Annotated in this window: 127 protein-coding genes, 1 tRNA gene, 3 pseudogenes and 1 CRISPR repeat array (2 of these 132 running past the window's edge); of the genes and pseudogenes, 39 read left to right on the forward strand and 92 right to left on the reverse strand. The window is 34.3% G+C overall.

Going from position 1 to position 115,343, the window contains the following annotated elements; genetic code table 11:
- The 7 genes in view from CIGN_RS07265 to CIGN_RS07295 are tightly spaced (at most 3 nt apart) and all read right to left on the reverse strand, a layout consistent with a single transcriptional unit that may run on beyond the window.
- Positions 1–992: the 5' portion of a complex I subunit 1/NuoH family protein gene (locus tag CIGN_RS07265; RefSeq protein WP_086303028.1), read on the reverse strand. The gene continues 283 nt to the left of window position 1, outside the view; the window shows 992 of its 1,275 coding nt (coding positions 1–992); the start codon lies at positions 990–992; the stop codon falls past the left edge of the window.
- Entirely contained in the window at positions 989–2,368 is a 1,380-nt protein-coding gene (locus CIGN_RS07270) for an NADH-quinone oxidoreductase subunit G (RefSeq protein ID WP_086303030.1), read from the reverse strand. The genes CIGN_RS07265 and CIGN_RS07270 overlap by 4 nt, the downstream gene beginning before the upstream one ends.
- A 3-nt stretch (positions 2,369–2,371) precedes the next feature.
- Positions 2,372–3,586, reverse strand: coding sequence for an NADH-quinone oxidoreductase subunit NuoF (nuoF, locus tag CIGN_RS07275; protein WP_086303032.1), 1,215 nt, complete (start codon positions 3,584–3,586; stop codon positions 2,372–2,374).
- Entirely contained in the window at positions 3,573–4,064 is a 492-nt protein-coding gene (locus tag CIGN_RS07280; RefSeq protein ID WP_086228674.1) for an NADH-quinone oxidoreductase subunit NuoE family protein, read from the reverse strand. The genes nuoF and CIGN_RS07280 overlap by 14 nt, the downstream gene beginning before the upstream one ends.
- Positions 4,061–5,743: an NADH-quinone oxidoreductase subunit D gene (locus CIGN_RS07285; RefSeq protein WP_086303033.1), complete on the reverse strand. Its 1,683-nt coding sequence runs from the start codon at positions 5,741–5,743 to the stop codon at positions 4,061–4,063. Before CIGN_RS07285 ends, CIGN_RS07280 begins: the two co-directional genes overlap by 4 nt.
- Positions 5,736–6,242 (reverse strand): NADH-quinone oxidoreductase subunit B, encoded by a 507-nt coding sequence (locus CIGN_RS07290; RefSeq protein ID WP_086225610.1) that lies wholly within the window; start codon positions 6,240–6,242, stop codon positions 5,736–5,738. The genes CIGN_RS07285 and CIGN_RS07290 overlap by 8 nt, the downstream gene beginning before the upstream one ends.
- Complete coding sequence (locus CIGN_RS07295) at positions 6,233–6,595, reverse strand: NADH-quinone oxidoreductase subunit A (protein ID WP_086234956.1); 363 nt, start codon at positions 6,593–6,595, stop codon at positions 6,233–6,235. Before CIGN_RS07295 ends, CIGN_RS07290 begins: the two co-directional genes overlap by 10 nt.
- A 496-nt stretch (positions 6,596–7,091) precedes the next feature.
- Between CIGN_RS07295 and CIGN_RS07300 the strand changes: the two genes are divergently transcribed.
- The 3 genes from CIGN_RS07300 to CIGN_RS08225 are packed head-to-tail and all read left to right on the forward strand — an operon-like array spanning position 7,092 to position 9,734.
- Positions 7,092–9,383: a carbon starvation CstA family protein gene (locus CIGN_RS07300; protein ID WP_086270349.1), complete on the forward strand. Its 2,292-nt coding sequence runs from the start codon at positions 7,092–7,094 to the stop codon at positions 9,381–9,383.
- Positions 9,384–9,391: 8 nt separating this feature from the next.
- Positions 9,392–9,592 (forward strand): KCU-star family selenoprotein, encoded by a 201-nt coding sequence (kcuS, locus tag CIGN_RS07305; RefSeq protein ID WP_086241795.1) that lies wholly within the window; start codon positions 9,392–9,394, stop codon positions 9,590–9,592.
- Positions 9,564–9,734 carry a hypothetical protein gene (locus CIGN_RS08225; protein ID WP_181892536.1) on the forward strand — a complete coding sequence of 57 codons (171 nt, stop codon included), beginning with the start codon at positions 9,564–9,566 and terminating at the stop codon, positions 9,732–9,734. The genes kcuS and CIGN_RS08225 overlap by 29 nt, the downstream gene beginning before the upstream one ends.
- 446 nt (positions 9,735–10,180) lie before the next feature.
- On the opposite strand, the gene CIGN_RS07310 is transcribed toward CIGN_RS08225, so the two are convergent.
- From CIGN_RS07310 to CIGN_RS07330, 5 genes are all read right to left on the reverse strand, one after another.
- Positions 10,181–10,384 (reverse strand): hypothetical protein, encoded by a 204-nt coding sequence (locus tag CIGN_RS07310; protein ID WP_086225614.1) that lies wholly within the window; start codon positions 10,382–10,384, stop codon positions 10,181–10,183.
- Between the two features lie 453 nt (positions 10,385–10,837).
- Complete coding sequence (locus CIGN_RS07315) at positions 10,838–12,025, reverse strand: glycine zipper domain-containing protein (protein WP_086303035.1); 1,188 nt, start codon at positions 12,023–12,025, stop codon at positions 10,838–10,840.
- Positions 12,026–12,040: 15 nt separating this feature from the next.
- The gene (locus CIGN_RS07320) at positions 12,041–13,579 is read right to left on the reverse strand and encodes an AAA family ATPase (RefSeq protein ID WP_181892537.1); all 1,539 of its coding nucleotides are present in this window, start codon (positions 13,577–13,579) and stop codon (positions 12,041–12,043) included.
- 1 nt (position 13,580) lies between these two features.
- Complete coding sequence (locus CIGN_RS07325; RefSeq protein ID WP_086303039.1) at positions 13,581–14,591, reverse strand: hypothetical protein; 1,011 nt, start codon at positions 14,589–14,591, stop codon at positions 13,581–13,583.
- Between the two features lie 11 nt (positions 14,592–14,602).
- The gene (locus tag CIGN_RS07330) at positions 14,603–14,884 is read right to left on the reverse strand and encodes a hypothetical protein (protein ID WP_086303042.1); all 282 of its coding nucleotides are present in this window, start codon (positions 14,882–14,884) and stop codon (positions 14,603–14,605) included.
- Positions 14,885–15,443: 559 nt separating this feature from the next.
- Here CIGN_RS07330 and fliR point away from each other — a divergent pair.
- Genes fliR through argS form a run of 5 tightly spaced genes read left to right on the forward strand, consistent with a single transcriptional unit; the run spans position 15,444 to position 21,160 of the window.
- Positions 15,444–16,217 (forward strand): flagellar biosynthetic protein FliR, encoded by a 774-nt coding sequence (fliR, locus tag CIGN_RS07335; protein ID WP_086225619.1) that lies wholly within the window; start codon positions 15,444–15,446, stop codon positions 16,215–16,217.
- A gap of 60 nt (positions 16,218–16,277) precedes the next feature.
- Positions 16,278–18,704 carry a hypothetical protein gene (locus CIGN_RS07340; RefSeq protein WP_086303044.1) on the forward strand — a complete coding sequence of 809 codons (2,427 nt, stop codon included), beginning with the start codon at positions 16,278–16,280 and terminating at the stop codon, positions 18,702–18,704.
- Positions 18,704–19,315 carry a guanylate kinase gene (gmk, locus tag CIGN_RS07345; RefSeq protein ID WP_086225621.1) on the forward strand — a complete coding sequence of 204 codons (612 nt, stop codon included), beginning with the start codon at positions 18,704–18,706 and terminating at the stop codon, positions 19,313–19,315. The genes CIGN_RS07340 and gmk overlap by 1 nt, the downstream gene beginning before the upstream one ends.
- Before the next feature lie 37 nt (positions 19,316–19,352).
- Complete coding sequence (gene tatA / locus CIGN_RS07350) at positions 19,353–19,565, forward strand: twin-arginine translocase TatA/TatE family subunit (RefSeq protein ID WP_086225622.1); 213 nt, start codon at positions 19,353–19,355, stop codon at positions 19,563–19,565.
- Positions 19,565–21,160: an arginine--tRNA ligase gene (gene argS / locus CIGN_RS07355; RefSeq protein WP_086280460.1), complete on the forward strand. Its 1,596-nt coding sequence runs from the start codon at positions 19,565–19,567 to the stop codon at positions 21,158–21,160. Before tatA ends, argS begins: the two co-directional genes overlap by 1 nt.
- Before the next feature lie 128 nt (positions 21,161–21,288).
- Here the strand turns inward: argS and pseC are convergent, their stop codons facing one another.
- Together pseC and dcd are read right to left on the reverse strand one after the other, a co-directional pair.
- Positions 21,289–22,416, reverse strand: coding sequence for a UDP-4-amino-4,6-dideoxy-N-acetyl-beta-L-altrosamine transaminase (pseC, locus tag CIGN_RS07360; RefSeq protein ID WP_086303046.1), 1,128 nt, complete (start codon positions 22,414–22,416; stop codon positions 21,289–21,291).
- Positions 22,417–22,425: 9 nt separating this feature from the next.
- Entirely contained in the window at positions 22,426–22,986 is a 561-nt protein-coding gene (gene dcd / locus CIGN_RS07365) for a dCTP deaminase (RefSeq protein WP_086239172.1), read from the reverse strand.
- Positions 22,987–23,107: 121 nt separating this feature from the next.
- Here dcd and accB point away from each other — a divergent pair, with 121 nt between their 5' ends.
- Positions 23,108–23,557, forward strand: a complete 450-nt coding sequence (gene accB / locus CIGN_RS07370) for an acetyl-CoA carboxylase biotin carboxyl carrier protein (protein ID WP_086253751.1) — start codon at positions 23,108–23,110, stop codon at positions 23,555–23,557.
- Positions 23,554–24,891, forward strand: a complete 1,338-nt coding sequence (locus CIGN_RS07375; RefSeq protein WP_086246094.1) for an acetyl-CoA carboxylase biotin carboxylase subunit — start codon at positions 23,554–23,556, stop codon at positions 24,889–24,891. The genes accB and CIGN_RS07375 overlap by 4 nt, the downstream gene beginning before the upstream one ends.
- 71 nt (positions 24,892–24,962) lie before the next feature.
- Positions 24,963–25,362: direct repeats of the CRISPR family, unit length 37 nt; unit sequence GTTTCAAACCGAGTTGATTTGTGGTATAATTTGCAAC.
- A gap of 212 nt (positions 25,363–25,574) precedes the next feature.
- Here the strand turns inward: CIGN_RS07375 and cas4 are convergent.
- The 8 genes from cas4 to nadD form a co-directional block, all read right to left on the reverse strand.
- Positions 25,575–26,141, reverse strand: a complete 567-nt coding sequence (cas4, locus tag CIGN_RS07380) for a CRISPR-associated protein Cas4 (RefSeq protein WP_086225670.1) — start codon at positions 26,139–26,141, stop codon at positions 25,575–25,577.
- Positions 26,142–26,411, reverse strand: coding sequence for a CRISPR-associated endonuclease Cas2 (gene cas2, locus CIGN_RS07385; RefSeq protein ID WP_086225671.1), 270 nt, complete (start codon positions 26,409–26,411; stop codon positions 26,142–26,144).
- Positions 26,412–26,532: 121 nt separating this feature from the next.
- Positions 26,533–27,369, reverse strand: a complete 837-nt coding sequence (gene cas1 / locus CIGN_RS07390; protein ID WP_086303048.1) for a CRISPR-associated endonuclease Cas1 — start codon at positions 27,367–27,369, stop codon at positions 26,533–26,535.
- Positions 27,350–27,895 carry a hypothetical protein gene (locus tag CIGN_RS07395; RefSeq protein ID WP_086303050.1) on the reverse strand — a complete coding sequence of 182 codons (546 nt, stop codon included), beginning with the start codon at positions 27,893–27,895 and terminating at the stop codon, positions 27,350–27,352. Before CIGN_RS07395 ends, cas1 begins: the two co-directional genes overlap by 20 nt.
- Positions 27,896–28,011: 116 nt before the next feature.
- On the reverse strand, positions 28,012–29,397 hold the full coding sequence (locus CIGN_RS07400; protein ID WP_143297692.1) for an HNH endonuclease domain-containing protein: 1,386 nt from the start codon (positions 29,395–29,397) through the stop codon (positions 28,012–28,014).
- Between the two features lie 107 nt (positions 29,398–29,504).
- On the reverse strand, positions 29,505–31,184 hold the full coding sequence (locus CIGN_RS07405) for a hypothetical protein (RefSeq protein ID WP_086303054.1): 1,680 nt from the start codon (positions 31,182–31,184) through the stop codon (positions 29,505–29,507).
- 268 nt (positions 31,185–31,452) lie between these two features.
- Positions 31,453–31,779: a ribosome silencing factor gene (gene rsfS / locus CIGN_RS07410; protein WP_086282656.1), complete on the reverse strand. Its 327-nt coding sequence runs from the start codon at positions 31,777–31,779 to the stop codon at positions 31,453–31,455.
- Entirely contained in the window at positions 31,769–32,317 is a 549-nt protein-coding gene (gene nadD / locus CIGN_RS07415; RefSeq protein WP_086303055.1) for a nicotinate (nicotinamide) nucleotide adenylyltransferase, read from the reverse strand. The genes rsfS and nadD overlap by 11 nt, the downstream gene beginning before the upstream one ends.
- Before the next feature lie 56 nt (positions 32,318–32,373).
- Between nadD and gap the strand changes: the two genes are divergently transcribed.
- The 8 genes from gap (at position 32,374) to CIGN_RS07455 (ending at position 39,594) form a co-directional block, all read left to right on the forward strand.
- Positions 32,374–33,369 (forward strand): type I glyceraldehyde-3-phosphate dehydrogenase, encoded by a 996-nt coding sequence (gap, locus tag CIGN_RS07420; protein WP_086303057.1) that lies wholly within the window; start codon positions 32,374–32,376, stop codon positions 33,367–33,369.
- Between the two features lies 1 nt (position 33,370).
- A complete protein-coding gene (locus CIGN_RS07425) occupies positions 33,371–34,579 on the forward strand; it encodes a phosphoglycerate kinase (protein WP_086303059.1) in 1,209 nt (402 codons plus the stop codon).
- Positions 34,576–35,253, forward strand: coding sequence for a triose-phosphate isomerase (locus tag CIGN_RS07430; RefSeq protein WP_086225683.1), 678 nt, complete (start codon positions 34,576–34,578; stop codon positions 35,251–35,253). The genes CIGN_RS07425 and CIGN_RS07430 overlap by 4 nt, the downstream gene beginning before the upstream one ends.
- 2 nt (positions 35,254–35,255) lie before the next feature.
- Positions 35,256–36,074, forward strand: coding sequence for an enoyl-ACP reductase FabI (fabI, locus tag CIGN_RS07435; protein WP_086238900.1), 819 nt, complete (start codon positions 35,256–35,258; stop codon positions 36,072–36,074).
- Between the two features lie 271 nt (positions 36,075–36,345).
- Positions 36,346–37,536 (forward strand): NifS family cysteine desulfurase, encoded by a 1,191-nt coding sequence (locus tag CIGN_RS07440; RefSeq protein ID WP_086303061.1) that lies wholly within the window; start codon positions 36,346–36,348, stop codon positions 37,534–37,536.
- Positions 37,537–37,549: 13 nt separating this feature from the next.
- Positions 37,550–38,545: an iron-sulfur cluster assembly scaffold protein gene (locus CIGN_RS07445; RefSeq protein ID WP_086225686.1), complete on the forward strand. Its 996-nt coding sequence runs from the start codon at positions 37,550–37,552 to the stop codon at positions 38,543–38,545.
- Entirely contained in the window at positions 38,542–38,925 is a 384-nt protein-coding gene (locus CIGN_RS07450) for a hypothetical protein (protein WP_086303063.1), read from the forward strand. The genes CIGN_RS07445 and CIGN_RS07450 overlap by 4 nt, the downstream gene beginning before the upstream one ends.
- A 105-nt stretch (positions 38,926–39,030) precedes the next feature.
- On the forward strand, positions 39,031–39,594 hold the full coding sequence (locus tag CIGN_RS07455; RefSeq protein WP_086227192.1) for a bacteriohemerythrin: 564 nt from the start codon (positions 39,031–39,033) through the stop codon (positions 39,592–39,594).
- A 234-nt stretch (positions 39,595–39,828) separates the two neighbouring features.
- Here CIGN_RS07455 and CIGN_RS07460 read toward each other — a convergent pair whose 3' ends face one another.
- Complete coding sequence (locus CIGN_RS07460) at positions 39,829–41,133, reverse strand: Na+/H+ antiporter family protein (protein ID WP_086303065.1); 1,305 nt, start codon at positions 41,131–41,133, stop codon at positions 39,829–39,831.
- 154 nt (positions 41,134–41,287) lie between these two features.
- On the opposite strand from CIGN_RS07460, the gene thrS reads away from it, so the two are divergent.
- Positions 41,288–43,102 carry a threonine--tRNA ligase gene (gene thrS, locus CIGN_RS07465; protein WP_086303068.1) on the forward strand — a complete coding sequence of 605 codons (1,815 nt, stop codon included), beginning with the start codon at positions 41,288–41,290 and terminating at the stop codon, positions 43,100–43,102.
- Complete coding sequence (gene infC, locus CIGN_RS07470) at positions 43,099–43,614, forward strand: translation initiation factor IF-3 (protein ID WP_086225692.1); 516 nt, start codon at positions 43,099–43,101, stop codon at positions 43,612–43,614. The genes thrS and infC overlap by 4 nt, the downstream gene beginning before the upstream one ends.
- 238 nt (positions 43,615–43,852) lie before the next feature.
- Here the strand turns inward: infC and CIGN_RS07475 are convergent, their stop codons facing one another.
- Positions 43,853–45,427, reverse strand: a complete 1,575-nt coding sequence (locus CIGN_RS07475) for a flagellin B (protein WP_086303070.1) — start codon at positions 45,425–45,427, stop codon at positions 43,853–43,855.
- A 360-nt stretch (positions 45,428–45,787) separates the two neighbouring features.
- Here CIGN_RS07475 and dapF point away from each other — a divergent pair, with 360 nt between their 5' ends.
- Genes dapF through CIGN_RS07495 form a run of 4 tightly spaced genes read left to right on the forward strand, consistent with a single transcriptional unit; the run spans position 45,788 to position 48,485 of the window.
- Positions 45,788–46,546, forward strand: coding sequence for a diaminopimelate epimerase (gene dapF, locus CIGN_RS07480; protein ID WP_086225702.1), 759 nt, complete (start codon positions 45,788–45,790; stop codon positions 46,544–46,546).
- Positions 46,547–46,588: 42 nt separating this feature from the next.
- Positions 46,589–47,461, forward strand: coding sequence for a menaquinone biosynthesis family protein (locus tag CIGN_RS07485; protein ID WP_086303072.1), 873 nt, complete (start codon positions 46,589–46,591; stop codon positions 47,459–47,461).
- A complete protein-coding gene (fliQ, locus tag CIGN_RS07490) occupies positions 47,461–47,727 on the forward strand; it encodes a flagellar biosynthesis protein FliQ (protein WP_086227385.1) in 267 nt (88 codons plus the stop codon). Before CIGN_RS07485 ends, fliQ begins: the two co-directional genes overlap by 1 nt.
- Positions 47,724–48,485: a UDP-N-acetylmuramate dehydrogenase gene (locus tag CIGN_RS07495; protein ID WP_086303075.1), complete on the forward strand. Its 762-nt coding sequence runs from the start codon at positions 47,724–47,726 to the stop codon at positions 48,483–48,485. Before fliQ ends, CIGN_RS07495 begins: the two co-directional genes overlap by 4 nt.
- A gap of 191 nt (positions 48,486–48,676) precedes the next feature.
- Here CIGN_RS07495 and CIGN_RS07500 read toward each other — a convergent pair.
- Together CIGN_RS07500 and CIGN_RS07505 are read right to left on the reverse strand one after the other, a co-directional pair.
- A pseudogene (locus CIGN_RS07500) lies at positions 48,677–49,585 on the reverse strand (flagellin); the annotation flags it as partial.
- 128 nt (positions 49,586–49,713) lie between these two features.
- Entirely contained in the window at positions 49,714–50,022 is a 309-nt protein-coding gene (locus CIGN_RS07505) for a c-type cytochrome (protein WP_086303079.1), read from the reverse strand.
- A 161-nt stretch (positions 50,023–50,183) separates the two neighbouring features.
- Here CIGN_RS07505 and gmhB point away from each other — a divergent pair, with 161 nt between their 5' ends.
- From gmhB to gmhA, 4 genes are read left to right on the forward strand one after another with little or no spacing between them, the layout of a single operon-like run.
- A complete protein-coding gene (gene gmhB / locus CIGN_RS07510; RefSeq protein ID WP_086226590.1) occupies positions 50,184–50,681 on the forward strand; it encodes a D-glycero-beta-D-manno-heptose 1,7-bisphosphate 7-phosphatase in 498 nt (165 codons plus the stop codon).
- Positions 50,678–51,643 (forward strand): ADP-glyceromanno-heptose 6-epimerase, encoded by a 966-nt coding sequence (gene rfaD, locus CIGN_RS07515; protein ID WP_086233548.1) that lies wholly within the window; start codon positions 50,678–50,680, stop codon positions 51,641–51,643. Before gmhB ends, rfaD begins: the two co-directional genes overlap by 4 nt.
- Positions 51,643–53,019, forward strand: coding sequence for a D-glycero-beta-D-manno-heptose-7-phosphate kinase (gene rfaE1, locus CIGN_RS07520; RefSeq protein ID WP_086303081.1), 1,377 nt, complete (start codon positions 51,643–51,645; stop codon positions 53,017–53,019). The genes rfaD and rfaE1 overlap by 1 nt, the downstream gene beginning before the upstream one ends.
- Positions 53,020–53,028: 9 nt before the next feature.
- The gene (gmhA, locus tag CIGN_RS07525) at positions 53,029–53,586 is read left to right on the forward strand and encodes a D-sedoheptulose 7-phosphate isomerase (RefSeq protein WP_086303083.1); all 558 of its coding nucleotides are present in this window, start codon (positions 53,029–53,031) and stop codon (positions 53,584–53,586) included.
- 7 nt (positions 53,587–53,593) lie between these two features.
- Here the strand turns inward: gmhA and CIGN_RS07530 are convergent, their stop codons facing one another.
- The 5 genes from CIGN_RS07530 to waaC are packed head-to-tail and all read right to left on the reverse strand — an operon-like array spanning position 53,594 to position 58,445.
- Complete coding sequence (locus CIGN_RS07530; RefSeq protein WP_086289454.1) at positions 53,594–54,514, reverse strand: glycosyltransferase family 9 protein; 921 nt, start codon at positions 54,512–54,514, stop codon at positions 53,594–53,596.
- Complete coding sequence (locus CIGN_RS07535; protein WP_086303085.1) at positions 54,498–55,520, reverse strand: glycosyltransferase family 4 protein; 1,023 nt, start codon at positions 55,518–55,520, stop codon at positions 54,498–54,500. The genes CIGN_RS07530 and CIGN_RS07535 overlap by 17 nt, the downstream gene beginning before the upstream one ends.
- Before the next feature lie 36 nt (positions 55,521–55,556).
- Positions 55,557–56,627 carry a glycosyltransferase family 9 protein gene (locus CIGN_RS07540; protein WP_086303087.1) on the reverse strand — a complete coding sequence of 357 codons (1,071 nt, stop codon included), beginning with the start codon at positions 56,625–56,627 and terminating at the stop codon, positions 55,557–55,559.
- Positions 56,624–57,487 carry a lipid A biosynthesis lauroyl acyltransferase gene (locus CIGN_RS07545; RefSeq protein WP_086303089.1) on the reverse strand — a complete coding sequence of 288 codons (864 nt, stop codon included), beginning with the start codon at positions 57,485–57,487 and terminating at the stop codon, positions 56,624–56,626. Before CIGN_RS07545 ends, CIGN_RS07540 begins: the two co-directional genes overlap by 4 nt.
- Positions 57,480–58,445: a lipopolysaccharide heptosyltransferase I gene (gene waaC, locus CIGN_RS07550; protein ID WP_086303091.1), complete on the reverse strand. Its 966-nt coding sequence runs from the start codon at positions 58,443–58,445 to the stop codon at positions 57,480–57,482. Before waaC ends, CIGN_RS07545 begins: the two co-directional genes overlap by 8 nt.
- Before the next feature lie 60 nt (positions 58,446–58,505).
- Here waaC and CIGN_RS07555 point away from each other — a divergent pair, with 60 nt between their 5' ends.
- From CIGN_RS07555 to galE, 5 genes are all read left to right on the forward strand, one after another.
- Positions 58,506–59,315, forward strand: coding sequence for a 3'-5' exonuclease (locus CIGN_RS07555; RefSeq protein WP_086232659.1), 810 nt, complete (start codon positions 58,506–58,508; stop codon positions 59,313–59,315).
- Positions 59,312–60,127: a DNA ligase gene (locus CIGN_RS07560; RefSeq protein WP_086303093.1), complete on the forward strand. Its 816-nt coding sequence runs from the start codon at positions 59,312–59,314 to the stop codon at positions 60,125–60,127. The genes CIGN_RS07555 and CIGN_RS07560 overlap by 4 nt, the downstream gene beginning before the upstream one ends.
- Positions 60,128–60,367, forward strand: a complete 240-nt coding sequence (locus tag CIGN_RS07565; protein ID WP_086225290.1) for a hypothetical protein — start codon at positions 60,128–60,130, stop codon at positions 60,365–60,367.
- Positions 60,348–60,827 carry a UDP-4-amino-4,6-dideoxy-N-acetyl-beta-L-altrosamine N-acetyltransferase gene (gene pseH, locus CIGN_RS07570; protein ID WP_086303095.1) on the forward strand — a complete coding sequence of 160 codons (480 nt, stop codon included), beginning with the start codon at positions 60,348–60,350 and terminating at the stop codon, positions 60,825–60,827. Before CIGN_RS07565 ends, pseH begins: the two co-directional genes overlap by 20 nt.
- A gap of 123 nt (positions 60,828–60,950) precedes the next feature.
- Positions 60,951–61,940, forward strand: a complete 990-nt coding sequence (gene galE, locus CIGN_RS07575) for a UDP-glucose 4-epimerase GalE (RefSeq protein ID WP_086303097.1) — start codon at positions 60,951–60,953, stop codon at positions 61,938–61,940.
- Positions 61,941–62,104: 164 nt separating this feature from the next.
- On the opposite strand, the gene sodB is transcribed toward galE, so the two are convergent.
- The 6 genes from sodB to CIGN_RS07595 form a co-directional block, all read right to left on the reverse strand.
- Positions 62,105–62,755 carry a superoxide dismutase [Fe] gene (gene sodB, locus CIGN_RS07580; RefSeq protein ID WP_086234771.1) on the reverse strand — a complete coding sequence of 217 codons (651 nt, stop codon included), beginning with the start codon at positions 62,753–62,755 and terminating at the stop codon, positions 62,105–62,107.
- 104 nt (positions 62,756–62,859) lie between these two features.
- The gene (locus tag CIGN_RS07585; protein WP_086303099.1) at positions 62,860–63,528 is read right to left on the reverse strand and encodes a hypothetical protein; all 669 of its coding nucleotides are present in this window, start codon (positions 63,526–63,528) and stop codon (positions 62,860–62,862) included.
- Between the two features lie 127 nt (positions 63,529–63,655).
- On the reverse strand, positions 63,656–63,982 hold the full coding sequence (locus tag CIGN_RS07590) for a hypothetical protein (RefSeq protein ID WP_202819622.1): 327 nt from the start codon (positions 63,980–63,982) through the stop codon (positions 63,656–63,658).
- A 486-nt stretch (positions 63,983–64,468) separates the two neighbouring features.
- Positions 64,469–64,642: a hypothetical protein gene (locus CIGN_RS08230; RefSeq protein ID WP_181892538.1), complete on the reverse strand. Its 174-nt coding sequence runs from the start codon at positions 64,640–64,642 to the stop codon at positions 64,469–64,471.
- A gap of 124 nt (positions 64,643–64,766) precedes the next feature.
- A complete protein-coding gene (locus CIGN_RS08235) occupies positions 64,767–64,916 on the reverse strand; it encodes a hypothetical protein (protein ID WP_187692240.1) in 150 nt (49 codons plus the stop codon).
- 18 nt (positions 64,917–64,934) lie between these two features.
- Positions 64,935–68,903 carry a S8 family peptidase gene (locus CIGN_RS07595; protein WP_086303103.1) on the reverse strand — a complete coding sequence of 1,323 codons (3,969 nt, stop codon included), beginning with the start codon at positions 68,901–68,903 and terminating at the stop codon, positions 64,935–64,937.
- A 208-nt stretch (positions 68,904–69,111) separates the two neighbouring features.
- Here CIGN_RS07595 and CIGN_RS08240 point away from each other — a divergent pair, with 208 nt between their 5' ends.
- Positions 69,112–69,273 carry a hypothetical protein gene (locus tag CIGN_RS08240; RefSeq protein ID WP_181892539.1) on the forward strand — a complete coding sequence of 54 codons (162 nt, stop codon included), beginning with the start codon at positions 69,112–69,114 and terminating at the stop codon, positions 69,271–69,273.
- The gene (locus CIGN_RS07600) at positions 69,273–69,647 is read left to right on the forward strand and encodes a type II toxin-antitoxin system death-on-curing family toxin (RefSeq protein ID WP_086303105.1); all 375 of its coding nucleotides are present in this window, start codon (positions 69,273–69,275) and stop codon (positions 69,645–69,647) included. Before CIGN_RS08240 ends, CIGN_RS07600 begins: the two co-directional genes overlap by 1 nt.
- A gap of 194 nt (positions 69,648–69,841) precedes the next feature.
- On the opposite strand, the gene CIGN_RS07605 is transcribed toward CIGN_RS07600, so the two are convergent.
- The 10 genes from CIGN_RS07605 to ccoG form a co-directional block, all read right to left on the reverse strand.
- Positions 69,842–70,477, reverse strand: coding sequence for a protein-L-isoaspartate(D-aspartate) O-methyltransferase (locus CIGN_RS07605; protein ID WP_086303107.1), 636 nt, complete (start codon positions 70,475–70,477; stop codon positions 69,842–69,844).
- Complete coding sequence (locus tag CIGN_RS07610; protein ID WP_086280661.1) at positions 70,470–71,132, reverse strand: carbon-nitrogen hydrolase family protein; 663 nt, start codon at positions 71,130–71,132, stop codon at positions 70,470–70,472. Before CIGN_RS07610 ends, CIGN_RS07605 begins: the two co-directional genes overlap by 8 nt.
- Positions 71,122–72,144, reverse strand: a complete 1,023-nt coding sequence (locus CIGN_RS07615) for a ribonucleotide-diphosphate reductase subunit beta (protein WP_086241553.1) — start codon at positions 72,142–72,144, stop codon at positions 71,122–71,124. Before CIGN_RS07615 ends, CIGN_RS07610 begins: the two co-directional genes overlap by 11 nt.
- 27 nt (positions 72,145–72,171) lie before the next feature.
- Complete coding sequence (locus CIGN_RS07620) at positions 72,172–73,575, reverse strand: nicotinate phosphoribosyltransferase (protein WP_236844756.1); 1,404 nt, start codon at positions 73,573–73,575, stop codon at positions 72,172–72,174.
- A 200-nt stretch (positions 73,576–73,775) separates the two neighbouring features.
- Complete coding sequence (locus CIGN_RS07625) at positions 73,776–75,350, reverse strand: flagellin B (RefSeq protein WP_086302783.1); 1,575 nt, start codon at positions 75,348–75,350, stop codon at positions 73,776–73,778.
- 456 nt (positions 75,351–75,806) lie between these two features.
- Entirely contained in the window at positions 75,807–77,117 is a 1,311-nt protein-coding gene (locus CIGN_RS07630; RefSeq protein ID WP_086226639.1) for a hemolysin family protein, read from the reverse strand.
- A gap of 81 nt (positions 77,118–77,198) precedes the next feature.
- Positions 77,199–78,602: an efflux transporter outer membrane subunit gene (locus CIGN_RS07635; protein WP_086303109.1), complete on the reverse strand. Its 1,404-nt coding sequence runs from the start codon at positions 78,600–78,602 to the stop codon at positions 77,199–77,201.
- Positions 78,595–81,735, reverse strand: coding sequence for an efflux RND transporter permease subunit (locus CIGN_RS07640; protein WP_086251239.1), 3,141 nt, complete (start codon positions 81,733–81,735; stop codon positions 78,595–78,597). The genes CIGN_RS07635 and CIGN_RS07640 overlap by 8 nt, the downstream gene beginning before the upstream one ends.
- Positions 81,736–82,809, reverse strand: coding sequence for an efflux RND transporter periplasmic adaptor subunit (locus CIGN_RS07645; protein WP_086251240.1), 1,074 nt, complete (start codon positions 82,807–82,809; stop codon positions 81,736–81,738). It abuts the gene before it with no gap.
- A 144-nt stretch (positions 82,810–82,953) separates the two neighbouring features.
- Positions 82,954–84,330, reverse strand: a complete 1,377-nt coding sequence (gene ccoG / locus CIGN_RS07650; protein WP_086283018.1) for a cytochrome c oxidase accessory protein CcoG — start codon at positions 84,328–84,330, stop codon at positions 82,954–82,956.
- A gap of 151 nt (positions 84,331–84,481) precedes the next feature.
- On the opposite strand from ccoG, the gene rpsU reads away from it, so the two are divergent.
- Positions 84,482–84,694: a 30S ribosomal protein S21 gene (gene rpsU / locus CIGN_RS07655; RefSeq protein WP_002848116.1), complete on the forward strand. Its 213-nt coding sequence runs from the start codon at positions 84,482–84,484 to the stop codon at positions 84,692–84,694.
- A gap of 81 nt (positions 84,695–84,775) precedes the next feature.
- Here the strand turns inward: rpsU and CIGN_RS07660 are convergent.
- Positions 84,776–84,863: transfer RNA gene (locus CIGN_RS07660), tRNA-Ser, on the reverse strand.
- Between the two features lie 196 nt (positions 84,864–85,059).
- Between CIGN_RS07660 and moaC the strand changes: the two genes are divergently transcribed.
- Both moaC and CIGN_RS07670 read left to right on the forward strand, forming a co-directional pair.
- A complete protein-coding gene (gene moaC / locus CIGN_RS07665; protein ID WP_086303111.1) occupies positions 85,060–85,536 on the forward strand; it encodes a cyclic pyranopterin monophosphate synthase MoaC in 477 nt (158 codons plus the stop codon).
- Positions 85,529–85,795, forward strand: a complete 267-nt coding sequence (locus tag CIGN_RS07670; RefSeq protein WP_086303113.1) for an HP0495 family protein — start codon at positions 85,529–85,531, stop codon at positions 85,793–85,795. The genes moaC and CIGN_RS07670 overlap by 8 nt, the downstream gene beginning before the upstream one ends.
- 21 nt (positions 85,796–85,816) lie before the next feature.
- Here CIGN_RS07670 and tkt read toward each other — a convergent pair whose 3' ends face one another.
- From tkt to rpsJ, 42 genes and pseudogenes are all read right to left on the reverse strand, one after another.
- The gene (gene tkt / locus CIGN_RS07675; RefSeq protein WP_086303115.1) at positions 85,817–87,721 is read right to left on the reverse strand and encodes a transketolase; all 1,905 of its coding nucleotides are present in this window, start codon (positions 87,719–87,721) and stop codon (positions 85,817–85,819) included.
- A 2-nt stretch (positions 87,722–87,723) separates the two neighbouring features.
- On the reverse strand, positions 87,724–88,551 hold the full coding sequence (locus CIGN_RS07680; RefSeq protein ID WP_086240945.1) for a polyprenyl synthetase family protein: 828 nt from the start codon (positions 88,549–88,551) through the stop codon (positions 87,724–87,726).
- Entirely contained in the window at positions 88,548–89,618 is a 1,071-nt protein-coding gene (locus CIGN_RS07685) for a DUF7488 domain-containing protein (RefSeq protein WP_086270412.1), read from the reverse strand. Before CIGN_RS07685 ends, CIGN_RS07680 begins: the two co-directional genes overlap by 4 nt.
- Positions 89,615–89,923, reverse strand: coding sequence for a YbaB/EbfC family nucleoid-associated protein (locus tag CIGN_RS07690; RefSeq protein ID WP_086226570.1), 309 nt, complete (start codon positions 89,921–89,923; stop codon positions 89,615–89,617). Before CIGN_RS07690 ends, CIGN_RS07685 begins: the two co-directional genes overlap by 4 nt.
- Positions 89,924–89,978: 55 nt before the next feature.
- Positions 89,979–90,326, reverse strand: a complete 348-nt coding sequence (gene panD, locus CIGN_RS07695; RefSeq protein WP_086226571.1) for an aspartate 1-decarboxylase — start codon at positions 90,324–90,326, stop codon at positions 89,979–89,981.
- Positions 90,327–90,328: 2 nt separating this feature from the next.
- Complete coding sequence (locus CIGN_RS07700; RefSeq protein ID WP_086303117.1) at positions 90,329–91,600, reverse strand: UDP-N-acetylmuramoyl-L-alanyl-D-glutamate--2,6-diaminopimelate ligase; 1,272 nt, start codon at positions 91,598–91,600, stop codon at positions 90,329–90,331.
- On the reverse strand, positions 91,581–92,126 hold the full coding sequence (locus tag CIGN_RS07705; protein WP_086226573.1) for a hypothetical protein: 546 nt from the start codon (positions 92,124–92,126) through the stop codon (positions 91,581–91,583). Before CIGN_RS07705 ends, CIGN_RS07700 begins: the two co-directional genes overlap by 20 nt.
- 350 nt (positions 92,127–92,476) lie before the next feature.
- Positions 92,477–92,752: a NifU family protein gene (locus CIGN_RS07710; protein WP_086238515.1), complete on the reverse strand. Its 276-nt coding sequence runs from the start codon at positions 92,750–92,752 to the stop codon at positions 92,477–92,479.
- Between the two features lie 82 nt (positions 92,753–92,834).
- Positions 92,835–95,381, reverse strand: a complete 2,547-nt coding sequence (locus tag CIGN_RS07715; protein ID WP_086303119.1) for an autotransporter family protein — start codon at positions 95,379–95,381, stop codon at positions 92,835–92,837.
- Positions 95,382–95,570: 189 nt separating this feature from the next.
- Positions 95,571–95,729 (reverse strand): hypothetical protein, encoded by a 159-nt coding sequence (locus CIGN_RS08245; RefSeq protein ID WP_181892540.1) that lies wholly within the window; start codon positions 95,727–95,729, stop codon positions 95,571–95,573.
- A gap of 76 nt (positions 95,730–95,805) precedes the next feature.
- Positions 95,806–96,169 (reverse strand): annotated as a pseudogene (locus CIGN_RS08485) (5'-nucleotidase C-terminal domain-containing protein).
- Positions 96,170–96,586: 417 nt separating this feature from the next.
- Positions 96,587–96,943 carry a 50S ribosomal protein L17 gene (gene rplQ, locus CIGN_RS07730; protein WP_086225410.1) on the reverse strand — a complete coding sequence of 119 codons (357 nt, stop codon included), beginning with the start codon at positions 96,941–96,943 and terminating at the stop codon, positions 96,587–96,589.
- 16 nt (positions 96,944–96,959) lie between these two features.
- On the reverse strand, positions 96,960–97,958 hold the full coding sequence (locus CIGN_RS07735; RefSeq protein ID WP_086225409.1) for a DNA-directed RNA polymerase subunit alpha: 999 nt from the start codon (positions 97,956–97,958) through the stop codon (positions 96,960–96,962).
- Between the two features lie 13 nt (positions 97,959–97,971).
- Positions 97,972–98,598, reverse strand: a complete 627-nt coding sequence (gene rpsD / locus CIGN_RS07740) for a 30S ribosomal protein S4 (RefSeq protein ID WP_086225408.1) — start codon at positions 98,596–98,598, stop codon at positions 97,972–97,974.
- Between the two features lie 27 nt (positions 98,599–98,625).
- On the reverse strand, positions 98,626–99,018 hold the full coding sequence (gene rpsK, locus CIGN_RS07745; RefSeq protein ID WP_086225407.1) for a 30S ribosomal protein S11: 393 nt from the start codon (positions 99,016–99,018) through the stop codon (positions 98,626–98,628).
- 9 nt (positions 99,019–99,027) lie between these two features.
- Entirely contained in the window at positions 99,028–99,396 is a 369-nt protein-coding gene (rpsM, locus tag CIGN_RS07750; RefSeq protein ID WP_086225406.1) for a 30S ribosomal protein S13, read from the reverse strand.
- Between the two features lie 3 nt (positions 99,397–99,399).
- Positions 99,400–99,513, reverse strand: a complete 114-nt coding sequence (rpmJ, locus tag CIGN_RS07755) for a 50S ribosomal protein L36 (protein ID WP_002848032.1) — start codon at positions 99,511–99,513, stop codon at positions 99,400–99,402.
- A 227-nt stretch (positions 99,514–99,740) separates the two neighbouring features.
- Positions 99,741–101,066, reverse strand: a complete 1,326-nt coding sequence (gene hcp, locus CIGN_RS07760; protein ID WP_086303123.1) for a hydroxylamine reductase — start codon at positions 101,064–101,066, stop codon at positions 99,741–99,743.
- Positions 101,067–101,132: 66 nt separating this feature from the next.
- Positions 101,133–101,744: a Crp/Fnr family transcriptional regulator gene (locus CIGN_RS07765; RefSeq protein ID WP_086303125.1), complete on the reverse strand. Its 612-nt coding sequence runs from the start codon at positions 101,742–101,744 to the stop codon at positions 101,133–101,135.
- A gap of 3 nt (positions 101,745–101,747) precedes the next feature.
- On the reverse strand, positions 101,748–101,966 hold the full coding sequence (infA, locus tag CIGN_RS07770; protein ID WP_009649712.1) for a translation initiation factor IF-1: 219 nt from the start codon (positions 101,964–101,966) through the stop codon (positions 101,748–101,750).
- A gap of 84 nt (positions 101,967–102,050) precedes the next feature.
- Entirely contained in the window at positions 102,051–102,812 is a 762-nt protein-coding gene (gene map / locus CIGN_RS07775) for a type I methionyl aminopeptidase (RefSeq protein WP_086225403.1), read from the reverse strand.
- Position 102,813: 1 nt separating this feature from the next.
- Positions 102,814–104,076 carry a preprotein translocase subunit SecY gene (gene secY, locus CIGN_RS07780; RefSeq protein ID WP_086251247.1) on the reverse strand — a complete coding sequence of 421 codons (1,263 nt, stop codon included), beginning with the start codon at positions 104,074–104,076 and terminating at the stop codon, positions 102,814–102,816.
- Positions 104,076–104,477, reverse strand: a complete 402-nt coding sequence (rplO, locus tag CIGN_RS07785; RefSeq protein ID WP_086303127.1) for a 50S ribosomal protein L15 — start codon at positions 104,475–104,477, stop codon at positions 104,076–104,078. The genes secY and rplO overlap by 1 nt, the downstream gene beginning before the upstream one ends.
- 9 nt (positions 104,478–104,486) lie before the next feature.
- On the reverse strand, positions 104,487–104,930 hold the full coding sequence (rpsE, locus tag CIGN_RS07790) for a 30S ribosomal protein S5 (protein ID WP_086225400.1): 444 nt from the start codon (positions 104,928–104,930) through the stop codon (positions 104,487–104,489).
- Between the two features lie 14 nt (positions 104,931–104,944).
- Complete coding sequence (rplR, locus tag CIGN_RS07795; RefSeq protein WP_086225399.1) at positions 104,945–105,301, reverse strand: 50S ribosomal protein L18; 357 nt, start codon at positions 105,299–105,301, stop codon at positions 104,945–104,947.
- Between the two features lie 9 nt (positions 105,302–105,310).
- On the reverse strand, positions 105,311–105,847 hold the full coding sequence (gene rplF / locus CIGN_RS07800; protein WP_086226581.1) for a 50S ribosomal protein L6: 537 nt from the start codon (positions 105,845–105,847) through the stop codon (positions 105,311–105,313).
- A 103-nt stretch (positions 105,848–105,950) separates the two neighbouring features.
- Positions 105,951–106,346, reverse strand: coding sequence for a 30S ribosomal protein S8 (gene rpsH / locus CIGN_RS07805; RefSeq protein ID WP_086225397.1), 396 nt, complete (start codon positions 106,344–106,346; stop codon positions 105,951–105,953).
- A gap of 10 nt (positions 106,347–106,356) precedes the next feature.
- Positions 106,357–106,542: a type Z 30S ribosomal protein S14 gene (locus tag CIGN_RS07810; protein WP_038452543.1), complete on the reverse strand. Its 186-nt coding sequence runs from the start codon at positions 106,540–106,542 to the stop codon at positions 106,357–106,359.
- 1 nt (position 106,543) lies between these two features.
- Positions 106,544–107,086, reverse strand: coding sequence for a 50S ribosomal protein L5 (gene rplE, locus CIGN_RS07815; protein ID WP_086225396.1), 543 nt, complete (start codon positions 107,084–107,086; stop codon positions 106,544–106,546).
- A gap of 2 nt (positions 107,087–107,088) precedes the next feature.
- Positions 107,089–107,322: a 50S ribosomal protein L24 gene (gene rplX, locus CIGN_RS07820; RefSeq protein ID WP_086225395.1), complete on the reverse strand. Its 234-nt coding sequence runs from the start codon at positions 107,320–107,322 to the stop codon at positions 107,089–107,091.
- Positions 107,322–107,690 (reverse strand): 50S ribosomal protein L14, encoded by a 369-nt coding sequence (gene rplN, locus CIGN_RS07825; protein ID WP_086225394.1) that lies wholly within the window; start codon positions 107,688–107,690, stop codon positions 107,322–107,324. The genes rplX and rplN overlap by 1 nt, the downstream gene beginning before the upstream one ends.
- Complete coding sequence (gene rpsQ, locus CIGN_RS07830; protein ID WP_407712977.1) at positions 107,690–107,935, reverse strand: 30S ribosomal protein S17; 246 nt, start codon at positions 107,933–107,935, stop codon at positions 107,690–107,692. Before rpsQ ends, rplN begins: the two co-directional genes overlap by 1 nt.
- Before the next feature lie 22 nt (positions 107,936–107,957).
- Entirely contained in the window at positions 107,958–108,143 is a 186-nt protein-coding gene (rpmC, locus tag CIGN_RS07835; protein ID WP_086225392.1) for a 50S ribosomal protein L29, read from the reverse strand.
- Positions 108,130–108,555, reverse strand: coding sequence for a 50S ribosomal protein L16 (rplP, locus tag CIGN_RS07840; RefSeq protein ID WP_086225391.1), 426 nt, complete (start codon positions 108,553–108,555; stop codon positions 108,130–108,132). Before rplP ends, rpmC begins: the two co-directional genes overlap by 14 nt.
- Entirely contained in the window at positions 108,555–109,253 is a 699-nt protein-coding gene (gene rpsC, locus CIGN_RS07845; protein WP_086241536.1) for a 30S ribosomal protein S3, read from the reverse strand. The genes rplP and rpsC overlap by 1 nt, the downstream gene beginning before the upstream one ends.
- Positions 109,254–109,260: 7 nt before the next feature.
- Positions 109,261–109,593: pseudogene (gene rplV / locus CIGN_RS07850) on the reverse strand (50S ribosomal protein L22); the annotation flags it as partial.
- A 9-nt stretch (positions 109,594–109,602) separates the two neighbouring features.
- Positions 109,603–109,884 (reverse strand): 30S ribosomal protein S19, encoded by a 282-nt coding sequence (rpsS, locus tag CIGN_RS07855; protein WP_086225388.1) that lies wholly within the window; start codon positions 109,882–109,884, stop codon positions 109,603–109,605.
- Positions 109,885–109,886: 2 nt separating this feature from the next.
- On the reverse strand, positions 109,887–110,717 hold the full coding sequence (gene rplB / locus CIGN_RS07860) for a 50S ribosomal protein L2 (protein ID WP_086226585.1): 831 nt from the start codon (positions 110,715–110,717) through the stop codon (positions 109,887–109,889).
- 1 nt (position 110,718) lies between these two features.
- Positions 110,719–111,000 (reverse strand): 50S ribosomal protein L23, encoded by a 282-nt coding sequence (locus CIGN_RS07865; protein WP_086225386.1) that lies wholly within the window; start codon positions 110,998–111,000, stop codon positions 110,719–110,721.
- A 2-nt stretch (positions 111,001–111,002) separates the two neighbouring features.
- On the reverse strand, positions 111,003–111,617 hold the full coding sequence (gene rplD, locus CIGN_RS07870) for a 50S ribosomal protein L4 (protein WP_063997497.1): 615 nt from the start codon (positions 111,615–111,617) through the stop codon (positions 111,003–111,005).
- A complete protein-coding gene (gene rplC, locus CIGN_RS07875; RefSeq protein ID WP_086303129.1) occupies positions 111,614–112,192 on the reverse strand; it encodes a 50S ribosomal protein L3 in 579 nt (192 codons plus the stop codon). Before rplC ends, rplD begins: the two co-directional genes overlap by 4 nt.
- Positions 112,193–112,210: 18 nt before the next feature.
- Entirely contained in the window at positions 112,211–112,522 is a 312-nt protein-coding gene (gene rpsJ / locus CIGN_RS07880; RefSeq protein ID WP_002847957.1) for a 30S ribosomal protein S10, read from the reverse strand.
- Positions 112,523–112,893: 371 nt separating this feature from the next.
- Between rpsJ and CIGN_RS08130 the strand changes: the two genes are divergently transcribed.
- The gene (locus CIGN_RS08130; RefSeq protein ID WP_115633455.1) at positions 112,894–113,400 is read left to right on the forward strand and encodes an AAA family ATPase; all 507 of its coding nucleotides are present in this window, start codon (positions 112,894–112,896) and stop codon (positions 113,398–113,400) included.
- Between the two features lie 201 nt (positions 113,401–113,601).
- Here CIGN_RS08130 and CIGN_RS07890 read toward each other — a convergent pair whose 3' ends face one another.
- Both CIGN_RS07890 and CIGN_RS07895 read right to left on the reverse strand, forming a co-directional pair.
- The gene (locus CIGN_RS07890; protein WP_086303131.1) at positions 113,602–114,210 is read right to left on the reverse strand and encodes a Crp/Fnr family transcriptional regulator; all 609 of its coding nucleotides are present in this window, start codon (positions 114,208–114,210) and stop codon (positions 113,602–113,604) included.
- 128 nt (positions 114,211–114,338) lie between these two features.
- Positions 114,339–115,343, reverse strand: the final stretch of a protein-coding gene (locus CIGN_RS07895; protein ID WP_086303134.1) for a molybdopterin guanine dinucleotide-containing S/N-oxide reductase. 1,509 nt of this gene lie beyond the right edge of the window; 1,005 of the gene's 2,514 nt are visible here — the last part of the coding sequence; the start codon falls outside the window, past its right edge; its stop codon occupies positions 114,339–114,341.

The raw sequence follows: 115,343 nt of genomic DNA on the forward strand, positions 1-115,343 counted from the left end.
ATGATATTCTCTTTTTTTCTATGATCTTGATCTGTTTTATATCTAGTAACATTATTTTTGCTAACCCACCAGATAAATAATAAGCCAAAGATAGTAGCCACGCCAGCTATGCTAAGTAGCACAATCTCATAATTAGCAGCCAAATCGGCCTGTGAGAGATAAGGCAATGAGTATCCGCCAAAAAATATCGTAACTATAAGCGCACTCATAGCAGTCATTGCGATATATTCAGCCATAAAAAACATAGCAAAGCTCATCGCACTATACTCAAGGTGATATCCAGCTACTATCTCGCTCTCACCTTCAGCTAGGTCAAATGGCGCTCTATTTGTCTCAGCAAAAGCACAGATGATAAAGATAATCGCCGCTAATGGTTGAAGAAATATCCCCCACGCAGGAAGGCCTAAAAATGAGCCTTGTTGAGCTATTACAAAGTCATTTAAACTAATAGAGTTATATGTGATAATCATACTTACAACAGCTAGACCTAGTGGAATTTCATAGCTTATAGCCCCACTAGCTGCACGCAAAGAGCCTAAGAGAGAGTATTTATTGTTTGAGCTCCAACCAGCTAGCATAATACCATAGATACTAAGACTAGCAAATCCCAAATACCATAGCATACCGCCATCAAATGGGATTGCTTGCATAAGGTATTTGACCCCGTCAATGCTAAAATACTCACTAAATGGAATCACAGCTATAGTAAGCGTACTCATCAAAAATAGCACCATCGGAGCGATGGTAAATAACGCTTTGGATCTAATAGCTGCTGGAGTAAAATCCTCTTTTATAGCTAGTTTTAAAGCATCAGCCATCGCTTGGATCAATCCGCCGAGCCTTATACCGGCGATATTAGCTCTATTTGGGCCGGGGCGGTCTTGGATAAAGGCTGAAATTTTACGCTCTAATAGCACCAAAACAGGTATCAAAGCCAAAATAAAGATCAAAATAAACGCAATCCTAAATATAATTAGCCAAATTTCACTCATGCAAACGCCTTTAATATACTCATATCAAATTCCACCCTACGACCTATAAATTCAGCGATAATATCGCAAATTTTAGGGCTAAGTGGCTCAAAAGCCCCCTTGCTAAATCGCAATTTTTCATCTATATTTAAGGTATGGCCATCTCTATGATAGCTACTAGCGCAAACTATATCAGCATCGCTATTTGAGCCGATTTTGATGAGGTTATCAAATTCAAATTTATTGATAAACTCAAAATCCCTACCAAGATGAAAAACTATTAAATTTTTAGATTTTTTATCTAAATTTCTACCTATTCCAAGCTTATTTAATCCCACACGATTAGCAGTTTTATTCGGTACTCTAAGCTTTAATCCAATCTCATCTTTAAAGCTCTCATCTCTAAAATCACTAAATCCATATAGGCCCATATTAAACTCATTAGCCAAAATCTTTAAAGCACTCATCTCTTCAAGGCTTAATGAGCTTGAAGCTAAGATATCATATTGATCGCCATTTGTCCTAAGATCTAGAGCCAAAGCGGAGATTTTCGCACTATCATCACGCTTAATTACTTGCTCATCTTTGTAGCTATAACGGCCATAATCACAGATGAAATAGCCATTTACGCTACTCTCTCTCGGCCTAAATCTATAAATTTTGCTATCTTGATATTTTGCTTTATTGCTATCGATCCATATAGCGCATCCCCTTTCACAGCCTTGACAGATTGCGGGGGTCTTTTGTAGGTGCCAAACTCGCTTTTTAAATCTAAAATCAGCCGAAGTCATAGCTCCTACTGGACAGATATCTACTATATTTCCTGCGTATGGATTGTCTATTTTCTTGCCATTCATTAACATTATGTGGCTATGCTCACCACGACCACCCACGGCTAATTCATTGGTTTGGGTGCATATTTGAGTAAATCTCACACACCTTCTACAAAGCACACATCTCTCTTCATCATGGATTACTAAAGAGCCAAGATCCTCTCTTTTGCCTTTTTTTACCTTATCGGCTAGACTTACTTTGGAGTCTTGTAGATCAAATTTCATATAATAATCTTGTAAATCACACTCACCAGCTTGATCGCACACAGGACAATCAAGCGGATGATTGATAAACTCAAGCTCTAAAATTCCACGCTGGACAGCCCTTGTAAGCTCGCTATTTATCTTGATCTCCATACCATCTTTTATGGGCGTATCACATGCTATTTGGGGGCGTTTTTGACCTACTACTTCTATTAGGCACATTCTACAATTACCACTTACGCCAAGCGCTTCATGATAGCAAAAGTGTGGAATTTCAATATTATGCTTTTTTAGCTCGGTGATTAGATTGCCCTTTTCATTTACGCTAAATTTCTCGCCATCAACTATAATCTCTACCATATTTTAATCCTTACAAAGCGCTAAAAACTCATCTTCAAATTTGGTTATAAAGCCTATGATTACATCTTTTACCGCTGGAGCAAATACACAAATTGTCTTTCCATCTAACATAAAGCAGATATCTTTTAATATTTGTAGATCTTTTTTGCTTCCTTCGCCTTTACAAATTCGCTCCACAACTCGCATTCCCCAGCCACATCCCTCACGACATGGGGTACATTGCCCGCAGCTCTCTTCTGTGTAAAACTCAAGCAAATTCAAAAGCACCTTAGGCATACTGATCGTATCATCAAAAACCATCATACCGCCAGTCCCAAGAGCACTTTTATACTCCCATAAATTCTCATAATCCAAAGTAGCCTTCATAACTTCATCTTTGGTTAATACCGCAGCAGATGATCCGCCAGGGATAACGGCTTTTAGCTCTCTATTTTTCCATACGCCACCGCCAAATTCATTGATAAAATCAATCATTTTAGTCCCAAATGGCATCTCTTTAACGCATGGAGTATTCACGCATCCTGTTACGGCAAATAGCAGAGTACCAGGGGATTTTGGGGTTCCTACGCTTCTATATTTTTCCCAGCCATTTTTAACTATGAAAGGCACGCTAGAGATGGTTTCGACATTATTTACCACACACGCACTACCAAACAAAAAATCCGGCTCAGCTCTATTATGTGGTTTTAATCTAGGATGCCCCCTTTTGCCTTCAATACTCTCTAAAAGTGCGCTTTTCTCACCGCAGATATAGGCTCCAGCACCTTTACAAACTATAATTTCTAGGCCACGCCTCTCATCTTTGGATTCATTAATGGCTCTTTGGATACTTTGAAATTCTTTCTCATATTCGCCCCTAATGTAGATATAGGCTCTACACGCACCAAGAGCGTAAGCTGAGATTATGATACCTTCTATTAACAGATGTGGATCAAGATTGAAAATATACTTATCTTTACAAGTCCCAGGCTCGCTCTCATCGCCATTTACCACCAAATAGCGTTTTTGGCTAGGCCAAGCTATCATATTTTTCCATTTAGTTCCACAATGGCCACCGCCACCGCCTTTGCCTCTTAATCCGCTTTTGTCAATCGCATCTACTATATCCATTCTTGGCATTTTTAGAATTTCATCTAAATTCGCATATGCCCCATGAGCCTTAGCGACTTCTATCTTATTGGCATTAGGTATATCAAATCTAGCACTAACGACCTTCATTTTCTCTCCTTAGCCTTTCTATTAACTCTGTTATACTCTCTTTAGTCAAGTCACCGATTTGCTCTAAATTTGATAACATACATGGCGCCTTCTCACAATATCCCAAACACTCGCTCTCCCCAAGACTAAAAAGCCCATCGCTAGTAGTTTCACCCATCTTGATCCCAAGAAGATCGCTAGCGGCTTTTATCACTTCATCGCTGCCTCTTAATTTACAAGTTATGGTTTTACAAAATTTAAGCTCATATTTGCCTTTTTTACTCTCATTAAACATAGAGTAAAAGCCCATAACTTCAGCAAAAAATATAGCCTTAATCCCAAGAGTTTTTTCTAAATACAATATATCTTCAGAGCTGATAAATCCTTGTCTTCTTTGTAAAATCCAAAGAGCGGGTAATACTAGCGCTCTATCATCATCTACTTTTGTGCGTAGGTTATTTAAGCCTTCTAGCTCATCTTTTGTAAATTCAAAACTCATCTATCTAGCTCCCCAGCAATTATGTTTATACTACCTAAATTCAAGATACTATCAGCGATCAAGCCACCTCTAACCATATCGCTAAATGCGTTTAAAGCATAGAAACAAGGCGGTCTAAGCTTTAAGCGATAAGGCATATTACCACCATCACTAACAATGAAAAATCCTAGCTCACCATTGCCCCCCTCACTAGCACCATAGAAATGCCCCACAGGGAGCTTAACTCCATCAAAAATGATTTTAAAATGGTTTATCAAAGCCTCTATATTGCCATATACTTCGCTTTTTGGCGGGAGAATTATATCTTTGTCTTTGATACAGATATCGCCATTTGGAATTCTCTTTATCGCTTGGCGGATGATAGAGACACTCTCTTTCATCTCATAAAATCTCACAAACATCCTATCATATATATCGCCACAGCTACCAACAGGGATATTAAAATCAAAGCTATCATAATAGTAATATGGCTTATCTTTTCTTAAATCATAATCCACGCCACTAGCTCTTAAATTTGGCCCTGTAAATCCATAGCTTAAAGCGTCTTGAGCGCTTATTTTACAGATATTTTGAACTCTATCTAAGAAAATTCTATTTTTTTCTATGAGAGTTAGAGTATCATCAAGACCCTTTTCAACCTCTTTTAAATAGCCCAAAAGCTCATCTTCCCAACCATCATAAAAGTCATGCGCCATACCGCCAATTCTAGCAAATGAATTTGTAAATCTAGCACCAGTTAATCTAGATAAAAAGTTATAAATTTTCTCTCTAGGATTATATAAATACCAGTAATTTGTAAGCGCCCCCATATCCACAAACATCGCCCCAAGGCAAACCTCATGATCTATAATGCGAGCCAACTCACCCAAAATCACACGCATAAAAATCGCTCTATCAGGCAAGGTAACACCCAAGATATCCTCTACCGCCTTAGCATATCCGACATTATTTAGCATAGCAGAGCAGTAGTTTAGCCTATCTGTATATGGGATGATTTGGGCATAGGTATGAGTCTCACAAGACTTCTCAAATCCCCTATGTAAATAGCCAATTTCAGTTACACTAGCAGCTATTTTCTCACCATCTAAAGCCATAAAATTGCGTATCGTCCCGTGCGTAGCAGGATGTGATGGGCCGATATTTAAAAATGTATATTTGATTTTAAATTCATCATTTTCTTCACTAGCAAGGCCGAGATTTAAGAGCTGATCTCTCATCTCATCAACCAAGCTATCGCTTTGAGTTAGAATTTGATATTTATCAATAGGATAATCCTTTCTCAATGGATATCCGATAAATTCTTTATGATTTAATATGCGTCTAAGGTTTGGATGATTATCAAATTTAACTCCATATTGATCATAGCACTCTCTTTCAGCCCAATTAGCGCTTTTGTAAATTTCAGATACGCTTTTTAAACTTTGATTCTCATCAATATCAGTTTGGATAATAAAATTCAAGCCTTTTAAAGAGCTAAATATATAATACAAACTAAATCTTTTTGGATTATTTAAATTCAAATTATCCACACAGGCGATATCAGCCAAAATCTCATATTTCATCTCATCACGAGCAAATTTAACCGCTTCAAAAATACGCTCACTAGGGATTATAGCTGTAATAATGCCATTATATTCAGAGATTTTAGAATTAAATTTAGATATAAACGAATTAACCATCTAAAAGCCCCTTAAAATCTCTATGGCGATCTTTGATACTACCGGCTTTTATCTTTTGTTGGATAGCTAAAATCGCATCGATTATCGCCTCAGGCCTTGGCGGACAGCCGCTGATATAGGCATCAACTGGTATTATCTGATCTATCCCTTGAAGTGTGGTATAATTATCATAAAATCCACCGCTACTAGCACACGCACCCATACTAACAACCCATTTTGGCTCACACATTTGATCATATATCTCTTTTAAAATCGGAGCTTGTTTAAATGATATTGTCCCAGCTACTATCATCAAATCCGCTTGACGAGGCGAAAATCGCATAACTTCAGCACCAAAACGGCTTAAATCATGTTTTGATGATACAGCACTCATAAACTCAATCGCACAACAGGCCGTCCCAAATATCATCGGCCAAAGCGAGTTGGATCTACCCCAGTTAAAAAGCGCATCTAATCTAGTTAAGATTAGATCATTTTTGACTAAATTTTCTATTCCCATCTTAAAATCTTCTTCTTATAAATATAGTATAATCCCACAAGCAAAATAGCCATAAAGACAAACATCTCAACCAAAGCATAAAGGCCAAGCTCTCTAAGGCTTACCGCCCACGGATACATAAATACAGCTTCAATATCAAATATCACAAAGACAATCGCCACAAGATAGTATTTGACATTTATACTTGAGTTTATCCCGCCATAGAAATTTACAATTCCACTCTCATAAATTCGATCTTTTGAGCTATTGCTTTTGCCAGTTGGGCCAATCTTTTTGGTGAAATAAAAAGCCACACAAAGTGCTAAAATGATGAAAACATAGAGATAAAAACTCCATACAAGATTACTCTCCAAAGCCTTTTCCTTGAAATTTACTTTATTGATTTGGACGTAATTGTATCAAAAAGATCACTATTAATTCAATATCATAAAGAAATTAATTTTTTGTTTAAGAATATTATTAATAAATTTTATTATCTATCTAAATTCAGCTATAATTACTAATATTATAAATTCAAATTTAAGATTATAAAGCCTATAAATTCGTCATTTAAAAGCTATCTTATTTAAAACTTAAATAAATTTATTAAATTAATTATATTTGCTTTTATAGCTTTGTATTTAAAATAAATTTACATTATCACTTAAAAAAAGTAAAAATATAAGCCAAAATATTAAATTCCCAACTTAAATTCTCGCAAATAGCCCAAATTCACCTATAATTTCTCCTTAATGTGTAAAATCGTAACATAATATAAATTTATATTTCTATTTTATACACTTTAAGGCTAGATTTGATTACAAATATGCTACAATCGCAAAATCAAAATAATTTTAATCCGGAGGTAGCATGAATAAAAAGGTGTTAAGCATAGTTATCTGGGCAGCAGTCGTATTTTTGGCTGTGCTTGGATTTGCTAAACTGACTATAGATAGAGGCGAGACAGTAAATGCTCTATGGTTTGTAGTTGCAGCTGTGTGTATCTACTCAATTGCGTATAGATTTTACGCTAAATACATAGCTCAAAAGGTCTTAGGCCTAGATGACAATAGAGCCACTCCCGCAGTAGTAAAAAACGATGGCCGTGACTTTGTCCCAACTAATAAAATTGTCTTATTTGGCCACCATTTTGCCGCTATTGCTGGTGCTGGGCCGTTAGTAGGGCCGATTTTGGCAGCTCAAATGGGTTATTTGCCAGGTATGATTTGGCTTGTTGTGGGCGTTGTGATTGCCGGTGCTGTCCATGACTTTGTAGTTTTATGGCTATCAACTAGAAGGGATGGTAAAAGCCTTGGCGAGATGATAAAAATGGAGCTAGGCAAGGGTGTTGGAACTATAGCTATGATTGGAATTTTAGGTATTATGATGCTTATTGTGGCTATTTTGGCTTTGGTCGTTGTGAATGCCTTGGCTGAATCGCCATGGGGATTATTTACCATTGCGATGACTCTTCCTATTGCTATTTTAATGGGAATTTGGATGAGATTTATCCGCCCAGGTAGAATAGGCGAGGCCTCTATATTTGGTTTTGTTATGCTTATGTTATCACTTTGGGGCGGGCATTATGTAGCTGCTGATCCATACTGGGCAGATGTATTTACTATCACTCCAGTAAATTTAGCATTTATTACAATTGGTTATGGTTTTGTAGCAGCAATCTTACCAGTATGGCTACTTTTAGCACCTAGGGATTATCTATCTACCTTCCTTAAAATCGGCGTTATATTTGCTATGGCGGTGATTATAATCTATTTAGGTTTAGGCGATTTTGCAGGTAATCAAAATATCCAAGTAGCAATGCCTATGGTTACTAAATTCACAGATGGTACAGGGCCAGTATTTGCTGGTAAATTATTTCCATTTTTATTCATTACCATTGCTTGTGGTGCTATTAGTGGTTTCCATGCTCTAATCTCTAGTGGAACATCGCCAAAAATGCTAGAAAAAGAGACTCACGCTAAAATGGTAGGTTATGGCTCAATGCTTATGGAGTCAGCTGTTGGTGTGATGGCGCTAATCGCAGCTATAATTATAACGCCAGATCTATACTTCGCTATCAATGTCGCTCCTGCTGGTTTGGGTACAGCTGAAGCTATATCAGCAGCTAGAAGTGCTGGCGAGGTATTTGGGGTATTCCAAGGCGAAGCAAGTCAAAGCTACTTAGCAGGTATTAAAGCTGCTGCTGCTAGTATCAACGCATTTGCTGGAGATATTATCAAAATCACCCCAGAAATGATAGAACAAAATATCCTAGCTTTCACTAAAGAAGTTGGCGAACCAAGCATTTTAAGCAGAACCGGTGGCGCACCTACATTCGCTCTTGGTTTTGCTGTGTTAATCTCTAAAATGCCAAGCTTTGAAGGCACAATGGCGTTTTGGTATCACTTTGCTATCTTATTTGAGGCATTATTTATCCTTACAGCAGTTGATGCTGGTACTAGAGCAGGGAGATTTATGGTGCAAGATGTTTTAGGTAACTTCTATAAACCAATGGCAAATATCAGCTCAGTTCCAATGGGTCTAATAGCAACTCTTTTATGTGTAGCTGGTTGGGGTTCTATATTATATATGGGTATCACCGATCCAACAGGTGGAGTTAAAGCATTATGGACGCTATTTGGTGTAAGTAATCAACTTCTTGCTGGTATTGCTCTACTTTTAGCAGTAAGTGTTTTATTTAAAATGAAACGTGGAAAACTAGCTTGGGTAGTAGTTGTACCTGTAATTTGGGTTTTAATCTCAACTATGAGTGCAGGCGTGCAAAAGCTACTTCCAGCAAACGGCGAGAGAGTTCATGACTCAGTAAGCCATGTAGCTGCATATCAAAATAATAGCAAAAAAGCAGCTGATCTAATGGCAAAAATAGAGTCTGGAACTCTTGATGATGCACAGCTTGTAGCAGCTGAAAAAGCATATAAAGCAGCTAATCAAGTAGCTAGAAACAACCTAATTAACGCTATTTTATGTGCAGTATTTATGGGTATTACTATAATTGTTCTAATTGCTACTTTAAGAGTCGTCGCTAGGGCAATAAGTGGCAAAGACCCTATAATCCCACTAGCAGAATCACCATATCTCAATGCCAAAGATTATGAGGGCAAAGCCGGTTGTAATTCTCATCACTGCGGATGTGCTCACTAGGGGTTAGTATGCAAATTTGGAGCAAAATATCAGCATTTTATAGAAAAATTGATAGGTTTTCCCACTTACTAGTGGGGATGCCTAGTTATGATAAATATGTAGAATATATGGAGAAATTCCATCCAAATCAAACCCCAAAAAGCCAAAGAGAGTTTTTCAAAGAGGCTTTAGAGAAAAAATATGGCGCCGGCAGCTCAAAATGCTGCTAAGCTAAATTTGAGAAGTAGACTATCTACTTCTCATCCATTAATGCATTTAATCAACTCACTTAAATTCACAAGCCACACCACGCAAATTCAGACAAATTTAATCAACTCACACCCCCCCCAATCAAATATAAAATTTCAATAAAATATAACAAAATTATCGCAAAATTCAAGATAATTAAATTATAAATAAAAGTATAATTAAATTCAAATAGTATTAAATTTAATTATAATATATATTTTATGACATATTTTAAGTTTAAATTCATTTTTTACTTCGCAGCTGAGTTAAGCCCAGCTTTGCGGCAAAATTTTCGCAATAGCAAAATAACCTTAAATGGTTATTTTGCGGCGAAAATTTGTGATAATTAACCTTGAAAGGCTTTTACAGGGGGTTAGGGGTTGTTAAAAAAAAAGGGGGGGGAGCCAAGGCGTTGCTATCTTTCGTAGCGTCGCAAACGATGATTTACATCGTTTTGCTCTCACGCTACTCAGCTGCCAAAAAAGCGCTCCCCTTACCCCTTAAAAGAAATAAGCGAATTCAAGAATTTAATATTTCTCTAAGATTTCAAATTTGCTAATAAATTTGATTTATCTTGCTCTAAAGATCCACCTGATAAAAAGAATAACCAATATCCCAATCAATATATATGGTAAATATTCGCCAAATATCATACCTAACAAACCAATAAGCGAAACAATAACCAGTATCGCCAATACAGCAAACAGATAGATAAGAACATTGACATATATCGCCAATATCGCAATTACTATAAAACCCAAAATAAAAAACACTGATCGCTCCTGAATTTGTAAATAACATTATAACAATTTATGGTATCTAACTTATAAAAATATCAATAAAAATTTAAAATCTAAAATGAAATTTAAATTCCAAAACAGGGTAGCTCATTTTGACTTTGCACGGCAACAAGTCGCCGTTTGCGACAGGGAGTTACACTCCCTTGATCCATCTAAAGCCCCACTTCGTGGGGTATCCCATTTTTAACATTCCAAATTTTCGCTACAAAACAACCATTTAAGGTTATTTTGCTATTGCGAAAATTTTATAAAAGTCTTTCAGAGTTGCTGCGCTGGGCGCAGATTTTAATCTTTCTTAAAACTCTTTGAGTTTTAAGAAAAAGTGGCGCTTTTGGAATTTTAAAATTCCAAAAACATTGCTCTATTTTAAAGCAAGTGGCTAAGTGATTTATGATGAAATTTTAGTTTGAGTATATTTTTACAAAATCAAAAGCCAAACCAACCAGCTATGCCACTGCATATACTTTTTACGCCTCCCCATGCTGCGCTAGCTACCCTTCCTATACCTCTTCCTACGGCTTTTACACCTTCTACTGCTACTTGCGTTACTTTTTTGGCTACTTTTGCGGCGCCTTGAACTACTTTTGAGCCTATGGCTTTTCCAGCCAATGTTCCGATAGTAGCACCGATAGCTGCACCAGCAGCCGTACCAGCAGGGCCAAATATACTCCCTAATGTTGCACCTATTTTAGACCCTACGGCCATACCTACTTTGCCAGTTGCTTCGCCTACTATTGTTCCGGCTGCGGTGGATGCTGTATTTATGGCCATATTACTGATCGCTTCTGTGGTGCTGATTTTCCCATCGGCTAATTCGTTTAGGGTCTTGATATTTTCTATACTACTAGATGCTATGCTGCCCATTACGCTACCTGTTTTTATAGGCATACGGTCTGTAGGCATCGTTTTTGCCAAAACGCTAAGGGCGCCACCGGTGATGATTTTAAGCTTATCGCTATTATCTGTGCCTTTTATAGTCTCATCTATGATAGCTTTTGCTTCATCTTTGACACCACCAGCTGCGACTTTTAAGATATTAGAAAATTTAAAATCTGGATTTTCTAATATATATTTACTAGCGCTTTGGGCGCCGCCTAGGGCTGTTCGTTTCAGGCTCTCCTCTGCAAACTCTTGGATTTTATCCATTATAGGAGAGCTGTTTTCTATCTCTTTTTCTATGATTTCTGGCTCTATGGCCTCTATATCTTCGCCTGAGCGCCTAGCTAACTCTAATGTATCATAGATATTTGCTTTTTTAAGATCTTTTGTCACGGCGCTTAAATCATCAGGATTTATAAATTTCTTAATTCTCTCCATAAGCCAGCTTTTTATGCTTACGCCTTTACTCTTGGCTTTTAAAAGATCTGCTTTTTCCTCGTTTATACATTTGATAATCTCTATTATATCATGCGTTGTAGCCTTGATCTCGTTTATATCTACATTTGGAAGCTCTTTTTGAATTTGGTTTTCTAGCCACTGATCTAGGCTGAATTTATCCCTGTTTTCAACATAGCTATTTAAAAATCTAGCCAAAGTAGCAGATAGTATCTCTACTTCTTTTTCGTTTAACTGCGTAGAATAAAATTTATCTAAGCTTTGATTTATTTTTGGCATTTTAAATCCTTATTATTAATCTTGCTTATCATCAATACTTGCTTTTTTGATATCCATTTTTGAGATTCTCTCTTTTAGGCTATCGATTTTATCTTTTAGGGTTACAGATATGCTTTTGGTTTCTTTTATTTTTTTAGTGATATTTTCTGTGCTTATATGTTCTCTGTCTTGGATAAAACTTTCTTCAAAGCTCTCTTTTATCACTGATTCTAAGTCCGCACCACTAAAGCCATCAGTAAGCTTAGCTAATTTAAAAACATCAATATTAGCTGTTTTTGTCTTGCTTCTGCGCTCTAAATGTAGCTTTAAAATCTCTTTTCGCTCTGTGAAATTTGGCAAATCGACAAAAAATATCTCATCAAACCTACCCTTACGCAAAAACTCAGGCGGCATACCGCTTAAATCATTTGCCGTCGCTACTACAAATACGGAATTTGACTTCTCTTGTAGCCAGGTCAAAAACTGCCCAAATAGCCTAACTGTCACCTCATGCCCATTGCCATTAGACATACCGGCAAAGGCTTTTTCTATCTCATCTATCCACAAAACACAAGGATTTATCTCTTCACTTAGCCTCAAAGCTCTTTGCATATTTGCTTCTGATTCGCCTATATATTTACCAAGTAGCCTACCCACATCAAGGCGCACAAGCGGAATCCCAAAAAGATCAGCCGTGATCTTAGCGCTTAGGCTTTTGCCACAGCCTGGCATACCGACTATCATCACTCCTTTTGGTATATCTACGCCGTATTTGCGCGCTTTGTCTAGGTTTCTTATGATATGGGCTTTATCTTTTAGCCATTTTTTTAGCACGCTAAGCCCGCCTAGATTTGCCATAGTTTCTTTGACTTCTATGATTTCTAGCATTCCTGATTTTTTGACAAATTGACTTTTTTGTGAGATGATAAATTCATTATCATCCCCATTTATCTCGCCATTTTGCTGATAAGCAAGGGCTAGAATTCTATCTATTTCAAATTTTGTCAAGCCTTTTAAATTTAAAGTAAGCTTATCAAAAAACTCATCTTTGATAGTGATACCATAATCATCTGCGAATTTTTGGATTATATCTTTTATCTCTTTCTCTTTTGGCACTGGGGTTTCAAATATGGTTATGTGATGCTCTAGTTTGGCTGGGATTGTCCTTTGTGTGCTTAGCAAAAACACTGTTATATAATAGTCATCATCATAGATATTTGCACTTGCTATCCTATCTAGCATAGCTATAATTTTTGGATTTTCTAGCTCGTCATCGGCGTTTTTTAATACCAAAAACATAGGCTTTGGTTCGCTATTTGCGCTGGCGAGTCTTGCTTGGTCATCCTTTTGTATTAAAAACTCCAAAAGAGCATTTTCTACTGGCAAACCACCACCATTTGGAGATTTGTTATCAAAGTCTATTTGCCCCAATGCTTCATTATACTCAAAGACCTCTCTACCATCATTTTTGGCTATCTCTCTTATCAAATTTTCATTTTGTCTAAAATCAATGCTAGGCATAAGTATAATGCTACAAAGCGACTGTATATATGAGTTTAGCTTTTGTATTACCATTTTATAGCTCCACATATACTATATAAGCATCATCATTTGAACTTTGAAAATTTAGCCCATTTAAAATAATAAATTCACCATTTATTTCTTCTTCTCCAAGTGCTTCGTTTGTCTCTCCAACTTTTGGGATTCGACTAGCTTTGGCCAAGCTAGATATCTCTAGCACCAAGACCTTTTTATTGCTAGCTACTAAATCTCTCCAAAGCCCTTCAGTAGAGCCTTTAAATACCTTTATCACATCGTCTAATTTACTATAATCAAATTCTAGTTTCTCATAAACAACTTTGCTAATAGCTTTAAAATACCCATAACGAAGGTAATCAATAGACTTTAAGTTAATACTTTTTAAATACTCTTTTGTTTCATCATCTACACCTATCTTTTCATCGCCAATATAGCAGTATTTATTATGATCCCCAGCTTCTTCTATATTTATATACGCCAAAAGCATTTTGCGGATTTTCTCTGTTCCTAGCCCAAAGATAAGCGCAAGTGGAGCATTAGTTTTAAATACACTAACAAGCGTTTGAAACTGCAATAAAAATAGATCAAAATAGTCGTTTTCTATGATTTTTAGGTTGCTTTTGATTTTTTCTACATTTTCACTATTTTTTATAATATCCCAAATTATATCGTGGAATTTATCGTGATACTCTCGTAAAAAAGATTTAGCGTTTTTGTCGAGATTTTCGTTGGTTTTTAGCAAATTTTCTTTGTATTCTTTGTAGTTGATATCAGCTAGAGTTATTTTAAGAGCGTTTTTATCAAGATCTTTGTCCATATCAAAGATTTCTAGAATTCCCTGTGCTAAAGCGAAATTATCGCTTTTTTCGCTTAGCTTGCTTATTTCTTTCAGTTCAGTTTCTAGCCCTTGGACTTCTAGCCACCGCATTAGTAAGCCACTTTTGAAATGCTCCATTATATCTTCTATATTGAAGTTGTTTTGTAGAGATTCTAGGCTAGATACACTAGCACCATTTACTTGGAGATTAAATTTAATTTTTTTTGCCATTTTTATCCTTTTTATAAAGTTATATATTCATCATCATTGCTGTTTTGCTTTTTGGATAGTTCTATCTTTCTATCTGCTAGGGATTGAGGCGTTTTTGCCATCATCTCTTTGCATCCTATCATTGCATTTAGCAACTCCTGTCGTTTAGCTTTTATTTCATTTTCTTCTGCTTCCACTTGTGCAGAAACTTGTGATATAGCAGTGCCAATAGCCGAAATAATATTACTTTGAGATTGTTGCCTAGTTTGTTCAGCTTGTTGTATAGCGGCTTCAATAGTCGAAAAAAATCCCATTTTCACTCCTTTTATATAATTAAAGTATTAGAATTTAGCTTATAATAAGCCAAATTCAATTTTGCTATGAAAATTTATTGCTAATCTTTTGGTGAAAAATATTATAATTATACCCCCCCTATAAAGCTAAGCTTAATTTGCTAGATGATGGGGCAAATTAAGCTATTTTATTTCCCAAATTTTTAGTAAATTTTGAAATTTATTAAAGACTCAAAAGAGATTTTTATAAAATGAGTAAATAGATGATACATAGCAGAGCTGCAGCTAAGCGCAGTGCAAATCACTACAACAAAGACTCAATCTTATTAAATTTAGTTTAATATGCAAACCTTAACTTGCATTTATATATTATTTGATTTTTACTTGCGATTTATTACCACAAAGATACAATGACTCCATAATACAAACGCTATTAGCGGCAATGTATTTGCAAAATTATATTAGTATTTTCATCATTTATTTTAGTATTTTTATGCTAAAAAATCTAAATTTATCTAAATATTAAGCCAAAATTTCGCAAAAACTAAGTATCATAAGCGCCAAATTAATTAGGTGAATTGTGGAATTTGTAAATTATTTAGGGCAGGAAAATGTCGTAACATTCTTTTTGCTTCTTGTGCGAACTGGTGCTTTGATGGTGTTTTTTCCATTTTTTAACCATATGCAAATTCCTATGACAATCAAAGCCACACTCTCATTTATGCTTACATTATATCTATTCCCGTTAGCTACTCCGCCAGCAAATTTAGATGGTATAAATGTTCAGTATCTTATACTTGAAGCACTCTCTGAGCTTATGCTTGGGTTATGTGTTGGGGTACTTTTGATGCTTGTTTTTGGCGCAGTGCAACTAGCAGGTGAGCAGATATCGATGATTATGGGATTTTCAATGGCAACAGTTATTGACCCACAAAGCGGAATAAATGCCCCACTAATCTCAAATATCTTAAATTTAATAGTTTTACTGGCATTTTTATTATTTGATGGGCATCATTTAGTGTTATATTTTTTGGCTTATGGACTTGAATATATCCCACTTGGTGGCTTCTATCCTGAGCAAAATATATTAAAATACGCTTCCCAAGGTATGGTAAATCTCTTTTTATATGGCTTTATAATCTCATTTCCGATTTTAGCACTTACTCTAATGTCGGATTTGATTTTTGGAATGCTTATGAAGACCATGCCGCAATTTAACCTACTAGTTGTAGGATTTCCAATTAAAATTACTATCGCTTTTGTTGTACTAATGGCGATTTTGGCCGTTATTGTTAAGGTATTTACAACACTAATGATGAGAGTTTTAAACGATTTACCAAGTTTATTTTTCTAAATAAAGCAATACATAATGAAAATTTGCGTAAAATAGCGTAATTTTTTTAAGGGGTAGTCTATGAAGGTGATTTTGCTAAATAATAATCCAGCAGTTTCAAAACTTGTGAGTGTGAGTTTAAATAAACTTGGATATACTTTTGCTGAGATTGATAATTTAGAGTATTTAACTAGCAATGATGCTGATTTAATTATATGTGATAGCGGGCTTTATGATAGTAAAATTAATTACTTAGAATATGCAAAAAATCAGCTATTTTTAATCCCTAGAAATCGAGCTGATGAGTATAATCTAGCTAAAAGCCAAACTCTACAAAAGCCATTTTTGCCAACTGATTTTATTGATGTAGTAAAAAGAATCTTAGTTGAGATTCCAAAATCAACTAAAATAGTAGAACCTAAACCTAGCGATATCAAAGTAGGGGATGAATTTGGTCAGATTCACACTAATGATAAGATAGATGTATTTAGCGATTTAAATAGCGATGAATTGCTTGATGATGTCAATAAACTACAAGATGATTTTGAAAATAGCTCATTCGATGATGAAAATCATGAAGAACAAGAGCTTGAGCAATTTGAGAATTTAATCGAAGTAGCTGAACCTGAGCTAGCTAAGGATGAATTTGATGATGATTTAGGACTTGATGATGAGTCTGGCAAGATTGAGAGCCTAATGGATAAATCAAAAGATGTTAATAATCTTACTGATGATTTAATGAGCGACAATAAAGAGTTAAATATTGCAACAGATGAGTTTAATCTAGATAACATAGATGATGAACTAGCTAAACTTGATAATTTAGAATATGAGACAGATAATTTAGCAGATAAAAACCTCAATAAATCAGTAGATGAATCACAAGCTAAAAGCGTAGATAATCAGATCAACGCAAATAACCAAATTCAAGAATTAGATGATGCTGATTTAGATCTAGATAATCCAGGTATCAAACTTAATAAGATAGATAGTTTAGATGATAAAAAAGAACTTGATACTTTAGATAATACAGATAATTTAGCAGATAAAAACCTCAATAAATCAGTAGATGAATCACAAGCTAAAAGCGTAGATAATCAGATCAACGCAAATAACCAAATTCAAGAATTAGATGATGCTGATTTAGATCTAGATAATCCAGGTATCAAACTTAATGAGATAGATAGTTTAGATGATAAAAAAGAACTTGATACTTTAGATAATACAGATAATTTAGCAGATAAAAACCTCAATAAATCAGTAGATGAATCACAAGCTAAGAGCGTAGATAATCAGATCAACGCAAATAACCAAATTCAAGAATTAGATGATGCTGATTTAGATCTAGATAATCCAGGTATCAAACTTAATGAGATAGATAGTTTAGATGATAAAAAAGAACTTGATACTTTAGATAATAAAGCCAGTGAGATTGAGGCATTAGATGATTTAAGCAACGATGAACAAATAATAGATAATTTAGATAATCAAGCGCAAGAATCAAGTCCAAGTAATGAACTTAATGATGAACAAAAGCAGCAAAATATTAAAGATATAACCAGCGAATATGAGAATATCAAGCTTGATATCTCAGCATTGGATGCACTTCCTGATGGCGATGGTGAGGTTGATAATGCCGAATTTGACACTACATTTAAAGATGAAATAAAAGATGAATCCGCTATAAAACCAGTTGGCAAACCAGAACTTGAATCTAAATTTCAAGATGACTCTGTGGCAGATTTGGCTGCTATACCACAAGAGATTACAGAATGTGATGAGATAGATAAAGAGTCAATTATCCAGCCTGAAACGGTTGCTAAGTTTGCGACTGATGAATTTGAACAAACTCAACCAGTACAAGAATCAAAGAGCGAATTTGAATTTAAAGATAAATCAATAGATGAATCAACTCAAAAAACTAAGCCAGCATTCTTGGTCGAAGAGATTGGCCTAGATAAATCTGATAATGAGCTAGATGATCTTGAGAGTGAACTAGCAGGTTTTGAGAACGATCTAGCAAATATTAAAAGTAGCCAAGATGATGAGCCTTTAGATTTTGATGAAAGTCAAGATTTTAATGAGCTAGCCGACGAAAATGACCAAGTTAAAGATGTTGAATACACTGAGAATTTAAACAAATTAAGCAGTATGCTTGATGAGATTGATAATATGGATTGTGAGAATAATATGAAAAACCAAGATTTAAGCAATAGTTATGAAGCTAGCACAATTGATGAGATAGAAGAAGCTGCTATAAAAGAAGCCCTTCATGAAGAAAATAACAAAGAAGATAGCCAAACCCAAAACGAACCAAAAGTTAATCAATCAGATAAGAACGCTGTAGAAAACAAAACAGAACCAAGCCAAAATGAACAAAAAGAGATAGCCCAAGTTCTAGCCTCACAAATTGGCGAGGGATTAGGAAGAGCATTTAGCACTAGCGCCTTAAAAGATGTATTAAAAGATATTAATATTAATATTAATATTAGTTTTGAAGGCAGATAATGAGCGGTCAAATTCTAATAATAAGCGGCCCAAGCGGAAGTGGAAAAAGTACGCTATTATCACGCTTAATGGCCGAATTTGACAATCTTTATTTTTCTATTTCTAGTACAACTAGAGAACCACGAGCTGGAGAGAAAAATGGGGTTGATTATAACTTTATTAGTACTGATGAATTTAAACAAGGAATTGAGCAAGGTAAATTTTTAGAGTGGGCAAATGTGCATAAAAATTATTATGGCACTAGCCTAGAACCAGTAGAAAAAGCTCTAAAAGATGATAAAATTGTGATTTTTGATATCGATGTTCAGGGCTTTCATCTAGCAATGAAGCAATATAAGGAGTTAATTACCTCAGTTTTTATAACTACAAAAGATAGACTCGAACTAAAAAAACGACTAATAAAGCGTGGCAGCGATGATGAGCAAACCATTGAAAATAGGTTATTTAACGCAGCTACCGAAATCGCTCACATTGGCGAATATGACTATCTTATCATCAATGATGATTTAGATAGTTCATATGAAAAACTTAAGGCAATTTTTATCTCTATGAGATCAAAAACACAAAGCTTTATCATAAATGATGTGATAGAGAGCTGGAGCGAATGCTAAATTTAACAAATTTAAATTTTTAATTAAGGAGAAAATTATGGGTAGTATGAGTATAAGTCACTGGTTGATAGTTTTAGCAATTATTGTTTTGCTTTTTGGTGCTAAAAAAATCCCTGAATTAGCAAAAGGTATGGGTAAAGGAATTAAAAGCTTTAAAAAAGAGATGGAAGATGATACATCATTAGAAAAAATCGAAAAAACTGAGGATACAACTCAAATAAAAAAAGATGAAACTCAAAAGAGTGCCTAATGAGTGCTAAAGATACTCTAAAAAATGAGATAAGCGCTATTTTAGGGCGTGAAGTTGTAATAGAAAAACCAAAGGATAAAACCCTAGCTCACTATGCTACACCACTTGCTTTTGGATTAGCTAAAGAGTTAAAAAAATCCCCAGTAGCTATCGCTGCTCAAATGGCGCAGCAATTTAGTTCGCCAAACTACGAAGTAACTGCCGTAAATGGATATATAAATTTCAAACTCAGTGGCGATTTTTTAGATTCTTTGGCTAATGATGCACTTAAAAGTGGAGATAAATTTGGCTCAAAAGAGATTACAAATCCTAAAAATATATTTTTAGAATATATAAGTGCCAACCCAACAGGCCCATTACACATTGGCCATGTAAGAGGCGCAGTCTATGGCGATACATTAGCTAGAGTAGCTAGACATATTGGCGTAGGAGTTCATACTGAGTATTATATCAATGACGCTGGCAATCAAATCGATCTACTAGGCATATCTATTACGCTTAGAGCAAAAGAGATTTTATTTAATGAGACAGTTGAGTATCCTGAGAAATATTACAGGGGTGATTATATTGATGAGCTAGCGCATAAAGCTTACGATAAATTTGGCAAAGAAATTTTTGAGTCAAGTCGTAACTCTGAATTAGCCGAATTTGCCAAAGATGAAGTTTTAAAAATTATCAAAAAAGACCTAGCTGATGCTGGAATATTCATAGATAATTGGGCTAGTGAAAAATCATATTATGATCAATTAGAACAAACTTTAGAGCAATTAGAAAAAAGCGGTCAAGTGTATAAAAAAGATAGCACCACCTATATCGCTTCAAGTAAACTTGGCGATGATAGCGACAGGGTAGTAGTACGAAGCGACGGCCGTCCAACATATTTAGCTGGTGATATTATCTATCATAATGTCAAATTTGCTAATGATTTTGATACATATATCAACATTTGGGGTGCAGACCACCATGGATATATCGCTAGATTAAAGGCTGCGATTAATTTTCTAGGTTATGATGAGAGCAAACTAGAGGTAATTTTAATGCAGATGGTAAGCTTATTAAAAGATGGTAAGCCATTTAAAATGAGCAAAAGAGCTGGAACATCAGTGTTAATGAGCGATATTTTAGCTGAGATTGGAAGTGATGCGCTTAGATTTATTTTCATATCTAAGGCTGGCAATTCAAGCTTAGAATTTGATATTGATGAGCTTAAAAAACAAGATAGTTCAAATCCAATATTTTATATCAATTACGCTCACGCTAGAGTAAATCAAATCTTTGCCAAAGCTAACAAGACTCCTGCAGATGTAGCTAATGCTTCACTTACAAATTTAAGCGATGATGGTAAGAATTTATTATTTGAAGCGCTTACCATGCCTGAAGTCTTAGAAGATGCTCTAAACCAAAGAAGTTTACACAAAATTCCTGATTATCTCAAATCGCTTAGTGCAAGTTTTCATAAATTCTATAACGAAAATAGAGTTGTAGGAAGTCAAAATGAAGATGAATTACTAAAGCTTTTTAGCGTTGTAGCACTTAGTATAAAAGTAGCATTAAATTTAATGGGAATAAAAGCTAAGGATATAATGGAAAATTAATCCCAAAGGCCTATATGCCCTTGGGGTTTTTAGTTTTAATTTATTATGATCAAAAATAATGCCATCTAAGATTATTGCGCTCTTTTTTAGAAAATAAATATCTTAGTATGGCTTTATCTCTTAATTTTTTAGCCGCAAACCGATTTACTAGTATAAATTTCTAATAATTCATTTAAATTCGCAATGACAAACTTAGCATCATCATCGCTCATCATCTGATGGCACGGCAGACTAAGCTCAGCTCTATAAAAATCCTCAGCACCATCTAATCTCATCTCGCCATATAAATTTTTATAAAAGCTAAATTGATAAGTTGGCTTATAATGCACTTGTACCCCAATGCCCATAGCGTGAAGTTCGTTATAGATATCCTCTTTTACGCACCATAAATTCGAGTTTAAAAGCACCGGATATAGATGCCTGGCACTTCTTATATTATCTGGGATATCTATCGTTTTTAGATATTTTGAGTTTTTAAAGGCATCATCATATATCTTAGCAATCTCATAACGCCTATTTATAAATTTATCAAGCTTTTTGATTTGGCTTAGCCCCAAAGCACACGCCACATCGCTTAAGCGGTAATTATAGCCTAGAGTTACCATATCCATATTCCAAGCCTGTTTTTTTACCATACCATGTGAGCGTGTGAGTCTAGCAGATTTAGCGATATTTTCATCATTAGTTAGCAAAGCCCCACCCTCAAAAGTCGTAATAGGCTTAATCGCATGAAAGCTAAAAATCGTAGCATCAGCCAAAGTGCCAACCATCTTGCCATTAATACTACTACCCAAAGCGTGACTAGCATCATCAATAATTTTAATATCTTGCTCTTTTATTAACGCTTTGATAGCATCCATATCTACTGGATACCCACCAAAATCCACAGCGGTTATAACCTTGGTTTTATCGCTTATTAACTCTTTTATAGAGGCTGGATTTATATTACCATTTAAGAGTACATCAGCAAATTTAATCCTAGCACCACACATTATAGCCGCATTTGCGGTGGCTGCGAAGGTTATAGGAGTGGTGATAACTTCATCGCCAGGTCCTACACCAAGTGCGATATATCCAGCGTGAAGTGCCGAAGTGGCTGAGTTCATCACCACAGCATATTTCGCCCCAGTAAGCTCGCACAAAGCACTCTCAAAATCCACCACACGATTTCCACAAGTTAGCATATCGCTTTTTAGCGCTTCTACCACGGCTTGTATATCATCATCTTCTATTTTTTGTCTGCTATAAACCATCATTTTAAACCCTTATTGTAGTATTCTTGGTAGGGTTATGCCAGTTTGGGATTGATATTTGCCATTTTTGTCAGCGTAGCTAGTTTCACAAATCTCATCCCCTTGTAAAAATAGCACCTGAGCTATCCCCTCATTTGCGTAAATTTTAGCTGGAAGTGGGGTTGTATTTGAAATTTCAATTGTGATATGTCCTTCAAATCCAGGCTCAAATGGCGTTACATTGACTATTATCCCACACCTTGCGTATGTACTTTTGCCAAGGCATATAGCTAGGGTATCTCTAGGCATTATGAAATACTCCACCGTCCTAGCTAAGGCAAATGAATTTGGTGGCACAATACAGATATCACCGATGAAATCAACTACATTTTTCTCATCAAAATTTTTAGGGTCTACAACTGTACCACCTACATTTGTAAAGATTTTAAATTCATTTCCAACCCTAATATCATATCCATAACTAGAAAGCCCATAGCTGACAACGCCACGACCGATATTCTCTTCACAAAATGGAGTTATCATCTTGTGTTCTAAGCTCATTTGGCGTATCCATTTATCACTTTTTAAACCCATAAATTTCCCTTTAAAATTAAATTGTAAGATTATAGCAATTTCTACTTTAAACTAAAGTTTAGCTTATTATTTAGATAATTTGGGTAGAATTATGAAATTTTACTTAATTTAAGGAGAATTTATGACAAGAGATGAGATTAAAGAGCTTATGAGCTTTTTTGATGAGACAAACATTAATAAAATTAAGATAAAAGATGGTGATTTCGTAATCGAGCTAGAAAAACATGAGCCATGCGAGCAAATAGCCCCAGCTCCAGCTTGCCCTACAATCCCAGCTCCAGCCCCAATCAATGTAGTAGTAAATGAAAAAACAGTAACTACTTCAACAGCAACTGATACATTAAACGCACCGATGGTAGGGACATTTTATATAGCTCCAAGTCCAGGCGCTCCAAGCTTTGTTAAGGTAGGTCAAACAGTGAAAAAAGGCGACACTATAGGCATTATAGAAGCGATGAAAATTATGAATGAGATTGAAGCTGAGTTTGATTGTAGAATTACAAAAGCCCTAATCGCAGATGGCCAACCGGTGGAATTTGGTATGGCGTTATTTGAGGTTGAAAAACTATGAGAGAGATTAAAAGAATCCTAATAGCAAATCGTGGTGAAATAGCTCTTAGAGCACTTAGAACTATCCAAGAGATGGGTAAAGAAGCAGTTGTAGTGCATTCTACAGCTGATAAAGATGCTCTTTATGTTAAATACGCTGATGCTAGTATCTGTATAGGTGGTGCTAGAAGTAGTGAGAGCTATCTACATATCCCAGCTATTATCACAGCTTGCGAGATTAGCGAAGCTGATGCGATATTTCCAGGTTATGGATTTTTGAGCGAAAATCAAAATTTCGTAGAAATTTGCGAAAAGCACAATATCAAATTTATAGGCCCAAGCGTAGAGGCTATGGCTTTAATGAGTGATAAAAGCAAAGCCAAACAGATGATGATGAGAGCGGGAATTCCAGTTGTACCAGGTAGTGATGGCGCTATCAAAGATATGGAAATGGCTAAAAAATTAGCTAGTGAAATTGGCTATCCAGTGATTATAAAAGCAGCCGCAGGTGGCGGTGGCCGTGGTATGAGAGTGGTAGAGAAAGAAGAGGATTTAGAAAAGAGCTTTTGGTCAGCTGAAAGCGAGGCTATGAGTGCCTTTGGTGATGGGACAATGTATATGGAAAAATATATCTCAAATCCACGCCACATAGAGGTTCAAGTCCTAGGCGATGAGTATGGCAATGTAATCCATGTAGGTGAAAGAGATTGCTCAATGCAACGCCGCCACCAAAAATTAATAGAAGAGAGCCCAGCAGTAATTTTAGATGATGAAACTAGGGCCCAACTCCACCAAACAGCCGTAAATGCTGCTAAAGCCATAGGATATACGGGTGCTGGGACTTTTGAGTTTTTATACGATCAAAGGGATAATAAATTTTATTTTATTGAGATGAATACAAGACTCCAAGTTGAGCATTGTGTAAGTGAGATGTGTAGCGGATTAGACTTGATAGAGTGGATGATACGAATCTCACAAGGCGAGAGATTGCCAGAGCAAAAAGATATCAAATTAAGTGGCCACTCAATAGAGTGTAGAATCACAGCCGAAGACCCAAAAAGCTTCACTCCAAATCCAGGTAAAATCACAAAATATGTCGCCCCAGGCGGTAGAAATGTCAGAATGGATAGCCATGTTTATGAGGGTTATAGCGTTCCGCCGTATTATGATAGCATGATAGGCAAATTAATCGTCCATGATATAGATAGAAATAGAGCTATTGCCAAGATGAAAGTCGCACTTGATGAGCTAATCATACAAGGGATTAAAACAACCAAAGATTTTCATATAAATATGATGAATAATGATGATTTTATCAATAATTTATATGATACAAACTATTTGGCAAAGCATTAAATTAATTTTAATTCCAAGCTAAATTAATTTACAATAAATTTAATGGTGTCTAATTTATAAACTAGACACCTATTTTAAGCTGAGTTGATTTGTGGTATAATTTACAACCTTCAAGAAAAAGATAAAGGCAAAAAAGGTGAAAAGTTTCAAACCGAGTTGATTTGTGGTATAATTTGCAACTATGGAACAAGTATTAAAACAATTTACTATCGCATTGTTTCAAACCGAGTTGATTTGTGGTATAATTTGCAACATGTTTAAATATTTGAAGCTTTGCTAACGATTTATCGTTTCAAACCGAGTTGATTTGTGGTATAATTTGCAACTTAATCCGCAATCTAAAGATGATTTTATTTATCAAAGTTTCAAACCGAGTTGATTTGTGGTATAATTTGCAACTATCAGTCTTAACCCTTTCATTTTTGCAAGGGTTAGTTTCAAACCGAGTTGATTTGTGGTATAATTTGCAACCTGAGCTAAATTTAGCCTATTTTATGGGCATTTGGCTATAGTTTAAAGGTCTTAATTCTTCCACTTTGAAAAAAAATGCTAAAAATAGCGAATTTGTGGAAAAATTTAGCTATAATACAAACGCAAATTATACTATAGATTAACTCTTTAGCGTTTGAAATCACCTAAAGGTGTTAACAGATCGGGGCAACTGCCATATGGCACCCCCGGTATCATTCTCTATCATCACAGTAGTTTTTAAATTCACACTGCATACAAGCAGCTATACTAGCACAACTTTGCGGAAATAGCTCTTGATTTAACATTTTATTAATCTTATCTATCGTGCTATTAAATTGGGCTAAATCATCACTGTTTATATCAAATATCTTAAATTTAAGATTATTACTACAAATTAGCATTATCTTAAAAAATGGTTTATTAAAATGCTTACTAGCTAGCTTTGAGTAGGCTATAAGCTGCATTTTAGTGCCTTTATTTAGTATTGGCTTGTTTTGATTTTTAAACTCAGCTACAATTATCTCATTTTGGCACTCTAGCACCAAATCTGCTACTCCTTGCATAGATGAATCTTGCAAATATAGATTGCTATATGCTTTTATAATTGGCAGCTTAAATTTGATAAATTTTCTATTTTTAAATAGTTCGTTTTGTTTATTGTGATATTGTGAGCCTGAGCTTACATACTCTGGATATACTGGCTTAATATCGCAAAATGTATAAAAATATAAAATCCTAGGACAAAATACAAATTGTCTAATATGGCTAACTAAAATCATCTAAATAATCTCATATATTTTACTCTCAAAACACTCTTTGGTATAGCCTAAAGTATCATTAAAATCTAAATTTACAGATGCGATAATCGCCTTATCGCTTTTAGCGCAATATTTAGATAAGAGTTCTTTAATGGCTAGCTTATCAGCTCGACTTAACTCCCCATAAAATACTGATTTTTGCACAGCTAAAAGCCCAAAATCTTTTAATCTTTCAAATAGCTTTGTCCTGTTTTTACTATTTTCTATATCGTAGCAGATTAGATATCTCATTTACCACCTAAATATGTATGATTTATACCTGCTATCACCACAAAAAAATGCTGAAATTTTATATACTTGGCGTTGGATAATACTTTCTAAAGTAAGCTTTTTGTGATTATAGATAAGTTTTTTATTTAATGAATTTAATATATTTGAAGCTATTACTTTTTTTTAATTCTGCATTTAATTCGCCTTTGAGAGATGAGCGAATTTTAATAATATTTCTATCTACTATAAAGCTTCTGTACTCCTCCATAATATCTAAGGCTAAAGATGGCTTGGCGCTTCGCATAGTATGTAAAACTCCAAAATATGGATTTAATCCGGCATTTATAATACTTTTATAGATTATATTTAATAGTATTGCATAGCCATAATTTAAAGCTTGATTTGATATTTCACTGCTTGCTCTTTTGGTGCGGTGTTCAAAACTAGATGGCAAAAGAGAGTTAAATTTGAGAAATTCAAAATATCTATGAGCAGCATTAGCCTCAATACTAAATATATCATTTGTGTCTATTATTTTTGAGCTTTTTAGTGTATCAATTGCTTTTTGCATAGCAATTAATGCAGTGTTTTTTTGCTCGTTATTTTTATTTCTAGAAAAGTATAAAATTGTAGAACGTTGATTTTTAATCTTTCCGATTATTAACTCTTTTGCTAGCATCAATCCCTTGGCATTATCTTTAGATGAAAATTGCTGTTTTAATACATTTACTCCTTTATGTTCATAAAGTGTATGCGTAGCACTAAATGTGTTAAAGTTTTGATAGAAAATCTTTATTCCACGCACACTACAAGCAAAGATTAAATCGCTAGAAATGGTTATACCGTTTGAATTTATAGATATGGTTTTTAATGATTTAAGGGCTATCTCTTTTATTATCTCTTTATTTTGATATATTACTATCCTTTGAGACTTTAATCCTAAAAATAGCCCAAAACTATTAATAACTAGATGTTTCATCGATTAAATTATCTAGCATTATTTTTTTATGTATAGCTGATGTTTGAGTGCAATATGTGATTATTAGGCTATCTTTTGTATCTTTGATTATGGTTATTTTATTATCTCTTGGTTTTCCTAATAGCTCTTTAAATTCACCATTTAAATATTTATCTATAAACTCATCACGGCTAGTTTGGTCAAGTAAATTATAATCTCCAATTTGGCTTTTATCAAATTCAACCTCTATATCGTGTCTATTGGCTTGAGAGATTATATACTCAAGTTTTATAATAGCTGATGGGAGATTTTTGGTTACTAGAAGTTTGTAAATTTGCTTTATATTTTTAGATTTTAATTCAATTATATTTATTATATCTGCTATTTTACGAGGCAATATATTTTTACTAAAAAATGGAATTTTGATTATATTTTTACTATCTAAATCTATATATGTTTTAGTGGCTATATCGGAATTCACAAGTCCAGCATATCCGCCATTTTGCCTTATGATATAGTTAGGACTTTTAATTGCTTTTATAGGCAAAGAGTAGATTATACGAGATTTATTTCTACTTCTTTTGGCTTGTTTGGTATAAAAACACTCTTTAAACAGCTCTTTTATCTCTTGGTGTTGTAATATATTTTTGCCATCTTTTATCTCTATAATCTTGCTTTCATTTGCTTTAAGATATGATAGAATTTATCTATATTTTTGGTTTTTATTTTTGCATCTGGTACTTTTAATTCATTTTTATTATTAAAAAACATACTACTTTTATCTTCATCTTTTATAATAGCAAATATATCTTTTCGTATATAAGAACATAGATGATTGTCTAGAAATTTAAGTTTATTTAATAATTTAATATCGCCTTCATTAAAGGCTTTAAATAATAGATCAAAAACTTTATGTGTACTTATATAAAATTTACCTGATTTAAAATCGCTAGTTATAGCAACCTTTTTGCCATTTTCTTTAGTATGCAAAAGCCCAAGATCAAGCAAGATATTAGCTTCTTTATCTTTTAATATATTGGCATTTTCATAAACTAGCGAATATACACCATCATCAAATAGCTTTTTACGAGATATTTTATTAGAGTTTAACTCTAGATATTTTTTGCTTTGCATAGTCATTTTATTGCTATACTCTGGCTTAATATGATTATAGTTATACTTAAACTCACGCTGACCTTTTGAGTTTTTTATTAATTTACTATTAGCATAATAAAATACTATACTAGCATCAATGCAGTGACTATGACTATCTTGAATTTTAGCTTTTTGTAGCTCTTTATCTTCTTTGCTTAGTTCGCTTCTAATTGCGCTTACTAGTTCTGCATTGATGAAATTAACACTAAATTCAATATCTTGATTTGATTTATTTAGCTTATCTTTTACCTTTTGTATTAAAAGATTTACAAAACGCTTTTGAGTGCCATTAGAGTGAGTTTTGATTCTATCTAGTTTTAAAATTTCAAGCGCTTTAGTAAAGCTATCTGAATTTTTATAAAATAGAGCATGTCTAAGTGCGATCTGTTCTATGCTATTAAGATTATCAAAATTTGTAAATTTATTAATATTTATCTTTGCCATCTGTGTATCTATAAAATTCTTAAATTCATCAAGATTTTGTACTTTTATAATTTTATAAATTGAATTTAAATAATTTTGGTGTAAATTTTCTAAAGTATAGCTTTGATTGCCCTTTTGTAAATTAGCAGTAGAGCTAGCTGGGATTAAATTTGCCCTAGAATTATATAAGCCTTTAGAACGAGGCAAGATATGATCATATTCGCAGTTAATCTCATCTATCTTTTGGCCTGAGTATGGACAGATCATATCTTTTGATTTTTGGCGTTTGCTTATTAAATTTAAGTCGCTAGCACTATTTTCAAAACTAAATTTATTCATCTCTACATTTATAGTTATATATGAAATATCTTTTAAAATTTCTGGCTTAATAGCGGTGCTAATTTCATATGCTAAACGATTTAGATACATCTCTATTTTGCCATTAATAAGTCTAGCCGAATTAGCTGGCAATCTAGTACAAATGGCATTTTGTGAGCCAGAACGAATTAAATTTTCTAAAGTATGGCATTTGCAAGTTTTTAAAAATCCACGATTTTTTTCATCATAGATTATATCTCCTAACTGGCCAAGATAGTTGATATTTGTATTAAATTATTTTTATCAAATGGATGCTTAAACTCAAATACGCTATTGTGGTTATTGATATTTTGAGCTACTTTTGGATATAACTCTAGGATTGTTTGAATATCTTTATCGTTAATTTCATCATTATTTAGATTATGATAGAAGCTATTTTGGTAACTCTTTTTTAATTCATTTAAATCTCTAAAAAACCCTTTATAGCTCCTATTGCCTTTTATCTTATTTTTTAGCATAAACTCTTCTAGGTTAATTACGTCATCTTTAGTGATATTTTTTCCAAAAAGAGCTGAAATAAGTTCATTTTTATTTCTATTTTTATGTGGCGTATTTTTGCCACATGGAATTAATAAATCATTAGTTATTATTCCTTTTTTTGCGTTATCTACTTCGTTATAGTATCTCCTAGCAAACTCCTTAAATTCCCTAATTTCATCACTATTTAACCTAAAAGTATCAGCAAATATTTTGCTATTATTATCAAGAGCTCTTGGATATAAGGCTACATCTATTAGACTCTCTTTTGAGATATCTAATACTCTTTGTAAATATTTAGCGATATTATTTTCATTTATATCATTAAGGCTGATTAACTGGCCATTTTCATCTCTTCTTATATGCGTAAAATCATCGCTATTTAAAATTTTATAAGTTAAATTTGCTAGACTAGGAGTAATTTTATCAATATTTAACATCAAAGTATTGCATTTTTGTGGATTTTTATTTTTACGATTTTCGTATGGCGGGATAGTAATTACTGGATCGATACTTTTTAAATACTCTAAAGCCGATTTTGTCTTTAAAGAATTTAGCATATTTAGTTTATTGTTATTTTGTATATCAGTTATATACTCCATATAATTGATATTTCTTATTATATTTTTCTTTAGCTTTGCATCATCAAAATTTATATTATCTAGATATTTATTATTAAAATACCTTCTTAAAATTCGAGTTTGAAAATTTGAAATATTTCCAACAAAATTATAAAATTCATCTAAATTATCAAATTTATCAGATTTTTGGATTATAAATTCACAATCTTTATAAATTAACTCTTTTATATCTTTTAAGTAGCTAATTCTATGCTTATTATTTTTATCAATTTCATTGCATATACTTTGAATTAGACTTTGTATATTTTTACTAGCTTTTATGGCTTTTTTATTTTCTTTATCTATATTAATTAAAATTTGACTTTGAGTATCTAGGATCTTTTTAATTTCATCATTTGAATGATCTACAACTATCTCATTTATAATTTGTTCAAATTCATCTTTATTTTTACTAAGCCCAAATATATATCTATCTAAACCATTTAAAAACTCAACCACATCATCATCTAAGCTTTCATTAAATTCGATATTATGATAGTTAAAACCACGATTTTTAAAAAGCCCATAAATTGTCTCTATTTGACTTTGACTCAAACCATCTATAGGCAAAATCTCATTAAGTAATCTTAAAATAAATCTATCCCTATCATAACTACGCCTAGCATGGCGACGTGCTGTTCTATCGCTTTTGGAAAATGTTAAATTTTTATCAAAATATATATTAAACGCATTTTTATAAATTATAGAATTTTCATTTGTAATAGCGATAAACACGCCATTATTTGCAGCACCCATATCTACATTTATAGACAATTCATACATAAACAACTCCAACTATATAAATGATTTTGATTTTAATGAAATTTGGCTTACAATGGTTTAAAATATAAAATAAGTTTAGAAAATTAAGAAAAAATTGATAACTAAATATCTGTAATACTAACTAGCTTATCTATAGTGCGATATTAAATTTATTAAGACTCAAAATTGCTACTAGCTTTTGATTTGCTAGTAGCTACAATAATTAAAGCGATTAAATTTTAATAAAATAATCTCTTTAATTATATCCAAAATACGCCTGGTTTAAAACCTAATTTCCTTTAACGCTTAACTCTTTTAAGAACTCTTCTATATTATACTTAGCTCTATAAGTTTCACTCATTAAATGTATCATTATATCGCCAAGATCTATTACAGTCCAATCATCGCTACTTTCTACACCTAAAAAATTCTCACCGGCTGGTTTTAACTCAGTTTTTAAATCATCTAACAAAGCAGCCCCATGCCGTGCAGCCAAAGTAGTAGCTACAACTACAAATTTACTTAAATAATCCCTACCTTGCATATCTATAACTTCGATATTTTCAGCCTTTTTTTCATCTAAAAGCTTAACAATTCTATCTATTCTATTTTGCATTTTTATCCTTATAAAATTTCTCAACACTATCTAAAATAGCAGTTGGAATATGCTTAAAATTTAACTCAGATTTAATCTTTGAAGATGAGATTTTAACATTTATATCTAGTTTTTGCAAATTTTCATCTATTTTAATACCATCTCTACACGCTACAACAAAGCTTACTAATGCTTTTAACTCATCATATCTATGCCATTTATGCAAGCTATTCAGCTGATCAGCACCGATTATTAAATAAATTCTACTAGCATTAAATTTATTTTTAAAATAGCTCACACTCTCTATTGTAGCCACCGGTCGATTTTGTGAAATTTCATAATCACTTATTATAATTTTTTCATCCAGATTAGACCAAAGCTCATTACACCACTGAAGTCTCAAAAGCGGTGGCGCACCAAATTCGCTCTTAAAAGGGCTTAAAAATGTTGGAATAATAATAAGTTTATTAATATTTAAGCTCTTTAAAACCTCTTTTACGATCATATCATGACCCAAATGTGGCGGGTCAAAACTTCCACCAAAAATAGCTATATTCAATTTTTTTTAACCTTTTTTTTAGTAAAATAGCCAAATTATACCCAAAAAGGATGAAAATGGCACTTAAAATAGCAATTAATGGTTTTGGAAGAATCGGCAGATGTGCTGCTAGGATTATACTCAATAACCCAGCAGAGTATGAGTTATGCATTATAAACGATACTGCTGAGCGTAAAATGACTAGATACTTACTAAAATACGATACAGTTCATGGCGAATTTAATCAAGATGTAGAGGTTTTAAATGATGATTATATCGCCGTTAATGGCAAAAAAATCAGAGTATATAGCACAAGAGATATCAATGATTTAGACCTAAGAGGAATCGATGTAGTATTAGAATGTACCGGCAAATTCCTAACAAAAGAGCAATGCCAAACCTACATCGCCAAAGGTGCTAAAAAGGTTATAATGAGCGCACCAGCTAAAGATGATACTCCAACATTTGTTTTAGGTGTAAATTCAGATAAATACGAAGGGCAAACAATCATCTCCAACGCAAGCTGTACTACCAACTGCTTAGGTCCTGTAACTAGGGTTTTAGAAGATCTTTATGGTATAAAAAAAGGTCTTATGACTACCATCCACGCCTATACAAACGGCCAAAGCCTAGTAGATGTCAAATGTCGTGATTTTAGACGCTCTAGAGCAGCTGCTGCTAATATGATCCCTACTAGCACAGGTGCTGCCAAAGCTATGAAATTAGTAATGCCTAGCCTAGATGGCAAACTACACGGACAAAGCATTAGAGTTCCAGTCCCAAATGTATCAATAGTTGATCTTACAGCTGTACTTGAAAAAAGCGTAACAAAAGATGAGCTAAATAACGCATTTGTAGAAGCTAGCAAAGGTAGCTTAAAGGGCATTATGGCTGTGGATTTTGATGAGAGAGTTAGTAGCGATTTTATCACCTCAAACTACTCAAGCATAGTAGCTGCTGATCTAACTCAAGTAATTTGCGGTGATATGATTAAGGTAATGGCGTGGTATGATAATGAGTGGGGCTATAGCAATCGCTTAGTTGAAATGGCTAAATTTATAAGCGAGAAGTGATATGAGTGAGATTATTTCTATAAAAGATATTGAATTTAAAAGTGGTAGCAAGGTTCTTGTAAGGTGCGATTTTAACACACCAATGGATGAATTTAACAACATCACAGATGATAGAAGAATCCGCTCAGTTATCCCAACTATAAGATATATTTTAGATCAAGGTTGCTCTGTTATCTTAGCTAGCCACTTAGGTCGCCCAAAAAATGGCTACGAAGACAAATACTCACTTCTACCAGTAGCTAAAAGACTTGGTAGATTAATGGATAGAGAGATTAAATTTGCTCACGATGTAGTCGGCCACGATGCCAAAGAAAAGGTTCAAAAGCTACAATCTGGCGAGATTTTGTTATTAGAAAATTTACGCTTTGAAAAAGGCGAGACAAAAGATGATATAAACTTGGCTAAATCTCTTAGCGAATTTGCCAATTACTATATCAATGACGCTTTTGGCGTATGTCATAGAGCTCACTCTAGCGTCCATGCTATAACTCAATGCTACGATAGTGAACATAAGGCTGCTGGATTTTTGCTAATTAAAGAGATTGAATTTGGCCAAAATCTGATCCGCCACCCTAGTCGCCCATTTGTCGCAGTAACGGGCGGATCAAAAGTAAGTGGCAAACTTCAAGCCCTAACCAATCTCTTGCCACGCATTGATAAATTAATCATCGGTGGCGGTATGGCATTTACATTTTTAAAAGCTCTTGGTGAAAATATCGGAAATTCCCTTTTAGAAGAGGAGCTTGTAGAAGAAGCATCAAACATTCTTAAAAAAGGCCGTGAGCTAGGCGTGAAAATTTATCTGCCTGTTGATGTCGTAGCGGCTCAAAGTTTTAGCAATGATAGTGCGATCAAGTATGTTCCTGTTCAAGAGATCCCAAATGGCTGGATGGGGCTAGATATCGGCCCAGCTAGTGTGAAGCTTTTTAAAGAGGCGATTGCCGATGCTCAAACCATCTGGTGGAATGGCCCTATGGGGGTTTTTGAGATGGATAAATTCAGCAAAGGTAGCATAAAAATGAGCCACGCTATTGGCGAGAGCTTTGCTACTACTGTGGTCGGTGGTGGCGATACTGCTGATGTAGTTGAGAGAGCTGGGGATACTGATGAGATGACCTTTATCTCAACAGGTGGTGGTGCTAGCTTGGAGCTTATAGAGGGCAAGGAGCTGCCTGGAGTTAGAGTGCTTTTAAGAGAAGATGATATATGATTTACGCTGCGAATTTAAAATGCAATCACACCAAAAAAAGCTATGCAGATTATGCTAAAAAGCTTAGTAATGGACTTAGTCAAAATAGCAATAGCGTGATTGTATTTCCTCCATTTACTGCTTTGAGTGAAGATAAATTTAACTTCACTCAAGGGGCACAAAACTTCTATCCAGCACAAAATGGCTCATATACTGGTGAGATTGGTAGTCAAATGCTAGAAGAATTTGAGATTACTACTGTAATGATCGGCCATAGCGAAAGACGCGCTCTAGGTGAAGATGAGCCATTTTTAAAAGCCAAATTTGATTATGCTGTAAGCAAGGGCTGGGATATTATCTACTGTATTGGCGAAGATGATATAACTCATATGAATGGAAGCACCAAAGAATTTCTAAGCGATCAATTAGCAAATATTGATTTAAACTATGAAAATCTAGTAATCGCCTATGAGCCAATCTGGGCGATTGGCACTGGAAATAGTGCTAAAGTTGAATTTATAACTGAAATTTTGGATTTTATATCTAGCAAATGCTCAGCTCCACTTCTATATGGCGGTAGCGTAAATATAACAAATATAGATGAGATAAAAGCAATAAAATCATGCGATGGAGTTCTTGTCGGTACTGCTAGTTGGGATGCTGATAAATTTTTAGAAATTATCAAAAAGGGTTAATAATGATACTAGAAGGTAAAAAAGGTTTAATAGTCGGTGTAGCAAATAAAATGAGCATAGCCTATGGAATTGCTCAAGCTTGTAAAGCTCAAGGCGCCCAGCTTGCTTTTACATTTTTAAATGATGCAATTAAAAAAAGAGTAGAACCAATCGCAGCTGAACTTGATAGTTCACTAATTTATGAACTAGATGTAAATAATCAAGAACATCTTGATACTCTAGCAGATAAAATTGCTAAAGATTTTGGCGAGATTGACTTTGTAGTTCATGCTGTAGCTTTTGCTCCTAAAGAAGCTCTTGAAGGTGAGTTTATCAACACTACAAAAGAGGCATTTGATATTGCTATGGGTACTAGCGTCTACTCTCTTATCTCTCTTACTCGTGCAGTGCTTCCGGTGCTAAAAAGTGGTGGTTCTATCTTGACTCTTAGCTACCTTGGCGGGGCTAAATTTGTCCCACATTATAATGTAATGGGCGTAGCTAAAGCAGCTCTTGAAAGTAGCGTAAGATATCTTGCCCATGACCTTGGAGCTAAAAATATTAGAGTAAATGCTATCTCAGCAGGGCCGATTAAAACCTTAGCAGCAAGTGGAATTGGCGATTTTAAGATGATTTTACACTGGAATGAGTGTAACGCTCCACTAAAAAGAAATGTCAGCATAGAAGATGTAGGTAAAAGCGGTATGTACCTACTAAGCGACCTTGCAAGTGGTGTAACTGGCGAAGTCCATTATGTAGATGCTGGGTATAATATCATGGGTATGGGTGATGTAGCAACCGATGCTTTTGGTAATACAGTCTTAGCCTGGGATGCAAAGTAGGCCAAATTTATCATTTCAGTTTAACTAATATACTTACTTTAAAATACTATTTCGTCATTGCATTTGTAATGACGAAAATCTCCGAATTTAAATTAAAAATCCAATTTAAAAACTTCAAAGATATACTAAAATACTTAAAAAATTTATATCTAAATTCAAATTTATAGAATATTTACTTAATTTTTATGCAAAATTTATGTAAAATAGTATATTATTTTACAGTAAAAAGATAAAGTTTATCCTAATTATTTTAGGAAGAGGAAGGATAGTTTTGAAAGTTTATTTAGACAACAACGCAACAACAATGATTGACCCTGAGGCTTTAGAGTTGATGCTTCCATTCCTTGGTGAGAAATTTGGCAATCCAAATTCACTTCACAGCTACGGAAGCCAAACACATCCAGCACTTCGCAAAGCACTAGATCAGCTCTATACTGGTATAAATGCAGCTGATAATGATGATATAGTAATAACTGGATGTGCCACTGAGAGCAATAACTGGGTATTAAAAGGTATATATTTTGATAAAATATTAAAAGGCGATAAAAAGCGTATAGTTACAACTACAGTAGAACATCCAGCTATAGGTGCTACCTGTGCATTTTTAGAATCTCTTGGTGTAGAGATTACTAAAGTAGATGTAAATAATCAAGGGGTTATCACTGCAGACGATCTACGCAATGTGATGAGTGATGATGTTGCACTTGTAAGTGTAATGTGGGCAAACAACGAAACTGGTATGATCTTTCCGATTAAAGAACTATCTAGCGTAGCACATGAATTTGGCGCACTTTTTCACACCGATGCAGTTCAAGCAATAGGCAAAATTCCCGTAGATGTACAAGATGCAAATGTTGATTTTTTAAGCTTTTCAGGACATAAATTCCATGCACCAAAAGGAGTAGGCGCTCTATATATCAAAAACTCAATGCCTCTTACTAGCCTTCTTCATGGTGGCGAACATATGGGCGGACGCAGAAGTGGCACATTAAATGTTGCTGGTATAGTAGCAATGGGTCAAGCATTAGAAAATGCAAATAAATTCCTAGCCTTTGAACAAAGCCATGTAGGAAGATTAAGAAATAAGCTAGAAGATGCACTATTATCACTACCAGATATTACAGTAGTAGGTGATAGAGCCAATCGTGTGCCAAATACAATCCTAGCAAGTATTAAAGGCGTAGAGGGTGAAGCAATGCTATGGGATCTAAACCAAGCTGGTATAGCAGCAAGTACTGGCTCAGCCTGTGCAAGTGAGGATTTAGAAAGTAATCCTATAATGGAAGCCATCGGTGCTGATAGCGAACTAGCACATACAGCACTTAGACTATCGCTCTCTCGCTTTAATACTGAAGAAGAGATAGATTATACAATAGAAAAAATTAAACATGCCGTACATAGACTAAGAAGCATATCAAGTAGCTACGCATACGCCCCAAAATGGCATAAATCAGGACTATAAAGGAAATAATAATATGGCAAAAGGTAATTTAATAAGCGGAAATATATGGGAAGAGTACTCTCAAAAAGTTCAAAATGCAATGAACGCACCAAAAAATATGGGTGAAATTACAGAAGAAGATGCTAAAGCTCTAGGCTGTAAGCTAATAATTGCAGATCATGGTGCTGAGAGCTGTGGTGATGCAGTTAGACTATATTGGGCTGTTGATGAAGCTACTGATATTATTAAAGATGCTAAATTTAAAAGCTTTGGTTGTGGTACAGCAATTGCAAGTAGCGATTATATGGCAGAACTATGCAAAGGCAAAACCGTAGATCAAGCAGTTAAAATCACAAATATAGATGTAGAAAAAGCTATGCGTGATGATCCAGATATTCCAGCAGTTCCACCACAAAAGATGCACTGCTCAGTAATGGCATATGATGTTATCAAAGCTGCGGCTGCTAGCTATAAAGGCGTTGATCCAGATCACTTTGAAGATGAGATTATAGTATGTGAGTGTGCTAGAGTTAGCCTTGGTACAGTAAAAGAGGTGATAAGATTAAATGATCTTACAACAGTAGAAGAAATTACTCAATACACAAAAGCTGGAGCATTTTGTAAATCTTGCATTAAGCCTGGCGGACATGAAAAAAGAGAGTACTACCTAGTAGATATTTTAGCCGAAGTAAGATCTGAAATGGAAGCTGAAAGAATGAAAGCTATAGCTGATGCTAAAATAAGCGGAAGTGGCGTAGATAGCGATCTAAGCTTTGAGGAGCTAACAGTAGTAAAACAACTAAAAGCAGTAGAGGCTATTATAGATGAGCATGTAAGACCAATGCTAGAGATGGATGGTGGAAATATGGAAATATTAGATATCAAATCTGAAGAAAGCAGAATCGATATATATATTAGATATCTAGGTGCGTGTAGTGGGTGTGCTAGTGGTGCTACTGGAACACTGTATGCGATTGAAAATATCTTGCAAGAGAGTCTAAGTCCAAATATTAGAGTAATCCCTGTATGATAAATGCTAAATTTAAAGCTGGCAAATACTATATTGGTGATTTAGCTAAAATTTTAGATTATGCAAATTTGACGAACCTTAAGTATGGCTTTGGGTTTTTAGATGAGTTTACTTATGTAAATTTTGAGTTAGAGTGTGATGAGATAGCTGATAGTGATGGATTTATATATAGCGTCGATAGTGCAAATTTTGGTATAATCGACGCTAAAATAATTGACGATGAGTTGCTAAGTAGTAGGATTTTAACTCTAAGACATGGATTTATAGCTAATAAATTTAGCAGCCACCCACTTGCTAGGATTGTCGACTTTAAAGATGAATTTAAAGTTAGCATTTGTGATAATGAGATAAAATTTGGTAATATTATACTAAATTTATAAAAATTTATTGGTAAGTTTTGCTTTTTTAAAATCAATTTTCAGCTAAAATTATTATAAAATTTAATATAATAGAGAAATTTATATTTTTTCATAGAGAGTTTTGAAATGGTACCTAGCTGGGACGATAAATATAGCATTGGCAATTCAGATATAGACTTACAACATCAAAAGCTATTTGATCTAGCCAAAAAATCCTTTATTTACGCTAATAAAAATGTATCTCGTGAAGAGATTCGCGGTATCGTGGCTGAATTTTTTGAATATATGAAAGAACACTTCAAAGACGAACAGGAATATATGGAGCTAATTGGATATCCGTACTTGCACGAACACACTATGATTCATAAAGACATAATCGCTAGTATGGCGGGTCTAATCAAAACTGCTAAAAATGTAAATGATTTAAAAGAAAATCTTTTATTAATTGCTGAAAAGTGGCTAGTAGAGCATATTTTAAAAGAGGATGCCAAAATAGAAAAATGGCGTCAAGCAAACCTAGAACACGCAGAAAATGAGCTAATCGAAGAACAACCAAAACAATATAAATATACCTGCGGTTGTCCTAATAAAATCCATCTTGTTCCACCTTATATTCATGAGAAAATTGTCGAGGGCAAGAAATTCTCTTGTATGACTTGCAAGGTAGTTATTAAAATCAAGCTTTCATAAGATAGCATAGTTAAATTATTTATTACCTTATGCTATATCTTTATAAATTAAATTTTATCAGCATTTTATTATTGCTTAAGTTTTAACCATATTTTTATACATTTATCAGTTGCCAATAATCTCTTACAGCTAACACTTAATACAAGAGATTATTTTGCTACTGTTAAATATCTATACTTTTATTTTCTGCTTAGCATAGTTGCGTTGCATACTACTTACTTTATCTTAAATAACTTACAAAAACATCGCAAATACTACTCCGCAAATTAATAGCGGAATGTTAAAAAATACAAATGTCGGCACACAAGTATCATATATATGATTATGCTGACCATCGGCATTTAGTCCAGATGTTGGTCCAAGAGTACTATCACTAGCAGGACTCCCAGCATCTCCTAGTGCTGCAGCAATACCTATAAGCAATATAGTAGCAGCATGACTAAATTCTAGCGAGATACAAAGTGGAACATAAAACGCCGCAATAATAGGAATCGTCCCAAAGCTCGTTCCAATTCCCATAGTAACAAGCAACCCAATAGCTAGCATAATAATCGTTCCGCCAAGCTTACCGCCACTAATTGCAGTAGCAAATTCAACCAGCTCACCAATCCCACCAGTCTCTCTAATCACCGAAGCAAACCCAGCTGCAACAAGCATAATAAACGCAATAAATGCCATCATATTTAGGCCATTTTCCATTACTTTGTCAATCTTTTTATATTCGATCCCACCAAAAGCTACCATAAAAATAAGCCCCATCAATCCACCAAGCGGCAAAGAATCGCTCCATAATTGAACACCAAAGGCAATCGCAACACCAATAAGTAAAACCCACTCTTTCTTGCTCATTTTAATATCAAGATTACTATCGTAAAGCTCTTTAGCTTCCATAGAGCTTTGCTTATAACTGCGTGGCGTGCGATAGTAGATAATCGCCAAAAATAGCCCAATAAGCATCGCTACTCCACCAAGCCACATAACAGAGCTAATATCAGATAGATTGGTCTCTAGTCCATTTTGGCTTATCTCCTTGGCTAAGATATTATGAAAAATTAGCCCAAATCCAACCGAAGCACTTACATATGGAGCCTTCAGCCCAAAAGTCAAAGCACACGCTACGGCTCGCCTATCAATTTGCATTTTATTCATAAGCGCCAAAAGTGGCGGAATAAGAATAGGAATAAATGCAATGTTCACCGGAATTAAATTTTGCGAAAAACATGCTACAAATGCAATTGTAAGCACAAACCAAAATGTTTTTTTGCTAATTAATTGGCTTACATAGTGAATTAAAATTGCAGTTAGATTACTCATCGCAATAGCTGCTGCTAATGCACCAAGCAAAATATAAGTAAGCGCAGTTTCTAGATTTCCTTGCATGCCTTTGATTAAAATGTTAATTGTAGTAATAATATCAATATTTGCGCTTACTCCAGCTATCAATGCAGAGATAAGAATAGCTAATAAGATATTAAATCTTAAAAGACACAGCGTACACATTACAATCACGCCAATAACTGCAGGATTTAAAAGAAGCATTGTCTACCTTTTATTATGATTAAATTTGGAATTATATATATTTTTGGCTTAAATTGCTAAGCGGTATTAGCTTAAATTTTATTAAAATTCAGTTTAAGTTAAAATACAATTAGATAAAATCTAACATTTTGTTATTTTTGAAAAAAGAGAGTCGATGAGCGAGATTATTGGATATAATGTAGATGGAGAGATAGTAGATACTCAAAGCTACACCGGAGGCGGTAGTGAGATTAAATTTGACAACTCTAAAGAGGCGCTAGAGATTATACGCCACTCATGTGCGCACTTAATGGCTGCAGCGATTAAGGAGCTTTATCCTGATGTTAAATTTTTCGTTGGACCTGCTATTGAGGATGGATTTTACTACGATATGCGTGTAAGCAAAAGCGATGGTAGCAAACTAGGCGAAGATGATTTAGCTATAATTGAGAAAAAAATGAAAGAGTTAGCCTTAGCTAAAACTCCAATTGTAAAAATAAACTCAACTAAATCAGAAGTAGCTGCAAAATACGCCGATGATGACCTAAAACAAGAGGTATTAAAAAGAATTCCAGATGGTGCTGTAAGCCTGTATTCTCAGGGTGGTTTTGAAGATATTTGTCGTGGGCCACATATTCCAAATACCATTTTTGCTAGATTTTTTAAACTTACTAGAATAGCTGGGGCATATCTTGGCGGTGATGAAAATCGTGAGATGCTAACTAGAATTTATGGTACAGCTTACGCTGATAAAGAAAGTCTAAATGAGCATATTAGAATTATCGAAGAGGCTAAAAAACGTGACCATCGTAAACTTGGCACAGAGATGAAATTCTTTACCTTTGATGAGAGCGTTGGTGTTGGACTCCCTATTTGGCTACCAAATGGATCAAGGCTTAGAAGCCGCTTAGAGCATAAACTATATCGCACTCATAGACTTCGTGGATATGAGCCAGTGCGTGGACCAGAGATTTTAAAAAGTGATGCTTGGAAGACAAGTGGCCACTATGCTAATTATAAAGAAAATATGTACTTTACAGTAATTGATGATCAAGAGTATGGCATTAAACCAATGAATTGCGTAGGCCATATTAAAGTTTATCAAAGCGAGATTAGAAGCTATAGAGATCTTCCGCTTAAATTTTTTGAGTATGGCGTAGTGCATAGACACGAAAAGAGCGGAGTACTACATGGGTTATTTAGAGTTCGTGAATTTACTCAAGATGATGCACATCTATTTTGTATGCCAAGCCAGATTAAAGAAAATGTTTATGAGATTTTAAGTTTTGTTGATACTCTTATGAATGCGTTTGGATTTAGCTATGAGATGGAGATTTCTACCAAGCCAGCTAAGGCTGTTGGCGATGATGAGGTATGGGAGATCGCTACAAAAGCCTTAAAAGATGCTTTAGATGAAAAGGGATTAAAATATGGCATTGATGAAGGTGGCGGTGCGTTTTATGGGCCAAAAATAGATATTAAAATTACAGATGCCCTTAAAAGAAAATGGCAGTGTGGCACTATTCAAGTAGATTTTAACCTTCCAGCAAGATTTAATCTAGAATATATTGATGAAAACAATGAACGCAAACAGCCAGTTATGCTTCATCGTGCAATTCTAGGAAGCTTTGAGAGATTTATTGGGATTTTACTTGAACATACTGCTGGTGAATTGCCATTTTGGATTGCGCCAACTCAAGTTGTGATCATACCAATTGGTGAATCTCATCAAGAGTATGCTAAAGAAATCTATGCAAAATTACTTGATATGAATATAGATAGTGAAATCTTTAGCAAAAATGAGACACTAAATAAAAAGATTAGAAATGCAGAAAAACAAAGAGTACCTATAATAATAGTACTTGGCGATAATGAAGTGGCAAATAGAGGTGTAGCACTGCGTGATCGTAGAGCTAGAGAACAAAAGGATATAAGTCTAGATGATTTTTATAGCTTAGTCCAAACCAAATTAAACGAGGTGAATATTTGAGCAAAGATAAAGAGGTTTATCTAAACGATGAAATTCGTGCAAGCGAGGTTAGATGTGTAGGAGATGATGGCACTGCGTATGGTGTTATCAGTAGAGATGAAGCGTTAGATATCGCTAATAAAATGGGATTAGATCTAGTTTTGATAGCAGCTGATGCTAAACCACCAGTATGTAAGATAATGGATTATGGCAAATTCCGTTATCAACAAGAGAAAAAGCAAAAAGAGGCTAAGAAAAAGCAAAAAGTAATAGAGATAAAAGAGATTAAGCTTTCCGCCAAAATTGCACAAAATGATATAAATTACAAGATAAAACACGCTCAAGAGTTTTTATCTGAGGGCAAATATGTTAAATTTAGAGTATTTTTAAAGGGGCGTGAGATGTCTACCCCAGAACTTGGCGTAAATATGCTTGAAAAGATTTGGGAGATGGTTCAAGAATATGCAGATAGGGATAAAGCTCCAGTTCTTGAGGGTCGTTATGTAAATATGCTTGTAACGCCTAAAAAATAACGCTACAATCATATTAATTAGGTAGGTGAATTTCACAGATGTCCACCTACCAAACTGATAAATTAAAATCCAAAATAACTTCTAGTAATTAGATTGATTACTATACTATTTAATCTAGATAAAATCCTAAAATAATATTTGAAATTAATAATATAAAAAACTTGATATATTGTATATAAACCCTCGCAATGGCTAAGCATTGCGAGTAAATTTAAGCTATTAAAGATTTAAATTTAAGCTACTGTAGTAGTCTTAATATATTTTGTTGTACAGCATTTGCCTGGCTCATAGCGTAGCTTCCGCTTTGGGCTAGTATGTTAAATTTAGAGAAGTTTGCACTCTCACTAGCAAAGTCTACATCTCTTATTTGAGATTCAGCTGATTTTACATTTACTTGAGTAACTGTAATATTATTTATAGTAGCTACTAATTGGTTTTGTACTGAACCTAGGTCAGCTCTTAGCTTGTCTAGAGTTTTTCTAGCTGCTTCAGCTACATCAACCATAGCTTGAGCGCCACCATATGTATTTACACCACCGGCTTGAGCAGCTGTACCATACACTGCCGAGAATCCGCCATTGAAAAATCCCATTGCTTTAGCTGTTTCAAAACTAATTGTTCCACTATTCATATATTTTAAATTTACAGAAGCTTGAGCATAACCAGTTGATGCATTAGCAGCGGTTATCATAGCGTCACCAGCAGTAAAACCAGATACTAAGGATATACCACCTAAACCAACTTTAATATCTCTAGCATCTTGGCGAATAAATGTGATTTGACCTAAATAAACCGTACCAGCCGAATGCGCATCTCCAGCTAATGAAGCACCCGTTTTAGCGCTAAATACAGTATTAGCACCAGTAGATGTTGAACCAAGTCTAATAGCTCTACCATCTTTAGCAGCTAAAACTAGATGACCATTTTCTAGGCTTGCTTCTACTCCGGTTTCATCTTTTTTAGCGTTAATTGCTGCAGTTAAAGCATTGTCAGAATCATTAGCTTTTACGGTAATATTACCGATTTTTACGCCATTAATCATAAAATCTTTAATTGTACCAGCAGCAACTACGCCAAAAATTTGAGTATTATTAACTTCAGCTCTTATACCAGTTTTATCTGATACACCATTCATCATCTCAGCTACAGCTTTTAAACCATCTGTTTGTAATGTTTTTGCGCTAATAGTTTGAAATACATAACCACCCGGATATCCATCGATTCCACTAAGTTTTACAACTGCATCTTCCATTTGAGAAATATTAGAAGCTACCACATTTTTTAGCGTCTCAAACCTAGTATGTCCTATAGTATTTGAGTTTGTAGCACCTATGCTTACTTTAGCTGTTTCATTACTATAAGCACCTATTTGGAAGTTTTTGTTTGAAAAATTTCCATTTAGTAGTTGTTGGCCATTAAAGCTTGTAGTAGTAGCTATCATATCTAGTTCTTCAAGAAGTCTGCTAATATCATTTTGAAGAGCTCTTCTAGAATCAGCATTTTGACCATCTTGTGCTGCTTGGATAGCTTTAGTTTTAATAGTATCAAGTATTTTAATCTGTTCATCCATAGCTTTATCTGCAGTTTGAACAATACCAATTGCATCATTACCATTAGATATAGCTTGACCTAAAGAGCTAGCTTGGCTTTTTAGTGAATCAGCAATAACAAGACCTGATGCATCATCAGCTGCTGTTTGAATTCTAAGACCTGAGCTTAGGCGACCAAGTGAGCTAGTAAGCTCTCTATCTGTGATTTGTGAGTTTGCGTGAGCATTCATCGCTGCGATGTTAGTATTTATTCTAAAGCTCATAACTTTTCCTTTGTGTTAATATTTCCCTATAAAACTTAAATCCATTTAGGGTGTGTTTTTATTATATCGAACCAAATATTAAAAAGTTTATATATGGGGGGGGGATTTTGATAAATTTGAAGAAAATATTGCAAATTTTTTAATAAATTTGAGAAATTTATAAAATTTAGATTAGATATTGTAGATTTAGGCTAAGTGATTTTATAATTTTTAGAGTGGAATTTAGATTGGATTGGATGAAATATTAAATATTATGGGGGTGTAATTTATTTGAGGGGATGGAGTAAAAATATATTAAAAAAGAAACTTTGAATTGAATTTATGCTAAAATTTGAAAATTTAACCATTTTAAGGATATTTATGCAAGTTTCAAAATATAACGCAAGCGGTAATGATTTTGTTATTTTCCAAGCCATTGATAATGCTAAATTTGCTGCAAGTAACCGCTCGGAACTAGCTGTGCGTCTTTGCGATAGATTTAGCGGAGTTGGCGCAGATGGAATGATTATTATCAAACAATCAAATAATCAGTGTGATTTTGCGTGGGAGTTTTACAATAGCGATGGAAGCATAGCAGCAATGTGTGGCAACGGTAGTAGGGCTGCTGCACTTTATGCATATAAAAACCAAATTTGTGATGCTGTTTGTACCTTTGAAACTGGTGCTGGAATTATTGGCGCTACCATTGCAAAAGACCATGTCGAAGTCGCTCTAAGCGAGCCAAAAAAGTTAAGCGAACCATTTACTCAAATGGGATTAGAATGGAACTTTTATAATACTGGAGTGCCGCATTTAGTAAGCTTTGTGGATGATTTGGATAAATTTGATCTAGAAATTTGCAAAACTATGCGCCAACAATATAACGCAAATGTAAATTATGCCAAATTTGATGGCCAAAGACTATTAGTGCGTACCTTTGAGCGTGGTGTTGAAAATGAGACAAATGCCTGTGGCACTGGAATGGCAGCTTCGTTTTTTACTGGATTTGAGCGATTTGGACTAAATGATAAAATAGAAGTTATGCCAAGAAGCGGTGAGATTTTAAATCTTAGATTTGATGGAGAGACTATCCATTTTGGTGGAAAAGTAAGCCATATTTTTGATACGGCAATATATTAGAAATTTAGATAAATTTAAGTAAAATTAGCCAAAATGCAAAGGATGAAATTGAAAAATATAAGAGTAGCTCACTCACCAGATGCTGATGATATCTTTATGTATAGCGCTATAAATTTAGGCTGGGTTGGTAGTGATATTTTGCAGTTTAGCTCTAAAGCTGATGATATAGAGACGCTTAATCAAGCAGCTTTGCGTGGCGAATTTGATGCTACGGCCATTAGTTTTGCTCTTTATCCATTTATAGTTAAAGATTATGCTTTACTACGAACAGCAGTAAGCTTTGGCAATGGATACGGCCCAAAGCTAATTAAGAAAAAACATACAACTCTAAAGCCAAATTTCAAAGTCGCACTAAGCGGACAATACACCACAAATGCTCTACTTTTTAAAATCGCCTATCCAAAGGCTAGGATAGTTTATAAGAATTTCTTAGATATCGAAAATGCTGTACTAAGCGGTGAAGTTGATGCTGGCGTGCTAATTCATGAGAGTATTCTTAGCTTTAGTGATGAACTATGCGTAGAGCGTGAAATTTGGGATATTTGGTGTGAACTTAGAGGCGATGATAGTCTGCCATTACCACTTGGTGGTATGGCCCTTAGACGCAGTCTGCCGCTAAGTGATGCTATAGAGTGCGAATCGGTACTGACAAAGGCCGTACAAATCGCACACGATAATAAAAAAATATTAAGCTCTATGTTACTAGAGCGTAAGCTAGTGCGTGTAGATGATACAAGTTTGCAAAAGTATCTAGGGCTTTATGCAAATGCTGAATCTATCAGTATGAGCGATCTTCAGCTGCGTGCAGTAGATAGGCTTTTTGAAATCGGATATGAGAATGGGGTTTATTCAAATTTAATCAAATCTCAGCCAAATCTCATACCAACTGAGTATCTAAATAGTAGGAATAGCTAATGCAAGGCGATCTAATCGGTCTAGGCGTTGAGACCTTTAAACTAGCACTAATGATTAGTCTGCCTATGCTTATGGCTGGATTGGTAGCTGGTTTGCTAATTAGCATTTTTCAAGCTACTACACAGATTAACGAGATGACGCTAAGCTTTGTACCAAAGATAATTTTGGTTGTGGTGGTAATAATCTTTTTAATGCCGTGGATGATGGGGCAAATGATTGATTTTACTGAACGAATATTAAATATGATACCAACATTTATCCAATGAAAATTGATTTTAGTAAGTACAGCTCAGTGCGCATTGGTGGGATTTTTGATGTAGAAGTGCTAGATAAAATGCGTGAATTTGATGGAGTGATAATTGGCGGAGCAAATAATTTGCTAATCTCACCAAATCCACCTAAAATGGGGATTTTAGGAAGCGAATTTGACTATATCAAACTAGAAAATGGCGTACTAAAAATTGGCGCTAAAACTCCAAGCTCAAAAATATATAAATTTACTAAAGATAACAATATTGGCGGCTTTGAATTTGCTAAAAAAATTCCTGGAACCATTGGTGGAATGATAAAGATGAATGCTGGAGTAAAAGAGTATGAGATTTCAAATTTGCTCTTAAATATCACAACATCTAAAGGAGTAACACTAGCTAATGAGTGTGAATTTAGCTACCGCCACTCAAATATTGATGGAGTGATATTTGAGGCTAGTTTTAAAATTATACGTGAATTTGATGAAGTTCTAAGCAATAAACTCAATCAAAAGCGCTCCAATCAGCCAAAAGGCGCGAGCTTTGGCTCATGCTTTGCCAATCCTGCTGGCGATCATGCTGGGCGACTTTTAGAGGCTGCTGGAATGAAAGGCTATAGGAGCGGCGGATGCGGCTTTAGCGAAATTCATGCAAATTTTTTAATCAATTATGGCAATGGAAGCTTTAATGATGCAATAGAGTTGATAAATTTAGCCAAAAACCGTGTAGCTGAGCTTTTTGGTATAGAGTTGCGTTGCGAGGTTGTGATCTTATAGGATTAATGGTTTTTAGATATTTTAGTAGTATTTAGAGTATTATTTTTGTATTTTTAGTAATTTTTATCAACTACCCTAATTTATAAATCCATTTTAATTGATAATATAAAAAACTTGATATATTGTATATAAACCCTCGCAATGGCTAAGCATTGCGAGTAAATTTAAGCTATTAAAGATTTAAATTTAAGCTACTGTAGTAGTCTTAATATATTTTGTTGGACAGCATTTGCCTGACTCATAGCGTAGCTTCCACTTTGGGCTAGTATGTTAAATTTAGAGAAGTTTGCACTCTCGCTAGCAAAGTCTACATCTCTTATTTGAGATTTGGCTGATTTTACATTTACTTGAGTAACTGTAATATTATTTATAGTAGCTACTAATTGATTTTGTACTGAACCTAGGTCAGCTCTTAGCTTGTCTAGAGTTTTTCTAGCTGCTTCAGCTACATCAACCATAGCTTGAGCGCCACCATAAGTATTTACGCCACCGGCTTGGTCTGTCATTTGACCTGCATTAGAGGCTCCGCCATTAAAAAATCCCATTGCTTTAGCAATTGTAGCACTAATTGTACCAGAGTTCATATATTTTAAATTCACTGAAGCTTGATTATAAGTAGCCGATGCGATTGAAGCTTCGGTAATAGCTGCAGCCGTCATACCACTAATAGCTGACATACCATTTAAACCCACTTTAATATCTCTAGCATCTTGGCGAACAAATGTGATTTGACCCATTAACACAGTGCCAAGAGAAGCATTTGCACTACCACCACCTGCAGAAGCACCTGACAATCTACCGCCTAAAGCTGTATAGCTGTTTGAAAAAGTACCAATTCTTATAGCTCTACCATCTTTAGCAGCTAAAACTAATCTACCGTTATCTAGACTTGCTTCTACTCCGGTTTCATCTTTTTTAGCGTTAATTGCTGCAGTTAAAGCATTGTCAGAATCATTAGCTTTTACGGTAATATTACCGATTTTTACGCCATTAATCATAAAATCTTTAATTGTACCAGTAGCAACCACGCCAAAAATTTGAGTATTATTAACTTCAACTCTTACACCAGTTTTATCGTTTACACCATTCATCATTTCAGCTTACATCATTACCATTAGATATGGCTTGATCTAAAGAGCTAGAGAGTAAAAATATCTATTGTGATTGATTTAAATGAATATATAAAAATAAATTAAAAGCCTAGCTAGCAAATGCTAGCTAGATAGAGTTATTTAAGAGTTGAAATATAGTTGCTTACAGCTTCCATATCAGCATCGCTTAAAGTAGCCATTTGGCCTTTCATGATAGCGCCCATGCCGATTTTGCCTTTACCATCATTTAGGGCACCAGCTTTATAAGCTTTCATATCAGCTAATCTTTGAGCTGGATCTGTATCAACTAGAGCTGGAACTTTATTTAGATATTTTTTTTCAGCTTTAGCACCATGGCAAACTGCACATTTTTTGTAAATGTCAGCACCATCAGCAGCGAATGCGCCAACACAGGTTAATGCAACTAATAGAACTATTTTTTTCATTTTATATCCTTTTTTGAGAGATTTTAAAAGAGTATTATAGTGGCAATATTCTGAATTTTAGATTAAATACTAGAATTAAATTTTTAATTTTTAGTTAGCGATTATTGGATAAATTCATCTATATTAAGTGAATTTAAACTAAAAATAGATAAAATCAACCTATGGAAAAGATTAAAGCACTATTTTTAGATCGTGACGGGGTGATAAATAAAGATCCTGGTTATGTTTATCGTATAGAAGATTTTGAGTTTATGCCTGGAATTTTTGAGGCTTTGGCTGGATTTATGATGCTTGGATATGAGATTTTTGTAGTTACAAATCAATCTGGAATTGGTAGGGGATATTATAGTGAAGATGATTTTGCAAAGCTTAGCAAGTATATGATTGATGAGTTTAAATCTTATGGTATTGAGATTAAAAAAATATACCATTGCCCTCACACTCCAAGCGATGATTGTAATTGCAGAAAGCCTAAACCTGGAATGATATTGCAGGCTTTAGATGAATTTAATATTAGTTTAAAAGATTCATTAATGATAGGAGATAAGCCAAGCGATTTAGAATCAGCACGAAGAGCTGGAGTAGAAAAAGGCTATTTAATCGGCGATGAATTTAAAAGCGTATTAGAAGTTTTAGAGCATATAAAAGGACAAAAATGAAGATATTAATAACTGGTGGAGCTGGATTTATAGGATCAAATTTGGCTAAATATTTTATGGATAAACATGAGGTTTTAGTAGTGGATAAATTTCGCTCTAATGAGACTTTTAGCAATGGAAATTTAAAAAGCTTTGGTCATTATAAAAATTTGATCGGCTTTAAAGGCCAAATTCATTGCGGAGATATATGCGATAGAGATACTATTAAAAAGATGAGAGAGTTTAAGCCCGATGTGATATATCATGAGGCTGCTATCTCTGATACTACGGTGGCTGAACAAGATGAGATAATGAGGGTGAATTTAAATTCATTTAAAGATATTATTGATATTGCTTATGAAAATGGCTCAAAGCTAATATATGCTAGTAGCGGTGCTACATATGGAGATGCACCAAGCCCACAAAGTGTAGGCAAAGGCGAAAATCCTGGTAATGTATATGGATTTTCAAAGCTTATGATGGATGAAATGGGGCGTGAATTTAATGCTAAAACTGGACTTCATATTGTAGGGCTTAGATATTTTAATGTATATGGTGATGGGGAATTTTATAAAAACAAAACCGCATCTATGGTATTGCAGTTTGGGCTTCAAATTTTAAGTGGAAAAGCACCAAGGCTTTTTGAAGGTAGCGATAAGATAAAAAGAGATTTTATATATATACAAGATATAATCTTAGCCAATGAACTAGCTATAAATGGAGATAGTGGAGTCTATAATGTTGGCACTGGCAATGCTAGAAGTTTTCAAGATATTGCTGATATTTTACAGCGTGAGATTGGCGTAAATTTAGGTAATGAGTATATTGCTAATCCATTTGCATCACAGTATCAATTCTTTACACAAGCTGATATTGAGCCTACAAGAACTGGATTAAAATATGAGCCTAGGTGGAGCTTAGAAGATGCTATAAAAGACTATCTACCAGCAATAAAAAGAATTTATAATAGTGAGTTTAAATAATGGCTAAGGTTTTAGTAGTTGGGGATTTAATGATTGATCACTATATCTGGGGTAGTTGTGATCGCATTAGTCCAGAGGCTCCAGTGCAAGTAGTAAATATCAAAAATGAAACTAAAAGGCTTGGCGGCTGTGGTAATGTAGTATCAAATTTGATCGCTCTTGGTGCAGAAGTAGGCGTAGTAAGTGTAGTTGGCGATGATGATTTAGGTAAAGAAATTTTAGAGCTTTTAGATGCTCGTGGAGCTAAGGCTGAGTTAGTTCTATCTCAAAGTGGAAGAAAATCTAGCCAAAAAAGTCGTATAATGGTATCACATCAGCAAGTAATTAGGCTAGATACTGAGAGTATAAGTGATATAAATTGTGCTGATGAGATTGTCAATAAATTTGCAGATATTTTAGCTAGTTATGATATTGTTTTGCTAAGTGATTATGGTAAGGGTGTATTGAGTAATTACTTAACCAAGCAGATAATATCAATTGCTAAAAATAATCATAAGATGGTATTAGTAGATCCAAAGGGTAAGGATTATAGTAAATATAAAGGTGCGACACTTTTAACCCCAAATAAAAAAGAAGCAAGCGAGGCGTTAGGATTTTCTATAGATAGCGATGAAAACTTGGAATTGGCTTTAAAAAGTATGAAATTAAACTATGAATTAGAGTACTCTTTAATCACTCTTAGCGAAGATGGGATTGGGCTTTTAAGCGATGAGGTTAAGAAATTTCCAGCTCTTGCTAAAGAGGTTTTTGATGTAACCGGTGCTGGTGATAGCGTACTAGCTACTTTGGGTTATTGCTTAGCTAGCAAGATGAGCATAGAAGAGGCGATAGATAATGCAAATTTGGCCGCAGCAGTAGTTGTAGGTAAGGTAGGAAGTGCAGATGCAAGCTGGGGCGAAATAGAGAATCTAAAGAGTAAAAAAATTGGTTTTGAGCGTAAAATTGTCAAACTTGATGAGCTTTTAAAGGTTGATAGAAGTGGTAAAACTTTAGTATTTACCAATGGTTGCTTTGATATTATGCATATTGGTCATATCAGCTACTTACAAAAGGCTAAAATGCTTGGCGATATATTAGTAGTAGGATTAAATTCAGATAATTCAGTAAGAGAGTTAAAAGGCAAAGATAGGCCAGTAAATGTGCAATATGATAGGGCTGCGATGTTGTGTGCGATGGAGTTTGTCGATTTTGTCGTGATATTTGATGAGCTAACTCCACATGAGTTAATCAAAGCAATTAAACCTGATATATTAGTAAAAGGTGCAGACTATAAAGACAAAGAGATAGTAGGTAGTGAATTTGCTAAAAGAGTTGAGTTAATAGAGTTTATTGAGGGCAAAAGCACCACAAAAATAATAGAAAAAATCAAAAAATAAGAGGCTAAAATGAGTATATTTACAGATGAATTAAAAGCACATTTAGAGGTGGCAAATAGAGTTTTGTCCATAGATGAAGCGGTGATGAGTGTAGCAAATACAGTAGTAGCAACGCTAAAAAACTCAAATAAAATTTTAATTTGTGGTAATGGAGGAAGCGCAGCTGATGCACAACACTTTGCAGCAGAACTAACTGGTAGATATAAGAGCGAGAGAATCTCTCTTCCAGCAATTGCATTAACTACTGATACTTCAGCGCTTACTGCAATTGGTAATGACTATGGATATGATGAAGTTTTTGCAAGACAGCTTAGTGGCGTAGGAAATAGCGGAGATTTGCTAATAGGTATAAGTACAAGTGGTAATAGCAAAAATGTATTAAAGGCATTTGAGATTGCAAAACAAAAGGGCATTAAAACCATAGGATTAAGTGGCAGAGATGGTGGAGCAATGAATGAGTTATGCGATATAAATGTAATTGTGCCTTCTAATGATACAGCTAGAATTCAAGAGATGCATATCTTAATAATTCACACTATTTGCGCTGCAGTAGATAGAGCGTTTTGAGTTTAAATTATATAATTTGTCTAGCTAGCTCTAATGCAAGGGCTGGCTTTAGCTCTTTCATACACTCATGAGAGCCTAGCGGACAGACTCTTTTCATACATGGCATACATGGCAAATTTAGATGTGCTAGTCTTGCTTTTGGGTTATTATATGGGCTAGTTCTAGTAAAGTTAGTTGGGCCAAATAGTGCAACTGTTGGCACCTTAAAAGCAGCTGCGATATGCATTGGTCCGCTATCATTAGTAATAAAAAGCCCAAGTCCAGCAATATAACTAGCTAACTCTTTTATACTAGTTTTACCACAAAGATTTATATGTGATATACCGCTTTTAGTCAAAATATGGCTAATCTCATCGCAAATCTCTATCTCGCCATTTCCACCAAAAATCAAAATATCAAATTTATCTGCTAACTCCATAGCAACCTGAGCAAAATAGCTAGGATACCATCTTTTAGCACTTCCATATGTTGCGCCTGGATTTAGTCCTAGAGTCGGCCTAGTATAAATTTGTGGAGTAAAGCTTAGCTCCATTTCATTAGTTAAAATACCAATATTAAGGGCTTTTGAACTAAAATTTAGATAATCAACTACTAAATGGTCACTTTTATTAATTGGCCTATATACTCCACTTTTTGGAGCGTGAATAAAAAATGCCAAAGCCTTTGAAGCTAGATGACTTCTAAAGCTGATAAATGCATCAAATTTAGGCTGGGATTTGGCTAATTTATATAGATATGCTAGGCGAAATTTGGATTTTTTGGACTCATCTATTATAATATCGCCAAGATTAGCAAATAGAGCTGTACTAGCCGCAGAGCCAAAAAATGTTAGCTTTGCATCTTTAAAATTTGCCCTAATATTTGCAATAGCAGCACTACTCATTACCCCATCGCCAAGCCATGTTGGCAACTCAATGAATACTCTCACCAATAACCTTTAAAATTTCATTTAGATTCTTTTCAACGCTAAATTCACGTGCTAATTCGCTATTTTGCCCTGAAATCTCTAAAAGTAGATCATGATCTGTTAGCAAAAGATTTATATATTCATCTATACTTTGATCACTAGCATCCTTCATAATAAACTCACTACCTAAAATCTCACTAGCTCCATTTTGTTCAGTAGTAAAACACGCACAACCATAGCTAAGTGCTTCTAAGAGTTGATTGCTAAATGAGTTATAATGCGATGGCAAAACGAATATATCAGCTGCTTCATAGTAGTGATTCATTATAGTTTGAGATGGACGGAAAATAACTGTAACACCAAGATTTTGGGCAATTTTTCTATATTTTAAAACAGCTTTATCGCTACCGATAATAAGCGCATTTACCTTGGTCTCCAAACGACTTAAAAGCTCAATAAATTCCCTAGCTCCATCAATCCTAAAATTATCTGATACAAATAGTATAATTGGCAATTCCATATTAAGCCCAAGCTCATTACATAAACGCATCTTGGCTCTGCCTTTTTGGATTTGAATTGGAGGTGTGATTCCTGGATAAATAGTAACTAATTTATTTGGGTCTAGATTATAAACAGTCTCTAATCCAAAGCGAGTTAGATTTGAATTTGCTATAATTTTAGTAGCGTTTTGGACACATTTTTTCTCAATTTGACCAGCGATAAAATTTGAAAAGCTTAAAAACCAAAATTTATAAAGCTTTTTATAAATTTTTTGTACACCATCATTGGCTAAATATATATCAGCACTATCAAATCTATCTAAACAGATATAAAACTCATTGCCCTTTTGCTTTTTGGCTATATTATTGATTTTAAGCGGCCTCAGTAGGCTAGTTTTATCTTTAATGCCACTATAATTTTTAGATATAGTAGTATATTTGAGCGAATTTAAAGCAGCTTTTAAGCGCTCGATAAACCTCTGATTTTTGCTAGAAAAGCTTATTTCTAAGATTGATATATTTTTCATTTTTTGATTTTAACATAGCTAGGCTTATAAATTGGTTTATTTATTTAAATTTTGTTGACTTTGTGTAATAAAATGGTTTTTTATTTCATTTTTTATCCAGTTAATATCTAAACTATTTAAGCATTCACTCACGCCAGAATTATTGCACCCTTCTAGACCGCATGGGACGCACTTTAAATTATTTTGAATTACAGTGTGAATACCCATTTTTTGAATCCCGCCTTTGCTTTGATAGAGGCTTTTGGATTTTGAATTATCCCATGGACCCCAAGCAGATGTATAACTAGGCCCAAAAATAGCTATACACGGCACATCATTGGCTGCAGCCATATGCATTATAGCAGTATCGGTGCCGATATATAGCTTTGATTTAGAGCTTAAAAATGCCACTTCATCTAAGCTTAAATTTCCCATAAATACAATTGGGCTTGAGCTACAAAGCGATAAAATATTTTTCATTTTGCTTATCTCATTTGGATTTTTATCACAGGTTAGCACAACTCTTTTATCTAGCTCAATTTCGCAAAAATCAATAATTTTAGCTACTGCTTCATTGCTTAAACACTTATAATCAAACCTAGCCATAGGATGAATATGGATAAAATAATCTGGTAAATTTAAATCATAATTATTAAAATATAAATTTACTTTAGTAGTAATAATATCTTTACCCAAAGCATTAATGGCAGATAAATTTTGCATTACGATATGGCCGTTTGATTTGGATTCGTGAGTTATGAGTTTGTTTAGAATTTGGTTTGTTCCTTTGCGTGATACTATGGTTTTAGCTCCGCTAAATTTAGCTAAGAATATCCCACGATCGCTAGTTTCAGTATTTATTACTATATCAAATTTCTCTTTTCTTAACTCTAAGGCGTATTTTAACTCAAGCCAAATTCGCTTAAATATATTAGATTTTTTAATAGTGCCTCTATCATAGATATGGATTTTATCAATTTGTGGATTATTTTGTATTACTGCTTGAGTTCCTTGATTTAAAGCAAAGTGTATAGAAGCATTAGGATAATGGGTTTTAAGATTAGCAACTAATGGCGTAGTTAAAAGCACATCGCCTATAAATCTAAATTTAATAATTAAAATTTTCATTTGTAAATCTCTGGGTAGAACTGTTTAAATTTCTTATGCATCCAAAAGTACTCATCTGGCTTGCTTTTTATCATATCTTGAGTAGCGCTACTTTGGGCTTGTGTGGCTTGTTTGATTTTATCGCCATTTAGTTGATTGATATCTATTGGGTCATAAAAGCTAATCTCATTTTTATCGCCAACTCTTTTGATAAAAGCTGGGATTATTATTGCATTAAGCTTAGCAGCAAAGATACTAGCAGCATGCGTGTGCGAAATACGATTAGAAAAAAACTCACACTCTACTCCATCTCTAATATCTACATTTTGATCAACTAAAATACCAAGAAGCCTTCTATTTTGCAATGCTTTCATAATCGCTCTTGCACCACCACTTTTAGGAATTACTTCTATATTAAATCTACTTCTATTTTTGCTTAAAATTCTATCCATCACAGGACTATCAAGGTTTCTGCCTACAATGCTTACAGGGCCAAATTTAGCTGCCATCGCAAGGCTAAAAAGCTCCCAATTGCCATAATGTGCAGTGGTGATGATAATTGGACGATCTTTGAATTTATCTAAAATTTGAGCATTTTTAAATTCAACTTTAGATAAAATTTGCTCTTTTGTGTTATTTTGATTGCGTAAAAACTCCACGCCAAAGTGGGCAAAATTGCGATAAGTTTGTAAAATAATCTCTTCTATATTCTCAAATTTACACATTTTTAGATTGGTTCGCATTATATTTGTATGTTTTTTATCAAATTTATAAAAGCATTTTGCAAGTAGATCAAAAAATATATTTTGAATAGCTTTTGGAGTGTAGATTGCGATAAATCTAAGCATATAATATAGCCATAAATATAAAAAATCAACCATTTAAAAGCTCAGAATTTAAAATATTTTTTGCTAAATTTGCTATATTAATTGGTGATATCTCATTTATGCAGTAATCGCTCTTATCTATATTTCTTGCATCGATTTTTTTGCCTGTATCAATAGTATGATTTATAGGCGTGATAAAGCTATTTCTATGGCTTGGTCGATTTCCAAAAAGAGTGATACTAGCTCTATTTTGAGCCCAAGCTAGATGAGTTATACCGCTATCATTGCCAATTACAAGTCCTACGCTTTGCATAAAATCTATTACCTTAGATAAACTCATAGGACTAAGTACTTTAGCATGAGTATTATAAGCAATTTTACTAGCAAGTTCATACTCTTTAGCATTTGCTGATATGATATTAATCTCATAATCTTTTAGCAAATTTATAACTTCATTAAACTTATCATAGCATTTGCTCATTTCGCTTGCAAATGGTGCTATTAAAATAGTTTTAGATGGTTTAGGCTTTACATTTGAGATGAAACAAGCAGATTTTTGCTTGATATCATTATCATTAAAGCTAAAGCCCAAAGCAGCACTAGCAAGAGCTAAATTTCGCCTTATAATATTCTCATTATAATCAATTTTAAACTTACTCTTATAAAATATAGAAGCTAACGGTTCTTTTATGCTATTTTTATCAAATCCAGCTATATTGCTACCTAAAACTTTAGCTACAAGGGCTGATTTTATAAGGCCTTGAAAATCTATAATAAGATCAAAATGATTACTAAATTCTCTAAGAATTTTAAAACTTTTAATAAATTTTTTATCCTTTAAAGGAAGTGTGATAACATCAACGCCATCTAAAAGATGAACAATACTACTAAATTTTTCATCTACAAACCAGCTAATTTTAGCATCTTTAAAATGCTTTTTGATAAATTGCACAACAATGCTTGTATGAACTATATCACCAAGAGCCGAGAGTCTAATAATTGCTATTTTCAACTAATTTTCCAAGATTTTTTGCTATTATTTTATCTAAATTTGATTAAAAGTTGGTAATTTATGAGCGGTTATATATGCGTATTTGATTGTGAGACTGTGCCTGATTGTGATTCTTTAAGAGAGGCTTATGGTTATGAAGGTGACGATAAGAGCGTAGCACAAATGGCACTTGAGGCGCAAAAAGAGCTAAGTGGAAGTGAGTTTTTGCCAGTTTGTTTTCATAAAGTAGTAACTATTAGTGCAGTAATAGCTGATGAGTTTGGTAGATTTAAAAGAGTATCTACAATTGCTGGAGATAGTGAAGAGAAAAAAATAGCTGAATTTATTAAATTTATAAATGAGCATAATCCTAGACTTGTAAGTTATAATGGTAGAGGCTTTGATCTGCCTATGCTGATGATAAGAGCGATGCGTTATAATATAGAAGCTAGTGAGTATTTTAACACCAATGATAGGGCTAATGGCAAGGATAAATGGTGCAATTATAGAAGTAGGTATGATGGAGTTTTTCATCTTGATTTGCTTGATCATATTAGCGATTTTAAGACTGTAAGCGGGCTAAAGCTAGATCTGCTTTGTGCTAGTTTAAATCTGCCTGGTAAATATGATGTTTGTGGCGATGAGGTTATGAACTTATACTATAATGGAGAGCAAGATAAAATTGATGAATATTGTGAATCTGATACGCTAAATACATATTGGTTATTTTTAAAATATGAATTATTGCGTGGCAGGTTAAATTTAGATGATTATGCTAATTATTTAAGCTTGATGAATGAGTATCTAAACACCCAAAAATCAGATATGAGTTATAGCATAGTATTTGATAGATATATAAAAAATGAACTTGATAGATTAGGGCGTAGATGATTAGGATATGTTTATTAATTTGGCTAGTTTGTTCTAGTGCTTTTTCTTCTGTAATGCTTCTTAAAGAGTATAAAGATGAAAATCTAACTGGATGGATGATGAGCGAAAAATATGATGGCGTGCGTGCTATTTGGGATGGCAAGGAGTTAAAAAGTCGTAATGGTAATATAATTAATGCACCATCTAGCTTTATAGCTCAATTGCCAGATTTTGCACTTGATGGAGAGCTGTGGAGCAATAGAGGAGAGTTTGAGCTAATTGCTTCTATAGTACTAGATAAAAATCCTGATATGAAAGCATGGCAAAATATTAAGTATATGGTATTTGATCTACCTAAATTTGATGGAAATTTAAGTGATAAAATGGCCTATTTAGAAGAGTTTTTAAGCCTAAATCCAAGTAGTTTTATAAAAGTTGTAAAGCAAACTTATATTCAAAACAATCTCCATGCTTTTGCCTTTTTAGATGAGATTGTAAGTAAATGTGGCGAAGGTATAGTAGTTCGTGATCCAAATGCATCATATATAAGTGGCCGAAGCGATAAAATACTAAAATTAAAAAAGTGGAATGATAGTGAGTGTCAAATAGTAGCTATAAATAATGGTAAAGGTAAGTATGAAGGTGCTATGGGTTCAGTAGATTGTGTAGATATTTTTAGTAAAATTAAATTTAAAATTGGATCTGGATTTAGTGATGAAATACGAAAAAATCCCCCAAAAATAGGCACCATAATCACATATAAATTTCAAAATCTAACCAATAATAATAAGCCAAGATTTCCAGTATTTTTACGAATTAAAAGAGGTGAATAGATGAAAAAAATTATATTTTTATGCGTATTGATCGTTAGCTTAAATGCACTAATGCTATATGAGCCAAAAACAAAAGAGCAAAAAGAGGGCTACAGATATGGTCAGACGATGCGAATGCTAGGTATGGGCAAATGGGAGTGTGATAGGAAATTTAAAAATATCGATAATGAAAAACTAGAGTGGTGCGAGTATGGTTGGGTTGATAAAAGTGAGGAAATAGATGCTAGAAAGCTTGATTAATGGTATAAAGCTTGTCAATTTTACTAGCTTAGATACTAAAGAGATAAAGATGATTTATAATTGGCGAAACAACCCTAAAATTGCTAGCTATATGATAAATAAAAGTATAGAGTGGAATGAGCATATAAGATTTATAGATACTCTTAGTAGTTCTAATGATAAAATATATTTTTTAGCTTATAAAGATGATTTAGCAATTGGAGTGATCTCATTTGTAAATATCTCTAAAAACTCTTGTGAATTTGGGATATATGCTAGTCCAGATTTGCGTGGTATGGGCGATTTGCTTATGGAAGTGGTTGTAGATTATGCGTTTAATAGGCTGTGTGTTAAAGAGATTTTAGCTAAAGCTTTTATAGATAATTTAAGAGCTATAACGCTTTATAAAAAATTTGAATTTAATATAATTAAAAAGGATAAAGATATGGTATATTTTAGTCGTAAAAAAGATAACATTTAATATAAGATCTCTTTGCCAAAAAGACTTTTAGCATAATCTAATCCAATAAATTAAATAAAAGTCAAATTTATAGCCAAGATAGGAGTTAAATTGGCTATAATATTGCAAATTTAAGGAGTAGAAATGAATATTTTGATAACTGGTGGTGCTGGATATATTGGTTCGCATGTATTAAAAGCTTTATTAGAACGTGCAGCTGATAAGATAACTGTAATTGATAATTTTTATAGTGGTTCACAAGATGCATTAGTAGCGCTTGAGAGTGTAGGCAAATTTGATTTTATCAAATGCGATTTAGCAGATACTGCTCATCTTAAAGAGATTTTTGCTTCGCATAAATTTGATGCTATTATACATTTTGCTGCGTATATAGAGGTGTTTGAGAGTATGCAAAATCCATTAAAATACTATCTAAACAATACTGCAAATACAGCAAATCTTATTAATCTTGCGGTGGAATTTGGCGTAGAGAAGTTTATATTTAGCTCTACAGCTGCAACTTATGGTGAGCCAAAAGATGGAGTAGTATGTGAAAATAGCCCACAAAATCCTATAAATCCATATGGTACATCAAAGCTAATGAGTGAGCAAATTTTAAAAGACGCAGCCGCTGCAAATAGCAAATTTAAGTATGGAATTTTAAGATATTTTAATGTCGCAGGCGCTTCAAGCGACTCTTTAATCGGTCAAAACTATCCAAACGCAACTCATTTAATTAAAGTTGCTACACAAACAATAACTGGCAAAAGAGCAAATATGAGTATTTTTGGGCGTGATTATGATACTAAAGATGGAACTTGTATTAGAGATTATATTCATATCGAAGACCTTGCTAGTGCACATTTAGCGGTTTTGGATTATTTAAATAGCAATGATAGTGATATCTTTAATGTCGGATATGGGCATGGATTTAGCGTACTTGAGGTTATAAATACTGCTAAGAAAATAAGCGGTGTGGATTTTGAAGTAATAGATGCGCCAAGACGCTTAGGCGATCCTGCTGTGCTTATAGCAGATTCATCTAAGCTTAGAAATCTTACATCTTGGAAGCCTAAAAAGGATAATCTAAAGACTATAATTGCCTCAGCACTTGCATGGGAGAAAAAGATTTAAATTTGTTATATATTGCGATCTTGCTTGCAAAAGTGATAAATAATTTTAAATTTTTAGCTCCAGCAAAGTTGGAGCTAAATCTCAAATAATATAATGGCTTTACCATCTTTGTGATAAAAATAAATTTTTATCTATTTTCTAGCCAAATTTAGTATTTAAAATGATTAATTACAACCGCAATGTCCGCAGCAACTAGCTACTGGATGAAGCTCATCGATGTAGAATTTAACTGAGTTTAATCCCTCTTTTTTCGCCCATTCGTAAGCTGTGCTTACAAAATCCCAGTTGATATTTTCATAAAATTTTTCTAAATACGCTGGACGAGCATTGCGACTATCAATGTAATATGCATGCTCCCATACATCTACTACAAGTAGTGGCACTAGACCATCAGTTACTGGAGTAGCAGCATTTGAAGTATTTTTAATCTCTAGTTTGCTTGTGTTTGGGTTATAAACTAGCCATGTCCAGCCTGAGCCAAAAAGTGTAGTAGCAGAGCTGATAAATTCAGCTTTAAAGTCTTTAAAATCGCTTTTTAAAGCTGCTTCAAGCTCACTGCTTTTATCGCTTTTTTTCGCTATACAATCCCAGTAAAAATCGTGATTATACACTTGTGCAGCATTATTAAATAATCCGCCTTGTGAATTTACAAGTACATCAAATAGACTAGCTTTAGCTAGGTCGCTATCTTTTGTTAGATTATTGTAATTATTTACATATGTTTGGTGGTGTTTGCCATGGTGATAATCACAGGCTTCTTTACTCACTACTGCGTTGGAATTTGGGTCAAATGGTAGGTTTCTTAACTCTAACATATTTTATCCTTTGATTAAATTTGAGATTTGAAATTATAGCCTAAAATATTAAATAAGAGTATAAAACTCTTAAATAAATTTACAAATATGGCGAAATTTAAATATCACAACTCTTTTATAGTATCAATAAGCTCATCTACTAATAAAGAGCCTTCAATTTTACTATTTTCAAACACCATGAAATAAAAATATTTATCTCCAGCTTTATCAGCCCACTTTGAGCCTAATTTGAGTTTTATTCTACTATCATCATTTGTTCTATCATCGCCTTTTACTTCTACCATTATAATATTTTCATTTTCAGTACAAATTATAAAATCTGGGTAATGATTGATAAAAGTATTTATGCAAAATCTAGGTTTCATATCTTTATTTCTATGCCACCATTTTATGTTATTTAGTGATACGATTTCGGTTAAAAGCCTATTTTCTAGTGAGTTTAAATTATCTATTTCTTCTTCATATAGGGATTTATCACGCAAAGAGCTTAGTTTAGAAGCTTGTATTATTGGCTGAAAGCTAAAGGTATTTTCTATTTTAATATTGCCTTTATTTAGCAAATCATAAAATACTTTTTCTCTATATTCACTTTTTAGCTCTTTAATTTTATTTTTTATTTTTATTGTGTATGCGTCTATTTCATCTAATAATTTTGCTTTTCTTTCATCGCTTAGATTATTTACTATACGCTCTATATAGTTTTTTAAATCATTTTCGTTTAAAGCATTATCATTTCTAAGCTCATAAATAAAACTAGCGTTTAAATTTTTCAAGCATCCATAATAAATTGATTGGATTTGTAATTTTTTGGCACTAAGTTCTTAGCTATACTCTTAAACACAGCAAACCTTTGAATATACTTTTAGTGTATTTATTTGGATGATAAGCGCTTAAATTAGTCTATTTTAATTTTTCAACTATTACTTTAGACTCCATAGTTACACTTTTAAGAACCACTCTATGTAGCTTTCCTACTTTATCTGGTGTTGTACTCCAAGCTCTTTCATCGTTGTGATCATTTAGATTTACATTTTTTTCTAAGATACCATAACCTAATTTTATTATATCAACTGTAAACCCCGGATTATGGCTGAATGAGTAATACATTCTCCTAGCATTTTCATATTGTTCAGAGTCACCTAAAAGCGTATAGCCTAAAACCACAGTAGATAGATAATATAGTAATTTACCTATTCTATTACCTCGCAAATCTCTATCGACTTCCACGGCGCTAACTTCATAAACATTCTTATAACCTATTCTTTTAATTTTATCTGTAGGTATTAATCTTATCATAGCGACAGGACTATACCTATCCTTAGTTCCATTTGGGTTAGCTTTAGTTGGATAATCTTCGGGGACTATTCTAGATAAGATATGAAATGACTCCCTTTTATAAAAGTAAAATTCTTCACCATTATAAAATACTTTATGAACAAAGGGTGATTTGTCGAATGTATATTCAATTGAAGTTAAACTATGCTTATTGACATACTTTAAATTTCCAAAATCATAATCAGCTGATTTAGCAATTGCTTGCTCTTTTATAAAATCGGAAAAGCTTATTTGTCCTCCTTTATATGATTATATCATATACCTTAAAACAACTTAAAATATCATTAATTTTCAAACTCTTAAGAGCTTGTATCTATATTACCAGCTCTTAACCTATCTTTGATTTCTTGATACTTTTAGCTCCATTTTTACACCTTTTTAATATCTCTTGGAATTTTTTTTGAAAGTTATATTGTATTTCATCATAGTCTCATCACTAAGCACACATACATCAGCATAAATCACATAACTACTAGCCTTTTTTAAATTTACTAAATACTCAAAATCTAGTGTAGTTACTTCATCTTTTTTGTAGATAAAATAATAAGCCACTCCATTGCACTCACCTAAAAAATCGCTATCATTTTGTTCATATTTTTCTTTTGTCTCACTAAAATATATATATATTCTTTTATTTTTTCACTGCTTATGCTTTCATTTATATTTCCATTTTCTTCTAGTAGTCTTCTCCAAGCTCATCAAAATAGCGATAAATTATATTTTTATATAGATCAGCGGATATTAAATTTCGTTTTCTAGGCTTAAAGGCCGGTAGCGATAAATTTTTATAATTTATCGCTAAATTTCTCCACTTATTGCTTTTCATAAAATTATAATTTCACTCTTAAAATCTAATCCCTGCCCTAATAGCAGTATTTATACTATGTGTATCTTTGGTTATCTCGCTTGAGACTAAAAAGTTTATAAATTTATTACCCTTTTCGATATTAGCATCAGCACCAAAATAGACACTATCGGTATTTAGCTTAGTTGTTTGTGTCCAAAGATTATTTTTAGCATCTACAAAATACTCTGTACTACTAAAACTATCACTATTTAATCGCCTTGTATAAAAGGCAAAGCCATTTAAAGTAGCAAAAAGATTGTTTTGGGTAGCGATATTGTAAGCTATATTGCCACCTAGACTTAAATTTAAGCTATTTATAGATATATCTTTATACCCCTTAGCCAATATACCGCCACTCTCTTCAAATCCATCTTGCTTAGTATATATATAATTTAGCATAGATATCGGCGTCCAAGTAAAGCTATCATTTATCTCAAAATCTTTTGATAGACCAAGCCCAGTTGAGACAAAATAGCTATTATAATCGGCTTTTAGCTCATCACTTGAGGTTAGGATATAACGACTCGTATCATTAAATCCCATACCGACATCCACGCTAGCTATTAAATTAAAATCGCCAAAATCTTTTAAACCAGCTAAACCCACAGATATTAACTTGCTTGTAATATCTGAGAATCCATAATCCCCTTTTTGGTGAGAATAGTTCAAAAACGCACCCAATTTCACATCATCGCTTACCCATTTGTTGGTACCTAAATTCACAGAATATGTATCGATATTATAGTTATCGCCTTTAAAATATGAGTATGAAACCCTACTGAAAATCTCGCTTTTACTCAAAGCTGCGTTATAACTCTCTAAGATATCATAGACCATACTATCAGTCATATCGCTATTTATAAGAGCTAATTTCGAATTCTTAGCTATAGTAGCGACCTTTGTAGCGCCACTTTGAAGAGTTGCAAATGGCAATGTTTGTTGGCCTAAAGTTCTACCTGTGAAGGTCGCAGCTTCTCCTGCGGATCTTGAGATATCTTTTGAATTTACACTTGATAGAATTTCTTTTTTACGATTATTGCTTGTTGTATCTAATTCTCCAAAGAATTGTTGATATTTTGGGCTTAAATTCGCTGAATTTCTAATCTGTATCAATGACTTAGATACTGCCAAGTTTGTCGCTTGTGAGGAGTTTGTAGGTTTATAGGCATCTTCTTTTATTTCTACTATTATGGTGTTGCTATTTCCAGAATTGTTGTTTTGGTTACCGGATTGGTTTCCAGAATTGTTAGTGTTTTCATTATTTTGGTTGCCAGAATTGTTGGTGTTTTCATTATTTTGGTTACCGGATTGATTTCCAGAATTGTTGTTTTGATTTCCAGATTGGTTACCGGATTGATTTCCAGATTGATTTCCAGATTGATTTCCAGAATTGTTGGTATTTTCATTATTTTGGTTACCGGATTGATTTCCAGAATTGTTATTTTGGTTACCAGATTGGTTGCCGGAATTATTGTTTTGGTTGCCAGATTGGTTACCGGAATTATTGTTTTGGTTGCCAGAATTATTGTTTTGGTTGCCAGATTGGTTACCGGATTGATTTCCAGATTGGTTGCCAGAATTGTTATTTTGGTTACCGGAATTGTTGGTATTTTCACTTGATATTATTGTATTATTGTCTTTTAGTTTAAAATTTAAAGTGCTTGTACCTAGGACTGAGATATTAGTAAATTTATCTAGATTTCCATTCTCACTAAGCTTATCAAAATCAATTTTAATCTCTTGCCCAGTTTTGAAAAACTCCCCACTAAGCGGGATATAAACCAAATTTCCGCCCTTGATATCATAGTTTGTAGCGATGATATCTGAGTTTGCTTGGTTATTAAAATTTATGTGTAGGCTTGCGTTTTGATTTTGGGTATATGTGCCATTTATATTTAAAACGCCGATTTGACCCGCTCCACCAGGCATCACAATACCGCTTTCATTGATGAGATTTTTGGCTATGGTTCCAGTTCCGCTTATCAAACCACGATTTCTAGCAAAAATATCACCATTTGTTAATTTGCCAATTATTCTAGCCTCACCGCCATTTATAGCATATAGATTTTTATTAGCGTTAGTTTCGCCTGATATTATGATTTGACCACCATTATCAGCATAGAGAGCTGAATTCTCCGCTGTTACTCTATCAAATTCTAAAATCCCGCCACGAGCTATCGTAGGGCCAGAATAATTTAGAGTATTTTGGCTAAATTTCAAAGTCCCATCGCCAGTTTTTATAAATCCAGCTTGTAAAGTGGATAAATTCGCATTTACTCTATCATCACTTTTAAGGGAGTTTGTAGCGTCACTTAGATGGTATTTATCATCCCATTTTATCTCATCTATATTATTTGTGAATGTGCCATTTAGCCCATTTGTATTGATGGTGTAAAATCCATAATATTTATTATCAAAGCTCTCTATATTACTAGGATTTAGGCGATTTATATTTAGCGCTGCTAAGCCTTTTAAGGCTTTTTGAGCGTCTAAAATACCACTACCGATGAAATCTTCTTTGCTTAGTTTCATCACTGCTACCGAATTTGCTTTAAGACCGTTACTCACATCGGCATCGCTTTTTAATAGATTTTTTATGATATATTCTGCTATGCTTTCATCATTTTGGCTTGATTTAAATCCAGCTGCTACTAAATCTTTTTTGACTTGTTCCCAGTCTATACCGCTACCATTTGTTGGTACATCTTTATCGATATAAAAAATGCTATAAAATTCAGCCGAGCCAGTTTTGCCGACATTTTTGGTTACTACTAAATTTGGAGTCTCTACATTTTTATTAGCCGTAGTTAGCAAGATATCGCCGATTTGTGAGCCATTTAAAAATGGAAACTTCTGCTCTACCAAAGCTGCCACCCCACTCACAAGCGGCGCAGCAAAGCTAGTCCCAGAATCTGTGATAGTGGTGGTTAGGTCTGTTTGTTCTTTATACCCATTATTAGCATCATAATATGTATAGCCATATCTACCATTAGCTGTTACTATGTTTTGAGCCGGCGCCATAATACCATAAAGCGAGGCTGATCCAGCAAAAAAATTGCTATAAGTATAGATCCCTTGCTTATTAATTAGCTCATTTAGGATTACCTTGCTTTTATCGCCTGTGCCTTGGCTCCATTTATCGGCTGCGGCTTTCCACTCATCATCAGTGATTCCACCGATTGTTATCTTGTCATTTTGGATAGTGATTTTATCAGCGTTCAAGCCCCCAACAGCCAAAAGCCCACGATAGCTCTCATCATAGCTTGGCAAAACAGAATTCGCCCTAGGTGAGCTAAAACCATCATTTCCTACGCCAACGATATTTAATATCCCTTGCTCTTTAGATAGTTCAGCTAAGGCTTGAGCCCTTTGCAAACTTATATCACTTTGTGTGAGCTTTTGGAATTCATCGTAGCTTATAGCGCTGCCATTTTGGCTATTTGGGGCTATAGCCTCTAGGCCATTGCCCCATTTGCGATTTATAAGAGCAAATCCATTGCTAACATAGCTATGATTTATCACCTTTACGTCACTATCTATCATCTTTTGGATATCGGCTTTTATATCGCCTGTGTATAATGGGCTTGGATTTAGATATGCTAGGCCATAAAATGTCGCACCATTTGCCACGCCCATTAGATCACTGCTATTACCCACTATGAGAGATGATACTTGAGTGCCATGAAGCATAGTAATCTTATCACCACCAGCGAAGCGATCTGGGTCTATGCTGTTATTTATCTCGCCTATTAATTTATCTTTTATTATCGGATTATTTGTGTTAAATACGCTATCTACAACGCCAATTACTATGCTACTGCCATCTATATTTGGATTTTCTACTTTGGCATTATGGAGATTTATAACGCTATAAACCTTATCATTAGCCTGCGCTAGGGAATTTGTAGCTGATAATAAAACAGAAGCACAAACTAATGATAGCGTGATTTTTGAGATTTTTTTCACAAATTTTCCTTAAAAATATGATAAATAATTTTGTCTAATAATTAAAATTATTACTTTTTATCACTTTAAATTCGCTTAAATTCATTTAAATTACATTAAAAATTATAAATTTTAAACCACTATAGCTCAAATATCCATAATATAATTTCCATTTAAGTAATTTTATAATATTGAAAATATATAATAATCAAACTAATAAGGAGATAAAATGAATAATGTAAATAATACCAAAAAAAATATTGAGAAAAAAAATAAAGAAACATCTCGTATGATTACTCGTGAAGAGTTTGAAAAAACTAGACAATATGGATTAGAAAAACTAAAAGACCCAGAAATTAGAGCTGTATTTATGCGTTTAAAAGATAAATAATGTATTATTTTGATTTGCGATGTGCTATTGATTTTCACGATGATATAATTCGTGAAATAGGTGGTTTAGGAGGATATAATAAAACTCAAATAGGATACCTAAATTCAGTATTAGAGCAGATACAAAATGATGATTATTATCCAACTTTTTTTGATAAAATGACTCATATAATTTTTTCTTGTGTAAAATTTCATCCTTTTTTAGATGGCAACAAAAGAGCTGCAATTTATCTTGGTTGTCATTTTGCTAAAGTAAATGGCTTAGATTGCCCAAATCGATATTATACCAAAATGGAACATGTAGTTGTTAAGATTGCCAAAGATTACATATCAAAAGATGATTTAAAAGATATTCTTTTTGTAATTCTCGCTTAAAAATCTCCTAAACAAAGAAATAAACAATGAAATCAAAAGAAGGGCTTTTAGAGCAGATTATCCCCTTTTGATTATCATAATATCACTATTTTTAACATTAAAAGTATATTTTTCTCTAGCGTGTGATAAGGTGGATTGTATCTTAAAACCTCATCTTTTCCTACCCAGTTTAAAGTTGGCATATTACTCCTTTTTTATCTCTGTTCTGTTCCATCAAGCAATGGGACAAATACACACTCATCTAAAATTTGGCTAATGATTTGGCCATTTGATTTTTTGTATTGTGTGATATATTGTTTATTATCCTTAGCTACTGGTGCGACTAAAATTCCATCATCTTTAAGCTGGCTAAATAGCCTATCAGGCACACTTTGGCAAAAACAACTAAGTATAATCCTATCATAAGGCGCATAGCTTCGCCAACCTAAATTCCCATCATCAAATCGTATAAATACATTATTTATCCCTAAATTTTTCATCAAAGATTTAGCCGAATTTGCCAACGCCTCGATCCTCTCCACACTAAAAACACGCCTTGCTATCTTAGCCAAAATCGCCGCTTGATATCCGCTACCGCAGCCAATTTCTAGTATATTATCGCAATTTTCGGCCTCTAGTGCCATTGTCATCTTAGCTACAGTTAGCGGTGAACTAATCCACTGATTTGAACCAATTGGATGCGCATCAAGCTTAAAAGCATTGATAGATACCGGCACAAAAGGCGTCCTAGGCGTACTGCTAAAGGCCTTATAAACCAAGGGGCTAAGTTCTACTAAATTTGCTATCTCATCGCTCATTTTTTGACATTTTGCTGCTTCTAAACTATTCATCATCTATCCATTTTCTAAATTTTTTAATCAAATTAATATCAAATTTAGCCACATCTGCCTTGCTACCATCAGGGGCAAAAACTGCACTAAATTTCAAATCCACATCGCTACACGCTAAAGTGTAACAACGATTTTGCAGAGCCAAAGCCTTGCATAAAGTCTCATAATGCTCACGCCTGCTTTGCCCCCACATTGCTGGTACTAGTATAACATCAGCGCCACGCAATCTACTCCAAAGATCTATAAATCTAAGCTCAAAACAGATCAAAACGCCAACTTTTATCCCTGCTATTTCTCGTATGGAAATCTCATCTAAACTTCCAAATTTAAAAATTTTATCCTCGCCATTTGGCTTAAATAATTTATATTTTCTTTGTTTAAACTCAAGCCCATTTGAACCTAAAAGCCTAAACTCATTATACCCATCAAACTCGCAGCTATATCCTAGATATGCACCACTTTTTAAAAAATTGGCTAAATTTTCATCCAAATCCAGCCAAAACATCCTATCAAGTCTCTCATAACCGCTAACACACAGCTCGCCACAAAGCGCTAAATCCCCACTTTTAAGCGAACTAGCAAATTCGCAAAGCTCGCTAGCTCTACGAACTGCTCCTAAAGAGCTTAAAACTTGCGTTTTAAGATTAGAAATCATCAAAGCTTAGGCTACCTTTGCTATAATTTGTAACCTTGCTTTCAAAGAAATTTGATTTTTGGTCATTAAATTTAGCAAAATCATCAACCCATTTTATCGGATGAGTTACATTATATAGCTTTTTAAGCCCAATTGATGTAAGCCTATCATCAACTAAATACTTTATATATTGCTCGATTATATCATCTGTAAAGCCCATTATTTGATTTTGAGTAATATATTTACCCCATTCAATCTCTAAAGCTCCAGCCTTTTGAAACATATCATAAATTTTAGCCTCAATTTGTGGAGTAAATAGATCTGGACGCTCCTTGCGAACTGAGTTTATCATATTTTGAAATAATAACAAATGAGTTATCTCATCTCTTTGGATAAATCTTATCATTTGAGCGCTTCCAAGCATCTTTCCAGCCCTTGCTAGCGCATAAATCGCTGTAAATCCACTATAGAAATATACCCCTTCTAGAATTTGATTTGCCACCATAGCTAGAAGCAGTTTCTCATCAGTTACCTCTCCGGCTAACTCTTCATATACGCTTGAGATATAATCATTTTTACGCCTTAGGACATCATCATGCTTTTCCATCTCATATATTAAATCAGTATTATCACAAATCGCCTCTACCATTACAGCATAGCTTTTTGAGTGATTTGCCTCTTCATAAGCTTGACGGGCTAGAACAGCATTTATCTCAGGAGCAGTTATATATGGGTTTATATTATCGGCTAGATTGTTTGTCTGAAAACTATCCATTGAGATAAGCTGGCTCCACACTAAATCATACATACGCTTTTCAGCCGCTGTGAGATTACAAGCATAGTCACGCACATCATCAGTAGTATCAACCTCTTTTGGAAACCAAGTATTTGCCTCCATAAGATCCCAAAGTTTAAGCGCCCAAGTATATTTGGCCTTTGTGAAATTCAAAATTCCATGCGGATTGCCATTAAAAATTTTACGCTCACCTAGCGTCTCATTTGATGCTGGATTATATATCTTTTTTCTATGCATTTTCTATCCTTTATCTAAATTTATAAATTAATCATACTCCTTAGCCCTAGCCCTGATATCATCAAAGCTAAATTTGCGTAAAATTTCACCATCTTTAAATACCTTAGTTAGCCAATTTTGCCTACCATTTAACTCATCAAATCTTATAGTTTTATATAGGTCATTCTCTTTAATGAGTGCTAAGCGACCTGATTTTGAGCGTTTTTTGGGATCTGTAACTGGATCTTTATATACATCTCTCCACTTTATCCCATCGCTACTTACGGCATTTACCTTCATAGCAAACCTTAGAGTATCTCTATTTAAGTGTTGAAGCAACGCCCCACCCATACCAAAGACAATATTATCGCTACTAATTTTTCTAAATTTAAGCTCATTTAAGATATCTTCTATACTTTGCGGATTTATCCCATCGCCATATATAAGCCTTATATGATCTGGCAAGACCTTATAACCTTTGGAATTTACGCTATATCCTGCTAGGCTCATCATCTTCTCTATACACTCACTAGCCATTGTCACAGGATTGCCACTATCTGGGCGAAGCACCACCTTGCCGCCTAGCTTTTTAACCTTATCAAAGAGTTTGCCCCATAAATCAATAGCATTTAAGGTATCATAGCTATCAATCACACAAGCAAAAATCCCATCGCCGTAGCTTTGTACCATATTCTCATAAGCTTGAAATTCCCCATCCTTGCCCCATGAAGTCATCGTGCTATGCTCGCTAGCTGGTATGCTAAATGCCGCCATATCCGCACCATAATATTTTTTCGCAAATAGCGCGCCTGTGATGGTATCAGAGCCTTTGAAATTCACCATATGAGCGCTCCCACCAATCCCAGCACTCTCAAAGCTACTAACACCCCTAGCACCAAAATCATGTAAGGCAAAATCGATATTTTCAGGTGTTCCGCTCTCTTTTAAAAAGTGTAAGATATTTTGCTTACAAAAGTAGCTATTAGTCGCTACGGCCACAGGATACCAAATTGAGCGCAAAATCGCCGTCTCAAAATACCCTACAAGCCACGCTAAATTCGGATCTGTATTTTTAATCTGTAAAAGGACATTTTCAGTTTGTATAATGCTACCTTCGGCCACCGCCTCTATCTCTAAAGGCAAAACCCCACCATGATGCTCTACTATATATTTCCAGCCATCTTTATTACATTTCATCCCATGTGCTTTGATAAACTCATCAGCCTCATCTATATCATCGTAGCTTATCTTTTGACTTAGATACTCCATCAAAAATATCTGTAATCCATAAAATAACAAGCGATTCCACCGCCCACCACGAGACTCAATATATGAGCTTATAAATTTAATATCTTTTGGGTATTGCAAATAGTGTGAAATTTTATAACTATCGGTATTTAGTATCGGATTCATATCTGCCTCTTTTGTGAAATTTGGCTTGTATTTTATCAAATTTATTTAAATTCTGTTTGATATTAAAGAAATTGATATAATTTTTCTTGATTTTTTGATTGATTTGATTACATAGGACTTATACTAACAAGCCATAGTAATTTATATGCTCTACTATAAAATCTCTAGTATATATCATAAACCCTCGCAATGACTAAGCATTGCGAGTAAATTTAAGCTATTAAAGATTTAAATTTAAGCTACTGTAGTAGTCTTAATATATTTTGTTGTACAGCATTTGCCTGACTCATAGCGTAGCTTCCGCTTTGGGCTAGTATGTTAAATTTAGAGAAGTTTGCACTCTCACTAGCAAAGTCTACATCTCTTATTTGAGATTCAGCTGATTTTACATTTACTTGGGTAACTGTAATATTATTTATAGTAGCTACTAATTGATTTTGTACTGAACCTAGGTCAGCTCTTAGCTTGTCTAGAGTTTTTCTAGCTGCTTCAGCTACATCAACCATAGCTTGAGCACCACCATAAGTATTTACGCCACCGGCTTGGTCTACTTCTTGACCGGCATTAGATGCGTTACCATTAAAAAATCCCATTGCTTTAGCCATTGTAGCACTAATTGTACCAGAGTTCATATATTTAAGATTTACCGATGTTTGATTATATGCCTTGCTAGCGTTAGCCGCATTAGATATTGCAGCATTGCCACTAAATACATGAGAAGCGATTAATGACATATTTTGTAGGCCTATTTTGATATCTCTAGCATCTTGGCGAATGAAAGTTAATTGACCTAAATATGTAATACCTTTTTCTGAAAAATTACCTTTCACGCCTCCAGCTATTGTAAAACTATTAACAGAATGTGTGTCTACATTGATAGCTCTACCATCTTTAGCAGCTAAAACTAAGCGACCATTTTCTAGACTTGCTTCTACTCCAGTCTCATCTTTTTTAGCGTTAATTGCAGCGATTAGAGCATTGTCAGAATCATTAGCTTTTACAGTAATATTTCCGATTGTTACGCCATTAATTGTTAAATCTTGTATTGTACCAGCACCAACAGCTTCTGACATAATCTGAGTATTATTAACTTTAACTTTTACACCAGTTTTATCTGAAACGCCATTCATCATATCAGCTACAGCTTTATAGCCATCTTTTGCTAATACTGTACCAGCAATTGCTTGAAATTCATAACCGTTAGGATATCCATCAACACCACTAAGTTTTACTGTTAGGGTTTGAGCTGATAAAGTAGAGACAGTAGATACAACAGTATTAAAAACAGTCTCAAACCTAGTATGTCCAATTGTATTTGAGTTTGTAGCACCTATGCTTACTTTAGCTGTTTCATTACTATAAGCACCAATTTGGAAGTTTTTGTTTGAAAAATTTCCATTTAGTAGCTGTTGGCCATTAAAGCTTGTAGTAGTAGCTATCATATCTAGTTCTTCAAGAAGTCTGCTAATATCATTTTGAAGTGCTCTTCTAGAATCAGCATTTTGACCATCTTGTGCTGCTTGAACAGCTTTGGTTTTAATAGTATCAAGTATTTTAATCTGTTCATCCATAGCTTTATCTGCAGTTTGAACAATACCAATTGCATCATTACCATTAGATATAGCTTGACCTAATGAGCTAGCTTGGCTTTTTAGTGAATCAGCAATAACAAGACCTGATGCATCATCAGCTGCTGTTTGAATTCTAAGACCTGAGCTTAGGCGACCAAGTGAGCTAGTAAGCTCTCTATCTGTGATTTGTGAGTTTGCGTGAGCATTCATCGCTGCGATGTTAGTATTTATTCTAAAGCTCATAACTTTTCCTTTGTGTTAATATTTCCCTATAAAACTTAAATCCATTTAGGGTGTGTTTTTATTATATCGAACCAAATATTAAAAAGTTTATATATGGGGGGGATTTTGATAAATTTGAAGAAAATATTGCAAATTTTTTAATAAATTTGAGAAATTTATAAAATTTAGATTAGATATTGTAGATTTAGGCTAAGTGATTTTATAATTTTTAGAGTGGAATTTAGATTGGATTGGATGAAATATTAAATATTATGGGGGTGTAATTAAATTTGTGGGTTTTGGGGTGGTTAATAAGTTGGCTATGGGATAAGAGTGAATTTGATAGTTTTTGGTTATATACTGTATTGGATTATAATAAAGTAAAAAGAAAATGAAAGACGGATGTAATTAAAGAAAAAAGCAATAAGAAAATTTAATTATAAATTTTGCTTATTGCTAAAATATTAAAGATGATTATTAATCAAAATCCTCTTCATCGCTACTTGAGCTTAGTAGTGTAACTTTAAGAGCTCCAATACTTGCTCCATCCATTTTAACAACTTCGTATAAGCAGTTTTGATCTTCTATAGTATCGCCTACTACTGGTAGACGCTCAAATAAATTAAAGACATATCCGCCAATCGTAAGCTGCTCAGTCTCTTCATCAAAGTGAATTCCCATAATCTCCTCAACACCTTCAAGCTCAAATCTACCATTAAATTCATACGTATCATCGGAGATTTTTTTATAGCTTTGATCTTTATCATCGTGTTCATCGTTGATATCACCTACGATCTCTTCAATGATATCTTCCATAGTTACTAATCCAGCAGTTCCGCCATACTCATCAACAACTAGCGCAGCTGAGATTCTATCTTTATTCATCATTACAAGAATCTTTGAAATTGAACTATTTTCAGGTACAATAATAAGCTTTCTTACTATTTTATCAAGATTTTCTATCTTGCCATCTAGGTCATTTTGTAATATATCTCTAATGTGAATCATACCCAAAACGCTATCTTTGCTACCATCTATATATGGAAATCTAGTATATTTGCTTTGGCTTACAATTCTCATATTCTCTTCAAAGCTTAATCTTTTATTTAAGCAGATCACATCTTTACGAGGCGTCATAATCTCTTTGGCTACTGTATCGCTAAAATCCACAGCATTTTTGATTATTTCGCTCTCCATACTATCTAAAACACCGCCTTTTAAGCTCTCTCCGACTATGATTTTAATCTCTTCTTCTGAGTGTGCTAACTCGCTCTCTCTAGCAGGTCTAATACCAATAAGCTTTAAAAACATAGCCGCTACAAAATCAAATGTGCGTATAACAGGAAAAAATATAAGCCAAAAAAAGTATAATGGTCTAGCAACCAAAAGCACGGCTTGTTCGGCTTTGGCGATTGCTACTGATTTTGGCACTAGCTCGCCTAAGACAACATGTAAAAGAGTGATGAAGCTAAAAGCAATAACAAAAGATACCGTGTGTAAAGTAGTTGTATTATCAATATCAAATATAATTTTTAATGGCTCTCTGATGATATCGGCCACAGCTGGCTCGCCGATCCAACCAAGTGCAAGAGAGCTAAGTGTAATGCCAAGCTGCGTGGCACTAAGATAGGTATCTAGAGAATTTGACATTCTTAGAGCGAGTTTGGCATTGGGGCGTTTTTCTTTGACGAGCTCTTCTAAGCGTGATCTTCTAACCTTAACAATACAAAATTCAGATAAAACAAAAAAGCCATTTAATAGTATAAAAATGGCCGCCAAAATTATCATAATAATGGGGTAAGTATCCAATTCTTTTCCTTAAAAAAATTTAAAATGGCTCAATTATAGCATATTTAGTTGAAATTTAATTTAATTTTGCGAATTTGCATTTATACCTAAAAGCTCTTTAGTTTCCTCATCGCTCTCATACTCAAATCCACCGCCAAAGGCCTTAAATACGGCAACTACACTATTTGCAGCCTCTAAATTTGCACTTGTTAAACTAAGCTTTGCTGATAATAAACTTCTTTGAGAGTCCAAAAGCTCTAGATGGCTACTATATCCAGCATCATAGCGACTTTGAGCTATATCATAGACCTTTTGTTGGCTAGCGACTAAATTTGCCGTGCTTTGGGCTTTTATCATTGAGTTTTTTCTACTATCTAGAGCCGTTCTAATCTCGCTAAAAGCATTTTTAACCGCTTTATCATAAGCCAAAAAAGATGCGTTTTGTTCTAAATTTGCAATCTCAACACTATTATATGTTCTTCCAAAATCAAGAAGTGGCCCAATAAGACTTCCGCCTACGCTCCAAATAGATTTATTAACGCTTATTAGATTATCTAAATCTGCACTTGAATATCCAAAGATACCAGTAAGTGATATTTTTGGTAGCCACTGAGTTCTAGCTACACCAACTAGATAATTACTCGATTTTAGCCTCTCTAACGCACTTGCGACATCAGCCCTTTTTAATAATATATCTGAACTAATCCCACTTGGAATTTGTGGTAAATTTGGCAATCTAGTTGCGACATTTATATCAGAGTATAAAATTTCATCTAGACTTCCACCAACTAAAATAGCAAGGGCTGAATTGGCTTGTGAAATTTGAGTTTGTAATCCGGCTAGCTGGGCCCTAGCTTCATCTGCGGTTGCTACTGTTTGGGCATATACTAGCTCATCTATTTCACCACTAGCTAATTGCATAGCCCTATACTCTACACTTTGGATATATGAGATTAGGGTATCTTTTAAAATTTGCTCTTGTTCTCTTAATGAAATTAGCAAAAAATAGGCATTAGCCACACTACTTGCTAAACTAATTCTAGCACTTTCATAATCAAATTTAGTAGCATTATATATAGCTTCACTAGCATTAGCTTTATTTCTTACTCTACCCCATAAATCCAACTCATAGCTTAATACTGCACTAAGAGAGAATTGTTCAACAGTAGGATTATTATAGCCTTTATCGCTCTTGCTAGCTTCACCTTGCAAAGATATATTTGGTAAATACTCTATTCTATCAAGTCTTAGGGCAATTCTAGATTTTTCTATATTATTTAATGCAATTAACAAATCACTATTATTTTGCAGCGCTTTTTGAATGAGTAAATTTAGCCTCTCATCACCAAAACTCTCCCACCAACTCTCATTGATGCTATAAACATCCATTTGATATCTATACTCTTGCTGTATTTCAATCATATCAGGACGAAGAGAGCAGCCACTTATAATAGCTGCTATTAATATTGTAATAACCTTATTCATCTTTTGCTCCAAATTTAGCTCGTTTTCTATCTAGCCACTCATTAAAACTTTCTAATATATAGAAAAATAGTGGCACAAAGAATATCGCAATAGTAGATGCTGCTATCATACCACCGATAACGCCAGTGCCTAATGCGTGGCGTGATGCTGCTCCAGCGCCGGTAGCTAAGGCCATAGGCAATACCCCAAGAGTAAATGCCAAAGAGGTCATAACAATCGGCCTAAATCTCATCTTAGACGCACTAATGGCAGCGTCTTTTATACTTTTGCCTGCTAAATGCTCTTGCATCGCAAACTCAACGATCAAAATCGCATTTTTGGCTGCTAAACCTATTAAAAGAAGTAACCCAATCTCAAAATAAACATCGTTGCTAAGCCCTCTTAAATATGTAAATGCTAACGCTCCAAATACCGAAAATGGCACAGCCGTTACAACTGCTAGTGGCATTAGCCATCTCTCATACTGTGCTGCAAGAATCAAAAATACAAATATAAGTCCAAACACAAAAGCTTGAGCACCCTTGCCAGTACTGCTAACTTCTTGATATGCCGATCCTGCCCAGCCTATATTATACTCTTTACCAAGCTCCTCTTTAATGATTCTTTCAATCTCTTTAATAGAATCACCTGAAGTGTATCCAGGCCTTGGCTCACCCATAATCTTAGCTGCTGGGAAACCATTAAATCTATCTACATTATCAGGCCCCAAACCTCTTGTAAGAGTCATAATAGAATCTAATGGTACTAAATCACCGCTTCTACTACGTACATAAAGCAACCCTAAATCTTCAGGCGAATCTCTATAACTCTCATATGCTCTAATATTTACTTTATATGTTTTACCAAGAATATTAAAATCATTTACATAATACTGACCGATAGTTGAATTTATCGTATCAAATATATCGCTAAATGAGATTCCCATCATCTTGATTTTCTCTCTATCTAAAGTTAAATTATATAGAGGGAAATTTGTATCTAGCGTAGTTCTAACTTGAGTTAAAACCGGGCTTTGATTTGCTTTAGCCACAACTCTTTGCACATCAGCTTCTATTTGATTATAGTTTTTACCTGTGATATTTTGCGCATAAAGCTCAAATCCTCCAGTCATTGATAATCCCATAATAGGAGGTGGAGTCGTAACAAAGGCTAATGAGTTTCTATCAGAACCATATAGAGTTCCCATAAACTGCCCTGCTATTGTCGCAGCTGCATTCTCTTTACCTGGACGCTCATCCCACGGCTGAAGTGTAATAAACATCATACCAGCATTTTCTCTAAGCGATCCAGCCATCATATCATAGCCTGTTAGCGTAGTAACACTTTTTACATTTGGATTTTTAGATACTATACTCTCTATAAACGCAGCATCTTCAAGCGTTCTAGGTAGAGTAGATGCTGGAGGTAGATTGATAATAGTTAATACACTACCTTTATCCTCAGCTGGTACAAGCCCGCTAGGAATAACCTTAAATAGCTCAATCATCATAAATATAATAATCGCTACACTAATCAAACTAATAATAACATGACGTAAAATCTTAGCTACACCAGCAGAAAATACCCTAGTTGAAAAATCAAAAAATTCATTAAATTTACGAACAAACCAAAATGGTGGTTTCTCTTTTTTGCGTAGTATTATCGCACAAAGTGCTGGAGTAAGCGTAAGGGCTACAAGTCCTGATATACACACAGATACAACTAAGGTTAGGGCAAACTGCCTTTGTATCACACCTACAAAGCCCTCCATAAATGCAACCGGAATAAATACCGCTGAAAGAACTAGTACAATAGATATAACCGGTGCCATAATCTCATCCATGGCCTTGATGGTAGCCTCTTTGACACTTAAATTTGGCTCTTCATGTAAAATACGCTCCACATTTTCTATAACGATAATAGCATCATCAACGACAATTCCAATTGCTAAAATAAGTGCAAAAAGTGTAATTAAATTTACCGAAAATCCCATTACATAAATTCCAGCAAACGCACCTAAAATTGATACTGGAACAGTAAGCAGCGGAATAAATGTAGCCCTAATATTTCCAAGGAACATATAAATAACAATTACAACTAAAATAATAGCTTCTATAAAAGTCTTAACAACCTCATCAATTGAAACTTGAACAAACTCAGTCGTATCATATGCTATTCTATAAGTCATATCTCCTGGAAAATTATCTTTTAACTCTTCAACTCTGGCTTGAACTGCTTGGGCGGTTTCTAAAGCATTGGCTCCACTTTGTAAAAATATAAGTACTGGAATCATACTACCGCCATTAAAGCGTCCAGAAAATGCATAACTTTGAGCTCCAAGCTCAACATTAGCAACATCTTTTAACCTAATAATATTTCCATTTAAATCAGCTCTAATTATAATATCTTCAAATTCGCTAATTTGAGTTAGTCTTCCTTCTGGCTTAATAGAATATACATATGGATTTCCAGTAGCCATAGGTTGTTCGCCTATCTTTCCAGCTGCATATTGTGAGTTTTGTTCTTTGATAGCATTAATTACTTCATTAACAGTCATATCATAATGCTTTAATAAATCTGGCTTTATCCATACTCTCATAGAGTACTCTTTATTACCAATTACAACAGCATCACCTACACCCTTAACGCGTTTTAACTCATCAGCAACATTGATACTTACATAATTAGATAGCTCAGTATCGTTCATCTTTTTACTTGGGTCATAAAAAGCCAAAACCTCTAAGATATTACTACTTCTTTCATCTACTTTTACACCGACTCTACGAACTTCTTCTGGAAGTTTTGATAAAATTGGACTTACTCTATTATTTACATTTACTGAAGCAGTTTGAGGATCTGTGCCAATCTCAAAGAAAATATTTAAGCTCATTGTACCAGCTGAACTTGATGTGCTTTGCATATATATCATATCATCAACGCCATTTATAGCCTCTTCTAATGGAGCTGCAACTGCACTTGCGATAGTTTGAGCATCTGCGCCACTATATGTAGCTTGCACCACAATTTGTGGTGGCGTAAGCTGTGGATACTCCTCTATAGCAGCATTTTTAAGACCGATAAGACCTGCTAAAACTATAATAATAGATATTACGCAGGCAAAAACTGGACGATTGATAAAAAATTTAGAAAACATCTACTCGCCTTTTGTTTCTACTATTTGGACTGATGAGCCATCTTGAATCTTTTTAAAATTATCCAAAATTACCTTATCTCCATCTTTTAATCCACTTGATACAACAACACTAATGGCATCTTGAGAGGCTATTTTAATAGCTCTTTTTGATACTTTACCATTTTCTACTACATATACAAACGGATTTACTAAATCTTGTAATACTGCAATTTGTGGGATTTTAAATCCATCTTTTTGATAAAATCCATATACTTTTACAGCAGCAAATACGCCTGGGCGAATTTGAGTTTGATTATTATCAAATTTAGCTTTTGCTTTTACAGTGCCGCTTTTTGAATCTACTACGCTATCAAGAAAGCTTATAGTTCCATTATACTCATTACCATTGGCTAACTTTATCTGCACTGTTGAATGTAGCTGTTTCCACTGGCCACTTTTGCTTTTTTCATCAATATCAAGCCTATCACGATCTGATATTCCAAATTCAACAAATATTGGATTTAGTTTTGTGATTCGAACTAAATCATTATCAGTAGTGCTAACATATGAACCAACATCTTTAAGTGTATCGCCAATAACTCCATCAAAAGGTGCAGTCACCACAGAGTAATCTAAATCAATTTTAGCGTTATTTAAATTTGCTAAAGCTGAGCCGTATGCGCTACTAGCTGCGTCAAATTCCTTAGCCGATATTGCATTTTTAGCTTTTAGATTTACTGCTCTATCATATTGAGCTTTAGCGTTTTTAAAATTTGCTAATCTATCATTATAGATTGCTCTATATTTTGATTCATCAATTTGATATAGTTTATCGCCTTGCTTAACCATACTACCTGGAGTAAAAAACTGCTTTTCAATAGAGCCAGTTACCTTGCCTTTGATTATTACATCCATCTCGCTTACAACTTGACCGTTAAATTCAAGATTAATAGGAATATCGCCCATTTTTGCTACAGTTACACTTACTGGAAGTGCTCGAGCGGCTTGTGGAGCATTGCTTTTTTTGCTATCACTGCAACCTACTATCATCAAAGCAGCAAAGCCAAGAGTTAAAAATTTGCAAAATCTATTCATAATAATAACCTTTCAAATTGCGTATTTGAACTGAATTAAATTTTGGTATTCTACAAAAATTTTGTTAAGAAAAAATTAATATGGTAAATTATTTTTGATATTCATTATCTAAAAGGAGAGCAATTACTCTCCTTTTAGGTGAATTTATTTTGATTGTATAGCTTTTTCTAGCTCAATCTGCTTAGGATATACAAAGATAGTTTTGCGATCAACACTAATTGTCTCCTTAGCATCTTTGGCATATGCATTAATTGTAATATCTATTGGAGTATCTCGTCTTGTATCATCTACTAGCGTCTGTATTGTGCTTAATACCACAATTACTTTTTTCTTTCCACCAGCTTTTAATTTAATAGGCTCAAGCGGTCTATCGATTTTAATTCTAGTCTCATTGATATCAAAATAGTATGAATGCTCAACATTATCAGTATTTTGTATTAAAAATGTATATGCATTTTGCACTTTTGGTGTATTATCATCAAGCACCTTAATACTATAAAGTTGAGTAGCCCTATTTATATTTAATAACATATGCTCTTTTTTGGTTGTCATTAGCCCTAGCGCAATCACAGCAATAGATAATGCAATCATATAGCCAATTGTTCTAAATCTAAAATATTTAACCTTACTTCTAGTTTTAATAGCCTTAGCGCTAGTCCAATTAATTAAGCTCTCTTTGCCTAGTTTGCCCATTACCTCGCTACAAGCATCACTACATTCAAGACAGTTAATACACTCAAGCTGCATACCTTTTCTAATATCTATATGAGTTGGGCATACTCTTACACAAGCCTCGCAACCTATACACTCAGCACCTGGAGTAGTTGGCTTTTTACCTAATTTTGTATGACCATCATATAATTTACCTCCACGATTTTCATCATAAATCACCTGAATTGTATCATTGTCAAACATAACGCTTTGCACTCTAGCATACGGGCAAACATATATACAAAAATTCTCAGCCAAAAACACCACATCAAAAACTAAAAATGTTGTAATACCTATTAAAATTCCAACTAAAAGTTTATGTTCTGCTGGATTACTAAGATAAGCAAAAAAATCCTCAGGTGGTACAAAATACCACATAAAATTACTAGCAGCTACAAATGCAAGAGCTGCCCAAATAATTACTGAGATAGTTTTTTTGATTATATTCTCATCAAATTCTTTTTGTTTATCTTTGATATTTTTGCGAATTTTAAGAATTTTAGTGCAGATTAAATCTCTATAAATGACACGAAAAATTGTCTGCGGACAGCTCCAACCGCACCAAACTCTACCGCCCAAAGTAGTAAGAAAAAATATACTTAAAAATAAAATAATAAGTAAAAAAGGCATCAAATAGAGCTCTTGCATATCAAAAGCAGTAAAAAATAGATGGAGTTGCTTTTTATCAAAACTAAGCAAAAATAGATGATTGCCATTAATGCGGATAAATGGAAGCACCAAAGCGACAATCGTAACGATCAAATACCCAATATATCGCCGTTTGGTATAGTGTGTAGGCGTACAAGACATTGATAATTCCTTATTGATTTTTGGCGTAATTATAACCTTATTATATTAAAATATAGTTAAATCAAATTTTATTATTTGTTTAAGAAATTTAAATTTAAGTTATTTTTGGCTATAATTACCGCTCAAATTTTAACGAAAGGTGGTGAGGATCGTGCCAGGAGTTAAGGTACATCCAAATGAGTCTTTTGATGAAGCATATAGACGCTTTAAAAAACAAACTGACCGTAACTTAGTAGTTACTGAAGTTCGTGCTAGACGCTTTTTTGAGCCTATGACTGAAATTCGTAAAAAACAAAAAATCTCAGCTCGCAAAAAAATGCTTAAAAGACTTTATATGCTTAGACGCTATGAGTCAAGACTCTAATACCATAGGCCGCTTCGGCGGTCTTTTTATTATTTAAATAATCCATATAAATTAAAACTTTAATATATTTTTTATAATTCATGGCGGACAGAGAGGGATTTGAACCCTCGAAGGCTTGCACCTTACACGCGTTCCAGGCGTGCTCCTTCAACCACTCGGACATCTGCCCAAAACAATAAGTAAAATAAATACTGGTTAAAAACGGATAAAACACCCACTCAAAAGAGCGAGTGTCTTTACAAAAAGGAGGTTATTTGTTTAGGAGCTTTAATTATATAATTAATTTTTTAATATATGATAAATATAAGATAAAGTAAAAATAATTAAGATAAAATTTGATATAATCAATCAAAAAAAGGATAAAAATGCTAACACATTTAAATGAAAAAAATATGCCCAAAATGGTAGATGTAGGCGATAAAGATACCACCAAAAGAGTCGCAATCGCTAGTGGCACTATCACAATGTCGCAAGAAGCTTACAATGCGATTAAGCAAAACACAGGCAAAAAGGGCCCTGTCTTACAAACTGCCGTTATAGCTGCAATTATGGGTGCTAAACGCACTAGCGATTTAATCCCAATGTGCCACCCTCTTGCTTTAAATTCAGTCGATATCGATATAGAAGATATGCCAAATTTGCCAGGTTTTAAGCTCATTTCTAAGGTTATAACTCATGGTAAAACAGGCGTAGAGATGGAGGCTTTAAGCAGTGTTAGTATCGGGCTTTTGACTATTTATGATATGATAAAAGCTATTGATAAATCCATGGTAATTAGCGATATCGCTTTAGAATCAAAAAGCGGAGGCAAAAGTGGCGAATATAGGAGAAAAAATGGCTAAAATTTGCGATCTAAATGGCAAAAAACCAGAAATAATCTATCCAATATTTTGGGAATATAAGGTAATATTTGATAGTTTAAGCGATGAAAAAAGCATTATAAAAGAGTGCGTAGGCAATAGAGAATACAAACTTCAAAGCTCTCACACTAGCAAAAATGCCAAATTCAAAAGCTTTAATCTAAGCGTATTAGTAAATAACAACACAGAGCGTTTAGAGCTATTTACTCTACTTAAAAAACACTCTAAATTTGTATTATAACTCTAGCCAATTGGCTAGAGCTTATTTTATCATATCTTTAGCGATATTAGCTACATTTGTGGCACTAAATCCAAAATATTTAAATAGCTCATCAGCTGGAGCTGAAGCACCAAATGATCTCATTCCAAGCACATTATCAGCAAATTTATACCACTCAAGCGCTGTTGCAGCCTCTACGGCTAAGATTTTTGTTTGTGGTGCAAATATGCGATTAATATAGCTAGACTCTTGCTCGCATAATAGATCAAAACACGGTGCAGAGACGACATTTACGCCAATACCGCTATTTTCTAATAATTTAGATGCTTCAAGGCATAATCCAACCTCACTACCGCTAGCTACTAGTGTAATTTGCGGATTTTGGCTCTCTTTGATGAGATAAGCACCATTTGCCACGCTACCAAATTTAGGCTCATCTAATGGATTCAATCCCTGTCTTGAACAGACAAAAGCACACGGTGCATTAAGCCTAAGCGCAACCTTCCAACACTCTACATTTTCCACGCCATCAGCTGGGCGAAATGTATAGAAATTCGGCATTGCTCTAAATGTACTAAGCTGCTCAATTGGCTCATGTGTTGGGCCATCTTCACCTACTCCGATACTATCGTGCGTCCAGATAAAATAGTGTTTAAGCTTCATTAACGCCGCAAGTCTAGCTCCAGCTTTGAGATAGTCGCTAAATATAAAAAATGTCGCACTAAATGGGATGAAAATTCCATACCTAGCATAAGCATTACAGATAGCAGCCATAGCGTGTTCTCTGATACCAAAGTGTAGATTTTTGCCGTTTGGATACTCACCAAAGCCCTTTAACTCTGTTTTATTACTAGGTGCTAAATCCGCACTACCACCTATAAAACCTGGCAAAGCAGCGGCGATAGCGTTTAAAATTTTACCATTGCTATCTCTTGTAGCTATCTTTTGAGCGTTAAAAACAGGAAATTCTATCTTGCTAAAATCAGGATTTAAGAGTGAATTCAATAGCTCTTTTTTGTCTTGGCTTAACTCGCTTACTTTCTTATCCCATAAGGCATTTGCCAAATCGCCCCTTTCTAAGGCTAGATTAAACCAAAATTTCACATCATCATCTACAAAAAAACTCAAATTCGGATCAAATCCGGCTGCTTCTTTAGCCTTAGCTATAATCTCAGCACCAAGCGGAGCGCCATGAGCGTGGTGGCTGCCTTCTAGCTCGCCAGCACCTTTAGCGATTTTGGTTTTGGCAATTATGAGATATGGTTTTGTTTTGTTTTTGGCTTCATTTAGGGCAAATTCAATCTCATCATAGCTATGACCATCTATCTTAGCAACTTCAAATCCAGCCGCTTCAAATCTAACCTTAACATCTTCAGCCCAAGCTATAGATGTATCGCCTTCTATTGTGATCTCATTGCTATCATAAATTATTACAAGGTTATCAAGATTATGCTTGCCAGCTAATGCACAGGCCTCGTAGCTAATCCCTTCTTGCAAATCACCATCGCCACATAGGCAATATACCTTATGATTGATAATATCGCTACCTAGTAAATTTTGAGCTGATTTTGCAGCCATAGCAAAGCCAACTGCGTTTGCAACGCCTTGGCCAAGAGGCCCTGTAGCGATCTCTACACCAGCAGTCTCTATCTCGGGATGGCCTGGAGTCTTAGAGTGGAGTTGGCGAAACGCCTTTAAATCATCCAAGCTAACATCATACCCACTAAGGTGTAAAAAACTATATACCAAACTACTAGCATGACCACCGCTAAAGACTAATCTATCACGATTTAACCAATTTGGATTTTTAGGATTATGGTTTAGATGAGTGCTTAAAACTGTAACTATATCAGCTAGCCCCATTGGCGCACCTGGGTGACCTGAATTTGCTTTTTGCACCATATCAGCACATAAAAATCTTATTGTATCGGCCTGTTTTTTATACATTTTTATCCTTTTAGGTATTTGTTTATTAAGTTTGTAACCAACTCTTTTACATCTTGATTTTGAATTTGATTGATAATTTGCTTTTCTAGCTCATCTCTAGCTTCTATGGCTTTATCAACACCAAGTAAATTTGTAAATGAGTTTTTGGAACTATCATTATTTGTAGGTTTTCCAGCTTTATCGCTACTACTTGTAGCATCTATTATATCATCATGAATTTGAAATGCAAGACCTAGCTTTAAACCAGCCTTATATATATCATTAGACTCTTCATCACTTGCACCAGCTACTATTGCACCAATTTGCATACTAGCAGCAATTAATGCACCTGTTTTATGCAGATGTAAAAACTCAAGCTCATCTAAGCTTAACTTTTTATTTTCAAAATAGCAATCAATGGCTTGACCAATTACCATTCCATCAAGGCCGCCATTTTTACTTAATACTTGTATACATTTTATAGCAATGTGTGGCGGTAAATTTGAATTAGCCAACACTCCAAATGCTGCAGTATTTAGCGCATCTCCAGCTAAGATTGCAGTAACCTCATCATATTTTACATGCAAGGTTGGCACACCACGGCGAAGATTAGCATTATCCATCGCTGGAAGATCATCGTGGATGAGCGAATATGTATGCAAAAGCTCCACAGCTAAAGCTGCTGCATATGGATCGCACAATGGATTAATGGCCTTTGCAGTGCCTATAACTAATTGGGCACGAAAATGCTTTCCTCCAGCTTTTAAAACCCAAGCAAGAGCTTCATTAAAATGCGGATGAAAACTCTCTACGCTAGGCAAATTTGATTCTAGATACTCTAGAAAGCTCATCTATTTACTCGCACAAAAAACTGAAAATCATCTCTAGAAACTAAAATATATACTAATCCACTTTTATTTTTCATTAACTCATCTATTTTAGAAATACTTTTAATTGCTACGCCATCAATTTGCATAATCTTATCACCAGCTTTTAGTCCTAATTTTGCAGCTTTTGAATTAGCCTTAATGCTTGTAATAACTAATGATTTATTAAAGCTAGCACCAAATTCAGATGAAAATTTAGACTTTGGCTGTGTTTTTTTAATTGCAGTTTTATTGCTCTCAGCTTCTTTTATATCTAAATTTTTAACTGTAATATTTGCCATTTTTACATCGTAGCTTAGTGGTTTTCCATCACGCTTTATCTCAAATTTAAGCACCGAACCCTTATCGGCAAATAGCACCATCTCATTTATTTCTCTTAAATTTTTTGGCGTTTTGCCATTTACTGAGACGACTATATCAGAGCTTTTAAGCTCCTTGCCTGAACCAAATGGATTTACACTTTGAACTTTTATAGTAGCATTATCTTCGCTAAATTTAACTCCAATATCACCATAATACACATCGTCATATCGCATAAAATGCTTTAAATATCTATTTGGAATAAATTTATCATCGCCTAGGCTAATTCCTACCATTGAAGCGCAATCGCATACTAGCATTCCAACCTTACCTGTTTTAAAGCTAAGCTCATCAAATTGACCTAATTCACTACCAAAACTCTTAATATGCCCCATATTTGTAATGTTTTCTTGTAGCGTCATAACCCACATATCTTGCTTACTATCGAGCTCATCAAGCATAAATGCACCACGCAAAGAAAACCCTGGTCTAACCAAATATAGCCCTAAATATGGGTCAAATTTAATATAATCCTTTTTATTTAGTGGATTTGCCTTATCATAAACAACAGCAGCATATTCACCATTTAAAGAGATTGCTGTTTGATCTTTGTAGTTAAACTGCGACTCACGCATTTTATCATAAATCGCCGTTCTATCAGCGATTGTCGGCTCTGGGGCGGCATGCAAAATCGCCCCAACCACTAAAATAGCAGCCAAAATCTTTCTCACCTTATACCTCCAAAACCGCCAAGTAAAGATGCGGCTGCATTTTGCTTTTCATCGTTAGCTAGTTTAATAGCATCATTCACGGCTGAAATTAGCAAAATTTGCAAGCTATCCTTATCTTCAAGCAAGGAATCATCTATGCAAATATCTAGAATTTCGGCCTTGCCATTAATCTTAACACTAATTAATCCACCGCCTGATTTACTCTCAAACTCTTTTGCGGCAATCTGCGCCTCAAATTCGCTTGCTTTTTGCTGGGCTTGAGCCAACATTTCACCCATTTTTGAAAAATCAAAATCCTTAAACATATTTAACCTTTAAATTTTGGCGATTATAACAAATGAGCCATTAAATTTGGCTTTTTTAGTCATCTATTTTATTATTTGAATCTACATGAACAATAGTTGGTTTAAATTTTTTAGCCTTTTTTACACTCATTGTAGCATAACTAACTATTATAATAATATCACCTATACAAACCTTTCTAGCAGCTGCTCCATTTAAACATATTTCGCCCTCTTTTTCCCCTTTTATTACATAAGTTGCAAATCTCTCACCATTATTTACATCTAAGATTTCAACCTTTTGAAATTCGATTAAATTTGCAGCCTTCATCAGATTTTCATCAATTGTAATAGAGCCTACATAGTTTAAATTTGCATCAGTTACTGTGGCTCTGTGAATTTTGCTAGCTAGCATCTGTATTTTCATTTTTATCCTTTATTGCTTAATATTTCTTTTACTATTTTTTGATCGCTAAATGGATACTTTATCCCATTTATCTCTTGATAATCCTCATCTCCTTTACCTAAAATGAGTAAAACTTCGCCATTTTGTATATCTATTGCCCTTTTAATGGCCTCTTTACGATCGGTAATTTTAATGGTATTTGGCGGCATTTTAGAAGCAACTTGTTCTATTATTGAATTTGGATCTTCGCTACGAGGGTTATCGCTTGTTACGATTGCAACCTTAGCATATTTCGCAACTATTTGTCCCATTATAGCTCGCTTACTTTTATCTCTATCACCACCAGCACCAAAGACTACTATCAACTCTCTTTCTGTTATGGAGCTTAAAACTTTTTCTATCCCATCTGGTGTATGTGCAAAATCTACAATAATATCAGGAGATACTATCTCCATTCTACCAGCTACTCCACTAAAGCCTTTTAAAGCATTGCAAATAGATTGAAGGTCTAAATTTAGCAACTTCTTGCTTGCAGCAATAACGCCAAGAGCGTTATAGAGATTAAATTTACCATGCAAATTTAGGCTTAAATTTGCTATTTCGCTCTTGCTTTGTATAGTTGATATTATGCCATCTTTTAACTCAAAATTACTAGCGATTATGTTGCCGTTTTTTAATGAGTAGGTAAGTGCATTTAAAGCATTATAGCTAATATTTTTATCGTCGCAATTTATAATTTTATCGCTTGAATCTGATAAAAAGCTTGATTTAACTCTAGCGTACTCATCAAAGCTTTTATGAAAATCTAAATGGTCTTGACTTAAATTCGTAAAAATTTTTAAAGCAAATTCTAGCCCTTCAATACGATTTTGCGCTATAGCATGAGAGCTAACCTCCATTATAAAATATTTACAATCACATTCAACTGCTTCTTTTATATAGCTTAGAGTCTCTAGAATTTGACTAGTTGTCAACCCTTTTTTAGCAATCTGCCTACCATCTACAAATGATCCACATGTCCCACTAATAGCACATTTATAGCCCAAATTTGAGAGGGTATGAGCAAGTAAAAACGCCGTTGTAGTCTTGCCATTTGTACCTGTAATTCCAATAATTTTTATACGTTCTTTAAGTCCTAAAATCTCTATAGCTTGTCGTGGGCTAATTAGTTTTGCTCCAGCATCTAGCGCATCATCTGCATATTTTGAATTTGAATTAGTAACTACAAAATAAGCCCCAGTCGTAACATCATTAGAATTATCAGTTAAAAATCCATTATTTAAGGCTATTTTCATCTTTATCCTTAATCTTTTCTAGCATAATTGCTAAGCGCTCATCTCCTGCAAACATCTTAGTTGAACCCTCTAAATACTTTAGTCCAATCTCCGTAAATCCATTATCTACAAGGAAATTTACCAGCTCAAAAAGCTCATCTTTATGCATAATTATGATTTTAGTTGAAAATAAAATGCTCTCAAATAGACTTTTAAAATTATTTTCATTTAACAAATTTTTAAAATCAGCATAAGTAATAGCATTTTGGCTTTCAATCTCCATATTGCTCTCTTGGGCTGAGCTTTGCATAATCTCAATCATCTCATTAAATATTTGCGTATTGTCATCTTGAGCTGGATCAAAGTATATTGCAAAGAGCGAGAAAGCATCATTTGGATTATCCTTTGCTATATCGCAAAACTCAATAAATGCAAGCAACTCATCGCTTGGCAATTTATTATACGCCATGCTAAGGCTTATTTTAGCTAGCTCAAATTGACCTTGCTTAAATAATTTTATCGCAATTTCTTTGTAATTTTGCTCCATCTATTCCCCTGGATATAGCATAAATTTAAAAAAATTTTGACTAATTATACACAAAATATAAAAAATTTAGATTAAATAGAGCCTATTTTTAGGCTCTATTAATAGAATTTATAAGTAGTTCTAAAGTTTGTGCTATAGATTTTATCATCGCTATTTATATCATCTCCTAGGTTTAAATTTTAACTTAGATTTTAGTTGCATTAGTAGATGCTATAACCACACACGCCAAAAGAGATAATTCAAAATTTACCATTTTCACTGCTTAAGACTAAAAATACAGCAAAATCCTCCACTATCTTTTATAAAATATAATAAATTTTATCTGAATTTAGTTTGAAACATGTAAGATTTTACATCTTTGATATATCAAATTCTTGACCGATTGGAATATTTACTACTGTCAATTCTGGATGAATATCGTTGCGAATCTGCTTTTCAATCCCAAATTTAAGCGTCTGACCACTTGCAGCACAGCCGTTACAATGTCCTATTAATTGCACATAAACAACTCCATTTTTAATCCCTAAAAGCTTCATACCGCCACCATCACGCTCAAGCATAGGCATTACAACTTTAAGGCTCTCTAAAATTGGCTCATATAGCTCCTCATCGCTAAATGGTATCATTATTATCCTTTTGTATTTTTAATAATTATATAGCAGTATAAAAAATTTAGATTAAATGGAGCCTATTTCTAGGCTCGAGTTATTAGAATTTATAAGCAGCTCCAAAACTTGTGCTATAGATTTTATCATCGCTATTTACATCGGCTCCTAGGTTTAAATTTATACTTAGATTTTTAGTTGCATTATATGCGATTCCAGTATCAATTGCAAAATTTGTATGTTTTTTATCATTGCCTTTGATATTAAATCCAGCGCTTGAACCTGCAAATGAGCTTCTAGTAAATCCTTCATCATTGATTAAATCTCTTTTGATTTTAGCATTAGCATATATTGAAATTTCATCAAAGTTTTTAACCATTTCAAGACCTAGTTTAGCTTTTAAATTCTTAACTGTATTGCTCTGTATTTTTTGAAAGTCTGCTCCGGTTTCATCTTTTAGAGTGTAGTTTTGAGTTTTAGAATATAGATAATCTGCTCCAATATATGGTTTAATGCTTGCATTATCATTGATAGCAAATCTATAACCATAATCTAATCCTAAAGCAATATATGATGAGTTAAAATTAGACTGCAATATTTTATTTATCCCAAAGATATTTTGAGTATAGCTTAAATCATTTTTACCATAACCTCCAGCTATATTAAAGCCAAATTCATTATTATCTAAAAAATATCTAGAATAAAGGCCAAGTTCATAGACATCGCTATCAAGCTTGATATTTTCAGTTTTGGAATTTGTATATGAGAAGTAACCACCAATTAGCAAGTCATCTATCATTCTATCATAGCCTAAAATTGCGCCATAGATTTTTGGATTTGTGCCATCTTTAAAGTCGCCTTTAGCACCTAGGGCATTTAGATAAAATGAGTTTTGATACGCAGCCATCTCATCAGCCATCATTGAAAGAAGCACACCGCTACTAACATCAGCAAATTTTTGCCCCTCAAGAGATTCGATGAAATTTGCAAGTTGGCTCGCATTTGAGCGAGTTGTAACATTTGAAATTCTTTTGCCTACTTCATTTTTTGTAGCCAAGTTAAATGTATTTATCAAATTTGAAGTAGCATTTATAGAGTCTTGCGAGTTCTTTTGAATAGCTTTGGCGGTTTTAGATATTATTTGAGCAGCTTCTTGATTGCCCTGTGCAGCTTGAGCAGCTAGCTTTATGCCCTCAGTTGCTATTACACCATTGCCTTTAGTATCTTCTATAGTAAATAGCGATGTGATAATATCTAAGTCTTGGGCGGTTAGATTTATGCCTAATGCTTGAGCAGATTGAGCTATAAAATCGATTTTATCGTTAATTGGTTTGTTTTGCATATCATTAGACATTAAAATTTGGACTAATAGCTTTTTGCCATCTCCACTTAAATTTAAAGTAGCATCAATTATATTTTGGTCATATTTTACGAAACCATCTTCATTTGCATCCTGATTATTTGGGTCAAAATACATTGCATAGATATTTTCATCGGTTACTTTATTTTCTATCGCTTCTTTACTCTCTAAAAATACTACCTGATTTAAATTTGATATATCGCCACTTGTTGCATAGATTCCAATCTCTGTAGTATCCCCTAAAGTTGTTTTACCTTCAACTGTGATTTTAGGGGCATTATCTGCACTCGCTCCATAATAGATTACGCCATGATTTTCAAAGTCTCCTTTGACATTAATTGCTGAACCATTATCTAGTATAATTATACTTTTTTCAGCTCCATTTTTTATTGTAAATTTATCATTAAACAGCACTTTAGAGCCATTTTGAACAACAAGAGCAGAGTCAGTAAGATCAGCCACGCCGCCAACATTTAATGTACTACTATTTTTAAGAAGCATAGCACTATCAATAAGAGTTAATTTATCTTTGAAATTTGCATTTGAGCTATTATTTAACTCTGTATCGGAATTATTAAAATTTACCTCACCTGCAACATTTAAATTTGATTTAGCAATCTTAATAGCGCCATCATTTACAACAAATTCACTATTTATAAATTCTATAGTACCAGAATTTTTTACGGTTAGCGCACCTTTAATTGCAGTATTTGAGTTATCTTTAACAATAAGATGCGTTCCTTCAAATATTGCATTTTTATCAATCTCTAGTTTACTATCATTAACAACATATATTTTACTTCCATAATCTACAAGATTATCAATTTTAGCAGTAGAGCCATGATTTATTAAAGCATCTGTATCGTAAAATGTCGCTTCTCCCTTGATATCTAAAGTACTATTATCAAGTAATAGACTTCCTCCGCTAAAATCATTATCTTGTTCAATTACAGGCCATGAAAGATCGCCATCCATTATGTCTAGTTTTTCATTGAAAACTACAGTCGAATTATTAATAATATGAAGATATGGATGTTCTATAAACACTTCATTTTCAAAAATTGCATTTGAATTATTTTTAATGCTTATACCAGCTTGAAAAAAGGATGGAACCCTAGATATTAGCTTTCCATTGTTATCTACATTAATACTTGCATTTGTGGTAGTACCTGTTATAATTTTTGTTTCTTTGTTAATGTCAACAGACTGAAAGTAACCAATATTATCCCAATAATCTCCCAGTTCTATTATTGGTATGTTATTTAAATCTCCAGCAACTAACTGTTGCACCCCCCCCCAACAAGAATCGCACACGCAAGTGCGGATAACTTAATCTTTGCCAAATTGCACTCCTTAATTTTAAAATAAAGATTAAATTATATCATAAATTCACTAGCTTTATAGCTAAAGAAAATATATTAACCCGGCCTTAATACTACAATGCTAATGAATAGGCTAGGGATTTATGCAAAATTAGAATTATTGCTTAATTATTGTAATTCTACCATCTATTATTGGGGTTATTTTGGTTTTTTGGCTTTTGATGTAGTCTATTACCGCTTGACTAAGTAGCACTGAATTATCAAATATTTCTAAATTGCTAAATATATCTTTATAGCGCGGATCGCTATAAATCACATAATCATTAGTCGCTAAGTAGTAGGTGCGATTTATATCTATGGGAGCTTAATTTAATTTAAGATTTAAAAGTTTGCTATTTTTTTTCATCTTTTTCATACAAAATAGTATGAGAAACAGCCGAAGATACTTGCATAAATGATCCGCTTCCTTGTGACACTTTAGCAACTGCATCAAAAAGCTCTAAAAGAGTTTTACCATCGATTTTTACCACATATATATTATTTTTATATGGCAATGCTGTAAGGATATGCTCTTTTTATCTCTCCTTTTGGTAGTCCAAAGCGTATACCTCCACCATTCATCATAGCAAAATCTACACTAATATTACGATCTTTTAGATATCCAACTACACTATCACAGACAAGATTGCCTATGGCACTCTCTTGGTAGCGGGTTATATTGTTTTTAAACTCAAATTTATCACTAGAGACGCCGATAACTTCGTTTAAGCTTTGGTTTGCCTATTTTATATATGGCTTTAAAATTTTAGAAATTTAGGATCGGCAACAAACTCTTGCTCTGTAATGGCTGTATCTTTCCATTGTATATCAACTAGTTTTTTATCTTTTATTATTTTGCCTACATATTTACCCCATTCATTTGCTGAAACTATAGCGGTTTGATTAACATATAATGGAGTTTGAAATTTGGTAAGTATCTTTTAGAATTTTTATATATTTTTTAGCACTACTTATCTCATTTTTAAATATCAATTCAGAGCCTAGAGATGAACTTGACTTGGTTTGTAGAGCAGATATTATAAATATAACCCCATTTGATTTTTAAAATGTATGGTTTGTAAATTTAGAATACTTAATTAAGCAACTTGCTAGGATCTCTCCTAGCAAATAATTTTATTCAGATACTAGCTCGATATAAGCCATTTCAGCTGCGTCACCTTTTCTGGTGCGTGTTTTGATAATTCTAGTGTAGCCACCATTTCTATTTGCATATTTTGGTGCGATTTGAGTAACTAATTTGTTAGTAGCTTCTTTATCTTGTAAAGATGCAAATACAAATTTATGAGCGTTAAAATCGCCTTTTCTAGCTCTTGTAATTAATTTTTCTACGTAGCTTCTTAGCTCTTTTGCTTTTGGCAGTGTAGTTTCAATTCTACCAGCCTTAACGATTGCGATCGTAAGGTTTTTAAGCAAAGCAGCACGGTGAGAGCTAGTGCGGCCTAGTTTTCTATATCCGTGATTGTGTCTCATTATCTTTCCTTCGCTTTTATGATTTTAACTCAGCTATCTTTTTTCTGAGTGATTCTTTGCTATCGCCTAGCTTATTCTCGCTAAATGGATAGCCAATTTCAGCCATTACAGCCTTAATCTCATCAAGAGATTTTTTACCTAAATTTTTAAGCTCTTTTAACTCGCTCTCTTCCATCAAAGCAAGCTCACCGATAAATTTAATCTCAGCCTTATCTAAGCAGTTAAAACTTCTAGCTGATAGATTTAAATTTTCGATGCTCTCTAGTAATTTTGAATGCTCACTAGAACCTTGAGATGATGTCATGGCCATATTTACGTCTATACTTAAAATATTATTAAATATTGCCATTTGCTTGTACATAGCCTCAATTGAGTTTTTAAACGCCTCTAAAGGTGACACCTGACCATCAGTAGTTATAGTTAAAACTATTTTTTCATAGTCTGGATTATCCTCAACTAGGACATTTTCAATCTCATAAACTGCATGTTTAACTGGTGTAAAAAACGCATCAAGAGCGATATAGCCACTCTCTACACTCTCTCTAATCTCTTCACTAGGAACATAACCGATACCTTTTTCTATTACCAGTGTAAATTTAAGCTCAGCATCTTCATTTATTGTTGCTAGATATGCTTCAGGATTTACTATACTAACGATATCGTTACATAAATCAGCACCAGTTATCTCTTTTGGCCCTTTGAAGCTATACTCGATAACTTCATGTTCTGAGTCATTTTTTAGCTTAAATCGTAAATTTTTGAGATTTATGATAAATAGTGTTACATCTTCTAGCATACCACGCATACTATCGAATTCGTGCGATACGCCCTCGATTTTAACAGCAGTTGGAGCAAATCCAACTGTACTTGTATAAAGTAGTCTGCGAAGCGGATGAGCTAGAGTAACTGCATAACCAGTTTCAAATGGATATGCTACTATTTTAGCTACATTTTCACTTACTGGGATAACCTCTATATCAGTAGGCATGTAAGCTGATGTTGTTATCTTTCTCATCATACTCTCCTTATTATTTAGAGTAAAGCTCGACTATATATCTTTCCTCAACTGGAATGATAACCTCTTCTCGTTCTGGAATTCTAGTGAAAATTCCATATTTTTTATCTTTTTCTACATCAACCCAAGCCACCATGCCTGTTTGATTAGTAAGCTCTATAGCACGAACGATTTGTGGGTTTTCTTTGCTTTTCTCGACAATTTCTATCTTTTCACCGGCTCTTACTCTGTATGAAGGGATATCAACTCTTTTGCCATTTACTAAGATATGGCCGTGAGTTACTAGCTGTCTTGCGAATCTTCTAGTAGATGCAAAGCCCATTCTATAAACTACATTATCAAGTCTTTGCTCTAATAAAGAGATAAGAAGTGCACCGGTATTTCCCTCTCTTCTTGCGGCTTCGGCAAATAATCTTCTAAATTGTTTTTCACTTACGCCATACATAAATTTAGCTTTTTGTTTCTCTCTTAATTGTAAGCCATATTCGCTTACTTTAGCTTTTCTTTGTCCGTGTTGGCCTGGAGCGTATGGTCTTTTTTCTAATGCGCTCTTGCCAGCTAGTCTTCTTTCGCCTTTAAGTGCAAGAGATACACCTAGGCGTCTTTCTAATTTTTCAACTGGTCCTCTATATCTTGCCATTATAATTCTCCTAAATTCTATCTACAATTACACGCGGCGGCGTTTTGGTGGTCTGCAGCCATTGTGAGCTAGAGGAGTTATATCTTTTAGATATAGCACCTTAATTCCTTCTACTGCGCCGATACTTTTAACTGCTGTTTCTCTACCACTACCTGGGCCTTGAACTTTGATGCCTACTTCTTTAATGCCATGCTCTTTAGCTTTATTTAATGCATCTTCTACAGCTTGTTGAGCTGCGTATGGGGTTGATTTTTTGCTACCTTTAAAGCCTAAGCCACCAGCACTACTCCAAGCAATAGCATTACCCATCTCATCAGTAACCGTAACCATTGTATTATTAAATGTAGCAGAAACATATACAATGCCTCTAGCTATATTTTTTTTAACTACTTTTTTCTTAATTACTTTTCTCTTTGCCATATTTTATCCTTATTTAGTAGCAGCGCCAACAGTTTTTCTTCTGCCTTTTCTAGTTCTTGCGTTTGTTTTTGTTTTTTGACCACGCACTGGCAGACCTTTTCTGTGTCTTAAGCCTCTAAAGCTACCTAAATCCATTAAAGCCTTAATATCCATAGCTACACTTTTTCTTAGGTCACCTTCAACCATATAGTGCTCTTGGATCTCTTTTCTGATCGCAGCGGCTTCATCTTCACTTAGCTCATAAACTCTCTTGTCATAAGAGATACCTACAGCATCAAGAATTTTTCTTGAAGTATATAGCCCTATACCATAGATATATGTAAGGCCATACTCAACTCTTTTTTTCTTTGGTAAATCAACACCTGCAATACGAGCCATACCTTATCCTTGTCTTTGTTTATGTTTTGGATTTTCGCAAATTACATGAACTATGCCTTTGCGTTTGACAATTTTACATTTGTCACACATCTTCTTTACAGAAGGACGAACTTTCATCTGAGTCTCCTAAAAATTATTTACCACTTTTACTAGACTGCACTTAGGTCTAAGAACACGCCTAAACCAACTATTTTCAAAACAAGTGGCACGCTTTGAAAACACTTCTTTATCCAGTTTGGATGCAAAGCGCAAAATTGTATCTAAAATTGGCTTTAAAATTTATAAATTTGAATTTAAATCAAAATGGGATTACGCTTAACAGAGCCGTAGCTCTGTTAAAAAACTTAAGAGTTTAAAAATTTCTCTAAATCCGCTTTTGGATCTTCGCTGATTAGTGATAGATTATATTTTTCTACTAAGAAATTTAATATCTCACTATTTAAAAATTTTGGCAAGCTAGGCCCTATATGGATATTTTTTACACCTAAATATAAGAGTGCTACTAATATTATTATAGCTTTTTGTTCCATCCACATTAACACTATTGAAAGCGGCAAGTCATTGATAGCTATCCCTGTAGCTTCGCTTAAAGCCATAGCTATTTTTACTCCGCCATTGCTATCATTACACTGACCCAAATCTAAATATCTTGGGATATTTGTCCCTTCAATTAAGCCAAAATCTATATCATTAAATCTAAATTTACCACAACTTGAAGTCAAAATCACACAATCCTTTGGCACACTAAGAGCTAGCTCTCTATAATACTCTCTACCCTTGCCCGGCGCATCACATCCTGCTATAACAAAAAATCTACGAATTTTACCACTTTTAATTGCCTCTAAAATCTCACCAGCCATAGGCAAAACAGCCTTATAGTGATGACCTGTGCTGATTACTTCATCGCTATCAAAGCCGCTTACATCATCAAGCTCTAAAGCCTTATTAATTAATGGAGTAAAGTCGTCGCCAATAATATGAGCTATGCCTTTAGTGCTAGCAATATCATATCCAAACAATCTATCACTATACTTGGCACTTTTACGAAGTGGGACAATACAATTTGTAGTCATCAAAATAGCCCCGTTAAATTTATTAAAAAGATCAGTTTGATCAAACCAAGCTTTGCCTAAATTCCCTTTTAAATGAGGATACTTTTTAAGCTCTGGATAGCCATGAGCTGGAAGCATTTCAGAGTGAGTATAGATATTGATCCCTTTGTCTTTGGTCTGTTCTAATAGCTCTTTTAGCGCATGAAGATTATGCCCGCTTACTAAAATAGCTTTGCCTTCTGCTCTGTTTTGAGTGATTTTTACAGGGGTCGGGATACCAAATTTGCTTGTATGAGCATTGCTTAGAATATCCATAACTTCTACTCCGGCTTTGCCTACTTTTAGCAATTGTTCAATATGCTGATCAAAGTTAAAATTCATATTTGTAAGTGTAAAATACAGGGTTTGAGCCATTACATCATCTACATTTTTTGTATTAGCCCCTAATTCATTTGCGTGGTGGCGATATGCGCTTAGACCCTTTAGGGCAAATATCATCATATCTTGTAGTCTTGCTAGTGTAGCGTCTTTACCACAAGTTCCGATACTTTGTCCTTTAGAGCCACATCCATCATTAGCACTCATTTCACATTGATGACAAAACATCTCTAAATCCATAAAAATCCTTTAAAATAAATTAAATTTGGATTTTATAGAATTTTTATATTTTTGTATGTAATCGCTTCACACAACTAAACAAATTTCACCTCTTGATAGGGTTAAAAATCCATTTTTTTCTAGCTGTTTGAGATTTTTAGATACGCTCTCTCTTGTTACGCCTAGATGATTTGCTATTTGCTGATGAGTGATTTTTATGCTGTTATTTATAGCATTTTTATTGACAAATTCAATCAACCTATCACGAAATGGTATAGTTTTGCTTTTTGAAGCTACCTCTATACTCTTAGCAAATTGCTTGGCAAAAATAGTCAAAATATACTCACTAAGCTTGGGATATTTCTCCCTTAAATTTCTAAAAATATTATCTGGGATTGCGATAATTTCTAAATCGCCAAGAGCTTGAAGATTTAATTCTAATTGAAGTGATTTTTGAGTACAAATTTGACATATTACCCATTCATCACCCTTTTCAAGGGTGAGAATTGTCTGTTCTTGAGAGCCAAAAATAGTATAAACTCTAAGAGACCCAGAGCCTATCATCAGTAGTCCATAATGGCTCTTTGTAAGGGGGCTACCATCGCTAAATTTTTTAATTTGTAAAGATTCTTCTATCTCATCTAAATCTTGCGAAGATACACCAAATCTTTTAAGCTTATCTTTTAAAATCTCTATCATAGATTATTTATAACGATATGTGATTCTGCCTTTATCTAGACTATATGGCGTAAGCTCCACTTTAACCCTATCACCTGGCATTATTTTGATATAGTGCATTCTCATCTTGCCTGCAATGTGGCATAAAATCACATGCTTATTATCTAATTCTACTTTGAAAGTGGCATTTGGTAGGGCTTCAACCACATTACCATCAATCTCTATAACATCATCTTTTGCCAAATTTATTCCTTTCGTTATTATCAGCTATTACAAATTTAAAGAAAATTAAATTGAATTTAAATTTCTTTAAACTCAAAGCAACCTTTAGCTAACGCTACTTAAAATTTCAGCCTTGCCATTTATCACAGCCACGCAGTGCTCATAATGGCTAGTTCGCATACCATCTACGCTAGTAACAGTCCATTTGTCTGCGGCAATTTTTGGGGTGCCATCTTTTTGACAAATCATCGGCTCGATACAAAAGACCATACCATTTCTAATCTTTGGCCCAGCTTTTGGGGTTGTCCCTTCTAAATAATTTGGAATTTCAGGCTCTTCATGTGGTTTGCGACCTATACCATGACCGCAAAATCCCTTCAAAGGCACATACCCACGAGATAGTATAAATTGCTCCAACTTATAGCATAACTCTTTAAAATGCATACCGACCCTAATCTCATCAATAGCATAATACAAAGCATCTTTGCTACAAGCTATCAAATCTTCATCACTTTTTGAGATATTGCCTACTGGATATGTCCTAGCACTATCACCAAAAAATCCATTTAAATTTGAACCAATATCAACTGAAACTATATCGCCATCTTGTAAAATATAGCCATTTGGAATTCCATGAATTACAACCTCATTTACGCTGATACAAGCTGTATTTGGAAAGCCGTAAAGTCCTTTAAAAGCGGGTTTAGCCCCAGCAGAAACTATCATATCTTCGCAAATTTTGTCAATTTCAAGTAGCGAAATTCCAGGCTTAATAATAGTATGGAGATGATCTAGAGTAGCTGCGACTATCTTATTAGCCGCACGCATACTCTCTATCTCTTTTGGAGTTTTTATACCTATAGCCATTTTATAACCCAACCGCACTTAGAGTTTGATATTTACTCATATAGACTTGAGCTTCTATCTTTCTCATAGTATCAAGCGCTACTTGAACTACAATCAATACAGATGTACCACCAAAATAGAAAGGAACTCCCATAAATTTAACCAAAACCCAAGGCAAAGTAGAGATAAGACCAAGATATATAGAACCAGTTAAGGTAAGTCTGCTAGCTACTTCATTTAAGAAGTTAGCGGTGCTTTCGCCAGGTCTAACACCAGGAATAAATCCACCTTGTCTTTTTAAATTTTCGCTTATGTCTTTTGCGTTAAATGTGATTGAAGCATAAAAATATGCAAAAAATAGAATAAACAAAAATGTTAAAATATTGAAAAAATAGCTATTTGGATTTAAAAAATCATTGATAGCTAATATAAACTCATTTGTACTTGCTTGTAAAATTGTCCCTGGGAACATCAAAATAGCACTAGCAAAAATCGGTGGAATAACACCACTTAAATTTACTTTAATAGGGATGTAATTCATTATTCTCTTATTTTGATTTTGCATAACAGTTTTACGAGAATATGAAATCGGCACCCTTCTTTCGCCCATCTCTACATATATTACCACACCAACAGTAGCTAGGATAATCAAAGCAATTGCTATAACTACTAAGAAATTTAACTCGCCGGTATTGACTAGATCAATTGTTCCGCCAATAGCACTTGGAATACCGCTTACGATACCAGCAAAGATTATAAGACTGATACCATTACCAATACCTCTTTGAGTAATCTGCTCACCTATCCACATAAGCAGCATCGTGCCAGTTAGCATAGATACACAGCTAATTCCGATAAATAAATTCGTATCTATCATTATCGCACTAGATCCATCTTTGCCAGTTAGACTTTGTAATCCAATACTTACGCCTATAGCTTGTATCACGGTAATTACTATAGTAGCATAGCGGATAATTTGCATATATTTTTGCATACCATCACGCTCTTTTTTCATCTTGCCTAAATTTGGAAATGTAGCAGCTAAAAGCTCCATAATAATTGAAGCTGTAATATAAGGCATAATGCCTAGCGAAATAATGCTTAGACGCTCAGCAGCACCGCCGCTAAACATATTAAACATACCAAGCGCATTTGAGCTATTTGAAGTAAAAAATTCCCTAATAACATCAATATTTACACCAGGTACTGGCACATAAGCCAGCACCCTATAAGCAAACAAAAATCCAAGCGTAATTAATATCTTGTTGATTAATGCTCTGTTCATTAGCTATTTCCAGTTGCCTTTATATTCTCATCTTTTATTTTACTTGCTAAATCTTTAGCACCAGCACCAATGAGCTTAACTTTTTTAATGCTGTTTGAGAATTTATGTACTGTTTTAAGAGTATCTAGCGTAATTTCGCTTAACTCTTTAATAGCAGGATTTCTATCAACGCTAATCGCATATGGTTTTTCAAATTTAGAAGTAAAGCCTACTTTTGGTAGTCTTCTTTGAAGTGGTTGTTGGCCACCTTCAAAGCCTCTTTTTTCGTTATAACCTTTTCTAGCTGTTTGACCTTTGCCACCTTTTGTAGCCGTTTTACCCCAGCCACTACCTTGACCACGACCGATTCTTTTAGTGTTGTGAGTTGAGCCAGCAGCTTTTTGTAAATTTTCTAGTCCCATGCTCTCTCCTTAACCTTTTAGCATGCTTAATGCTTTAATTGTAGCACGAACGACATTTGCAGAGTTGTTTGAACCAAGAGATTTAGTAAGTATATTTTTGATACCTGCCAACTCTACAACTGGACGAGCACCACCACCAGCGATAACTCCGGTACCTTCGCTAGCTGGTTTTAGTAGAATTCTACTTGCGTTGTATTTAACTTCGATATCGTGAGGAATTGTATTGCCTTTTAATTTGACTTCTACAATGTTTTTAAACGCATCATCAGTAGCTTTTCTCATCGCATCTGGCACCTCTTTGGCTTTACCAAATCCAAATCCAACACGACCTTTTTTATCACCTACAACAACAAGAGCTGTAAATCTAAATCTTCTACCGCCTTTTACAACCTTAGTAACACGACCGATATCGACGATTACTTCTTCAAATTCTTCTCTATTATACTTTTCCATCAACAATCCTTGCGTTATAGCTTAATGCCATTTTCTCTTAGAGCTTCAGCAAATGCTGCAACTACACCATGATAAAGATAGCCATTTCTATCAAATACCGCTTCTTTAATTCCAGCTTTTTCTAGTTTTGCAGCAATATCTTTAGCTAGCACTGCTGCACCGGCTTTATTTGCTTTTATGCCTAGTTTTCTACCATCACTAGCACAAAGCGTAGTAGCATTGATATCTTCTATCGCTTGGACATATAGAGTTCTATTAGATTTGAATATAGAAATTCTAGGGCAAGACGCAGTACCGCTAATTTTAGCTCTTATTCTTCTTTTTCTCTTAATTCTTAGAGATAATTTTCTTTTTAATACATTTGCTACCATTGCTTACCCTTATTTCTTAGATGTTTTACCGGCTTTGCGGATTATGCGCTCTTCAACATATTTGACACCTTTGCCTTTGTAAGGTTCTGGTGGTCTAAAGCCTCTTACTTCAGCTGCTACTTGGCCTACTACTTGTTTATCGCTACCTTTAATTGTAATAATGTTTTTCTCAACACTTACTTCTACACCTTCAGGAAGCTCATAATTAATAGGGTGAGAAAAGCCTAATGCTAACTCTAATACTTTACCTTTTGCCGCAGCTTTATAACCAACACCATTGATCTCTAACTGTCTAGTAAATCCAGCAGTTAAGCCAATTACTATATTATTAGCCAAAGCACGATATGTACCCCAGTAGGCTCTGCTTTGTCTATCATCGCCCTTGCTAGCAAAAGTGATAAGACCATCTTTAACTTCTACATTGACATTACCTTTAGTGTCTAGTTCTTTAGTAGCGTTGCCCTTTTTAAACACTAAAACTGCACCATTTAAACTAACATCTAAACCGCTTGGGATAGATATTGGCTGTTTTCCAATTCTTGACATATTTTTCCTTTTTACTTGTCTAGGGTATTTCTACGCTATGCGAATGGATACCCAATACCATAAAAAGATTAGCCTTTCAAATTTAAAAAGGCTAATTCCACTCTTACCAAACTGTACAAAGCACCTCACCGCCAACACCAGCTTTATGTGCTTCATCATTGCTTAAAACACCTTTGCTTGTGCTAACGATAATTGTCCCATAACCATTTTTAAATCTTTTAATCTCGTCTTTGCCTTGATAAACTCTACGGCCTGGTTTTGAAACTCTTTTTAGCTCATTGATAACACTTCTACCACGCTCGTCATATTTTAAAACTACATTAATGAATTTTTTATTATTCTCTTCAATAACATTGTAGCTTTCAATATAACCTTTTTGTGCTAGAATTTTTAAAGTCGCCTCAACAACATTTGAGTGTAGAAGTTGAGTAGTCTCTAATCTTCTCATAGCCGCATTTCTAATGCGTGTTAATCCATCTGAAATTAAATCATTTATCATCTTGCTTCCCTTACCAACTTGCTTTTTTAAGACCTGGTATTAGTCCTTCGTTAGCCATTTTTCTTAGGCACACACGGCAAATTCCAAAATCTTTATAAACAGAGTGTGGGCGACCACAAATTTGACATCTAGTGTATCCACGCACGCTAAATTTAGGTTTGCGTGCTGCTTTTGCTATCATTGATTTTTTTGCCATATTACTTTCCTTTTGCAAATGGAATGCCAAAGAGTTCAAGTAGCTTGAACGCTTGTTTGTCATCGTTAGTTGTTGTAACTATAGTTATATTCATACCATGTGTTCTTAGAATTTGATCAAATACAACTTCTGGAAACATTAGTTGTTCATTTAAACCAAAGTTATAATTACCACGACCATCAAATCCATCTCTAGGCAAACCACGGAAGTCTTTTACCCTAGGAAGTGCGATGCTAATTAGTTTATCTAAGAATGCATACATTTGCTCTTTTCTTAGAGTTACTTTTATACCCACTGGGAAGCCTTCTCTTACTTTAAAGCCAGCAACTGATTTTTTAGCATTTGTAACAACTGCTTTTTGACCGGCTATTAAAGATATTGTATCAGCCATATTTTGAAGCAATTTTTGATCCTTAGCACCCTCGCCAGCTCCGACGCTAATCACAATTTTTTCAATCGCTGGAATAAGCATAGGATTTTTGATATCAAATTCTTTAACCAAAGCCGGTTTAATACTCTCTGCGTATTTAGTTTTTAATCTCATACTTAGCCCTCAACTTTGCTTACATTTGAAATATCAATAGGCATCTCTTTGCTTATAAAGCCACCATTTGGATTTTTCTCGCTTGGTTTTACAGCTTTTTTAGCAACTTTTACACCCTCTACTATCACTTGACCTTTTTTAGGAAGCACTGCTAAAACTTTAGCAACTTTGCCTTTATCATCACCTGCGATTACTTTTACTTCATCGCCTTTTTTGATTTTATATTTTACTGCCATTATAGAACCTCCGGTGCAAGAGATACGATTTTCATAAAATTCGCATATCTTACTTCTCTACCCACTGGGCCAAATATACGAGTACCTACTGGCTCTCTTTTGTTATCAAGTATAACAGCAGCATTTTCATCAAATCTAATTAAAGATCCATTATCTCTTTGAACCTCTTTTTTAGTCCTTACTACTACTGCTTTTACCACTTGACCTTTTTTAATTTTGCCATTTGGTAGAGCTTTCTTAACTGAGCAAACGATAACATCACCTAGGCTTGCATATCGTCTTTTGCTACCACCTAAAACTTTTATACACATTAACTCTTTTGCGCCACTATTATCTGCTACTGCTAGTCTTGTAAAACTTTGTATCATTATTCAACTCCTGTTTTCAAAACTGATTGTAAGCGGAATTTTTTTCTAGCGCTTAGCGGTCTGCACTCAACAGCTGATATAGTATCTCCCACTTTTAGCTCATTTTTCTCATCATGAACTAGATACTTTTTAAAGCGTTTTACGAATTTATGATATCTTGGGTGCATAACTCTTCTTTCAACTAATATAGTTGCAGTTTTATTCCCAGCTATCGCTACTACGACACCTTGAATTTCTCTTTTCATTTCTACTGCCATCATTTACCCCTTACTTCGCAGCACTAATTGCAGTATTGATCCTAGCGATATCTTTTTTAGCTTCACGGATCTCATTTGGGTTAGTTAGCTGCATAGTTTTTAGCTTTTGTCTAAGTGTAAATAAAAGCACCTTTTTCTCTTTTAACAAAGCGTTAAGTTCGCTTAAATTTTTTCCACTTATATCAGTATATTTCATTTTCGCTCTCTCTTGTTACAAACTTAGTTTTAAATGGTAGTTTGTGCATAGCTAATGTCAGAGCCTCTCTAGCAAGCTCTTCAGATACTCCAGCCATTTCAAATATTATTCTACCTGGTTTAATATTCATAACCCACTCTTCAACACCACCTTTACCTTTACCCATACGAGTTTCTAATGGTTTTTTGGTTATTGGTTTATCTGGAAATACTCTAATCCAAGTTTTAGCCTGTCTTTTAACATGACGAGTATATGCTTGACGAGCAGATTCTATTTGACGAGAGTTGATTCTACCAGCTTCTACAGCCTTTAATCCAAATTCGCCAAGTGCTAGAGCTGTACCACGAGTTGCGTAGCCACGATTGCGGCCTTTCATCATTTTACGATATTTCGTTCTTTTTGGTAATAACATTATTTACCCCTTCTAGCGCGTTTTGCTTTTTTAGGAGCTGTCTCTTCGCTCTTTTGCTCTTGGATACCTTTTTGAAGTACTTCACCTTTAAATATCCATACTTTGACACCTATATTGCCATAAGTTGTGTGAGCTTCAGCAAAACCATAGTCTATTCTAGCTCTTAAAGTATGCAAAGGCACACGACCTTCAAGATACCACTCTGTTCTAGCCATTTCAGCACCGCCTAAGCGACCTGCTACGCTTACTTTAATACCTTTGGCACCAGCTTTTTGAGCACCTTGGATTACTTTTTTCATAGCACGGCGGAATGCCACACGACGCTCAAGTTGCATCGCTACATTTTCAGCTGCTAATTGAGCTGAGCTTCCTGCTTTACGCTCTTCTTTGATATTGATAGCTACATCTTTATTGACTAATTTAGCAACTTCTAGTCTTAAATTTTCTACTTCGCCACCTTTTTTGCCGATGATGATACCAGGACGAGCCGCAACTACTGTAACTCTTAGTTTTTTAGCTGTTCTTTCAACTAAAATTTGGCTAACACCAGCGTAATATAGCTTAGCTTTTAGGAATTTTCTTATTTTATAGTCTTCGCCTATGTTTTCTGGAAGAGTTGCTTTTGATGGAAACCATCTAGACTCCCAGTTTCTGTTTATACCTAGTCTAAGACCTATTGGATTAACTTTTTGTCCCATTTTATGCTTCCTTCTCTGTTTTTGCTGGTCTAGCTACTTCTACTAAGATATGGCTAGTAGGTTTGCGAATTCTACTTGCGCTTCCTCTTGCTCTTGGGCGGAATCTTTTTAAGACAGGACCTGCATCTACTCTACAACTTTTCACAACTACCTCTTCAGGCTCAAATCCGCCATTAGCTACAGCCGAGCTGATAGCATTTGCGATATATTTTGCGCCACGATTTGGCATAAAGCTAAGGCTAGCTAATGCTAATTCAGCATTCATGCCTTGAACTTCATCAGCTATTAATCTAGCTTTTGTTGGAGATAGTCTGATGAATTTAATAATCGCTCTACTCATAACTTCCCCTTATTTACCTATTTTTTTCTGAACAGAGCCTTTGTGACCCTTAAATGTTCTTGTTGGAGCGAATTCGCCTAGCTTGTAACCTATATGATTTTCTGTTATATATACAGGGATAAAGCTTTTGCCATTATGCACATTAAATGTCAAACCTATCATTTCAGGTGTAATTGTACTTCTTCTTGACCAAGTTTTGATTGGTTTATTATCATTAGCAGCTTTTGCAGCGATGACTTTTTTCATTACATGGTCATCTACAAAAGGACCTTTTTTTAGCGATCTAGCCATCGTTATTTACCCTTTCTTCTAGAAATTATAAGTCTATCACTAGCTTTTTTACGGCGAGTTTTAGCACCTTTAGTTGGTTTGCCCCATGGAGTAACTGGGTGGCGACCCGAATTTTTCTTACCTTCACCACCGCCGTGTGGGTGATCTACTGGGTTCATCGCACTACCTCTAGTTTGTGGGCGGATACCTCTATAGCGATTGCGACCTGCTTTACCTATAGTTACATTTGCCCAATCTTCATTACCAACTACGCCAACTGTAGCCATACATTCAGCTAGTACTTGTCTCATTTCACCGCTTGGAAGTCTTAGGATTACATATTTTTCTTCTTTACCCATAAGTTGAGCATATCCACCCGCACTTCTTGCCATTTGGGCACCTTTGCCCGGTTTTAGCTCGATATTATGGACGATTGTACCAACTGGAATGCTTTTTAACTTCATAGCGTTACCTGGTTTTATATCAAGACCGGCTTCGGCTGCACTGATAACATCGCCTACATTTAAGCCACTAGGGCGGATAATATATCTTTTTTCGCCATCTACATATGAGATTAGAGCGATACGGCAATTTCTATTTGGATCATACTCAATAGCTTCAACCTTGCCTGGAATTCCAAATTTACGACGCTTAAAGTCAATTATACGATATAATTTTTTAGCACCTGCTTCTTTATGGCGACTTGTGATTCTACCATTGTTATTTCTACCAGCTGCGGCAGGAATTTTAACAAGTAGGCTTCTTACGCTAGCTTTAGCTGTGATATCCTCACTGCTAAGACTTGTCATAAATCTTCTACTTGGGGTATAAGGTTTAAAACTTCTTATTGCCATCTTATGCCTCCTGACTTGCTAGGCTTACGCCATCTGGTAATTTGACATAGAATTTTTTATAATCGTTTCTTACGCCAACTCTACCTCTAAAACGCTTAACTTTGCCGTCTATTCTAAGTGAATTTACTCTAAGTGGCGTTACACCAAAATACTCTCTTAATACCTCTTTTAGGCCATTTTTAGTCATTTTTGGTGAAGTTTGGATCACTACTACACCTTGTTCTTGAAGGCCAAGAGTTTTTTCTGTATATACTATAGTTTTGATATCTGTTATATCTGCCATTTTTAGCCCTCTTTTACTATTGATTGTAGTGCTGATTTCTCTGCTATAACCGCACTATAGACTGAGACTAAATATGCATTTACTTCACTAGCATCAATTACATAGCAATTTGCTAGGTTTCTAAATGCCAAAAGAGTCTTAGCATCAAGCTCATTTTTGATGATTAACGCATCTCTAACGCCTAGTTTTTTGATGATAGCTGCTGCGTCTTTTGTTTTGCCACTTTCGATAGCGATGCTATCTACTGCGTAAAATTTGCCATTTGCTACTTTTTCGTTTAGAGCAAATTCAAGCGCTAATCTTTTTTGTTTTTTATTAACTTTTTGATTATAATTTCTATTATTTTTAGGACCAAATGCCACAGCACCGCCAACCCAAACATTTGTTCTAGTTGAACCAGCTCTTGCACCACCACGGCCTTTTTGACGCCAAGGTTTTTTACCGCCACCACTTACATCTGAGCGACCTTTTGTGTGGGCTGAGTTTGCTCTCATACTAGCAAGGTAGCTTTTGACATAGAGATATAAATTGTGCGAATTTACTTCAGCGTAACTAGCTGGAAGTTCTAATTCACTTGTTTTTTCAAATTTATCATTTAAAACTGCTATTTTACTCATTTAACTATCCTTACTCTACCCATCGCACCATTAAATCCTGGAACTGAGCCTTTTAATACTAAAATTCCATTAGCACTATCAAAGCTTACAACTTCGTTTTTAACGGTAGTTTTTTCATTACCATAGTGTCCGGCCATTTTTCTACCTGGTTGGACACGGCCTGGCCATTCGCAGTTACCTATAGAACCTGGTCTGCGGTGAAATCTCGAACCATGACTTGCAGGACCACCTGAAAATCCATGTCTTTTTATAACACCTTGGAAGCCTCTACCTTTTGTATTAAAGCTAACTTTTAAAACTTTTGCTTCATTTAGTGGAGTAGTATCTAAATCCCCAGCTTCGCTATTTGCTACGCTTAGAGTCGCAAATTGGTTAAATTCGCTACTTAAACCATATTTTTTTTGCTGACCTTTTATGGCTTTGTTATTTGTTTTTGTGTGTGCATAAGCTACGATAGCTCTGCTATTTTCGCCTACTTCGCATACTTTAGCTGGTAAAAGTCTAAGCAATGTAACAGGAGTGCTTGGGTTTGAGATAGTTCTGCTCATACCTATTTTTTCTACGATATATTCCATCATCTCTTCCTTTTATGCTTACTTGCCCATAGCGCGAACTTCGACATTAACTTCTGGAGCTAAGTCAAGCTTGGTTAGGCTATCAACTGTATCAGGCGTAGCTGCTACGATATCTAGCATACGAGCGTGAATTCTCATCTCAAATTGCTCACGAGAATCTTTATTTACATGTGGAGATTTTAACACTGTATAGCGTTTAATCTTTGTAGGCATAGGTACTGGCCCACGAACATCGGCACCAGTGCGTTTGACAGCTTCTACAATGGCTGCAACTGTGCGGTCTAGAACTCTGTGGTCATAAGCTTTTAGCTTAAGCCTAATTCTTTCCATATTTTTTCCTTTAAAAATAACTTATCGCTAACTTGCGACCTTTTGATATAATGCTCTTGCAGAGGCTTATTATTAATCTCTCAAGCATGCAAGCAAAGCTTACGCTTCTCATCAAAAGACGCGAATTATACCCAAAATAAGTTTTAAAATCAAATTTTAGCGCTATTTTTGCAAATTTTGTTTTATTTTTTTCCTTTTTATAAGGAATATTTTAAATATTAGAATGAAATTTAAATTTAGATAATCTATAGCATTATGTTATTATTACTAAAAGATTGTAAAGTTAATTAAGTAATTTCTATATAACATTAAATTTATCTAATTTACAATCAAATTTTAGATATAATTAACATAAATTAAAAAGGTAATTAATGAAAATATATCAAAATCGCTCGCAACTACTTGAGCAATTAAATCAAATTTGTATTCAAACATTAAAAGAAAAACCACGACTAATAGTAGCACTAACTGGGCTATGTGGTAGTGGCAAAAGCACACTTGGCAAGACAATTCGTAAAAAAGGCTTTGGTAACTTTGCCCCGTACCAAATCGCCGTCATAGATGATAATGTGATGAGCTTAAACCTATTTATTGCGCGCCCTAAAATTCGCAATACCCCCCCCCAACAAAATCTAAAAGATAATCTAAAACCATTTACAAAATTTCTACCTCCATATGTCAAAATAATTTTTTATATCTGTGCAAATCCAGTAAGAATAAACTTTGCTGATGTAGTAATAATCCTTAAAATCGATGAGCAAAGACGCCAAAAACAGCTAGAACAAAGAGAGAGCGATGCAGAGCTAATAAAATCCCTAATGAACGGAAAAATAAATATCGATATACCTTTTACACACGGGCTTTGTTTGGTGGAGTAGCTTTAAATTCTATGATTTAGCTAAATTTAAAAATTTTTTCCGTTGTGGGTTTTGCAAATATAAGGCGTGATAGTATAAATTTACAAAGAATGCTATCATTACCAGAGATAAAAGTTTATTTATTTTAGCGTCACTAAGTATATTAAAATTTAATAACGTTAATATATTGGCATTATTAATATATTAAAGATAAAGTTAAATTTAAGCTATTATATAGCTGCTTTTACCATATTTAATAAGCTTTCCAGTTTTGATAAGTTTATTAAATATAGTCGATACACTTTGGCGTTGCGCTCCTAAAAGATTAGATAGCGTAGCAATAGAAAATGGAATCTCAACTAGCTTTTTATCCCGCACCATCATATGCTGTTCATCTGCTAAGTTATGCAAAAAGCTTACAATCCTGCTTTCTAAACTACCAAATACTATATCAGCTACAATCTGGCGTGTCATTATAGTAGTACGAATTAGCGAATTTACCATTGCCATACTAAATTTCTCATTTTCAAAAAGCTCTTTTACATCGCATAGATTTAACTCCATTGCCTCAGAATCGCTTAAAAACTCCAAAACACTATCGCTATCGATTAAGACAATTGAACCTTTATTGATAAAATTTATGATAAATTCATTTGCGCCATTTATATAGCTTAGCTTTGCTTGGCCACTTTTTAGGATTATAAATTTAATATTTTGTGCGTAAATTAACTCAGATGTATAATATTTAGCCTGACGAAATAGAGCTAAATCCTCGCTGCTAAGCAGCTCAAAATCCGTATAATTCTCATGATCAAATCTGCTAATATTCATCGCACACTTTCACTTAAATTTTTTAAATTTATCATAAATTTAATTAATCTAAAATTGCAAAATATAGTATATTATTAGATTAATTAAATTTTAATTTTAACCTCTTTGCAAGAAAGAGGTTAAAATTATTAGCTATTTTTAGCACCTTTTGGAGCTTTAAATGCTGTGAGTTCTGGGGCTGTGCCTTTATATTTTTCTATATTTACAAGACCCGTATGAGAAATATTACCATTTGCTAATTTACTAGTTGGGATATCTAGCGTTAGAGTATTAGCGCATCCATTTTTACATAGACCACCATCAAATCCATCATACCACGCACCCTCTCTAAGTCTTACAACACCAGAGATAATATCATCACTAACCTCAGCACCAACTAATGCCTCACCACGAGCATTATATACTCGTACTAGATCGCCATTTTTAATACCTAGCTTAGCGGCATCTTTAGTGTTGATAAGTAGCGGTTCACGATTTGCTACAGCATAATTATCTCTTAAAGATGTATTGTTTTGCTGAGAATGCAATCTATCAGTTGGATGAACTGTAATTAGATGGAATTTAGCCGGTTTATTTTTCATTCCTAGCCACTCAACTGGTTCAAACCATTTTGGATGTGCAGCACAATCATCATAGTTCATAGCCGCTATTGTATCACTATAAATTTCTATTAATCCAGATGGAGTTCCTAAAGCATTTAAGATTGGATCTTCTCTAAATTCAGCCATCCTTACCCAGCTTTCGCTCTCTAAAGTTGGAGCAAATGTAGTTGGCTCATTTTTATTCCACCACTCATCAAAATTAGGCATAGTAATACCTAATGCTGTATTGGCATTAACTGCATTAGCAGCTACATTATAAAACTCTTCTAGCCAATCCATCTCAGTTTTGCCACCTTCTGTAAATGCCTCTACAAGGCCATCTGCATAGGCTTTAGCTAGATCGCTAAAGATTTGATAGTCATCTTTTGCCCCATGTTGTTTTTCTACTACTTGCTTCATTGGAGCGATATTTTGATTTGAATAATCTCCAGTCATTGTCAAATCATTTCTTTCATATTGAGTAGTTACTGGGAATACGATATCAGCCATTTTGGCAGTTGGAGTCCAGTAAATTTCATTTACTACAACAGT

This window comes from Campylobacter devanensis, from assembly GCF_002139915.1.
In the GTDB taxonomy this organism is placed as follows: Bacteria; Campylobacterota; Campylobacteria; order Campylobacterales; family Campylobacteraceae; genus Campylobacter; species Campylobacter devanensis.

What these genes read in the sequence shown, in the direction of transcription:
- CIGN_RS07270 (WP_086303030.1), bottom strand. Translation starts at nt 2,368, where the DNA reads ATGGTAGAGATTATAGTTGATGGCGAGAAATTTAGCGTAAATGAAAAG.
- nuoF (WP_086303032.1), bottom strand. Translation starts at nt 3,586, where the DNA reads ATGAAGGTCGTTAGTGCTAGATTTGATATACCTAATGCCAATAAGATA.
- CIGN_RS07280 (WP_086228674.1), bottom strand. Translation starts at nt 4,064, where the DNA reads ATGAGTTTTGAATTTACAAAAGATGAGCTAGAAGGCTTAAATAACCTA.
- CIGN_RS07285 (WP_086303033.1), bottom strand. Translation starts at nt 5,743, where the DNA reads ATGGTTAATTCGTTTATATCTAAATTTAATTCTAAAATCTCTGAATAT.
- CIGN_RS07290 (WP_086225610.1), bottom strand. Translation starts at nt 6,242, where the DNA reads ATGGGAATAGAAAATTTAGTCAAAAATGATCTAATCTTAACTAGATTA.
- CIGN_RS07300 (WP_086270349.1), top strand. Translation starts at nt 7,092, where the DNA reads ATGAATAAAAAGGTGTTAAGCATAGTTATCTGGGCAGCAGTCGTATTT.
- kcuS (WP_086241795.1), top strand. Translation starts at nt 9,392, where the DNA reads ATGCAAATTTGGAGCAAAATATCAGCATTTTATAGAAAAATTGATAGG.
- CIGN_RS08225 (WP_181892536.1), top strand. Translation starts at nt 9,564, where the DNA reads ATGGCGCCGGCAGCTCAAAATGCTGCTAAGCTAAATTTGAGAAGTAGA.
- CIGN_RS07315 (WP_086303035.1), bottom strand. Translation starts at nt 12,025, where the DNA reads ATGCCAAAAATAAATCAAAGCTTAGATAAATTTTATTCTACGCAGTTA.
- CIGN_RS07320 (WP_181892537.1), bottom strand. Translation starts at nt 13,579, where the DNA reads ATGGTAATACAAAAGCTAAACTCATATATACAGTCGCTTTGTAGCATT.
- CIGN_RS07325 (WP_086303039.1), bottom strand. Translation starts at nt 14,591, where the DNA reads ATGGCAAAAAAAATTAAATTTAATCTCCAAGTAAATGGTGCTAGTGTA.
- CIGN_RS07330 (WP_086303042.1), bottom strand. Translation starts at nt 14,884, where the DNA reads ATGGGATTTTTTTCGACTATTGAAGCCGCTATACAACAAGCTGAACAA.
- CIGN_RS07340 (WP_086303044.1), top strand. Translation starts at nt 16,278, where the DNA reads ATGAAGGTGATTTTGCTAAATAATAATCCAGCAGTTTCAAAACTTGTG.
- gmk (WP_086225621.1), top strand. Translation starts at nt 18,704, where the DNA reads ATGAGCGGTCAAATTCTAATAATAAGCGGCCCAAGCGGAAGTGGAAAA.
- tatA (WP_086225622.1), top strand. Translation starts at nt 19,353, where the DNA reads ATGGGTAGTATGAGTATAAGTCACTGGTTGATAGTTTTAGCAATTATT.
- argS (WP_086280460.1), top strand. Translation starts at nt 19,565, where the DNA reads ATGAGTGCTAAAGATACTCTAAAAAATGAGATAAGCGCTATTTTAGGG.
- pseC (WP_086303046.1), bottom strand. Translation starts at nt 22,416, where the DNA reads ATGATGGTTTATAGCAGACAAAAAATAGAAGATGATGATATACAAGCC.
- dcd (WP_086239172.1), bottom strand. Translation starts at nt 22,986, where the DNA reads ATGGGTTTAAAAAGTGATAAATGGATACGCCAAATGAGCTTAGAACAC.
- accB (WP_086253751.1), top strand. Translation starts at nt 23,108, where the DNA reads ATGACAAGAGATGAGATTAAAGAGCTTATGAGCTTTTTTGATGAGACA.
- CIGN_RS07375 (WP_086246094.1), top strand. Translation starts at nt 23,554, where the DNA reads ATGAGAGAGATTAAAAGAATCCTAATAGCAAATCGTGGTGAAATAGCT.
- cas4 (WP_086225670.1), bottom strand. Translation starts at nt 26,141, where the DNA reads ATGATTTTAGTTAGCCATATTAGACAATTTGTATTTTGTCCTAGGATT.
- cas2 (WP_086225671.1), bottom strand. Translation starts at nt 26,411, where the DNA reads ATGAGATATCTAATCTGCTACGATATAGAAAATAGTAAAAACAGGACA.
- cas1 (WP_086303048.1), bottom strand. Translation starts at nt 27,369, where the DNA reads ATGAAACATCTAGTTATTAATAGTTTTGGGCTATTTTTAGGATTAAAG.
- CIGN_RS07405 (WP_086303054.1), bottom strand. Translation starts at nt 31,184, where the DNA reads ATGTATGAATTGTCTATAAATGTAGATATGGGTGCTGCAAATAATGGC.
- rsfS (WP_086282656.1), bottom strand. Translation starts at nt 31,779, where the DNA reads ATGCAAAATAGAATAGATAGAATTGTTAAGCTTTTAGATGAAAAAAAG.
- gap (WP_086303057.1), top strand. Translation starts at nt 32,374, where the DNA reads ATGGCACTTAAAATAGCAATTAATGGTTTTGGAAGAATCGGCAGATGT.
- CIGN_RS07425 (WP_086303059.1), top strand. Translation starts at nt 33,371, where the DNA reads ATGAGTGAGATTATTTCTATAAAAGATATTGAATTTAAAAGTGGTAGC.
- CIGN_RS07430 (WP_086225683.1), top strand. Translation starts at nt 34,576, where the DNA reads ATGATTTACGCTGCGAATTTAAAATGCAATCACACCAAAAAAAGCTAT.
- fabI (WP_086238900.1), top strand. Translation starts at nt 35,256, where the DNA reads ATGATACTAGAAGGTAAAAAAGGTTTAATAGTCGGTGTAGCAAATAAA.
- CIGN_RS07445 (WP_086225686.1), top strand. Translation starts at nt 37,550, where the DNA reads ATGGCAAAAGGTAATTTAATAAGCGGAAATATATGGGAAGAGTACTCT.
- CIGN_RS07450 (WP_086303063.1), top strand. Translation starts at nt 38,542, where the DNA reads ATGATAAATGCTAAATTTAAAGCTGGCAAATACTATATTGGTGATTTA.
- CIGN_RS07455 (WP_086227192.1), top strand. Translation starts at nt 39,031, where the DNA reads ATGGTACCTAGCTGGGACGATAAATATAGCATTGGCAATTCAGATATA.
- CIGN_RS07460 (WP_086303065.1), bottom strand. Translation starts at nt 41,133, where the DNA reads ATGCTTCTTTTAAATCCTGCAGTTATTGGCGTGATTGTAATGTGTACG.
- thrS (WP_086303068.1), top strand. Translation starts at nt 41,288, where the DNA reads ATGAGCGAGATTATTGGATATAATGTAGATGGAGAGATAGTAGATACT.
- CIGN_RS07475 (WP_086303070.1), bottom strand. Translation starts at nt 45,427, where the DNA reads ATGAGCTTTAGAATAAATACTAACATCGCAGCGATGAATGCTCACGCA.
- dapF (WP_086225702.1), top strand. Translation starts at nt 45,788, where the DNA reads ATGCAAGTTTCAAAATATAACGCAAGCGGTAATGATTTTGTTATTTTC.
- CIGN_RS07485 (WP_086303072.1), top strand. Translation starts at nt 46,589, where the DNA reads ATGAAATTGAAAAATATAAGAGTAGCTCACTCACCAGATGCTGATGAT.
- fliQ (WP_086227385.1), top strand. Translation starts at nt 47,461, where the DNA reads ATGCAAGGCGATCTAATCGGTCTAGGCGTTGAGACCTTTAAACTAGCA.
- CIGN_RS07495 (WP_086303075.1), top strand. Translation starts at nt 47,724, where the DNA reads ATGAAAATTGATTTTAGTAAGTACAGCTCAGTGCGCATTGGTGGGATT.
- CIGN_RS07505 (WP_086303079.1), bottom strand. Translation starts at nt 50,022, where the DNA reads ATGAAAAAAATAGTTCTATTAGTTGCATTAACCTGTGTTGGCGCATTC.
- gmhB (WP_086226590.1), top strand. Translation starts at nt 50,184, where the DNA reads ATGGAAAAGATTAAAGCACTATTTTTAGATCGTGACGGGGTGATAAAT.
- rfaD (WP_086233548.1), top strand. Translation starts at nt 50,678, where the DNA reads ATGAAGATATTAATAACTGGTGGAGCTGGATTTATAGGATCAAATTTG.
- rfaE1 (WP_086303081.1), top strand. Translation starts at nt 51,643, where the DNA reads ATGGCTAAGGTTTTAGTAGTTGGGGATTTAATGATTGATCACTATATC.
- gmhA (WP_086303083.1), top strand. Translation starts at nt 53,029, where the DNA reads ATGAGTATATTTACAGATGAATTAAAAGCACATTTAGAGGTGGCAAAT.
- CIGN_RS07535 (WP_086303085.1), bottom strand. Translation starts at nt 55,520, where the DNA reads ATGAAAAATATATCAATCTTAGAAATAAGCTTTTCTAGCAAAAATCAG.
- CIGN_RS07540 (WP_086303087.1), bottom strand. Translation starts at nt 56,627, where the DNA reads ATGAAAATTTTAATTATTAAATTTAGATTTATAGGCGATGTGCTTTTA.
- CIGN_RS07545 (WP_086303089.1), bottom strand. Translation starts at nt 57,487, where the DNA reads ATGGTTGATTTTTTATATTTATGGCTATATTATATGCTTAGATTTATC.
- CIGN_RS07555 (WP_086232659.1), top strand. Translation starts at nt 58,506, where the DNA reads ATGAGCGGTTATATATGCGTATTTGATTGTGAGACTGTGCCTGATTGT.
- CIGN_RS07560 (WP_086303093.1), top strand. Translation starts at nt 59,312, where the DNA reads ATGATTAGGATATGTTTATTAATTTGGCTAGTTTGTTCTAGTGCTTTT.
- CIGN_RS07565 (WP_086225290.1), top strand. Translation starts at nt 60,128, where the DNA reads ATGAAAAAAATTATATTTTTATGCGTATTGATCGTTAGCTTAAATGCA.
- pseH (WP_086303095.1), top strand. Translation starts at nt 60,348, where the DNA reads ATGCTAGAAAGCTTGATTAATGGTATAAAGCTTGTCAATTTTACTAGC.
- galE (WP_086303097.1), top strand. Translation starts at nt 60,951, where the DNA reads ATGAATATTTTGATAACTGGTGGTGCTGGATATATTGGTTCGCATGTA.
- sodB (WP_086234771.1), bottom strand. Translation starts at nt 62,755, where the DNA reads ATGTTAGAGTTAAGAAACCTACCATTTGACCCAAATTCCAACGCAGTA.
- CIGN_RS08235 (WP_187692240.1), bottom strand. Translation starts at nt 64,916, where the DNA reads ATGAAAAGCAATAAGTGGAGAAATTTAGCGATAAATTATAAAAATTTA.
- CIGN_RS08240 (WP_181892539.1), top strand. Translation starts at nt 69,112, where the DNA reads ATGAATAATGTAAATAATACCAAAAAAAATATTGAGAAAAAAAATAAA.
- CIGN_RS07600 (WP_086303105.1), top strand. Translation starts at nt 69,273, where the DNA reads ATGTATTATTTTGATTTGCGATGTGCTATTGATTTTCACGATGATATA.
- CIGN_RS07605 (WP_086303107.1), bottom strand. Translation starts at nt 70,477, where the DNA reads ATGAATAGTTTAGAAGCAGCAAAATGTCAAAAAATGAGCGATGAGATA.
- CIGN_RS07610 (WP_086280661.1), bottom strand. Translation starts at nt 71,132, where the DNA reads ATGATTTCTAATCTTAAAACGCAAGTTTTAAGCTCTTTAGGAGCAGTT.
- CIGN_RS07615 (WP_086241553.1), bottom strand. Translation starts at nt 72,144, where the DNA reads ATGCATAGAAAAAAGATATATAATCCAGCATCAAATGAGACGCTAGGT.
- CIGN_RS07625 (WP_086302783.1), bottom strand. Translation starts at nt 75,350, where the DNA reads ATGAGCTTTAGAATAAATACTAACATCGCAGCGATGAATGCTCACGCA.
- CIGN_RS07630 (WP_086226639.1), bottom strand. Translation starts at nt 77,117, where the DNA reads ATGATAATTTTGGCGGCCATTTTTATACTATTAAATGGCTTTTTTGTT.
- CIGN_RS07635 (WP_086303109.1), bottom strand. Translation starts at nt 78,602, where the DNA reads ATGAATAAGGTTATTACAATATTAATAGCAGCTATTATAAGTGGCTGC.
- CIGN_RS07640 (WP_086251239.1), bottom strand. Translation starts at nt 81,735, where the DNA reads ATGTTTTCTAAATTTTTTATCAATCGTCCAGTTTTTGCCTGCGTAATA.
- CIGN_RS07645 (WP_086251240.1), bottom strand. Translation starts at nt 82,809, where the DNA reads ATGAATAGATTTTGCAAATTTTTAACTCTTGGCTTTGCTGCTTTGATG.
- ccoG (WP_086283018.1), bottom strand. Translation starts at nt 84,330, where the DNA reads ATGTCTTGTACGCCTACACACTATACCAAACGGCGATATATTGGGTAT.
- moaC (WP_086303111.1), top strand. Translation starts at nt 85,060, where the DNA reads ATGCTAACACATTTAAATGAAAAAAATATGCCCAAAATGGTAGATGTA.
- CIGN_RS07670 (WP_086303113.1), top strand. Translation starts at nt 85,529, where the DNA reads ATGGCTAAAATTTGCGATCTAAATGGCAAAAAACCAGAAATAATCTAT.
- tkt (WP_086303115.1), bottom strand. Translation starts at nt 87,721, where the DNA reads ATGTATAAAAAACAGGCCGATACAATAAGATTTTTATGTGCTGATATG.
- CIGN_RS07680 (WP_086240945.1), bottom strand. Translation starts at nt 88,551, where the DNA reads ATGAGCTTTCTAGAGTATCTAGAATCAAATTTGCCTAGCGTAGAGAGT.
- CIGN_RS07690 (WP_086226570.1), bottom strand. Translation starts at nt 89,923, where the DNA reads ATGTTTAAGGATTTTGATTTTTCAAAAATGGGTGAAATGTTGGCTCAA.
- panD (WP_086226571.1), bottom strand. Translation starts at nt 90,326, where the DNA reads ATGAAAATACAGATGCTAGCTAGCAAAATTCACAGAGCCACAGTAACT.
- CIGN_RS07700 (WP_086303117.1), bottom strand. Translation starts at nt 91,600, where the DNA reads ATGAAAATAGCCTTAAATAATGGATTTTTAACTGATAATTCTAATGAT.
- CIGN_RS07705 (WP_086226573.1), bottom strand. Translation starts at nt 92,126, where the DNA reads ATGGAGCAAAATTACAAAGAAATTGCGATAAAATTATTTAAGCAAGGT.
- CIGN_RS07710 (WP_086238515.1), bottom strand. Translation starts at nt 92,752, where the DNA reads ATGATACCATTTAGCGATGAGGAGCTATATGAGCCAATTTTAGAGAGC.
- rplQ (WP_086225410.1), bottom strand. Translation starts at nt 96,943, where the DNA reads ATGAGACACAATCACGGATATAGAAAACTAGGCCGCACTAGCTCTCAC.
- CIGN_RS07735 (WP_086225409.1), bottom strand. Translation starts at nt 97,958, where the DNA reads ATGAGAAAGATAACAACATCAGCTTACATGCCTACTGATATAGAGGTT.
- rpsD (WP_086225408.1), bottom strand. Translation starts at nt 98,598, where the DNA reads ATGGCAAGATATAGAGGACCAGTTGAAAAATTAGAAAGACGCCTAGGT.
- rpsK (WP_086225407.1), bottom strand. Translation starts at nt 99,018, where the DNA reads ATGGCAAAGAGAAAAGTAATTAAGAAAAAAGTAGTTAAAAAAAATATA.
- rpsM (WP_086225406.1), bottom strand. Translation starts at nt 99,396, where the DNA reads ATGGCTCGTATTGCAGGTGTTGATTTACCAAAGAAAAAAAGAGTTGAG.
- rpmJ (WP_002848032.1), bottom strand. Translation starts at nt 99,513, where the DNA reads ATGAAAGTTCGTCCTTCTGTAAAGAAGATGTGTGACAAATGTAAAATT.
- hcp (WP_086303123.1), bottom strand. Translation starts at nt 101,066, where the DNA reads ATGGATTTAGAGATGTTTTGTCATCAATGTGAAATGAGTGCTAATGAT.
- CIGN_RS07765 (WP_086303125.1), bottom strand. Translation starts at nt 101,744, where the DNA reads ATGATAGAGATTTTAAAAGATAAGCTTAAAAGATTTGGTGTATCTTCG.
- map (WP_086225403.1), bottom strand. Translation starts at nt 102,812, where the DNA reads ATGGCTATAGGTATAAAAACTCCAAAAGAGATAGAGAGTATGCGTGCG.
- secY (WP_086251247.1), bottom strand. Translation starts at nt 104,076, where the DNA reads ATGAACAGAGCATTAATCAACAAGATATTAATTACGCTTGGATTTTTG.
- rplO (WP_086303127.1), bottom strand. Translation starts at nt 104,477, where the DNA reads ATGGGACTAGAAAATTTACAAAAAGCTGCTGGCTCAACTCACAACACT.
- rpsE (WP_086225400.1), bottom strand. Translation starts at nt 104,930, where the DNA reads ATGGAAAAGTATAATAGAGAAGAATTTGAAGAAGTAATCGTCGATATC.
- rplR (WP_086225399.1), bottom strand. Translation starts at nt 105,301, where the DNA reads ATGGTAGCAAATGTATTAAAAAGAAAATTATCTCTAAGAATTAAGAGA.
- rplF (WP_086226581.1), bottom strand. Translation starts at nt 105,847, where the DNA reads ATGTCAAGAATTGGAAAACAGCCAATATCTATCCCAAGCGGTTTAGAT.
- rpsH (WP_086225397.1), bottom strand. Translation starts at nt 106,346, where the DNA reads ATGATAAATGATTTAATTTCAGATGGATTAACACGCATTAGAAATGCG.
- CIGN_RS07810 (WP_038452543.1), bottom strand. Translation starts at nt 106,542, where the DNA reads ATGGCAAAAAAATCAATGATAGCAAAAGCAGCACGCAAACCTAAATTT.
- rplE (WP_086225396.1), bottom strand. Translation starts at nt 107,086, where the DNA reads ATGAGATTAAAAACTAAATACGCAGAGAGTATTAAACCGGCTTTGGTT.
- rplX (WP_086225395.1), bottom strand. Translation starts at nt 107,322, where the DNA reads ATGGCAGTAAAATATAAAATCAAAAAAGGCGATGAAGTAAAAGTAATC.
- rplN (WP_086225394.1), bottom strand. Translation starts at nt 107,690, where the DNA reads ATGATACAAAGTTTTACAAGACTAGCAGTAGCAGATAATAGTGGCGCA.
- rpsQ (WP_407712977.1), bottom strand. Translation starts at nt 107,935, where the DNA reads ATGAAAAGAGAAATTCAAGGTGTCGTAGTAGCGATAGCTGGGAATAAA.
- rpmC (WP_086225392.1), bottom strand. Translation starts at nt 108,143, where the DNA reads ATGAAATATACTGATATAAGTGGAAAAAATTTAAGCGAACTTAACGCT.
- rplP (WP_086225391.1), bottom strand. Translation starts at nt 108,555, where the DNA reads ATGTTATTACCAAAAAGAACGAAATATCGTAAAATGATGAAAGGCCGC.
- rpsC (WP_086241536.1), bottom strand. Translation starts at nt 109,253, where the DNA reads ATGGGACAAAAAGTTAATCCAATAGGTCTTAGACTAGGTATAAACAGA.
- rpsS (WP_086225388.1), bottom strand. Translation starts at nt 109,884, where the DNA reads ATGGCTAGATCGCTAAAAAAAGGTCCTTTTGTAGATGACCATGTAATG.
- rplB (WP_086226585.1), bottom strand. Translation starts at nt 110,717, where the DNA reads ATGGCAATAAGAAGTTTTAAACCTTATACCCCAAGTAGAAGATTTATG.
- CIGN_RS07865 (WP_086225386.1), bottom strand. Translation starts at nt 111,000, where the DNA reads ATGGCAGATATAACAGATATCAAAACTATAGTATATACAGAAAAAACT.
- rplD (WP_063997497.1), bottom strand. Translation starts at nt 111,617, where the DNA reads ATGAGTAAAATAGCAGTTTTAAATGATAAATTTGAAAAAACAAGTGAA.
- rplC (WP_086303129.1), bottom strand. Translation starts at nt 112,192, where the DNA reads ATGGAATATATCGTAGAAAAAATAGGTATGAGCAGAACTATCTCAAAC.
- rpsJ (WP_002847957.1), bottom strand. Translation starts at nt 112,522, where the DNA reads ATGGAAAGAATTAGGCTTAAGCTAAAAGCTTATGACCACAGAGTTCTA.
- CIGN_RS08130 (WP_115633455.1), top strand. Translation starts at nt 112,894, where the DNA reads ATGAAAATATATCAAAATCGCTCGCAACTACTTGAGCAATTAAATCAA.
- CIGN_RS07890 (WP_086303131.1), bottom strand. Translation starts at nt 114,210, where the DNA reads ATGAATATTAGCAGATTTGATCATGAGAATTATACGGATTTTGAGCTG.